General features: G+C 59.6%; 100 protein-coding genes and 1 riboswitch (2 of these 101 only partly in view). Of the genes, 49 read left to right on the top strand and 51 right to left on the bottom strand.

Annotated features, from left to right (window positions below):
• A riboswitch (cobalamin riboswitch) is annotated at positions 1–60 on the top strand (it extends 181 nt beyond the left edge of the window).
• Between the two features lie 118 nt (positions 61–178).
• Genes btuB through C4S72_RS20875 form a run of 12 tightly spaced genes read left to right on the top strand, consistent with a single transcriptional unit; the run spans position 179 to position 11598 of the window.
• Complete coding sequence (btuB, locus tag C4S72_RS20930; RefSeq protein WP_104005129.1) at positions 179–2008, top strand: TonB-dependent vitamin B12 receptor; 1830 nt, start codon at positions 179–181, stop codon at positions 2006–2008.
• A 31-nt stretch (positions 2009–2039) separates the two neighbouring features.
• Positions 2040–2612 carry a hypothetical protein gene (locus tag C4S72_RS20925; RefSeq protein ID WP_104005128.1) on the top strand — a complete coding sequence of 191 codons (573 nt, stop codon included), beginning with the start codon at positions 2040–2042 and terminating at the stop codon, positions 2610–2612.
• Complete coding sequence (gene cobO, locus C4S72_RS20920; RefSeq protein WP_104005127.1) at positions 2609–3226, top strand: cob(I)yrinic acid a,c-diamide adenosyltransferase; 618 nt, start codon at positions 2609–2611, stop codon at positions 3224–3226. The genes C4S72_RS20925 and cobO overlap by 4 nt, the downstream gene beginning before the upstream one ends.
• The gene (locus C4S72_RS20915; RefSeq protein WP_104005126.1) at positions 3223–4536 is read left to right on the top strand and encodes a cobyrinate a,c-diamide synthase; all 1314 of its coding nucleotides are present in this window, start codon (positions 3223–3225) and stop codon (positions 4534–4536) included. Before cobO ends, C4S72_RS20915 begins: the two co-directional genes overlap by 4 nt.
• Entirely contained in the window at positions 4533–5189 is a 657-nt protein-coding gene (gene bluB, locus C4S72_RS20910; RefSeq protein ID WP_104005125.1) for a 5,6-dimethylbenzimidazole synthase, read from the top strand. The genes C4S72_RS20915 and bluB overlap by 4 nt, the downstream gene beginning before the upstream one ends.
• The gene (cbiB, locus tag C4S72_RS20905; RefSeq protein ID WP_104005124.1) at positions 5186–6103 is read left to right on the top strand and encodes an adenosylcobinamide-phosphate synthase CbiB; all 918 of its coding nucleotides are present in this window, start codon (positions 5186–5188) and stop codon (positions 6101–6103) included. Before bluB ends, cbiB begins: the two co-directional genes overlap by 4 nt.
• Complete coding sequence (gene cobD / locus C4S72_RS20900; RefSeq protein ID WP_235009221.1) at positions 6103–7194, top strand: threonine-phosphate decarboxylase CobD; 1092 nt, start codon at positions 6103–6105, stop codon at positions 7192–7194. The genes cbiB and cobD overlap by 1 nt, the downstream gene beginning before the upstream one ends.
• Positions 7191–8678, top strand: a complete 1488-nt coding sequence (locus C4S72_RS20895) for a cobyric acid synthase (protein ID WP_104005123.1) — start codon at positions 7191–7193, stop codon at positions 8676–8678. Before cobD ends, C4S72_RS20895 begins: the two co-directional genes overlap by 4 nt.
• Positions 8675–9190 carry a bifunctional adenosylcobinamide kinase/adenosylcobinamide-phosphate guanylyltransferase gene (gene cobU, locus C4S72_RS20890; RefSeq protein ID WP_104005122.1) on the top strand — a complete coding sequence of 172 codons (516 nt, stop codon included), beginning with the start codon at positions 8675–8677 and terminating at the stop codon, positions 9188–9190. Before C4S72_RS20895 ends, cobU begins: the two co-directional genes overlap by 4 nt.
• The gene (gene cobT / locus C4S72_RS20885) at positions 9187–10272 is read left to right on the top strand and encodes a nicotinate-nucleotide--dimethylbenzimidazole phosphoribosyltransferase (protein WP_327332983.1); all 1086 of its coding nucleotides are present in this window, start codon (positions 9187–9189) and stop codon (positions 10270–10272) included. Before cobU ends, cobT begins: the two co-directional genes overlap by 4 nt.
• A complete protein-coding gene (locus tag C4S72_RS20880) occupies positions 10269–10811 on the top strand; it encodes a histidine phosphatase family protein (protein ID WP_104005121.1) in 543 nt (180 codons plus the stop codon). The genes cobT and C4S72_RS20880 overlap by 4 nt, the downstream gene beginning before the upstream one ends.
• 4 nt (positions 10812–10815) lie before the next feature.
• Positions 10816–11598, top strand: a complete 783-nt coding sequence (locus C4S72_RS20875; protein WP_104005120.1) for an adenosylcobinamide-GDP ribazoletransferase — start codon at positions 10816–10818, stop codon at positions 11596–11598.
• Here the strand turns inward: C4S72_RS20875 and C4S72_RS20870 are convergent.
• The gene (locus C4S72_RS20870) at positions 11559–12428 is read right to left on the bottom strand and encodes an NAD-dependent protein deacetylase (protein ID WP_104005119.1); all 870 of its coding nucleotides are present in this window, start codon (positions 12426–12428) and stop codon (positions 11559–11561) included. The two genes, C4S72_RS20875 and C4S72_RS20870, sit on opposite strands and share 40 nt — an antisense overlap.
• Positions 12429–12633: 205 nt before the next feature.
• Between C4S72_RS20870 and grxB the strand changes: the two genes are divergently transcribed.
• A complete protein-coding gene (grxB, locus tag C4S72_RS20865) occupies positions 12634–13290 on the top strand; it encodes a glutaredoxin 2 (RefSeq protein ID WP_104005118.1) in 657 nt (218 codons plus the stop codon).
• Between the two features lie 30 nt (positions 13291–13320).
• Here the strand turns inward: grxB and C4S72_RS20860 are convergent, their stop codons facing one another.
• The 8 genes from C4S72_RS20860 to C4S72_RS20825 all read right to left on the bottom strand — a co-directional run bounded on the left by C4S72_RS20860 (position 13321) and on the right by C4S72_RS20825 (position 21704).
• Positions 13321–14301 carry a ribonuclease Z gene (locus C4S72_RS20860; protein ID WP_104005117.1) on the bottom strand — a complete coding sequence of 327 codons (981 nt, stop codon included), beginning with the start codon at positions 14299–14301 and terminating at the stop codon, positions 13321–13323.
• A gap of 87 nt (positions 14302–14388) precedes the next feature.
• Positions 14389–14928, bottom strand: a complete 540-nt coding sequence (locus tag C4S72_RS20855; RefSeq protein ID WP_104005116.1) for a cytochrome b/b6 domain-containing protein — start codon at positions 14926–14928, stop codon at positions 14389–14391.
• Positions 14929–14943: 15 nt separating this feature from the next.
• Positions 14944–15207 (bottom strand): PepSY domain-containing protein, encoded by a 264-nt coding sequence (locus C4S72_RS20850; RefSeq protein WP_104005115.1) that lies wholly within the window; start codon positions 15205–15207, stop codon positions 14944–14946.
• Between the two features lie 209 nt (positions 15208–15416).
• Positions 15417–17591 (bottom strand): malate synthase G, encoded by a 2175-nt coding sequence (locus C4S72_RS20845; protein WP_104005114.1) that lies wholly within the window; start codon positions 17589–17591, stop codon positions 15417–15419.
• Positions 17592–18050: 459 nt separating this feature from the next.
• Positions 18051–18836 carry a Fe(3+) dicitrate ABC transporter ATP-binding protein FecE gene (gene fecE, locus C4S72_RS20840; protein ID WP_104005113.1) on the bottom strand — a complete coding sequence of 262 codons (786 nt, stop codon included), beginning with the start codon at positions 18834–18836 and terminating at the stop codon, positions 18051–18053.
• A gap of 2 nt (positions 18837–18838) precedes the next feature.
• On the bottom strand, positions 18839–19801 hold the full coding sequence (fecD, locus tag C4S72_RS20835; protein WP_104005112.1) for a Fe(3+) dicitrate ABC transporter permease subunit FecD: 963 nt from the start codon (positions 19799–19801) through the stop codon (positions 18839–18841).
• Positions 19798–20787, bottom strand: coding sequence for an iron chelate uptake ABC transporter family permease subunit (locus C4S72_RS20830; protein WP_104005111.1), 990 nt, complete (start codon positions 20785–20787; stop codon positions 19798–19800). Before C4S72_RS20830 ends, fecD begins: the two co-directional genes overlap by 4 nt.
• A gap of 2 nt (positions 20788–20789) precedes the next feature.
• A complete protein-coding gene (locus C4S72_RS20825; RefSeq protein ID WP_235009220.1) occupies positions 20790–21704 on the bottom strand; it encodes a Fe(3+) dicitrate ABC transporter substrate-binding protein in 915 nt (304 codons plus the stop codon).
• A gap of 303 nt (positions 21705–22007) precedes the next feature.
• On the opposite strand from C4S72_RS20825, the gene C4S72_RS20820 reads away from it, so the two are divergent.
• Complete coding sequence (locus tag C4S72_RS20820) at positions 22008–24056, top strand: TonB-dependent siderophore receptor (protein WP_160115560.1); 2049 nt, start codon at positions 22008–22010, stop codon at positions 24054–24056.
• Positions 24057–24116: 60 nt separating this feature from the next.
• Here the strand turns inward: C4S72_RS20820 and C4S72_RS20815 are convergent, their stop codons facing one another.
• Positions 24117–27374, bottom strand: a complete 3258-nt coding sequence (locus C4S72_RS20815) for a mechanosensitive ion channel domain-containing protein (RefSeq protein ID WP_104005109.1) — start codon at positions 27372–27374, stop codon at positions 24117–24119.
• Between the two features lie 85 nt (positions 27375–27459).
• Here C4S72_RS20815 and C4S72_RS20810 point away from each other — a divergent pair, with 85 nt between their 5' ends.
• Positions 27460–28449, top strand: a complete 990-nt coding sequence (locus C4S72_RS20810; RefSeq protein ID WP_104005108.1) for an alpha/beta hydrolase — start codon at positions 27460–27462, stop codon at positions 28447–28449.
• Positions 28450–28485: 36 nt separating this feature from the next.
• On the opposite strand, the gene serA is transcribed toward C4S72_RS20810, so the two are convergent.
• From serA to C4S72_RS20795, 3 genes are all read right to left on the bottom strand, one after another.
• On the bottom strand, positions 28486–29721 hold the full coding sequence (serA, locus tag C4S72_RS20805; protein WP_104005107.1) for a phosphoglycerate dehydrogenase: 1236 nt from the start codon (positions 29719–29721) through the stop codon (positions 28486–28488).
• Positions 29722–29910: 189 nt separating this feature from the next.
• Positions 29911–30192 (bottom strand): pyrimidine/purine nucleoside phosphorylase, encoded by a 282-nt coding sequence (gene ppnP, locus C4S72_RS20800; protein ID WP_104005106.1) that lies wholly within the window; start codon positions 30190–30192, stop codon positions 29911–29913.
• A 52-nt stretch (positions 30193–30244) separates the two neighbouring features.
• Positions 30245–31123 (bottom strand): LysR family transcriptional regulator, encoded by an 879-nt coding sequence (locus C4S72_RS20795; protein ID WP_104005105.1) that lies wholly within the window; start codon positions 31121–31123, stop codon positions 30245–30247.
• Positions 31124–31220: 97 nt separating this feature from the next.
• Here C4S72_RS20795 and C4S72_RS20790 point away from each other — a divergent pair, with 97 nt between their 5' ends.
• From C4S72_RS20790 to C4S72_RS20775, 4 genes are all read left to right on the top strand, one after another.
• Positions 31221–32414, top strand: a complete 1194-nt coding sequence (locus C4S72_RS20790) for an MFS transporter (RefSeq protein ID WP_104005104.1) — start codon at positions 31221–31223, stop codon at positions 32412–32414.
• 47 nt (positions 32415–32461) lie between these two features.
• Positions 32462–33124: a fumarylacetoacetate hydrolase family protein gene (locus tag C4S72_RS20785; RefSeq protein WP_104005103.1), complete on the top strand. Its 663-nt coding sequence runs from the start codon at positions 32462–32464 to the stop codon at positions 33122–33124.
• Positions 33121–33879, top strand: a complete 759-nt coding sequence (locus C4S72_RS20780) for a DUF2927 domain-containing protein (protein ID WP_104005102.1) — start codon at positions 33121–33123, stop codon at positions 33877–33879. The genes C4S72_RS20785 and C4S72_RS20780 overlap by 4 nt, the downstream gene beginning before the upstream one ends.
• Positions 33880–33946: 67 nt before the next feature.
• Entirely contained in the window at positions 33947–34360 is a 414-nt protein-coding gene (locus C4S72_RS20775; RefSeq protein WP_104005101.1) for a CopD family protein, read from the top strand.
• 69 nt (positions 34361–34429) lie between these two features.
• Here C4S72_RS20775 and C4S72_RS20770 read toward each other — a convergent pair whose 3' ends face one another.
• From C4S72_RS20770 to C4S72_RS20735, 8 genes are all read right to left on the bottom strand, one after another.
• Positions 34430–35032 carry a ubiquinone biosynthesis accessory factor UbiJ gene (locus tag C4S72_RS20770; RefSeq protein ID WP_104005100.1) on the bottom strand — a complete coding sequence of 201 codons (603 nt, stop codon included), beginning with the start codon at positions 35030–35032 and terminating at the stop codon, positions 34430–34432.
• Positions 35033–35056: 24 nt separating this feature from the next.
• Complete coding sequence (gene ubiE, locus C4S72_RS20765) at positions 35057–35812, bottom strand: bifunctional demethylmenaquinone methyltransferase/2-methoxy-6-polyprenyl-1,4-benzoquinol methylase UbiE (protein WP_104005099.1); 756 nt, start codon at positions 35810–35812, stop codon at positions 35057–35059.
• Between the two features lie 90 nt (positions 35813–35902).
• The gene (locus tag C4S72_RS20760) at positions 35903–36283 is read right to left on the bottom strand and encodes a gamma-butyrobetaine hydroxylase-like domain-containing protein (RefSeq protein WP_104005098.1); all 381 of its coding nucleotides are present in this window, start codon (positions 36281–36283) and stop codon (positions 35903–35905) included.
• A 479-nt stretch (positions 36284–36762) separates the two neighbouring features.
• Positions 36763–38097, bottom strand: coding sequence for an ATP-dependent protease ATPase subunit HslU (hslU, locus tag C4S72_RS20755; protein WP_104005097.1), 1335 nt, complete (start codon positions 38095–38097; stop codon positions 36763–36765).
• A gap of 10 nt (positions 38098–38107) precedes the next feature.
• Positions 38108–38638 carry an ATP-dependent protease subunit HslV gene (gene hslV, locus C4S72_RS20750; RefSeq protein ID WP_104005096.1) on the bottom strand — a complete coding sequence of 177 codons (531 nt, stop codon included), beginning with the start codon at positions 38636–38638 and terminating at the stop codon, positions 38108–38110.
• A gap of 118 nt (positions 38639–38756) precedes the next feature.
• Entirely contained in the window at positions 38757–39383 is a 627-nt protein-coding gene (locus C4S72_RS20745; RefSeq protein WP_104005095.1) for an SPOR domain-containing protein, read from the bottom strand.
• 6 nt (positions 39384–39389) lie between these two features.
• Positions 39390–41147: an arginine--tRNA ligase gene (argS, locus tag C4S72_RS20740; RefSeq protein WP_104005094.1), complete on the bottom strand. Its 1758-nt coding sequence runs from the start codon at positions 41145–41147 to the stop codon at positions 39390–39392.
• A 205-nt stretch (positions 41148–41352) separates the two neighbouring features.
• Positions 41353–43557: a primosomal protein N' gene (locus tag C4S72_RS20735; protein WP_104005093.1), complete on the bottom strand. Its 2205-nt coding sequence runs from the start codon at positions 43555–43557 to the stop codon at positions 41353–41355.
• 457 nt (positions 43558–44014) lie between these two features.
• Here C4S72_RS20735 and rpmE point away from each other — a divergent pair, with 457 nt between their 5' ends.
• The 3 genes from rpmE to C4S72_RS20720 all read left to right on the top strand — a co-directional run bounded on the left by rpmE (position 44015) and on the right by C4S72_RS20720 (position 46360).
• A complete protein-coding gene (rpmE, locus tag C4S72_RS20730) occupies positions 44015–44233 on the top strand; it encodes a 50S ribosomal protein L31 (RefSeq protein ID WP_104005092.1) in 219 nt (72 codons plus the stop codon).
• A 128-nt stretch (positions 44234–44361) separates the two neighbouring features.
• A complete protein-coding gene (locus C4S72_RS20725; RefSeq protein ID WP_160115559.1) occupies positions 44362–45030 on the top strand; it encodes a thermonuclease family protein in 669 nt (222 codons plus the stop codon).
• 85 nt (positions 45031–45115) lie between these two features.
• On the top strand, positions 45116–46360 hold the full coding sequence (locus tag C4S72_RS20720) for a malic enzyme-like NAD(P)-binding protein (protein WP_104005090.1): 1245 nt from the start codon (positions 45116–45118) through the stop codon (positions 46358–46360).
• A gap of 76 nt (positions 46361–46436) precedes the next feature.
• Here C4S72_RS20720 and C4S72_RS20715 read toward each other — a convergent pair whose 3' ends face one another.
• The 3 genes from C4S72_RS20715 to C4S72_RS20705 form a co-directional block, all read right to left on the bottom strand.
• Positions 46437–47102: a lysophospholipid acyltransferase family protein gene (locus tag C4S72_RS20715; RefSeq protein WP_104005089.1), complete on the bottom strand. Its 666-nt coding sequence runs from the start codon at positions 47100–47102 to the stop codon at positions 46437–46439.
• Positions 47095–48045: a phosphatidate cytidylyltransferase gene (locus C4S72_RS20710; protein ID WP_235009219.1), complete on the bottom strand. Its 951-nt coding sequence runs from the start codon at positions 48043–48045 to the stop codon at positions 47095–47097. Before C4S72_RS20710 ends, C4S72_RS20715 begins: the two co-directional genes overlap by 8 nt.
• A 394-nt stretch (positions 48046–48439) precedes the next feature.
• Positions 48440–50821: a penicillin-binding protein 1A gene (locus C4S72_RS20705; RefSeq protein WP_104005087.1), complete on the bottom strand. Its 2382-nt coding sequence runs from the start codon at positions 50819–50821 to the stop codon at positions 48440–48442.
• Positions 50822–50980: 159 nt separating this feature from the next.
• On the opposite strand from C4S72_RS20705, the gene pilM reads away from it, so the two are divergent.
• The 10 genes from pilM to C4S72_RS20655 all read left to right on the top strand — a co-directional run bounded on the left by pilM (position 50981) and on the right by C4S72_RS20655 (position 65354).
• Positions 50981–52036 (top strand): type IV pilus assembly protein PilM, encoded by a 1056-nt coding sequence (pilM, locus tag C4S72_RS20700; protein WP_104005086.1) that lies wholly within the window; start codon positions 50981–50983, stop codon positions 52034–52036.
• 11 nt (positions 52037–52047) lie between these two features.
• Positions 52048–52599: a PilN domain-containing protein gene (locus C4S72_RS20695; RefSeq protein WP_104005085.1), complete on the top strand. Its 552-nt coding sequence runs from the start codon at positions 52048–52050 to the stop codon at positions 52597–52599.
• Positions 52600–52601: 2 nt separating this feature from the next.
• Positions 52602–53207, top strand: a complete 606-nt coding sequence (locus C4S72_RS20690) for a type IV pilus inner membrane component PilO (protein WP_104005084.1) — start codon at positions 52602–52604, stop codon at positions 53205–53207.
• On the top strand, positions 53191–53766 hold the full coding sequence (locus tag C4S72_RS20685) for a pilus assembly protein PilP (protein WP_235009218.1): 576 nt from the start codon (positions 53191–53193) through the stop codon (positions 53764–53766). The genes C4S72_RS20690 and C4S72_RS20685 overlap by 17 nt, the downstream gene beginning before the upstream one ends.
• Positions 53767–53907: 141 nt before the next feature.
• On the top strand, positions 53908–55899 hold the full coding sequence (gene pilQ / locus C4S72_RS20680; RefSeq protein WP_235009217.1) for a type IV pilus secretin PilQ: 1992 nt from the start codon (positions 53908–53910) through the stop codon (positions 55897–55899).
• Between the two features lie 19 nt (positions 55900–55918).
• Positions 55919–56446: a shikimate kinase AroK gene (gene aroK, locus C4S72_RS20675; protein WP_327332982.1), complete on the top strand. Its 528-nt coding sequence runs from the start codon at positions 55919–55921 to the stop codon at positions 56444–56446.
• Between the two features lie 25 nt (positions 56447–56471).
• Positions 56472–57560 carry a 3-dehydroquinate synthase gene (aroB, locus tag C4S72_RS20670; protein ID WP_104005081.1) on the top strand — a complete coding sequence of 363 codons (1089 nt, stop codon included), beginning with the start codon at positions 56472–56474 and terminating at the stop codon, positions 57558–57560.
• A gap of 23 nt (positions 57561–57583) precedes the next feature.
• Complete coding sequence (locus C4S72_RS20665; RefSeq protein ID WP_104005080.1) at positions 57584–59131, top strand: AAA family ATPase; 1548 nt, start codon at positions 57584–57586, stop codon at positions 59129–59131.
• A gap of 256 nt (positions 59132–59387) precedes the next feature.
• The gene (gene gltB / locus C4S72_RS20660; RefSeq protein ID WP_104005079.1) at positions 59388–63845 is read left to right on the top strand and encodes a glutamate synthase large subunit; all 4458 of its coding nucleotides are present in this window, start codon (positions 59388–59390) and stop codon (positions 63843–63845) included.
• Positions 63846–63926: 81 nt separating this feature from the next.
• Positions 63927–65354: an FAD-dependent oxidoreductase gene (locus tag C4S72_RS20655; RefSeq protein ID WP_104005078.1), complete on the top strand. Its 1428-nt coding sequence runs from the start codon at positions 63927–63929 to the stop codon at positions 65352–65354.
• A gap of 204 nt (positions 65355–65558) precedes the next feature.
• Here C4S72_RS20655 and C4S72_RS20650 read toward each other — a convergent pair whose 3' ends face one another.
• The 10 genes from C4S72_RS20650 to C4S72_RS20605 all read right to left on the bottom strand — a co-directional run bounded on the left by C4S72_RS20650 (position 65559) and on the right by C4S72_RS20605 (position 76564).
• On the bottom strand, positions 65559–65858 hold the full coding sequence (locus tag C4S72_RS20650; protein ID WP_104005077.1) for a cupin domain-containing protein: 300 nt from the start codon (positions 65856–65858) through the stop codon (positions 65559–65561).
• 122 nt (positions 65859–65980) lie between these two features.
• Positions 65981–67000, bottom strand: a complete 1020-nt coding sequence (locus tag C4S72_RS20645; RefSeq protein WP_104005076.1) for a histone deacetylase family protein — start codon at positions 66998–67000, stop codon at positions 65981–65983.
• 28 nt (positions 67001–67028) lie between these two features.
• Entirely contained in the window at positions 67029–68279 is a 1251-nt protein-coding gene (locus C4S72_RS20640; protein WP_104005075.1) for a Zn-dependent hydrolase, read from the bottom strand.
• Between the two features lie 11 nt (positions 68280–68290).
• Positions 68291–69229 carry a 2-hydroxyacid dehydrogenase gene (locus tag C4S72_RS20635; RefSeq protein WP_104005074.1) on the bottom strand — a complete coding sequence of 313 codons (939 nt, stop codon included), beginning with the start codon at positions 69227–69229 and terminating at the stop codon, positions 68291–68293.
• On the bottom strand, positions 69229–70872 hold the full coding sequence (locus C4S72_RS20630; protein WP_104005073.1) for an ABC transporter ATP-binding protein: 1644 nt from the start codon (positions 70870–70872) through the stop codon (positions 69229–69231). The genes C4S72_RS20635 and C4S72_RS20630 overlap by 1 nt, the downstream gene beginning before the upstream one ends.
• A gap of 1 nt (position 70873) precedes the next feature.
• Complete coding sequence (locus C4S72_RS20625) at positions 70874–71713, bottom strand: ABC transporter permease (RefSeq protein ID WP_104005072.1); 840 nt, start codon at positions 71711–71713, stop codon at positions 70874–70876.
• Positions 71710–72693, bottom strand: coding sequence for an ABC transporter permease (locus C4S72_RS20620; protein WP_104005071.1), 984 nt, complete (start codon positions 72691–72693; stop codon positions 71710–71712). The genes C4S72_RS20625 and C4S72_RS20620 overlap by 4 nt, the downstream gene beginning before the upstream one ends.
• Positions 72694–72760: 67 nt before the next feature.
• Positions 72761–74320, bottom strand: coding sequence for an ABC transporter substrate-binding protein (locus C4S72_RS20615; protein WP_104005070.1), 1560 nt, complete (start codon positions 74318–74320; stop codon positions 72761–72763).
• 35 nt (positions 74321–74355) lie between these two features.
• Positions 74356–75147: a class II aldolase/adducin family protein gene (locus C4S72_RS20610; RefSeq protein ID WP_104005069.1), complete on the bottom strand. Its 792-nt coding sequence runs from the start codon at positions 75145–75147 to the stop codon at positions 74356–74358.
• A 493-nt stretch (positions 75148–75640) separates the two neighbouring features.
• Complete coding sequence (locus C4S72_RS20605) at positions 75641–76564, bottom strand: LysR substrate-binding domain-containing protein (RefSeq protein ID WP_104005068.1); 924 nt, start codon at positions 76562–76564, stop codon at positions 75641–75643.
• 349 nt (positions 76565–76913) lie between these two features.
• Here C4S72_RS20605 and C4S72_RS20600 point away from each other — a divergent pair, with 349 nt between their 5' ends.
• Positions 76914–79241 (top strand): molybdopterin-dependent oxidoreductase, encoded by a 2328-nt coding sequence (locus C4S72_RS20600; RefSeq protein ID WP_104005067.1) that lies wholly within the window; start codon positions 76914–76916, stop codon positions 79239–79241.
• A gap of 87 nt (positions 79242–79328) precedes the next feature.
• Here the strand turns inward: C4S72_RS20600 and putP are convergent, their stop codons facing one another.
• The 3 genes from putP to C4S72_RS20585 form a co-directional block, all read right to left on the bottom strand.
• Positions 79329–80819, bottom strand: coding sequence for a sodium/proline symporter PutP (gene putP / locus C4S72_RS20595; protein WP_104005066.1), 1491 nt, complete (start codon positions 80817–80819; stop codon positions 79329–79331).
• Between the two features lie 371 nt (positions 80820–81190).
• Entirely contained in the window at positions 81191–81955 is a 765-nt protein-coding gene (locus tag C4S72_RS20590; protein ID WP_104005065.1) for an AraC family transcriptional regulator, read from the bottom strand.
• 237 nt (positions 81956–82192) lie between these two features.
• Entirely contained in the window at positions 82193–83182 is a 990-nt protein-coding gene (locus C4S72_RS20585) for a ketopantoate reductase family protein (protein WP_104005064.1), read from the bottom strand.
• A 260-nt stretch (positions 83183–83442) separates the two neighbouring features.
• Here C4S72_RS20585 and hemE point away from each other — a divergent pair, with 260 nt between their 5' ends.
• Both hemE and can read left to right on the top strand, forming a co-directional pair.
• A complete protein-coding gene (gene hemE, locus C4S72_RS20580; protein WP_104005063.1) occupies positions 83443–84507 on the top strand; it encodes a uroporphyrinogen decarboxylase in 1065 nt (354 codons plus the stop codon).
• 99 nt (positions 84508–84606) lie between these two features.
• Positions 84607–85275: a carbonate dehydratase gene (gene can / locus C4S72_RS20575; RefSeq protein ID WP_104005062.1), complete on the top strand. Its 669-nt coding sequence runs from the start codon at positions 84607–84609 to the stop codon at positions 85273–85275.
• Here can and C4S72_RS20570 read toward each other — a convergent pair.
• The gene (locus C4S72_RS20570; protein WP_160115558.1) at positions 85266–86339 is read right to left on the bottom strand and encodes a YeiH family protein; all 1074 of its coding nucleotides are present in this window, start codon (positions 86337–86339) and stop codon (positions 85266–85268) included. The genes can and C4S72_RS20570 overlap by 10 nt on opposite strands.
• Before the next feature lie 127 nt (positions 86340–86466).
• Between C4S72_RS20570 and C4S72_RS20565 the strand changes: the two genes are divergently transcribed.
• Positions 86467–87351, top strand: coding sequence for a LysR family transcriptional regulator (locus tag C4S72_RS20565; protein ID WP_104005060.1), 885 nt, complete (start codon positions 86467–86469; stop codon positions 87349–87351).
• Between the two features lie 30 nt (positions 87352–87381).
• On the opposite strand, the gene C4S72_RS20560 is transcribed toward C4S72_RS20565, so the two are convergent.
• The 8 genes from C4S72_RS20560 to C4S72_RS20525 form a co-directional block, all read right to left on the bottom strand.
• Complete coding sequence (locus tag C4S72_RS20560; protein ID WP_104005059.1) at positions 87382–88653, bottom strand: O-acetylhomoserine aminocarboxypropyltransferase/cysteine synthase family protein; 1272 nt, start codon at positions 88651–88653, stop codon at positions 87382–87384.
• A 188-nt stretch (positions 88654–88841) separates the two neighbouring features.
• Positions 88842–89297 (bottom strand): MarR family winged helix-turn-helix transcriptional regulator, encoded by a 456-nt coding sequence (locus C4S72_RS20555; protein WP_235009216.1) that lies wholly within the window; start codon positions 89295–89297, stop codon positions 88842–88844.
• A gap of 157 nt (positions 89298–89454) precedes the next feature.
• Positions 89455–90216 (bottom strand): class II aldolase/adducin family protein, encoded by a 762-nt coding sequence (locus tag C4S72_RS20550; protein ID WP_104005057.1) that lies wholly within the window; start codon positions 90214–90216, stop codon positions 89455–89457.
• 46 nt (positions 90217–90262) lie between these two features.
• The gene (locus C4S72_RS20545) at positions 90263–91261 is read right to left on the bottom strand and encodes a ketopantoate reductase family protein (protein ID WP_235009215.1); all 999 of its coding nucleotides are present in this window, start codon (positions 91259–91261) and stop codon (positions 90263–90265) included.
• 62 nt (positions 91262–91323) lie between these two features.
• Positions 91324–92121 (bottom strand): ABC transporter ATP-binding protein, encoded by a 798-nt coding sequence (locus C4S72_RS20540; RefSeq protein WP_104005055.1) that lies wholly within the window; start codon positions 92119–92121, stop codon positions 91324–91326.
• A complete protein-coding gene (locus tag C4S72_RS20535; RefSeq protein ID WP_104005054.1) occupies positions 92121–93923 on the bottom strand; it encodes a branched-chain amino acid ABC transporter ATP-binding protein/permease in 1803 nt (600 codons plus the stop codon). The genes C4S72_RS20540 and C4S72_RS20535 overlap by 1 nt, the downstream gene beginning before the upstream one ends.
• Positions 93920–94963, bottom strand: coding sequence for a branched-chain amino acid ABC transporter permease (locus tag C4S72_RS20530; protein WP_104005053.1), 1044 nt, complete (start codon positions 94961–94963; stop codon positions 93920–93922). The genes C4S72_RS20535 and C4S72_RS20530 overlap by 4 nt, the downstream gene beginning before the upstream one ends.
• A 158-nt stretch (positions 94964–95121) precedes the next feature.
• Positions 95122–96267 (bottom strand): ABC transporter substrate-binding protein, encoded by a 1146-nt coding sequence (locus C4S72_RS20525; protein WP_104005052.1) that lies wholly within the window; start codon positions 96265–96267, stop codon positions 95122–95124.
• A 649-nt stretch (positions 96268–96916) separates the two neighbouring features.
• Between C4S72_RS20525 and C4S72_RS20520 the strand changes: the two genes are divergently transcribed.
• The 12 genes from C4S72_RS20520 (at position 96917) to C4S72_RS20465 (ending at position 108583) form a co-directional block, all read left to right on the top strand.
• Positions 96917–98053, top strand: a complete 1137-nt coding sequence (locus C4S72_RS20520; RefSeq protein WP_104005246.1) for an amidase — start codon at positions 96917–96919, stop codon at positions 98051–98053.
• Positions 98054–98069: 16 nt separating this feature from the next.
• Positions 98070–99212 carry an acyl-CoA dehydrogenase family protein gene (locus C4S72_RS20515; protein WP_104005051.1) on the top strand — a complete coding sequence of 381 codons (1143 nt, stop codon included), beginning with the start codon at positions 98070–98072 and terminating at the stop codon, positions 99210–99212.
• Positions 99213–99248: 36 nt separating this feature from the next.
• On the top strand, positions 99249–99611 hold the full coding sequence (locus C4S72_RS20510) for an IacB protein (RefSeq protein ID WP_104005050.1): 363 nt from the start codon (positions 99249–99251) through the stop codon (positions 99609–99611).
• 11 nt (positions 99612–99622) lie between these two features.
• Positions 99623–100162, top strand: a complete 540-nt coding sequence (locus C4S72_RS20505) for a nuclear transport factor 2 family protein (RefSeq protein WP_200826847.1) — start codon at positions 99623–99625, stop codon at positions 100160–100162.
• Positions 100163–100212: 50 nt separating this feature from the next.
• A complete protein-coding gene (locus tag C4S72_RS20500) occupies positions 100213–101532 on the top strand; it encodes an aromatic ring-hydroxylating oxygenase subunit alpha (RefSeq protein ID WP_104005049.1) in 1320 nt (439 codons plus the stop codon).
• A 2-nt stretch (positions 101533–101534) separates the two neighbouring features.
• Positions 101535–102017, top strand: a complete 483-nt coding sequence (locus tag C4S72_RS20495; RefSeq protein WP_104005048.1) for an aromatic-ring-hydroxylating dioxygenase subunit beta — start codon at positions 101535–101537, stop codon at positions 102015–102017.
• 10 nt (positions 102018–102027) lie between these two features.
• Complete coding sequence (locus C4S72_RS20490) at positions 102028–102780, top strand: SDR family NAD(P)-dependent oxidoreductase (protein WP_104005047.1); 753 nt, start codon at positions 102028–102030, stop codon at positions 102778–102780.
• Between the two features lie 100 nt (positions 102781–102880).
• On the top strand, positions 102881–103840 hold the full coding sequence (locus tag C4S72_RS20485; protein ID WP_104005046.1) for a PDR/VanB family oxidoreductase: 960 nt from the start codon (positions 102881–102883) through the stop codon (positions 103838–103840).
• Between the two features lie 30 nt (positions 103841–103870).
• Complete coding sequence (locus C4S72_RS20480) at positions 103871–104371, top strand: flavin reductase (RefSeq protein ID WP_104005045.1); 501 nt, start codon at positions 103871–103873, stop codon at positions 104369–104371.
• Between the two features lie 174 nt (positions 104372–104545).
• The gene (locus C4S72_RS20475; protein ID WP_104005044.1) at positions 104546–105778 is read left to right on the top strand and encodes an OprD family outer membrane porin; all 1233 of its coding nucleotides are present in this window, start codon (positions 104546–104548) and stop codon (positions 105776–105778) included.
• Between the two features lie 219 nt (positions 105779–105997).
• Positions 105998–107188: an alpha-hydroxy acid oxidase gene (locus tag C4S72_RS20470; RefSeq protein WP_104005043.1), complete on the top strand. Its 1191-nt coding sequence runs from the start codon at positions 105998–106000 to the stop codon at positions 107186–107188.
• A gap of 81 nt (positions 107189–107269) precedes the next feature.
• A complete protein-coding gene (locus C4S72_RS20465; RefSeq protein WP_104005042.1) occupies positions 107270–108583 on the top strand; it encodes an amidase in 1314 nt (437 codons plus the stop codon).
• Between the two features lie 35 nt (positions 108584–108618).
• Here C4S72_RS20465 and feaR read toward each other — a convergent pair whose 3' ends face one another.
• From feaR to C4S72_RS20450, 3 genes are all read right to left on the bottom strand, one after another.
• Positions 108619–109530, bottom strand: coding sequence for a transcriptional regulator FeaR (gene feaR / locus C4S72_RS20460; protein WP_104005041.1), 912 nt, complete (start codon positions 109528–109530; stop codon positions 108619–108621).
• Positions 109531–109693: 163 nt separating this feature from the next.
• Positions 109694–111181, bottom strand: coding sequence for an aldehyde dehydrogenase family protein (locus C4S72_RS20455; RefSeq protein ID WP_104005040.1), 1488 nt, complete (start codon positions 111179–111181; stop codon positions 109694–109696).
• Positions 111182–111230: 49 nt separating this feature from the next.
• The gene (locus C4S72_RS20450; RefSeq protein WP_104005039.1) at positions 111231–112838 is read right to left on the bottom strand and encodes a GMC family oxidoreductase; all 1608 of its coding nucleotides are present in this window, start codon (positions 112836–112838) and stop codon (positions 111231–111233) included.
• Between the two features lie 197 nt (positions 112839–113035).
• Between C4S72_RS20450 and radA the strand changes: the two genes are divergently transcribed.
• Positions 113036–114421, top strand: a complete 1386-nt coding sequence (gene radA, locus C4S72_RS20445; RefSeq protein ID WP_104005038.1) for a DNA repair protein RadA — start codon at positions 113036–113038, stop codon at positions 114419–114421.
• A 57-nt stretch (positions 114422–114478) separates the two neighbouring features.
• Here the strand turns inward: radA and C4S72_RS20440 are convergent, their stop codons facing one another.
• Together C4S72_RS20440 and C4S72_RS20435 are read right to left on the bottom strand one after the other, a co-directional pair.
• Complete coding sequence (locus C4S72_RS20440; protein WP_200826846.1) at positions 114479–115246, bottom strand: SDR family NAD(P)-dependent oxidoreductase; 768 nt, start codon at positions 115244–115246, stop codon at positions 114479–114481.
• On the bottom strand, positions 115239–115343 hold the 3' portion of the coding sequence (locus tag C4S72_RS20435) for a 2,3-butanediol dehydrogenase (RefSeq protein WP_104005037.1). The gene runs 978 nt beyond the window's last position; the window shows 105 of its 1083 coding nt (coding positions 979–1083); the start codon falls outside the window, past its right edge; its stop codon occupies positions 115239–115241. The genes C4S72_RS20440 and C4S72_RS20435 overlap by 8 nt, the downstream gene beginning before the upstream one ends.

The following is a 115343-nucleotide window of genomic DNA, read 5'->3' as shown; positions in this document are numbered from 1 at the left end:
AGATAGCCGTCAGGCTGTCGACTCCTGAGCCCGGAGACCGGCCGCAAGCGATTTTATGGGCATTGCGGTGGGCGATTGCACAGAGACGGTCCGGTTCCGGAGCGCTTCTAGTCTATTCCCTGCAGGCCCCCTATCTTATTAATTGCGCGCGGGCGGCTCGCAAAGGGAAACCGATTTAATGAACAAGTTTTTTGTGCCAGCGGCACTGCTGCTGGGCAGCACCTCTATTTCTGCTGTTCAGGCAGACACCAACCCCGACACCATCGTTGTAACGGCCAGCCGCACGGCGCAGACCGTGGATGAGGCCCTGGCCTCTGTGACCGTGATCGATCGTGAAGAGATCGAACGCAAGCAGGTGCAAACCGTTAATGAGCTGCTGAGTACGACTCCGGGCGTCATGACTGTGGATAACGGTGGTCGTGGTAAAACATCTTCCCTCTACCTGCGCGGTACCAATTCCGATCAAGTATTGGTGATGATCGATGGTATCAAGGTGGGCTCGACTACGTCCGGTTCCATGGCGTTTGAGCACTTGGCTATCGACCAAATCGAGCGTGTTGAGATTGTGCGCGGCCCGCGTTCTTCACTCTATGGTTCCGAGGCGATCGGCGGTGTTATCCAGATCTTCACCCGTCGCGGAACCCAGGGGCTGACACCGCGTTTTAGCGCGGGCTTGGGCAGTAACGACAGTCATGAGGTTACCTTTGGGGCCTCCGGTGGCAACGATAACGGCTGGTTTAGCGCCGATATCAGTGATTACTCGACTGATGGCATAGACGTTAGAGAGGGCGTTGCTAACCACGACCCGGATGATGATGGTTACGATAACCGCTCCTGGTCACTTAATGGTGGTTACCGTTTTACCGACTGGGCCAGCGCGCAGCTGCACTGGACCCGTAATGAAGGTGATAGCGACTATGATAACTACGCCTCATCAGAGTCTGACCTGGAAACCCTGGGCGGTACGCTAAGTCTGACACCAACGGACAACTGGGCGCTCGACCTCTCCCTTGGTCGCAGCAAGGATGAAGCAGCCCAGTATAGCCGGGGCGAATATCAGAGCCATATTGATACAGAGCGCGATACAGCGTCCATCGTCAGTCATCACATTCTGAACGAGAATAACGAGCTTTCCTGGGGTGTGGATTACCAGGAAGACAAGGTCAGCAGCAGTAACGAATATACCGGTACCTCCAGGGATAATACCGGTGTCTTCGGTCTTTACCAGGTCTACCTGGGTGCCCACGATCTGGCCTTCAGTCTGCGTACCGATGACGATGAACAATTCGGTCGTCACAACACAGGCTCCATCGCCTGGGGGGTGCAGCTCGATCCGGATCTGCGACTGTTCGCCAGCTACGGCACCGCGTTCCGTGCGCCGGACCTGAATGATCTGTACTGGCCGTATGAGGATTACGGCGACTGGGGCACCTATGAGGGTAACCCTGATATCAAGCCTGAGGAGTCCAAATCTCTGGAGTTTGGCCTTTCCGGCACCCATGCGGGTGTGCAGTGGAGCGCCAACGTTTATCAGACAGAAATTGATAACCTGATTGATTGGGCGGATATCAGCGAAACGAGCACGCCGCGTAATGTTCCGCAGAACGTGGATGAGGCCCGTATCCGCGGTATCGAACTGACAGCGGCAACGCAGCTGGCTGGCTGGAACCTGGTGTCTAATCTGGACCTGATGGACCCGGAAAACCGCGAAGATGGCAGCATGCTGGATCGTCGTCCACGTCGCATGCTGAATCTGTCTGCCGATCGTGACTTTGGGGTTTGGTCAGCGGGTGTATCTACGCAGTCTGTAAGCGAACGTAATGACGGCAGCGACCAGTTGGGTGGTTACACGCTGGTGAATCTGCGCGGTGCCTACAAGCTGACACAGGACTGGAGCCTCAGAGCTCGAGTCGCCAACCTGTTCGACAAAGAATACGAAACTGCCCGAAACTACAACCAGCCCGACCGTGAGTTCTGGCTGTCAATTCACTACACCCCGGGCAGCTAAGCGGCCCGGTTTCTAATGAAAGGAGTCTTCCATGACTGAGCTAAACCGGTCACAGCAGGTCGTTATCGGCCTGGGTCTGATCCTGCTGATGGCGCTGACGCGCGGTACCCACTTTGCCAGTATCGATGCATTGCCCAGCGCCTCCTGGGCGGTCTTTCTGCTGGCCGGCTTCTTCCTGAAACAGGTCTGGTTCTTTGGCCTGCTGTTTCTGGAAGCGGTGCTGCTGGATCTGGCGGCGCTCGGTCTGGATGCGGGCATCGCCCACTGCATCACCCCGGCCTACGGCATGCTGGTGCCGGCATACCTGACACTCTGGTTCGGTGGCCGCTTTTACAGCCGTATCCACCGTGACAGCTGGAGCACTCTGGCGCCGCTGGTGGCGACCCTTCTGGTCAGCGCCTTCGTCTCCAACCTGTTCTCCAGCGGTGGCTACTACTTCCTCTCCGGCATGTTTGAGGAAACCAGCCTGGCGGGCCTGTGGACGCGTATCGAGATGTATCTGCCGGCGAAGCTGGCCAGCCTTGCCGGTTACACGGCCGTTGTCGGTGGCGCTGCCTGGCTTGCGACCCGTGGTTCTGCTGTCTCTGAGGCACGTCAGGCATGAGTGCAGACTCTAACCCTAAGAACGCCGATCAGCGTTACAAGGACCGGATGGTTCGCAAAAAGGCGGTGGTCGATCAGTCCATCGCCAGGGCGGATCAGGACCGCGGTGTGCTGCTGGTGCTGACCGGCAACGGCAAGGGCAAAAGCAGCTCCGCTTTCGGCATGCTGGCCCGGGCTCTCGGGCACGGTATGCAGGTCGGCGTGGTGCAGTTTATCAAGGGCAGCTACAGCACCGGGGAGGAGGCGTTCTTCCGTCGTTTCCCCGAGGTGCGCTACCACGTTATGGGCGAGGGCTTTACCTGGGAAACCCAGGACAAGGAGCGCGATCGCGCTGCGGCCCAGGCGGCCTGGGATGTGGCCAGCGAGCTGCTCAGCGATGAGTCGGTCTCTCTGGTGGTGCTCGATGAACTCAACATCGCCCTGAAGTACAACTATGTGGAACTCGAACAGGTGCTTGAGGCCGTGGCGAAACGGCCGGCGATGCAGCATGTGGTGATCACCGGTCGCGGCGCCCCCCAGGCGCTGATCGATGTGGCCGATACCGTTACCGAGATGCAGGTCGTCAAGCATGCGTTCAAGGCGGGAGTCAGGGCACAAAAGGGAGTTGAACTTTGACTTCAGCTTTATCCACAGCAGAGCCAAGGCGCTGTCCGGCTCTGCTGGTGTCGGCTCCGGCATCGGGGCAGGGCAAGACCACCGTCACTGCTGCACTGGCGCGGATGCACCGCAACGCCGGGCGTCGGGTGCGTGTGTTCAAGACCGGCCCCGACTTTCTCGACCCGATGATCCTGGCCCGGGCCAGCGGCCATGAAGTGCTGCAGCTCGACCTGTTCATGGGTGGGGCCGATCACTGCAAACAGCTGCTCTGGGAAGCCGCCGGCGAGGCGGACCTGATCCTGATCGAAGGGGTGATGGGCCTTTACGACGGTAACCCCAGCAGCGCTGATCTGGCTGTGCTCTTTGGCATCCCGGTGCTAGGCGTGATCGACGCGGGTGGTATGGCGCAGACCTTCGCCGCGCTGGCGCACGGTCTGGCCAGCTATCGCCCGGAGCTTAGTTTCAGTGGTGTGCTTGGCAACCGTATCGGCAGTGAAGGCCATGGGCGGATGCTGGCCGAATCCCTGCCTGCCGGAATGCACTGGTACGGCGCTCTGAGTCGCGATGAAGCCTTTACCCTGCCGAGCCGCCATCTGGGCCTGGTGCAGGGGGATGAGATCGCTGACCTGGATGCCCGTCTCGATGCGGCGGCCGAGGCGATCGCCAGCAGCGCTGGCACCGATCTGCCCGCTCCGGTGACCTTCCAGCCGCAGCGCTGCGAAGCGGTGCCGCGCCTGTTGGAGGGCGTCCGTATCGGTGTGGCCCGGGACGGCGCATTCTCGTTTATTTATCCGGCGAACCTGGCTCTTTTAGAGCAGATGGGCGCCAAGCTCAGCTTTTTCTCGCCGCTGGCTGACCAGGCGCTACCTGAGGTAGACAGCCTCTACCTGCCCGGCGGTTACCCCGAGCTGTACCTGTCGCAGCTGTCCGCAAACAGGGAGCTGACTGCGCAGGTCCGCGCCCATATGGCGGCCGACAAGCCTCTGCTGGCGGAGTGCGGCGGTATGCTTTGGCTGACCGAGTCCCTGGCACCGCTGGATGGCGAACCGGTAAGTCTCTGTGGTCTGCTGCCGGCCAGGGCGCAGATGCAGAAGCGATTTGCTGCATTGGGGCTGCAACGTTTCAGCCTGCCGGAGGGTGAGCTGCGTGGCCACACCTTCCATCATTCCAGCCTGGAGACGTCGCTGGAACCGATTGCCCGGGGCGAATGCCCCAACGGTCGTCGCGCCGCCGAGCCGGTTTATCGTATCGGCCGGATGACAGCCAGTTACATCCACAGCTATTTTCCATCCAACCCCCCTGCCATAGCGGCGCTATTTCGACCATGAGTCAATCATTCAGTGAACAGGAGCGGGCGGCGGTTTATCGCGCCATTCGTGAACGACGTGATATGCGCCACTTTGCCGATGAACCGCTGGCGCCCGAGGTGCTGGAGCGCCTCCTGCAGGCCGCCCATCAGGCGCCCAGCGTAGGCTTGATGCAGCCCTGGCGCTTTATCCGTATCACCCGCCCCGCGCTGCGCCGCAAGATCCGGGGGCTGATCGAGCAGGAGCGCCAGGCCACGGCCAAGGCGCTGGATGAGCGTGAGTCTGAGTTTCTGCGCCTCAAAGTGGAAGGAGTCGACCGTTGCGCCGAGCTGCTGGTGGTGGCGCTGATGGATCAGCGTGAACAGCATATTTTTGGCCGTCGTACCCTGCCGGAGATGGATCTGGCGTCGGTGGCCTGCGCGATCCAGAACCTGTCGTTGGCCGCCCGTGCCGAAGGCATAGGCGTTGGCTGGGTTTCCCTGTTCGACCCGGATGCGATGGGCGCATTGCTGAAGATGCCTGAGGGCAGCAAAGCGGTGGCAGTTCTCTGCATCGGTCCGGTGGATAAGTTCTATGAGATCCCGATGCTGGAGCAGGAGGGCTGGGCCAGCGCCGTGCCGCTGACCGAGCTGCTGGCAGAGAACGTCTGGCCCGGGGCAGGTCATCGCGAGTGACGGCGCTGCTGCTGTGGGTGGGGGTGCTGATCGATCTTTGGCTGGGGGAGCCGCGCCGCTGGCACCCGCTGGTCGGTTTTGGTCGCTGTGCCGACTGGCTTGAGCAGCGTCTGAACAAGGGCAGCGATTTTCGCCGGCGGATCTCCGGGTTACTGGCGCTGCTTCTGCTGGTCGCCCCACCTGTCCTTATCTGTGCCTGGCTGATGCAGTGGCCACTGCTGCAATGGCTGCTATCCCCGCTGGTGCTCTGGTTTACCCTGGGCTTTAAAAGCCTGGGCGACCATATAGAACCGATTCGTCGCGCCCTGGAGCAGGGGGATGAACCCGAGGCCCGCCGCCGTACCGCCATGATCTGCAGCCGTGACGAAGCCACGCTGGAGATCGAGCGCACCGCCGTGGAGTCGGTGCTGGAAAACGGCAATGATGCGGTGTTCGGCGCGCTGTTCTGGTTCTGTATTTTCGGTGCCCCCGGCGCGCTGGCGTTCCGGCTGATTAACACCCTGGATGCCAGCTGGGGTTACCGCAGCGAACGTTTCCTCTATTTCGGCTGGGCCGCTGCCCGGCTTGATGATCTGGCCGGCTTCCTGCCCGCCAGACTCACCGCCCTGAGTTACGCACTGTGTGGACAGACCCGTCGCGCCCTGCGCTGCTGGCGGCTGCAGGCACCACAGCATGACAGCCCCAACGGCGGACCGGTGATGGCCGCCGGTGCTGGAGCCCTCGGCCTGAAACTCGGCGGGCCGACCCGTTATCGCGGCACCCTGGTGAAAAAACCGATCCTGGGAGAGGGGCGGGCAGCGGCCTGTGAGGACCTGGACCGATCCCTTAAACTACTCCGATACAGCGTTCTGCTCTGGCTCGTGGTGATAAGCCTGATACAGTTTGTCTGGATTCTCGCTGCTGGAGTTTTTTAATGGATAACCCGGATTTTTCGGCACAGGCGCTGCGACAGGCCCAAGTCCAAATGCCGGAGCATGGTGGCCGGCTGAGACGAGCCGTGGCGGAGTATGGGATACCGCTGGAGCGCTGGGTCGACCTTTCTACCGGCATCAACCCCTGCGGCTGGACCATACCGTTGATCGATAACCAGACCTTTATGCGTCTGCCGGAAAATGACGACGAGCTGGAAGCTGCCGCTGCCGAGTATTACGGCTCCTCTGACCTGGTGCCGGTGGCAGGTTCGCAGGAAGCGATTCGCGAGCTGCCCCGCATCCGCCAACAGCTGTTTGGCGAGTCCCGGGTCGGCGTGATCGCGCCGGGTTATGAAGAACACCGTTATCACTGGCAGCTGAACGGCCACCAGGTTGAGCGGCTGGCAGCAGAGCAGATAGAGACCGAGCTGCACCGCTTCGACTGCCTGGTGCTGATTAACCCCTGCAATCCCAGCGCGGTGCGGTTTGACCAGGCTACTCTGGCTCGATGGCATCAACAGCTGGCGGCCCGGGGCGGCTGGCTGGTGATCGATGAAGCCTTTCTCGATACCGAACCTCAGCAGAGCATGATCCAGCCGCAGATGCCTTCGGGGCTGATCGTACTGCGTTCCCTGGGTAAATTTTTCGGTCTGGCCGGTCTGCGTGTCGGCTTTCTGTTTGCCGATGCAGAGATACGCCAGATGCTGAGTCGTGCCATCGGCCACTGGTCTATAGCCACGCCGTCACGCTGGCTGGCAACCCGAGCGCTCTGGGATACGAGCTGGCAGCAGGAAGCACGCACCTGGCTGGAGAGCAGTCGTCAGCGCCTGGTGAGGCTGCTTGAGGAGGCTTTGGAGGATCTTCCGGGGAGTCTTCAGGGTAGAGGGTTAGCCAGCACCGGTCTGTTCGTGACGGTACAGATCGACGATGCCGCCGAGCTGGCGCACCGTCTGGCGCAGCAGGGAATACTGGTGCGTTACTTCGAGCCATATTCAAGCCTGAGATTCGGTCTGCCGGGCAATGAACATGAATGGCGTCATCTGGCCCGGTCGTTGACCGAGGCCACCGCCGCAGAGAGTCAGATACAGGTATGAGAACAGACACCTTGATGGTGCAGGGTACCACCTCCGATGCGGGCAAAAGCACGCTGGTGGCGGGGCTCTGCCGGGTACTCAAACGTCGTGGCATCAGCGTGGTGCCGTTCAAGCCGCAGAATATGGCGCTGAACAGCGCCGTGACCGCGGAAGGCGGCGAGATCGGCCGAGCGCAGGCCGTGCAGGCCCAAGCCTGCGGACTGGCGCCCCATATTGATATGAACCCGGTGCTGCTCAAGCCCTGCTCCGACACCGGCGCCCAGGTGATCATCCACGGCAAGGCGGTGGATAACATGGAAGCGGGCCGATACCACGATTACAAGGCGGTGGCCTGGCAGGCTGTGGCGGAATCCCACGGGCGGCTGACACAGCAATACCGCTCGGTACTGGTCGAGGGCGCAGGCTCTCCCGCCGAGATCAACCTGCGCGATCGCGATATCGCCAATATGGGCTTCGCCGAGAGGGTGGACTGCCCGGTGGTCCTGATTGCCGATATCGACAAGGGCGGGGTTTTCGCCCACCTGGTCGGCACCCTGGAGCTGTTGAGCCCAACCGAACAGGCGCGGATAAAAGGTTTTGTGATCAATCGCTTCCGTGGTGATATCGCGCTGCTGCAACCGGGTCTGGACTGGCTGGAACAGCGCACCGGCAAGCCTGTCCTCGGGGTTCTTCCCTATCTGCACGGCCTGCATATCGAGGCGGAAGACGCGATCAGCCGCGAGCCGGATGCAGATAAGGCCGGCGATGCATTGAACGTGGTGGTGCCGGTGCTGCCGCATATCAGCAACCACACCGATTTTGACCCTCTGCGTCAGCATCCCCAGGTGCGCCTGACGTTCGTTGGCACCGATGATGAAAAGCCTGCTGCTGACCTGCTGATTCTGCCCGGCTCCAAAGCGGTACGCACCGATCTAGAGTGGCTGCGCGCCCAGGGCTGGGACCGCTATATCCAGCGCCACCTGCGCTACGGCGGCAAGGCGCTGGGAATCTGCGGCGGTTACCAGATGCTGGGTCGCGAGGTGGCCGATCCTCTGGGGATGGAGAGCGATCCCGGCTCGAGTGCGGGGCTTAATCTGCTGCCGTTGACCACAGAACTGGCGCAGCAGAAGGCACTGCGTAACTGCAGCGGCCAGCTGAATATCAATGGCCAGGCGGTGCCGGTGCATGGCTATGAAATCCATTGTGGGGTGTCCCGGGTCGATGCCGGTTTTGAGTCCCTGGTTACCCTGGACTACGGCGTTGATGGTGCTGTGTCAGAAGATCACCAGGTGGCCGGCTGCTATCTGCACGGCCTGTTCGAGTCTGCCGAGGCGACCCGCGAACTGCTGAGCTGGGCCGGATTGGAGCGGGCAGAAAGTATCGATTATTACGCGCTGCATGAGGCCGCCATCGACCGGCTGGCCGATAGCGTGGAGGAGAATCTGGATCTGGAGCGGTTGTTTGCCCTGCTCGATCTGGAAGGCGCAGCGGAGGAGGCTTCATGATCCGACTGATAACTGGCGGCGCCCGCAGCGGCAAAAGCACCCTGGCGGAGCGCCTCGCCGAAGAATCTGGGCTGGAGGTGATCTATATCGCCACCGCGCAAACCGGCGATGGCGAGATGAGTGAGCGTGTCGCGCTGCACCGTGAACGCCGCCCGGATCATTGGCAGACCGTTGAGGAACCGCTGCAACTGGTGGAAACGATCAGCCGCCTGCAGCAACCAGGACACTGCCTGCTGGTGGATTGCCTGACGCTCTGGGTGACCAACCTGCTGTTGTCCGAGACCGATATCCAGGCGCAGCGCGAGCTGCTCTACACGACGCTGGCTAACGCAAAGGGTGAAGTGATTCTGGTGACCAATGAAACCGGTATGGGCGTGGTGCCTATGGGTGAGCTGAGCCGGCGCTTTGTCGATGAGGCGGGCTGGCTCAACCAGGCGGTGGCGGCGGTGGCCGACCAGGTGGTTTTGACGGTGGCGGGGCTACCGTTGACGGTAAAAGGAGAGAAACTGTGATCGATCAGGCTCTCTACGGTGATGACTTTATCGGCTGGCTTGAACAGCCGCTGGCGACTCTGGATCAGGCGTCCCGCGAACAGGCGCAGGAGCGGCAGCAGCAACTGACCAAACCGCCCGGCTCTCTGGGCGAACTGGAAAATATCGCCGTGCGCTTGGCCGCCATGCAGGGGCGGGATCAACCCGCGTTGGATCGTTTGGCCATTGCGGTGTTTGCCGCCGACCATGGCGTAGCCGCCGAGGGGGTTTCCGCTTTTCCACAGGCGGTTACGGCGCAGATGATCGCGAACTTTTCCACAGGTGGAGCGGCGATCAGCGTATCGGCAAAAGCACTGGGTGCGGAGCTGCGGGTCTATAACCTGGGCACGGTCGAGCCGCTGCCGGAACTGACCGGTGTTGAGCCACGCATTATCGCGCCGCAAAGCGGAAATCTGGCCCGGGAAGCGGCCATGACCGCCGAACAGCTGGAAGCTGCTTTGCTGGTCGGACGTGAGGCGGTGGATACCCTTGCCGGTGAAGGCCGGGCGGACCTCTTTATCGGCGGCGAAATGGGTATCGGCAATACCACACCGGCAGCGGCGCTATCGGCCGTTTTGCTCGGCTGTTCTGCGGCCGAAACGGTGGGGCCCGGCACCGGCCTGAATAACGCTGGAGTACTGCATAAGGTTAAGGTAGTGGAGCAGGCGCTGGCGCTGCATCAGCCCCACAGCGATGAACCGTTGGAACTGCTGCGCCGTCTTGGCGGCTTTGAGCTGGCAGCGCTCACCGGAGCCTACCTGCACTGCGCCAAGCTCGGTGTGCCAGCGCTGGTCGACGGTTATATCTGCAGCGTCGCTGCGCTGCTGGCCTGCCGTATTCAGCCGGGTTGTGAAGACTGGCTGTTCTTCGCGCATAGCTCCGCCGAGCCGGGTTATCGCCTGCTGGCGGAGGCGCTGCCCTCGAAGCCGTTGCTGGACCTGGGGTTCAGACTCGGCGAGGGCAGTGGTGCCGCCGTGGCGGTGCCGCTGCTGCGCATGGCCTGTACGCTGCACAACGGCATGGCGACCTTCGCTGAGGCGGCAGTTTCCGGGAGTGATCGATGAGCCAGCGTATCTATCTGCTGCGCCATGGCCTTACCGAGGCGGGGCAGTGTTATCTGGGCCGCACCGATGCGACGCTGACCGAGCTTGGCTGGCAGCAGATGCAGCAGGGGCTGAGCGATTACCAGCCTGAGCAGTTTGAGGCGGTGATCAGCTCGCCGCTGCGCCGCTGCGCTGAGTTTGCGACCCACTGGGCTGCTGAAGACCAGCTAAAAATAGAACCGCGCCTGGCCGAGTACGATTTTGGCGACTGGGACGGCCTGACCGGCCAACAGGTATACGATGCGGCACCGCGAGCGCTGGAGAATTTCTGGAAAGACCCCTGGTGTTATCCACCGCCGCAGGGCGAATCGCTGGCGCTGTTTTTCCAGCGACTCAGCAGCGCGCTGGAGGATATAGAGGCGGCCTATGACGGCCCAGTATTACTGGTCTGCCATGGCGGAGTGATCCGCGCGATCCGCTGCATCATGCAGCGTCAGCCGGTTGCCCGCATGTTTAACTACGATGTCTCCCACGGCTCCCTGCATCTGTTCAGGCGATGAGTATATGAATGGCTTAAAGCGGCATCAGCAGGCGTTTCTCTGTGCGCTGCAGTTTCTGACCCAGGTGCCGGTGCGCCTGGACGGCGTGCCGGATCAGCGCACCCAGGGGCTGGCGATGCTCTACTACCCGCTGATCGGCCTGCTGATCGGGGGACTGCTCTGGCTTTGCGCTGCATTGACCATGACGCTGCCGGGGCAGGTTCAGGCGGCACTGGTATTGCTGGTCTGGTGTGTGATCACCGGCGGGCTGCATCTGGACGGCCTGGCCGACAGCGCCGATGGCTGGATGGGTGGCCTGAGCGATCGTGAGCGCACGCTAAAGATCATGAAAGACCCCCATATCGGCGCGACCGGCGTTATCGCACTGCTGCTGCAGCTGCTGTTGAAATGGAGCCTGTTGATGGCGCTGCTGCCGGTGGGGCAGGGCTTTGCGCTGCTGCTGGCGCCACTGGCAGGCCGTGCCGCGGCCCTGCTGTTGCTGGGCACCACGCCCTATGCCTCCCGTGGAGGAATCGCCAGCGCTATGCTCGCCGGACTAGAGCGCAAGCCGGTCTATCTGATCAGTGTCGGCGTTGGTTTGGTTGCGCTGATGGCGGGCTGGCTCTGGCTGGCGCTGCCGGCGTTGCTGTTCTGGCTTGCCCGGCGGGCGATGCTGGCACGGCTTGGCGGCGCTACCGGTGACACCGCCGGTGCGTTGATCGAGCTGACGGAAACAGCGGTGCTGTTCGCCGCTCTGATATCCGGGGCTTACTTTGCCAGTATCACCTCGCTGGGCGCTTCTTTCTGAGGCGGTGGCCTGTTCAGTGATGCCAGCAGCTGCTCCAGTGTCGGCGCTATGGGCTCATCCAGCTTAAGGTCGAGCAGTTCGTCGGCCCGGGTTTTCCCCAGTGTAAGAGCCGCCATCGGTTTGGCTTGCTCCTTGGCGCGGCGGCAGAAACGAAAGCCGGAATAGACCATCAGCGAAGAACCTATAACCAGAAGGGCATCGGCGCGGGTGAGGGCGTCCAAGGATTCATGGACCCGGGCTTTGGGTACGTTATCGCCAAAAAACACCACATCGGGTTTCAGAATACCGCCGCATTCGGGGCAGTGCGGCACCTCGAAACCACTGAAATCCACTTCAAGATCCGCATCGCCGTCCGGCGCGCTGGTGGCGGTGTACTGCATAAACTCCGGGTTCATCAGTGCCGAGCGCTGGTGCACAGCATCGCGACTGCAGTGGAAGTCGCAACTCATGCAGATCACATCGCCGGCACGGCCGTGCAGGTCGATGACGGCGCTGGAACCGGCGCGTTGGTGCAGGCCATCCACGTTCTGGGTGACCAGCAGCTCCACGTGGCCACGCTTCTCGAGTTCTGCCAGCGCGCGGTGGGCGTTGTTGGGCTGTGCCAACTGGATCACCGGCCAGCCGATCAGGCTGCGTCCCCAGTAGCGCTGACGCGTACTGTGGCTGTTCATGAAGTCGCCGTGCTGAACCGGCTGCTTGCGCTTCCACTCGCCGTTGCGATCCCGGTAATCGGGAATGCCCGAGTCGGTGCTGATGCCGGCGCCGGTCAGCACCAGAAGCCGCGGGTAGCGTTGCACAAACTCAAGCAGGGCGTTAACGGACTGACTCAATGGGGTTCCTCCAGCAGAGCGTCTTCAGGCGCGCACTCTCAATTACAGGTTTACTCTAAGCACTCTTTTACTCTAACGATTCTTTTACTCTAACAAAGCTGTTTTGGATTATTTCTTACGCCGGTAGCTCGCTGGAAAAACGGGGGGCAAACATGTTCTGATATGTATATCGGTTTTGAACGAAATATACACAGGGATAGACGATATGACGCGCATCTACATCTACGATCACTGCCCATTCTGCGTGCGAGCGACTATGGTGGCAGGCTACAAAAAGGTGCCTTTTCAGCGTGAAGTCTTGCTGAATGATGATGAGCAGACCTGTTTTGATCTGATAGGCAAGAAAATGCTGCCGGTGCTGCAGCACGGTGAGCAGGTGATCGGTGAAAGCCTGGATATCTGCCAGAAACTGGATGAGATCGGTGATGCCGAGCGGGTCATTCTGCCTCAAACGGCCTTGGCTGAGCAGTTCTCCGAAGCGTTTTCCGCCGCGCAGCCAGCGAACTGGAAGCTGAATTTCGCCCGTGTCACCCGTATTGGCCTGCCGGAGTTCGCCACCGACAGCGCCCGCGATTATTTCCGCGGCAAGAAAGAAGAGATGATTGGCGAAACGTTTGAAGAGGCTTTTGCCAAGACCGATGAATATCTGCCGCCGGTTAACCAGGCGCTGGCCAATCTGCCGACACTGACGCTGCCCTCCGAGAGGGAAGGCCGGTTGAGCTGGGATGACGTGATGATCTTCCCGATGCTGCGCAGCCTGACCCTGGTGAATGGACTCGAGTGGCCTGAGCCAGTACGCAATTACCTGAATGAGGTCGCGGACCTGACACGTTTGGACCTCTATTTCGATCGCGCTATCTGATCCTTATCTGTTCTTGCTGCTGTCGACCGCTCAGAGCGGCAACAGCATCCCCTGGCGGCTGAGCAGCCAGCGGTCCAGGTCTTCGGCGAGTTCCAGGTGACCGGAGTAGTGTTGCCTGGCTTCATCGCGGATTTCGCTGATGCGATGGCCGCCGGAGCGTTTCGCCGGCGGGCGCTTGGAGGCGAAGGCGTACCTGGGGCTGAAATGGGTCAGCAGCAGGTTGGGGATGCCGGCCTGCTCAGCAAAGCTGGCGACTCGTTGTGCGCTGGAATGCTGGGGTTCCGGACCCACCTGTTGCAGCACCTCTTCGGTGTAGGTGGCCTCATGGATCAGCAGATCCGCCTGATCACAGGCGGCGCTAAGACATTCCGGCGTATCGTTATCGCCGGCGATAACCACTACCCGGGGTTTACGCGACAGCTGGGTATAGTCGGCACTTAGCAGCGTTCTGCCATCATCCAGCTGCACATCCTCACCGCGCTGCAAGCTGGCGTAGGCTGGCCCCGCAGCCACGCCTTCTGCATGCAGCCGTTCCACATCCAATTGCAGCGGCACATCGAGCTCCTCGACGCGATAACCCCAGCACTGGGTACGGTGGCTCAGCGGTGAGGCAGTAACGCGAAAGCCTGCGGCTTCGTGGCACAGCGCCTCCGAGACCTCAATAAACTCGAGCGGGTACTCCAGGTAAAGCTCGGTGGTGCGGATCACCGCATCGATAAACTCCCAGGCCTGACGCGGACCGATCAGCGTCAGTGGCGCCGTACGCCCGGTGAGCTGGCAGGAGGCCAGCAGTCCCGGCAGGCCATAGCAGTGGTCGCCGTGAATATGGGTGATCAGGATTGTTTCGAGCCGGTGCGGTGACAGCGGGGTGTGCAGCAGTCGGTGCTGGGTCGCTTCGCCGCAGTCTACCAGTATCCAGGGTTTGCCGGTTTCTGGCTGTACCGCGGTGGCGCTGAGGTTACGTTGCTTGGTCGGTGAGCCGGAAGAGGTGCCGAGGAAGGTGATTTTCAACGCCAGAGATTCCAAATAACTGCCATGGTCACCCGAGTGTAAAACAGACCGGCGCGACTTGGCCACGCCGGTTATGACATTACTGCATCAGGCGATATCCCTGTCGGAGGGCGCTCGCTTGCGGCCGGTGAGCATCGCTTTGACCAGGCTTTCCCTGTGTCGCACGCTGGCCAGGATCACGCCGGCCAGATGCAGCCCTGCGAACATCAGCAGCAGGTTGGCGAGAAATTCATGGGTTTCCTCAACCCAGTCTTCACCCCAGAACTGGTCGGTGGTGTAGAGCCAGCCGGTGAAGGTGAGCAGCGACAGCCCCAGCAGCAGCGCCAGCACCATCATGCCTCCTGCCGGGTTATGGCCGATATGGCGGGCTTCGCGTCCCTTGCAGATATCCTTCAGATAGGCGACCACCCGTGACGGGGTGTGGATAAAGTGGCGGAAGCGGGCGTAGCGCGGGCCCGCAAGACCCCAGAGGATGCGAAAGGCGATCAGGCCCATCACGGTATAACCCGCGACCTCATGCAGGTCCTGCCATTCATCTGCACTGAGCCAGGCCACCGCAAAGCAGGTCACCAGCGACCAGTGAAAGATGCGAACCATCGGATCCCAGACTTTGACGGTGGTTTTCATTTGAGCGTCCCCTGCTTAGTCGTCCATTTTGACCAGTTCAAAGGTCTTCGGGTTGAAATAGGCTTCTACCTTTTCGCCGTTTTCATCCCAGCCGTAGACCTCGTAGCAGCCGTCATCGACCTTGGTTTTTTTGATCTTCCAGCCTTTGTCGGTGATCGCCTGTTCGAAGGCTTCCATGCTCTGCCACTGATCTTCAGGAACATCGCAAAGATCCTTGGCAAAAGCGCTGCTGGAGATGGCACCAAAAGCGATAGCGGCGAGAGCGAGAAATTTTTTCATTGTTGGTTCCTCGTTGAGTAAGTTGACGGGAACCAGATTAGGCAGGGTGTCTTAAACGAACCTTAAGCCTCACAGGGAATGAGGTTAAGTTTTGCAAAGCTGTGCGTCGAAATGGAGGCTTTTTGCTGCTATCTACAAACAAAAAGCCCCTCCGGCGAGGGAGGGGCTTTCATCAGCTTAAGCTCAGGCGTTCAACTTAGCCGCTGAACTTAGCCGCCGAACTTGGCCTTGGCTTCCTGGCGGCGACGGTGCAGAACCGGCTCGGTGTAGCCGTTCGGCTGTTCGCGGCCCTTGAGTACCAGGTCGCAGGCGGCCTGGAAGGCTACGGAGCCGTCGAAATCGGCAGCCATCGGACGGTAAGCGGCGTCGCCTTCGTTCTGGCGGTCCACAACCGCGGCCATACGCTGCATGGTTTCCATCACCTGTGCTTCCGAGCAGACGCCGTGGTGGAGCCAGTTGGCGATATGCTGGCTGGAGATACGCAGGGTGGCGCGGTCTTCCATCAGGCCGATATCGTTGATATCCGGCACCTTGGAGCAGCCGACACCCTGGTCAACCCAGCGCACTACATAGCCGAGAATACCCTGGGCGTTGTTGTCGAGCTCTTCCTGGATCTGCTCGGCGCTCCAGTCCGGGTTCTGTGCCACCGGAATGGTGAGGATATCTTCCAGTGCCGCACGCGGGCGGGACTTGAGCTCCTCCTGACGGGCGAATACATCCACCTTGTGGTAGTGCAGCGCGTGCAGGGTCGCGGCGGTCGGTGACGGAACCCAGGCGGTATTGGCGCCGGCCAGCGGGTGGCCGATCTTGGCTTCCAGCATGCCGGCCATCAGATCCGGCATCGCCCACATACCCTTACCGATCTGGGCACGACCGCTGAGGCCGCAGGCCAGGCCGGTGTCCACGTTCCAGTCTTCGTAGGCCTTGATCCAGGCGGCGCCTTTCATGTCGCCCTTGCGGATCATCGGGCCCGCTTCCATGGAGGTGTGAATCTCGTCACCGGTACGGTCGAGGAAGCCGGTGTTGATAAACACCACGCGCTCCTTGGCGGCACGGATACACTCTTTCAGGTTCACCGTGGTACGGCGCTCCTCGTCCATGATCCCCACCTTCATGGTGTAACGATCAAGGTTGAGCGCGTCTTCGATACGGGCGAAAAGTTCGTTGGTGAAGGCAACCTCTTCCGGACCGTGCATTTTCGGCTTAACGATGTAGATAGAGCCGGTAACGGTGTTGCGGAACTGGCCGTTGCCCTTCACGTCGTGAACGGAGATCAGCGTGGTGACCAGGCCGTCCAGGATCCCTTCCGGAATCTCGTTGCCGTCCTTGTCGATGATCGCCGGGTTGGTCATCAGGTGACCCACGTTACGCACGAACATCAGGCTGCGGCCCTTCAGCGCTACTTCGCCACCGTTCGGGCTGGTGTAGACGCGGTCCGGGTTCATGCGACGGGTGAAAGTCTTGCCGCCCTTGCTGACCTCTTCGGTCAGATCGCCTTTCATCAGGCCTAGCCAGTTGCGGTAAACCAGTACTTTGTCTTCGGCATCGACGGCGGCGATGGAGTCTTCACAGTCCATGATGGTGCTGAGTGCCGATTCCATCAGGATATCTTTGACGTTGGCGGCATCGGTCTTGCCGATCATATCTTCGGCGTCGACCTGGATCTCGAAGTGCAGACCGTTATGCTCCAGCGCGATAGCGTCGGGACGAGCGGCATCGCCGTTGAAACCGATCAGCTGTGACGGGTCTTTCAGGCCGGATTCGCTGCCATCGGCCAGGGTCACAGCCAGCTTGCCGTTGTTGATGCTGTAAGCGGTGGAGTCCTTGTGGGAGCCCTGTTCCAGCGGCGCGTAGTCGTCGAGGAACTTGCGCGCAAAGGCGATAACCTTGGCGCCGCGCACCGGGTTGTAGGCGCTGCCAGCTTCGGCGCCGCCCTCGTTGGAGATGGCGTCGGTGCCGTACAGGGCGTTGTAGAGGCTACCCCAGCGGGCGTTGGCCGCGTTCAGGGCGTAGCGGGCGTTCATCACCGGCACGACCAGCTGCGGGCCGGCCATGGTGGCCATCTCGGGGTCCACGTTGCTGGTGGTGGCCTTGAAGTCTTCGCCTTCCGGCAGCAGGTAGCCGATCTCGGTCAGGAAGCGGGTGTAGGCGGTGAAGTCGAACTCGCCGCGGTTCTGGCGGTGCCATTCGTCGATCTGCGCCTGGAGGTCGTCACGTTTGGCCAGTAGCTCACGGTTACGCGGTGCCATGTCGTGCACGATGGCATCAAATGCCGCCCAGTAGGCGTCCGCATCCACGCCTGTGCCCGGCAGGGCTTCATTGTTGATGAAGTTATAGAGATCTTCAGCGACCTGAAGGCCGCCAACCTGTACGCGTTGACTCATGAGGACTGCCTCTTTTTCGTGTTTATAGTCTCCCGGCTCCTGCGAGGCTGCGTGGCCAGAAATTGGGTTACGAATGCAGGGTTGCATTGTGCAATGCGAAAATAGCGCAATTCAGCGCAGATGTAACCCCTCTTGGCCTAAAGTATGAAAAAGGAGAGTTTTCGTGTTATTTGGCAACACGATTACTGGATTTTTTCAGATTTTAGCGCGTGTTTTTGTTGTTTTTTTACTAGGGAAAAGCCGCTGATCAGCCTCAATAGCGGGCGGGGTTGTTTCTTATGATCCTATAAATAACATTATGAAACAAATGATTCATAAGCGTTTTCAACGCTGTGCCGGTGCCATAAATGGCGCCCTTCAAGGGATGAGCAGGGCGTTTCAGGGATGTTGCCGAGCCTATCCAGTATCACGCGTTTATTAATCAGCGCTCTTATTTCGCACTTTTATATACCCAAACTCTCATCTCACAACACACATGGGTGTGCCGGCCAGAGGGTCGGTATGGATCTCCGCATCCACGGAGAACACCTGGCGCAGCAGTTCAGGGGTCAGGATTGCATCCGGCGTGCCCTCGGCAACGATCTGCCCCTGGTGCATCACCACCAGGTGATCGCAGTAGCGGCTGGCCTGGTTGATATCGTGCAGAACACTGATGACGGTTTTGCCGCGCTGATTTAGCTGTCGCAACAGATGCATCAGCTCGACCTGATGGTTCAGGTCCATGTAGGTGGTGGGCTCATCCAGCAGCAGGTAGTCGGTGTCCTGTGCCAGGGTGGTGGCGAGCCAGGCGCGCTGGCGCTGCCCGCCGGAAAGTTCCGAAACGAGCCGGTCCGCCAGCGGCTCTATGCCGGTGGCGCTCATGGCGCTGGCAACCGCATCCCTGTCTTCAGCGCTCAGCTTGCCCCAGAAACCGGTGTAGGGACTGCGTCCATAGGCGACCAGCTCTTTCACCCGAATTCCTTCCGGAATTGGCTGGGTCTGCGGCAGCAGCGCCAGTTGCCGCGCTACCTGGCGCGATGGCAGGCTATGCAGCGCTTCACCTTTCCAGCTGACCTGGCCGCTTTGCGGTGTCAGCAGACGTACCAGGGTTTTCAACAGGGTCGATTTGCCGCAACCGTTGGGGCCGAGCAGTGCGGTGATTTTGCCGTGGGGGATGCGCAGGGATACGTCCTGCAGAATCGGCCGCTCGCCATAACCGACGCAGAGGTTTTCGGTGCACAGCAGTGCGTTTGCGGTATCCGGCATAGTCAGCGCACCTTCTTGAGCAGGTAGATAAAGTAAGGCCCGCCAAGAATAGCGGTCATGATGCCGGCGGGCAGTTCGATGGGCGGTTTGATGATACGGGTGGCCAGGTCTGCCAGTAGAAGCAGCAGCGCCCCGGTGAGCATGGCCACGGGAATCAACCGCTGGTGTCGACCGCCAACGAGCCGGCGCGCCAGATGAGGCGCCATCAGGCCAATAAAGCCGATCGGTCCGCAAACGGCCACCGAAGCGGCAGTGAGGCCAACGGCCAGGGCCAGCGCCATAAACCGGGTCTGCGGCACAGCCGAGCCCAGAGTAGTGGCGTAGTCATCGCCGAGATTGTTCAGGTTAAGCCGCTGACAGAGTCCCACCGCCAGCGGCATCAGCGCCACCGCCGGCAGAACCAGCCAGAGCTGCTCCCAGCTGCGGCCCCAGAGGCTGCCGGTCAGCCAGAGCAGGGCGTCGTTGAGGTTTTGCGGCCGGGTCAGCATGACAAAGTCGATGGCGCTGGCATAAAACGCCGCCAGGGCGACGCCGGTAATGGCGATCTTTATGGGTGAGGCGTGCCTGCCGCAGAGCAGCCAGAGAATCAGCGCAGCGCCCAGGGCTCCCAGCAGTGATACCACCGGCAGCCAGAGGCTGGAAACCTCGGGGTAGAGTGCGATCAGGATCACCGCCGCCAGGCTCGCGCCCTGGGAAACGCCGAGCAGGTCCGGCGACGCCAGCGGATTGCGGATCACGCCCTGCACCAGCACACCGGCCAGGGCCAGGCTGGCGCCGACGATCAGGGCCAGCAGCAGTCGCGGCAGACGCAGTTCATGAACAATGAAGTAGTTCTCATGGCCGCTCTGCAAACCCTGGAGTACTGCGGTGAAGGGCAGATTAACCGCGCCCAGCTGCAGGTTCATAGCCGCAGCGGCGGCAACGGCAAAGCAGAGTATCAGGCCGGTGCGAAGCGCTGGATTCATGAGCGCGCCCTGATCATATAGAGGAAAAAGGGTGCACCGATCAGCGCCAGAATAGCGCCGGCCGGGGTCTCGGTGGGATAGACGACGCCGCGGCTCAATGTATCGGCGGCCACCACCAGCAGCGCGCCCAGCAGCATCGACAGAGGTATCACCTTGCGCTGGTCGGGGCCGACCCAGGCGCGGGCCATATGAGGCACCAGCAGGCCGACGAAAGCGATGGCTCCGGCGGTGGCGATGGCGGCCGCCACCAGCACCAGTGCGGTCAGGCTCGCCAGCAGGCGGATGCGGCCCAGGCGCAGGCCCAGGTTGCGTGCCTGGTCTTCGCCCATACTCAGCAGGTTTAGTGCGGGCGTCAGCAACGTCGCCGCCAGCAGGCCGATCAGCGCCAGGGGCCAGAGTCGTGAATAGTCGTCCCAGCCGACGTTGGCCAGACTGCCGGTTAGCCAGGTGATCACGCTGCGGGCCTGCTCTTCCGCCAGAATCATGCTGGCGCGGGTGATCGCAGCGCAAAGTGCCGAGATCGCAAGCCCGGCCAGAATCAGCCGGCCACGCTCGGCCCCGGGCTGCCAGGCGGCGCCGAGCAGCATCACCAGCATCCAGGCGCAGCCACCGCCGATAACCGCTGCGCCAGGCAGCAGCAGATCGGTTTGCCAGCTGATGAAGATCGATGCCAGGGCTACGCCCAGGGCGGCGCCGGCGTTAACGCCAAACAGCCCCGGTGATGCCAGCGAATTCTGCGTCAGCCCCTGCATCACGGCGCCGGCCACGGCAAAACAGGCGCCGACGATGGCAGCGATCAGCACCCGCGGCAGACGCAGGTCCAGCACCACGGTCTGCACCACCGAGGTGGGTTGTGGCGCGATCAGCGCGTTCAAGGCTTCATGCGCGGTGATCGGCAGCGCCGACCAGGTAAACAGCGATACCCAGCCGCAGACCAGAAGCAACAGTGCAGCGACCAGGTATTTGGCCGGCCAGGGCAGCGACATCTCTAGCCCTGTCCCAGCAGGCTGACCAGATCGGCCGCCATCTGCTCGGCAGCGAGTATACCGGGGCCGCGCACCCAGATATTGGCATCCACCGGATAGACGTGATTGTTCTGTACCGCACTCAGCAACTGCCAGAGGGGTTGCTTCTGCCATTGCTGGAGCAGATTGGCATCGTTGTAGCGGCCCACAACCAGGTGCGGGGGATTAAACGCGAGCAGCTGTTCCAGGCCGATCTGGCGCACTTCGTCGCTGTCACTGCGGTTAATGCTGGGCACGCTGAGGCCCAGGGTGCGGATCAGGCCGCCAATGAAGGAGTCGGGGGCATGGGCGTACAGATTTTTGGGCGTGGCGACGGCGAACTGAATCTCTGTCTGCTGCGGCAGCTGTGTCGCGAACTTCTCCATCGTTTGTTGATGTGCTTCCAGGCGGGTCTGCATCTGCTGCTCTTTGCCCAGCGCCCTGGAGATTACCAGCTCCGAGTTCAGGGTTTCGGCGTAGCTGGCGCGGCGTGAGGGCAGGATCAGCGTCGGTGCGATTTTCTGCAGCTGTGCGTAGACAGCACCATGACGATCGATATCGGCGATGATCAGGTCTGGTTTCAGCGCGGCGATGGTTTCCAGGCTGGGCTGGGCGCGGGTGCCCACCGACTGCCAGCCGCCGATCGATGCACGAATTTCCGGCAGCAGCCGCTCCGGCGCATTGTCATCGGCTACCCCCACCGGTTTGACGCCAAGCGTAGCCAGGGCGTCGACAAAGGGGTACTCCAGCGCCACGATCCGTTGGGGCACTCCTTCCAGCTGTAACTCTCCGAAACCGGGCATCTCTATGGTTGCGCCCGCCTGCGCCTGCACCGCGCAAAAGGGCAGCGCGAAAATCAGCCAGAATCTGATAATCCAGTGTTTGAAAACTGCTTTCATTGAGTAGCTCCGAGAGACTGATTTGGTCAGCGCGGCGGGATTGGACGAAAAAGACCTTACAGAAAATGCTTGATAATCATGAGGTTTGACTTATTTCGATAATGCAAATGATAATACTTCTACTTTAGTCGATCAATAAAAGCTGGATCGCTTGAATTGCCGTGTTTGTGTACGTGTTTGAATTGGAGATTTGGTGCGATGCAGTATGCCGCCCGTGTAAAAAGCGCTCGTGGAAAAACCGCGCGTCTAAAAAACCTGGCTTTGGTGATCGGGGCTATCAGCTTGCCCGCACAGGCGGAGACAGTGACAAATCTGGACACCCTGGTGATCGAGGCGGATGCGCTGAAGGCAGAGCCGGGCGGCACGATGAAGAGCGCTGCGCCGGCAGACAGCCAGTCGCTGACCCTGGGTAACGTGGGTAAAGAAAAGATCGAATCCCTGCAGGTTAACGATATTTCGGAGGCGATCGACACCATCTCGGGTATCCATCGTATCGGTGGTGGCACCAACTACGACTATGTCTCACGCGGATTCAGCCTGACCCGTGATAACGTCAAGATGGATGGCATGAACGCCTGGGCGCTGAAAGATCAGAGCATGCCGGCTATTCTGCTGGACGACGTGGAGGTGCTGAAGGGCGTGGGCTCCATGTTCTACGGCAGCCAGGAGCCGGGCGGCACCATCAACCTGGTGACCAAGAAGCCGCAGGCTGAACGCTATAACGAGATCGACCTGCAGGGCGGTGCCTGGCTCAGCGATGATACGGATGCCGGATGGGGCAAGAGTGCGCTCTCCTTCGACTCCACCGGAGAGCTGGGCGAGCGCAGCGACGTACTTTACCGGGTGATCGGCGAATACCGTGACGATAAGGGATTTCGTGATTACGAGGACAAGGACGGTTACTTCCTGGCGCCGATGCTGACCTGGCTGATCGATGATAGACAGTCACTGACGGCGCAGTTCGAAGTCACCCGCTACGACTATAATTATCCGTCCGGTCTGGTGGCGGCTGAGTCCGATATCAAGCAGGTGGCCGATATCACCACCAACTATCTAGGTCCGCAGAACGATGCCACCGATGAAGGTGTTGCGGCATCGCTGACTTACAACCGTGATCTGGGTAACGGCTGGAGCAGCGTCACCAAGTGGCGCAGCGTCTGGCACGAAGATGAGCGCGCCACCTTCTGGGTCCGCTCGGTGAGAGATGGCACCGTTAAGCGTTCCTACCGTCATCTGCTGAACAAGCAGGAGAACCACTCGCTGGACTCCTACTTCACCGGTGAGGTGACGACCGGCTCTATTGCGCACCGCCTGACGCTGGGTGGCAGCTACGCGTACACCCGCAACGATTTCAATCGCCTTAACTGGGGCAACATCGACAGCGCCCTGGATCTGGATCTGTATAACCCGGTTCATGACTACATCGACCTCGACAGCATCAGTAACGGCGATGGCCTGCACCGGGTATTTACCTACGACACCTACAGTCTCTACGGCCAGGATGTGATCGCCCTGACCGATAAGCTGGATCTGCAGGCGGGGCTGCGCTACGACTGGCAGCATCGTGAGATGGAAGCCAAGGCGTACACCAATGTCAGCGGCCGGTCTTACGAAGCGGAGCTCTATGAAACGAATGAGGACTTTCTGACCCCGACCCTGGGGCTGAGCTACCGCCTCAACAATGACTGGCGTCTGCACGGCTCTTATTCGGAGTCCTACGAAACCAGTGCCGTCAGCAATACCGACGCCGATGGCAACACCTTCGATCCGGAGACCGGCAAGCAGTACGAAGTCGGAATTCACTACACCCCGGCGGCCGACTGGAACGCGGAGCTGGTGCTGTTCCAGATCAACAAGGAAAACGTGATCGTCAGCGGTGATGATGGTTACAGTGCGGCCCTGGGCGAAGTACGCAGCCGCGGTGCGGAGCTGGGGCTGGGCTGGAATCCCACATCACGTCTGGCGCTGCAGGCGAGCTATACGCTGCTGGATACGGTTATTCTCACGGGCGACCAGGACAGTACGGATAACGAAGAGGGTAATGAATTCCTCAACTCGCCGCGCAACCAGATCAGTCTGCAGGCGCAGTACAAGGCCAGTGAGGCGCTGGATCTTGGCGCTGTGTTCTTCGCTCAGAGTCGCCGCTACGGCAGCAGCGACAATGAACTGGAACTGCCGGGCTTTGGCCGCCTGGACCTGACCGCCAGCTTCCAGCTGAGCCCGGATCTGGATATGGGTCTGGCGCTGAAGAACGTGTTCGACAAGCAGTATTACCTGGCGGCAGACAGGGATACAGCGATCTACCCGGGCGCACCGCGCTTCCTGCAGGCAAGCCTCAAGTACAGGTTCTAAGGTCGGTTGCTACCCTGAAAAACCGCCGCACACTGCGGCGGTTTTTTGTTCACTCCGGTATCAGGACTTGGGCACATTGGGTGGCGTTCGGAACAGATGCACATCCAGCTGCGGGAAGGCGATCTCTATTCCCGCGTCCTTGAACAGGCGGTCGATGCGGTGATTCAGCCCGTCTGTAACCGGGATACGGTCCTCCATGCGGCTCACATATACACGCAGGTCGAAGTCCAGTGAGCTCTCGCCGAAGGCGCGGAAGTAGGCGCTGGGCGCCGGGTCTTCCAGCACTTCGGAGTGTTCCTCGGCGGCCTGGACCAGCAGCTCCTTAACCTTCTGGGTATCGCTGCCATAGGCGGCGCCCACGGTCAGCACGATACGGGTAGTGGCGTCGGTCAGTGACCAGTTGATCAGTCGCTCGGTTATAAACGTCTTGTTGGGGATGATCACTTCCTTGTTATCCCAGTCCACCAGCGTGGTGGCGCGGATCTGGATCCGGGAGACATTGCCGGTGACATCGCCGATGGTGACCGTATCGCCGATACGGATCGGTTTTTCGAACAGCAAAATGATGCCGGAGACGAAGTTCGCTACGATCTCCTGCAAACCGAAACCGAGACCTACACCCAGGGCGGCCACCAGCCACTGCAGTTTGCTCCACTCCAGGCCGAACTGACTCACACCGGACATGGTGCCGACCAGAATCAGGGAGTATTTCAGCAGCGTGGTGATGGCAAAGTTGCTGCCCGGCGTCAGGTGGATATGGCGCAGTATGAGCAGTTCCACGAGCCCCGGCAGGTTGTAGGCGGCGAGCAGGCTCAGGCCGAGTATCAGTACGCCACCGGCGATATCGGCCAGGGTGATCTGCTCCAGTACCTGGCCATCCGCGGTGCTCTGGTAGGTGCTCCACAGCGGCACCCGGTCGAGAATATGCAGCGTCGGCAGGAAGTCGCCCATGGTCAGCCAGAGGCCGAGGAACAGCAGCGCCAGGCTACTGATCTTAAGCAGTGTCCGGGTTTGCAGGGAAATGGTCTTGAGGTCGTAGTAGTTCTCCTCGACCGGGGCTTCCTCCTCCGGGTTTTCCCGCGCAGCTATCTGCTCGGCGCGTTTCTCCAGCGCCTGCTTGAACGCCAGACGGCGCTCTTCGATCTGCAGCCAGCGTACGCCGAGACGGTAAACCATGAATACCAGGGCGATCTGCAAAATAACGACCGCGAAGATCAGCATCAGGAACAGGGCGCCGAACAGGAAGCCGGCCAGGCCAAGCCCGAACATCAGCAGGTTGAAGCCGATCATGCTGCCGATCCAGAGGCGCGAGTCCTGCCACCAGCTGGGTTCGGAGGTGAGCTGGTTGAAGGCGCTGCTGGTTTTCCACATTACCCACCAGAAGCGGGTCAGCGCCAGGGTCAGCAGCAGGAACAGCAGCCGGCCGCCGGAGGCGAGCAGAGCCTGTTCCTCGATACCGTCGGCAATGATCAGCCCGGCCAGCAGTGGCAGGCTGACGATGCAGAGAATCTGCAGTTCCCGATTCAGAATGCGGCAGAGCTTGGCGGGCAGCTCCAGGTGGCCGTTGAGCAGGCCGTACGGCGTGGTCAGCCAGCCGCGGATGCACTGCGCAATAAACACGAAGGATGCGACCAGGTAGAGCAGTGGGCTCAGTGGGTCGTGCAGCGGATGTGCCGGGTTAAGGTCCTGCTGCAGCAGCAGCGCCAGTACAGGAATTGGCGCGGCAATGATCGGCGCGCCCACCAGCAGCTTCAGGGTGCGGCTGAAACGGTCCTGGGTGACGCGGCCAATGCTGTCGTGCCAGCGTTCGCGGTGTTGCTTGAAATAGCGTCGCAGCGCCACTGAGAGGGCGGCGAGCAGCAGTGGCAGGGCAATAATGGCCCAGAGCGGAATCTGGCCACGCAGCAGAGAGGTTTCGGAGTTGAAGTCGGTCAGCCGGTCTTTAAGGTGGCTGAGGCCTTCGATCAGGTCGCTGCCCCATTGGCTGTTGATCGGCGCAATGGTGGGTTGCCAGAGCAGGTGCTGGTCGACCAGTGCGCGGGCCTGTTGCAGCTGTTCGTTGATCTGCTGCTGCGTACTGAGCATCTGCGAACGGGCATTGATCAGCTGCTGACGTGATTGCTGAATCTGTTCCAGCAGACGTATGCGGTTTTCCAGGATGCGGTCGTATTGGGCCTGAGCGTCCTCGCCCAGTGAAATCACCTCCTGGGGAGGGTCAGCCCTGAGCTGTTTGGCGTTGAGCAGGTCGCGATCGGTATTCAGCTTGGCCAGGCGCAGGCGGCTGATATTGGCGCGGGTCGATTCCAGGTCGATAGGGCGAATCAGCTGGCGGGCGAAACGGTGCAGGTCGGCGTTGAGCTGCGGGATATCCAGTTCCAGCTGTTGCTGTACCAGGCGGTAACGCTCGCCGATCTGGGAGAGTCGGGTTTCCAGCTCTCGCTGACGGTTGTTGCTGACCTCGATATCGCGGACCAGCTGACGCAGGCTGTCGCTGTCACTGCGGTTCTGTCGGCTCACCTCGGCCAGGGGCTCCGGCAGGTTATCCGGCGCGGGCTCGACGCTGGCGAGGGTGCTTTCCAGTTCGCTGCGTCTCTGCTGGCCCAGCACGCTCTGCATCTGGTCGAGGGCGTTTGAGAGCTGGCTGACCTTGCGACGCGCCAGTGCCAGCTTGAGCTGGCTCAGTTCGTTCTCGCCGGGCAGTACCAGCAGCTCCAGCTCCAGCGTTTGAGCACGTTTGGCTTGCTCCTGGGTGAGTACCTCCTCCAGTGTGCGACGGGCCTGGCGTAGCTCGTCCGGCATATCGGAGCTCAGATTTTCCGAAGGCGCAGGGCTCTGCTTCAGGTGCGCCAGCTCGGCACGCAGGTTGATCAGCTGCTCGTCATTCTTCTGTACCGACTTGTCGAGCTCATCGCGCAGCTGCTCCTGCTGCACCAGTTCTGCCTTGGTCTGGATAACTTGCTGTTCAAGATGGTCTACATCATTGATGGCGGCGCTGATATCCAGCTCTTGCGGTGGCTCGGCCAGTTGATCGCGCAGCTTTTGCAGCTCTTCAGGCTGGCGCGCGATCTGCTCATTCAGGGTCTGAGTGCGCTGCTCCAGGTTGCCCAGTGACTCCAGAGTGCTCTGGGTTTTTTCATAGGCTTCGCGCAGGGCCTGGGTGGCGGGACTGGTATCGTCCGGTTTCAGCTTTTCCAGCTGGGACGCGATCGCGCTGCTGGCGGGCAGTTCGGCCAGCGCGGTATTAACGCCGGCGAAGATGAACAGCAGCAGCCCGAGCAGCAGTGAAAGCCCCCGGTTGGGGCGTAAGGTGTTAACCATATGAGTGAACAGCTCCCTTGATACAGCGTAGCGGAAGAGTACAGTCGTATATTGTGGTCAAGCTTAGAGGGATAGGGAAGTAGCCATGACCGACTCTAGCCGGAATATTCCTTTGCCAGGGTTCGATGCCGAAGGGGTCCGGGCCTGTCTGCCCGATCGACTGGCGCCGCCGGCAGCGCAGCCGCAGCTGTCGGCCTATCTGGCCTGCTACGGGCTGTCCGGGCTTGCAGCGCGCGCCGATTATGCCATTGGCCGCCTGGAGCTGGCCGGCACCGAACTGGTGGTGCAGCGCTTTTTTCAGCCTGCTGGCGCCAAAGGCACGGTGTTGCTGGTGCACGGTTATACCGACCACGCAGGTCTGTCCCGGCCGCTGCTGGAGCGGCTGTTTCAACAGGGCTGGAATCTGGTGATCTATGATCTGCCTGGCCATGGACTCTCTGCCGGTGAACCCCATGATGTGGATGATTTCTTTCGCTATACCGATCAACTGGCCGCACTGGTGCGGCAACTTCACGCTGGCTTATGCCATCCGCTGACGCTGATAGGGCACAGCACCGGTGGTGCGATTATCCTGACTATGCTGCTGCGCGAGACCGGCCTCAGCGCCCGGGAGTTGAATCCACCGGTTCTGCTGGCGCCGTTGGTCAGGCCGACGCGCTGGCGCAGTATCCGCTTCAAATACCGCTGGCTGAGCCCCTGGCTCAAGCGTGTGAAACGGTTTTATCTGACCAACAGCCACGACCCCGAGTTCCTGCGTTTTGTCCAGCAAGAGGATCCGCTGCAGCATCCCTGGATCGCGGTGGGCTGGGTCGGTGCCATGCTGACCTGGATAAACTGGGTGGAGGTGCATGGTCCCAGCCATTGGCGCCCATTGCTGATCCAGGGCAGTGAAGATACGACGGTGGAGTGGCGGCATAACCTCGACGTGTTGCGGCGGCTGTTTCCCGGTGCAGAACAGAGCCTGGTGGAGGGTGCCCGCCATCACCTGATCAATGAGACAGATCCCTGGCAGAGCGAAGTGTTCGAGCAGCTCCTGGCGTTTATTGAGCCGGAAACAAAAACGCCCGGCACTTGAGTCAAGGCCGGGCGTTCGGGGTAGCGCGTAGACTGATCAGAACAGGCGGCGGCAGCGGATGGTGCCGTCGATTTCGCTCAGTTTTTCCAGCGCCATGTGCGAGTAGTCTGCATCCACATCGATAACGACGTAACCGACGCTTTCGTTGGTCTGCAGGTACTGACCGGAGATGTTGATGTTGTTGTCGGAGAAGACGTTGTTGATCTTCGACAGCACGCCCGGGATGTTCTTGTGAACGTGCAGGATACGGTGCGCCTGCGGGTGTTCCGGCAGCGCCACTTCCGGGAAGTTGACGGAAGTGATGGACGAACCGTTGTCGCTGTACTTGGCCAGCTTCTCGGCAACTTCGTAACCGATGTTTTCCTGGGCTTCCATGGTGGATCCGCCCACGTGCGGGGTCAGGATCACATTGTCGAATTCACGCAGCGGGCTGATGAACTCGTCATCGTTGCTGCGCGGTTCAACCGGGAACACGTCCACGGCGGCGCCCAGCAGTTTGCCGCTATCCAGCGCAGCGCACAGGGCTTCGATATCCACCACGGTGCCGCGGGCAGCGTTGAGGAAGATCGCGCCATCCTTCATCTGGTCGAACTGCACCTGGCCCATCATGTTCTGGGTGGAGGCGGTTTCCGGAACGTGCAGGGTGATGATGTCGCACATGCCGAGCAGTTCAGCCATGGAGCTGACCTGGGTAGCGTTACCCAGCGGCAGCTTGGTGATGACGTCGTAGAAGTAGACATGCATACCCAGGCCTTCGGCCAGTACGCTCAGCTGGGAGCCGATGCTGCCGTAGCCAACGATACCCAGCTTCTTGCCGCGGATCTCATAGGAGTTCTTCGCGCTTTTCTGCCAGATGCCGCGATGGGCTTTGGCGCTCTTCTCGGCGACGCCGCGCAGCAGGATAATCGACTCGGCAAGCACCAGTTCCGCAACGGAGCGGGTGTTGGAGTAAGGCGCGTTGAATACGGCGATACCGGCCTGGGTGGCTGCCTTCAGGTCAACCTGGTTGGTACCGATGCAGAAACAGCCAACAGCAACCAGCTTCTCGGCTGCTGCAAACACCTTCTCGGTCAGCTGGGTACGCGAGCGAATACCGATGAAGTGCACATCTTTGATGCGCTCGATCAGTTCCTCTTCGGGCAGCGAGCCGGTGTGGAATTCGATGTTGGTGTAGCCCTGGGCATTCAGCGTATCAACCGCTGACTGGTGCACGCCCTCCAGCAGCAGGATCTTGATCTTGCTCTTATCGAGGGAGGTGGATTTGCTCTTCATCTGCAACGGGTTCCTAACTTTCGCCAAACATGTCGGCCGGTGGTAAGAAAGCGCCGCATTGTAGCACAAGCCCTTGTATATAGGTGTGCTAGGCAAGCCAGTGTTGCGGAAAATTTCTCAGCTGATCTTGAAAGGATTTGGAGAGCGGCCGGCGTCGAGAGCACCGGCCGCTGCTCGCAGTCAGCCGTATCAGCTGTAGAAGCAGAGGTAAGCGGTGGGCTTGCTTACCTTGAGGTCGAAGGACAGTCCGGCAGCGATGCTGAACTCGGTCCCGGCGGGGAACGGCTGCCAGTCGCTGCTACCCGGCAGGCGTACAACCAGTTCGCCGCAGGTGACTTTCATCAGTTCGTTCTGGCTGGTGCTGAAGGTGTATTCGCCCGGCGCCATCACACCGGAGGTGACCGGGCCGTCCGGGCCTTCAAATGCGATCGACATTACCTTGCCGTCGAAATACTCGTTTGTACTCAGCATCAACGCTATCTCCGTAAAAAAAGAGGCATCATAGTGTCATATTGTCGATCTGTCATGTGCGCGCCTGATCCAGCAGAAAGTCGACAAAGGCACGGTTGGCTCGGGAAAGGTAGCCCTCCTTGCGCCAGGCGATGGACAGGTCCAGCCATACCTGCTGCTCGAAGGGGCGGGCGACCAGGTCGGCGGCATCGGAGATCGCCATCTCCAGCAGCGTAGATATGGAAAATCCCTGGCGCACGATCTGCTTGATTAAGGGTAGCAGGTTCGTCTCGAAGCCGATCTTCGGATCGTAGCTGTATTCCTTCGCCAGACGATCGAGCACCTCGCGGTGAAAATACCCCTCCTTGAATACCACCAGGTCCTCATGGAAAAACTGCTCGTAGGTCACATGTTCCTGCTGAGCCAGGGGATGCTCCACGGGCAGGATCGCCATCATCTGCTCGCGCAGAAAAACATGGCTTTCCAGCTCTTCCGGCGGGCGGTCGCTGACGATAACGCCCATATCGATCTCGCCTTCCGACAGCATCTGCTGAATCTTGCGGGTGCCCGATTCGATGACGGTCAGCTGCAGGTTGGGATAGCGGTGGCGAAAGGCCATCAATATCGGCGGAAAATAGTAGGAGCCGAGCATGCTCGGTACGCCGATACGCACTTCGCCGCGGCGCAGGCCGTGGATCTCGCGCATCTCCAGCTCGGCATCGGCGGTGGCCTGGACGATGCGGCGGGCATGTTGCAGCAGAACCCGGCCCTCATCGGTCAGCTCTATGCTGCGTTCACGACGGTGGAACAGGTTCAGCTCCAGGCTCTGCTCCAGCTTGCGTATCGCCATGCTGACGGCGGGCTGGGCCACATGTAGCTTGCGGGCGGCGGCGGTGAAGCCGTTGGCATCGACCACGGCGAGGAAGTAGCGTAGCGCTTTGATATCGAGCATAAGGGCTCCTTATGGTATCGATAATAATTATATATTTTTATTATGAGTTGGCGATCCTTATCCTGTCTGCAGTTATCCGAACCTGTGGAGAAAAAGCATGATCGAACTGGGACATCCGACATTCTGGCGCGCGACTCTGGCCCTTTGTCTCGGCTCGTTCATGATTTTTGCCAATGTCTATGTGACCCAGCCGCTGCTGCCGATGCTGGCGCAGGATTTCAACGTGTCGCCGCTGCTGGCGGGCTGGACCTTCACCGTCACCACGCTGATGCTGGGGCTGTCACTGCTGCTGTACGGGCCGCTCTCCGATGCGCTGGGTCGCCGCGGCATCATGCTGCTGACCATGGTCGGCGCGACCCTGACCACCTGTGCGCTCTCCTTTGTGGATGATTACACCTCGCTGGTGGTGCTGCGTGCATTGCAGGGCTTTTTCCTCGGCGGTCTGCCTGCGATTGCCATCGCCTATATGGGCGACGAGTTCACCAAACCCGCGGTGGCCGTGGCGGTGGGGCTTTATATCTCCGGCAACAGCCTGGGTGGAATTGGAGGTCGTTTGATCGGTGGCTTTGTCGGCGAGTGGCTGGGCTGGAACAGCGCCTTCATGGTGATGAGTGTCGTCAGCCTGGTCTGTCTGGCCGTGTTCGCCATCGCGCTGCCCAAGTCCGAGCATTTCAAACCACAGCGGCTGCATCCCGGGCGGATGCTGAAAGACCTGGGCAGTCATCTGCGCAACCCGATGCTGGTGCTGGCGTATATCATCGGCGGGCTCAATTTCTTTATCTTCGTGAACCAGTACAGCTACATCACCTTTGTGCTCTCCGATGAGCCCTACAATCTGTCATCGGCTTTCCTTGGCATGCTGTTTCTGACCTACCTGACCGGCACCTTTGGTTCGGCAATTTCCGGCAAAGTGGCGGTGAGGGTGGCGCAGCCCTGGTGTATGGCGCTGGGTATCCTGATTCTGATTTGTGGCTCGCTACTGACCCTGTCGCACAGCCTGGTGCTGATTATTGCCGGCTTTTTTGCCAACAGTTTCGGTTTCTTTTTCGCCCATTCCAGTGCCAGCAGCTGGGTCAGCCATAATGCGACTCACGCCAAGGCCAGTGCCTCATCGCTTTACCTAGTGTTCTATTATCTGGGTGCCAGCTGCGGCGGCTTCTATCTGCATCCGTTCTGGGAACACTCCGGCTGGCCCGGTGTTATTTTTGGCTCACTGCTGGTGCTGGCGGTGACTCTGGCCTGTTCATGCTGGCTGGGTTTGCGGCATAGGGCGGTGCTGGCTGCAGCGTAAAACTGGCGTATGATGCCGGAATACATCGTATCCAAAGGGAGAAGCTCATGAGTTATCAACACAGCCTGGCGGACGGATCCGCGCTGAGTTTGCCGGTAGGAAAAGTGGTCTGTATCGGCCGCAACTACGCTGAGCATGCAAAGGAACTGAACAACGAAATTCCCGCCGAGCCGCTGCTTTTCCTGAAGCCGGCCAGCGCAATCGTGCCGATGGACGCGCCGATTACGGTGCCTCGCGAGCGCGGTGAAGTGCATTTTGAAACCGAACTGGCGATCCTGATCGGTGAGCGTATGACCGATGTGGATGAGCAGGCGGCGCAGCATGGTATTGCCGGTATCGGCCTGGCGCTGGACCTGACCCTGCGGGAGCTGCAGAGCGAACTCAAGAGTAAGGGCCATCCCTGGGAGCGGGCCAAGGCATTTGACGGCTCCTGCCCGGTCTCTCCCTTCCTGACGCCGGCCAGCGTCGGCGATCTGAACGATGTGCAGATTCGCCTGACGGTGGATGGCGAGGTGCGCCAGGACGGCAACTCTTCCCAGATGATCACACCGATCCTCAAGCTGATCAGCCACGCCAGCAAGTGGTTTACCCTGGAGCCGGGCGACCTGATTCTGACCGGCACCCCCGCCGGTGTCGGCGAACTTAAGGTCGGCGACAAACTCTGCGTTGAGATCGTTGACCTGCTGCGGATCGAAACCGAAGCGAAATGACCCGAGGCAGCGGCTGGCTGCTTCTCCTGCTGTTCTGCCCGCTATTGGCGGACGCTCAGCAGGCATGGCAGCGGCCGGGCTACATCGTCGATAGCCTGATCGAAGTGGCGTTGCGCTCGGAGTATGGGCGTGACCCCATGCGACTGCGTAAATGGGCCGAACCGGTCAGGGTACAGGTAGAGCATCGGGTCGGCGATCCGGCGCTGCATAACGAACTGGTGGACGCCCAGCTGTCGCAGCTGGCGGATATCACCGGGCATTCGATCCGCCGGGTTAACGGCGGAGGCAATGTGGAGCTCGTGCTGTTGCGGCAGACCGAACTGGCCGCTTTCTGGCGCCAGAAGACTGGTGAGCCGGTGCCCCGTGGCGCTCTCTGTCTCGCCAGGATCTGGACCGATGGCCAGAGTCGCATCCAGCGGGCGCTGATCGCCATTCCCGTGGATCGTGCCCGGGAGCGGGGGCGGCTGGTCAGTTGCATTGTCGAGGAGCTGACCCAGATCCTTGGCCTGCCCAACGACTCTGAAAAAGTCTTTCCCTCCATCTTCAATGACAAGTCTACCGATCAGCTGCTTACCGGCCTGGATCTGGTGCTGCTGCGCCTGCTTTATGACCCAAGGCTTGAGCCGGGAATGGGCCCGGATGAGCTGCGCAGCAGGGCAAAAACGGTTCTGACAGAACTGACTGCCAGCGGTGTGGTCGATAATGCGGATGCAGCAGTGCGCAAGGGCGCCATGTATCGACTGATGGGCTACTGAGCCGGACACTCCGGCGCGATGCTGGCATACTGCCGCCATCTTACTGATTCAGCCGAAAGGAGAGACGATGCTCTGGGTTAAGGTGTTTCATATTCTGGCGATGACCAGCTGGATGGCGGGAATTTTCTACCTGCCACGTATCTATGTGCATTACGTGGAAGGGCGCGCCGCAGGTCAGGATGTGACCCGCTTGCAGATCATGGCACGTAAGCTGTTTGGTTTTATGACCCTGATGGCGCTGTTTACCCTGGGGTTTGGGCTTTGGCTCTGGTTTGGTTGGGGAATCAGCGGGGGATGGCTGCACGCCAAGCTGCTGTTTGTGGTTCTGCTGATGGGCTATCATCACGCCTGCTGGATCTACCTGAAAAAGATGCAGCGCGGTGAGCTGAACAAAAGCGGGCGCTATTTCCGTCTGTTTAACGAAGTGCCGCTGTTGATATTCATCCCGATATTGATCTTTGTGGTCGTTAAACCTTTCTAAAAGACTGTCGAGAAGCTATCTGCGTTACCGGAGCGAACAGGCTTTCTGCTCCGGCGACCTTTTCAAGCGTTAACCGAGCTGCCGAATGCGCGCTTCCAGCCGTTCGGCACGTTCGCGCAGTACATCCACCTCATCCATAAAGATCTCGATCTCCACCCGCGTCGGCAGCAGCTGAGCCTCTTCCTGAATATATTCGCGTGTGCTCAGCAGCAGTGAGCTGGCGCTGTCACGGCTGTAACCGATGAGTGAGCGCAGCGCTTTGGCCGCTTCGTGACCGGCGGCGTCGCCCATCAGGTTGCCGAGCCAGGCTTCCCAGTCGATCCGGGTGTCCGCCAGGGTGGATTGCAGCTTGTGGGCGAGAGTGGAGTCGCCCCTGAGGCTTACGCCCTTGCCGAACAGCACCTCATTACCGGCGATCGGCAGACGTGCCAGCAGCAGTGCGCTGCCGCAGATCGTCACATCCGCGTTGCCTTCATAGTGGTGCAGCAGGTCGAGACCCGCGCCATGGGGCAGAACGTAGAGATGAAACACCGGCGAGGTGGATTCGATGGCGATCACCTTGCCGGTGAGCGCGCCGAGCCGGTCCAGAGTGGCCGGATCGTTGGCCAGCAGACGGTTCAGGCTGGATTCTGCCAGAGACAGCACACTGGCGTTCAACAACTGGAACGGCATGGTCACCTCCGTTGTGCGCGGCGCTTAGGGTTTGATACCGGTATGCAGGGCAACGACACCGCCGGTCATGTTCTGGTAGCGGCAGTTGACGAAGCCGGCGTTGGCCATCATCTGCTTCAGCGTTTCCTGGTCCGGGTGCATACGGATCGATTCGGCCAGGTAGCGGTAGCTTTCAGAGTCGTTGGCGATAACACGGCCCATCTGCGGCAGTACGTTGAAGGAGTAGAAGTCGTACGCCTTGGTCAGCAGCGGGTTGTTGGTCTTGGAGAACTCCAGCACCATCAGTTTACCGCCCGGCTTGAGAACGCGGTTCATGGAGGCCAGCGCTGCGTCCTTGTCGGTGACGTTACGCAGACCGAAGGCGATGGTGATGATATCGAATGTGTTGTCTTCGAACGGCAGGCATTCGGCGTTGGCCTGAACGTACTCGATGTTGCCGGCCGCACCGGCATTGATCAGCTTGTCGCGGCCTACCTTGAGCATGGAGTCGTTGATATCGGCCAGGACCACGCCGCCGGTCGGGCCGACAATGCGGGAGAACTTCAGCGTCAGATCACCGGTACCGCCTGCGATATCAAGAATCTTCATGCCGGCGCGGGCGCCGCTCTGCTCAATGGTCAGACGTTTCCAGAGGCGATGGATACCACCGGACATCAGGTCGTTCATCAGGTCGTACTTACCCGCTACCGAGTGAAATACACCGGCAACCCGTTTTACCTTCTCTTCGACCGGTACTTCCTGATAACCGAAATCAATGGTGTCCTTCTTTTTCTCGCTCATCGTCCGCTCAATAGCCTGGTGAAAGATGGCTGCATTGTAGCGCCCGCCGGGGGCATTTGTCCTGTTCCAGTGCCGCTTAGCTGCGTTGCATCAGCCGCGCGCGATCAGGCCACCGTCGCGGCTGGCGCCGGCGGCTGCCAGATCGGCCAGGTACTTGTCCCAGTAAGTCTTCTGGTCGTGGGCCAGATCGTGCAGGTATTCCCAGGTGTAGAGCCCGGAATCGTGGCCGTCATCGAAGATGATTTTCAGTGCGTAGTTGCCTGAAGGCTCCACGCCCCTGAAGCCGACATGCTTCTTACCAACCTGCAGCACGCCCTGGCCTATGCCGTGGCCGCGTACTTCGGCGGACGGGGAATGGACACGCAGGAACTCGGCGGTGAGCTCGAAGCTGCCATCGGCATACACCAGCTCCAGGGTGCGCGATTTCATATGCAGACGGATATCCGTCGGCAGAGGTACTTCGTCGGCCATGGTGGCCCCTCCCAGTCTTAGTCTAGCCGCGTCGCGGGTGGCTTTATGTAAGCTCATAGCCTTAACGACAGGACAAAGTCAAAAAGTCTTAGCGCGCAAGGCGGTTGTTTGAACGCTTTCTTTGCGCGTTGTTTTCAAGGCCGGTTTCGCCTGCTGGCGAATCAAGGGTCTTGGGCGGCCAAGACCCTTGATAATCCCAAGCCGCCCCGACAGTTTGGTCGGCTACGCCGACTGCCCTGCGCTTCTCGTCTGAAAGAGCGGGAAGGGCCTACTTTCTAAAAATAAGGCGGCTGCGCCTCAAACAGCCCTTCCCTTGTTTCTCTTTCAGCCTGTGATGCTCGGCTGCACTGAAGGGGGATTTTGCTGCACTCAGCAAGTGTATTCCAAGACCTCCCTGTCAGCATTTTTGACAGGTTTGGGTAGTTATTTACAAAAGCGCCGGCACTTAGGTTTTAAGCCTTAGGCCGGCGCGGATTCGATCAGAGGATGTAGTGACTCAGATCCTCGTCGCGGCTGACTTCGCCGAGCTGCTCATCGACAAAGGCGCGGTCGATGTTGATGGTATCGCCGCTGCGATCTGCAGCAGAGAAGGAGAGCTCCTCCAGCAGGCGTTCCATCATGGTGTGCAGGCGGCGGGCACCGATGTTTTCGGTGGTCTCGTTGACCTGGTAGGCCAGTTCGGCGATACGGCTGATGCCGTCCTCGGTGAACGTGACATCGACACCTTCGGTGGCCAGCAGAGCACGGTACTGCTCGGTCAGTGACGCCTTGGGTTCTGTCAGAATACGACGGAAATCTTCCGGCGTCAGGGCCTGGAGTTCGACGCGGATCGGAAGACGCCCCTGAAGTTCGGGGATCAGGTCTGACGGACGCGCCAGGTGGAAGGCGCCGGACGCGATAAACAGGATGTGGTCGGTGCGGATCACGCCGTACTTGGTGCTGACGCTGCAACCTTCGATCAGCGGCAGCAGGTCGCGCTGTACGCCTTCGCGGGAGACGTCGCCGCCTGTGTTGTCGGCGCGTTTGCACACCTTGTCGATCTCGTCGAGGAAGACGATACCGTTCTGCTCGACGCGCTCAACCGCCTGCTGCTTGATCTCGTCCTCTTTGACGAGGCCAGCGGCTTCTTCATCGGTCAGCAGCTTGAACGCTTCCTTGACCTTGATGCGGCGTGACTTCTTCTTGTTCTGACCCATGTTGGAGAACAGGTTCTGCAACTGGCTGGTCATCTCCTCCATGCCCGGCGGTGACATGATCTCGACGCCCATCGGCTGCTCGGCAACCTCGATGTCGATCTCCTTGTCATCCAGCTGACCTTCACGCAGTTTCTTGCGGAAGATCTGGCGGGTGGCAGAGTCGGTCTTGCTGGCATTTTCCTGCTCGAAACCGCTGCTGCGCGCCTGCGGCAGCAGGGCATCCAGGATGCGCTCTTCGGCCAGCTCTTCGGCGCGGAAGCGGTGCTGCTCCATCGCCTGCTCGCGCACCATTTTCAGCGACATTTCGATCAGGTCGCGGATGATAGTCTCCACATCGCGGCCGACGTAGCCGACTTCGGTGAACTTGGTGGCTTCCACCTTGATGAACGGGGCGTTGGCCAGCTTGGCCAGACGGCGGGCGATCTCGGTTTTACCGACACCGGTGGGGCCGATCATCAGAATGTTTTTCGGGGTGACTTCGGCGCGCAGCTCTTCATCGATCTGCATGCGACGCCAGCGGTTACGCAGGGCGTTGGCGACGGATTTCTTCGCTTCTTCCTGACCAACGATATGGCGGTTCAGCTCATGAACGATTTCACGGGGGGTCATGTTGGACATGGAGCGCTCCTCAGCCTACGGATTCGAGCTGTTCGATGGTCAGGTTGTCATTGGTGAATACGCAGATACCGGCTGCAATATTCAGGCTTTTCTCGACGATGTCGCGGGCGCTGAGGTCGGTGTTGTCGACCAGTGCGCGGGCGGCGGAAAGCGCGTAGTTGCCGCCGGAGCCGATTGCGATCACGCCGTCTTCCGGCTCAATGATGTCGCCGCTGCCGGAGATCAGAAAGGTCTTTTCACGGTTGGCCACCAGCATCAGTGCTTCGAGGCGGCGCAGCACGCGGTCGGAACGCCATTCGCGGGCGAGCTGAATCACGGAAGTAACGATGTTGCCCTGGTGCTTGTCCAGCTGCTGTTCGAACAGGTCGCGCAGGGTGATGGCGTCGGCAGTGCTGCCGGCGAAGCCAGTAATTACCTTGTGCTTGGGCAGGACATTGACCTTGCGGGCGCTGCCCTTCATTACCGTGTTGCCCAAAGACACCTGGCCGTCGCCGCCGACGACGACTTGATCGCCGCGGCGAACAGAAACGATTGTTGTCATGACAGAGGATACCCTGTTTGCCAGTTTGTATTGCCTACAGATATGGTTCTGGCGACTGGGATTTCAAGGGTAGCGGGGGCGATTGGGGCGGGAAAAACGCCCGCTGGGCGGTCCGGCTTTATTGCGCACGGATCTCCAGCGGGTTGATGTTCAGCTTGTAGAGCTTGTTAGCCGCCGCGTTAACCTCGGCACGGGTGTCGAACGGACCGGTGCGGACCCGGTACCAGATGCCGTTGCTGCCTTCGGTGCGACTGGTCTTCACATCCGGCAGTCCGGCCAGGATCATCCTGGCGCGCATCTGCTCTGCGTCATCGGCACTGCGGAAAGACCCGGCTTGAAGCAGGATCTTGGTTTCCAGCTTGGCGGTCTTCGGCGTTGAGTGGTAGGCCGACTCCTCCGGCGGTTCCACCTTGCTCTTGGGCAGCATCTCGTAAAAGTCGAACCTGTCCTTCTGCGGCTCCGCCGGTGCCGGTGCTGCTGGCGCCGGTTTCGGTTTGGCCGGAGCTGGCTGCTCCACCTTGGGAGCAGGCGCGGGCGCTGGCTTGCTGACCTGAGGCGCGCCGGAAGGGTTCTGCACCAGCAGGTAGATCAGCACGCCAAGCCCGCCGATACCGATCAGCGACAGCAGCGCCAGCCCCCAGGGGCGACGCGGAGGAGGCGGCGGAGCCGCCCTCTTGCGTGGAGCCGGTTTGCGACTGGCCGAGTTGTTACCGCGGCGTTTTTGCGCGTAGTCCTGTCGTGCCATAAAGCCTTACATCTGCTCCGGTGCGCTGACGCCGAGTAGCTTGAGGCCGTTGGCCAGCACCTGACGCACAGCGGCGCTCAGGGTCAGGCGCGCATTGCGCAGCTCTGCATCGTCAATCAGCATCTTGTGGGCGTTGTAGTAGGTGTGGAAATCACCGGCCAGATCACGCAGGTAGTTGGCTAGCAGGTGCGGCTCGTAGTTAAGCGCAGCGCTCTGCAGCAGCTCAGGGTACTTGCTCAGCGTGGTGACCAGATCCTTCTCTGCCTCGGTATCCAGGCGGGTCAGGTTCTGCAGACCTTCGTCCTGGGCCCAGGCGTTGCCCTGTTCTTCCAGCTTGCGCAGCACCGAGCAGACACGGGCGTGGGCGTACTGGATGTAGAACACCGGGTTGTCCTTGGTTTCTGACTTGGCCAGATCCAGGTCGAAATCCATGTGCTGGTCAGCCTTGCGGGTCACATAGAAGAAACGGCAGGCGTCGGCGCCTACTTCTTCACGCAGTTCGCGCAGGGTGACGAAGGAGCCGGAGCGGGTGGACATCTGCACGCGCTCGCCGCCGCGATACAGGATCGCGAACTGCACCAGCTTGACGATCAGGCGCTCAGGATCGTAACCCAGTGCCTGGATAGCCGCTTTTACGCGGGTGATGTAGCCGTGGTGGTCTGCGCCCCAGATGTTGATCACCTGGTCGAAGCCACGCTCGAACTTGTTCATGTGGTAGGCGATATCGGAGGCAAAGTAGGTGGTCTGGCCGTTGGCGCGCTTGACCACGCGGTCCTTGTCATCACCGAACTCGGTGGAGCGGAACCAGATGTTGCCCTCTTCCTCGTACAGGAAGCCTTTCTCTTCCAGCATTTGCAGCGCTTTTTCCACGTCGCCGTTGCTGGTCAGGGAGCGCTCGGAGAACCACTCCTGGTAGTCGGCGCCGAACTCGCCCAGATCTTCACGGATATCGCTGAGGATGGCGTTGAGGCCGGCATCGAATACCAGATCGTAATCCTCGCCCAGCAGTTCGCGGGCGCGATCGATCAGGCCGTCGATATGCTTTTCCTTGTCGCCGCCGGCGGGCTCGTCCGCCGGGATGTCAGCGAAGACATCAGCCACCGGGCGCTGCAGGCGGTCGCCATGGCTCTTTTCCAGGTCATGGGCGATATCGCGGATGTAGTGACCCTGGTAGCCGTTGGCCGGGAAGGTCAGTTCGCCATTGAGCAGTTCCAGGTAACGCAGCCAGACGCTGACCGCGAGGATGTTCATCTGACGGCCGGCGTCGTTGACGTAGTATTCGCGCTCGACGTTAATGCCGGCCGCTTCAAGCAGGTCAGATACGGTAGCGCCGTAGGCAGCGCCACGACCGTGGCCCACGTGCAGCGGGCCGGTCGGGTTGGCGGAGACAAACTCCACCTGAACACGCGGTCCCTTGCCGGCTTCGGCGCGGCCGAACTGATCACCCTGGGCCAGGATGTCGCCGATGACGGCGTAGGCGGAGGCCTGGGTGATAAAGAAGTTGATGAAGCCGGGGCCGGCGATTTCGGTTTTCGCCAGGCTGTTGGAAGCGGGCAGAGCGTCGCACAGCTTTTGCGCCAGTTCACGCGGGTTGCATCGGGCCGGCTTCGCCAGTGTCAGGGCGATGTTGGAGGCGAAGTCGCCGTGCGCTTTGTCGCGGGTGTTTTCAACCATGATTTTCGGTTGAATGTCCGCCGGCAGCGTACCGTCGGCGACCAGTGTCTGCAGCGCAGAGTCGATCAGCTGTGCGATGAGTTCTTTCATTAACCTACCCTGAGGGTGAATGTGCGTATTGCCCGGCGGGGAGTCTACCTCGATTGAAGTGCTCATGGCGGGCGATGATTCTGAGAAACCGGGCATTATATCGCCCGATATGGGTTGATTGCCAATCGATCAGGTGCTGCTTTGATCAGAAGAGCCGAACAGATGCTGAGATCGGGTGTTGGCGCCGGTTTTCAGACTGTAGAAATCAATAGTTGTCTATCGGGTCCACATCCAGGGTCCAGCGGACTCGGCGTCCCTGAGGGTCGGCTTCGGCCTGGCGTATCAGTGCCCCCAACCAGGCATGCAGCGCGGGGCGTGTTTTGGCTGAAATAAGCAGTTGCGCGCGGAACAGGCCACCGCGTTTTTCCATCGGTGAGGGGAAGGGGCCGATCACCTGGACGCCCTCGGGCATCTGTACCTGGGTGCGGGCGCTCTGGTCGAGCTCCTGCAGGAACTGTTCGGCCCAGCCCTGGCGCGATGCCTCGCCGCGCACGATGGCGTGATGGGCAAAGGGCGGCAGCGCGGCGGCGTAACGCAGCTTCATCTCCTGCTGGGCAAAGTGCAGATAATCGCTGCCGATCAGCGTCTGCAGCATCGGGTGTTCGGCATGCAGCGTCTGCAACACCACTTCGCCCGGATGATCGGCGCGGCCGGCGCGACCGGCCACCTGCAGAATCAGCTGGGCGGTTTTCTCCATGCCGCGGAAATCGGCGCTGAACAGGCCCGCATCGGCGTCGAGAATCGCCACCAGTGTCACCTTGGGGAAGTGATGGCCCTTGGCCAGCATCTGGGTGCCCACCAGGATGCAGGGCTCGCCGCTGTGCACCACCGCCATCATCTTTTCCAGCGCGCTTTTGCGCGAGGTGCTGTCGCGGTCAACGCGCAGGATCGGCACATCCGGGAAGTGTTTCTGCAGGGCATCTTCGGCGCGCTCGGTACCTATGCCCAGAGGTTTGAGCTCGGTACTGCCGCAGTGGCTGCAGGCGCGGGGGATCGGTGTCTGCCGATCGCAATGGTGGCAGTGCAGATGGGGCGGATTACGGTGCAGGGTCATATGTGCATCGCAGCGGGTGCAGTCCACCACCGTGCCGCAGTTGTTGCAGATCAGCGAGGGCGAAAAGCCGCGCCGGTTCAGGAACAGCATCACCTGGGTGCCGCTACCGAGGTGCTGATGGATACGGCGGATCAGCTCGTCGGAGAGGCCCGCCTCCAGCGGCTGCTGGCGGATATCGAGCAGCTCAAAGCGGGGTGCCCTGGCGTTGCCAGCGCGCTGGGTCAGCTTTAATAACTGGTAACGTCCGCTGCTGGCGTTGTGGAGTGTCTCCAGTGCGGGTGTGGCGCTGCCGAGAATCACCGGGACGTTTTCTCGGCTGGCGCGGACCAGGGCCAGGTCACGTGCATGGTAGCGGAAACCATCCTGCTGCTTGAACGAGCCGTCATGTTCCTCATCGACAATAATCAAGCCCGGGTTTTTCATCGGTGTGAAGATCGCCGAGCGGGTGCCGATAATGATGCGGGCACTGCCGGCGCGGGCATGCAGCCAAGTGTCCAGGCGTTCGCGATCGCTGAGGTTGGAGTGCAGCGCATGCACCGGCACCCGGAAGCGGGCGCGGAAACGTCCCAGCGTCTGTGGTGTAAGGCCGATCTCCGGAACCAGAACCAATGCCTGCTTGCCGGCGGCCAGGGTCTTCTCGATCGCCTGAAGATAAATCTCGGTTTTACCCGATCCAGTAACGCCATATAAAAGGAAGGGCGTAAAACCGCTGGCGGCGTAGATCGCTTCCAGTGCGTCGGCCTGCTCGCCATGCACCGGCAGCGCAGGTTCGTTAAGCAGATCCTCGGTGAGGTCGGCATGCAGAGGCGTTGGCCTGTGTTCGAAGGCTTCGGCCAGGCCCTTCTCGGCCAGCGTTTTCAGCAGCGGGGTCTGTCCGCCCTCGGCTCTGAGGGCGTCTGCGCTGATACCGGCGGGGTGCTCCAGCAACAGCTCGAGTAGCTCGCGCTGGCGATGGGCGCTGCTGCTGAGTTTATCCACAGCCGCGCCATCCACCGCACGCCAGAGCTCGGCGTGGGCGAACTCCGCGGGTTTGCCCTGGCGCAGCAGTACCGGCAGTAGATGACTGAGCGCATCGCCCATCGGGTGTTGATAGTAACGTGCGGCCCACTGCCCAAGCTTGAACAGGGTGGGGTCTACCACCGGTTCGCTATCCAAAATCTCATGCACCGGCTTGAGCTTGTTACGCGGCACATCGCTGTTCTCGCTGACCTCCATGATCAGTCCAACCAGCTCCCGGTTGCCGAACGGGACGCGCACGCGACAGCCTGGCTGCGGCTCCTGTTCTACCGGTGTCAGCGGCAGCAGGTAGTCGAACAGGCGATGCAGGGGGGTAGGCAGGGCAATACGGACTATCACGAATCTGAACCGGCGGGTCGGGCTGAATGAGAGGGTTAGTCTAGGGAACCTGAGATCAAGTCACAATGTGGCAGGCTGTTAGATTCGGGTCTCATTCAAAGTGCGATTTTGTTCCCTTCTGCTGATTTGATGACTGCGATGCAGCGCGGTGGAAAGGTGGCCGTTTTCTGATGACTCTTGCTGTATAAAGATTAAACTATTTTCTGGTCTCAGGGCGAAAGTTGCTTGCCGTGATTTGGGGCGGTGCGTATAATTCGCCGCCTTAACTTATCTGCTTTGCAGATCGGCTAGATTTTACTACTTGAGCAGCACGTCATTCTGACAGTCGCTACGACGCTGCTTTTGTCGAACGTGCGGTGCCCGGCGCTATCAGTTTTTAAGAATCGGTTTTCATGAATCGGTTTTCAATATAGACGTGACGGGTGGCGGCACATTAAACAACGATTCGAGGTTTGACATGAAAGCTGGTATCCATCCGGAATACAAAGAGATCAAAGTTACCTGTTCTTGCGGTAACGTCATGAACACCCGCTCTACCCTGGGTGATGCAGAAATGCTGGTCGACGTTTGCAGCCAGTGCCACCCGTTCTACACCGGTAAGCAGAAAGAAGCTCAGTCTGGTGGCCGCGTAGACCGCTTCAACAAGCGTTTCGGTGCGCGTTCTCTGAAGAAGTAATTCTGCAGAGTACTATGCGTCCGACGCAGAGAAAGGCATCCCATTGGGGTGCCTTTTTTATTGCCTGTTCGCTGGGGTTTGGGGCAAGCGCGCAGGCGCGTTGCTCGCTGCCTGAGCCGGGTGCGCCCGTGCAGGTGGCGTATGTGATTGATGGCGATACGCTGAAGCTGGCCAGTGGTGAATCGGTACGGCTGATCGGCATCAATACGCCGGAGATGGGACGTGATGGTCGGGCGGATGAGCCCGGAGCGCCTGCCGCCAGGGAATTTCTGCAGAACTGGCTGCAGGGGCAAAGTGTTGAGCTGGTAGCGGGGCTTGAGTCCAGAGATCACTATGGCCGCCGGTTGGCGCATCTTTCAGTGAGCGGTTTGGCGCTCAGCGAGCGATTGATTGCAGAAGGGCTGGGAGTGGCCATTGCGCTGCCTCCTAATACGCGCCTGGCGGAATGTCTGTTTGCGGCTGAGCAGATAGCACGCAGATCGCGCGTTGGGCTCTGGCGGGATGGGCCGCTGAAGGAGGCCGGAACTGTCGCTCAAAGTGGCTTTGCGCTTCTTCAAGGCGAGGTCACGAAAATCGATAACGGGCGGCGTACAGTCTGGCTCGAAGTCGACGATCGCCTGGTGCTGAGGGTGGATAAGGAGTTACCGGGCTTGGCGGCTGAGCTGGATCAGCTATTGGGTAAAAGGGTGGAAATTCGCGGTTGGGTTGTGGATCGTGGAAATATTTCCCAATCAGGGCGAAAGCGTTGGTTTATTAGCCTTTCGGACCGGCGGCACCTTCGTATCCTGAAAATTTGACGGTCTCGGGTGCAGTTGTGACGCATCTGAGCATTCTATATGATGCTTAGCTCTCCATATGCAACCTTAGTCGGATAAAGCAATAATGTCTCAAGATTTCAAACAAGCAGCACTGGATTACCACGAGTTTCCTCGTCCGGGTAAAATCAGTGTTGAACTGACGACTCCTGCTGAGACCTCAAAAGACCTCTCACTGGCTTACTCTCCTGGTGTCGCAGAGCCCGTTCGTGCAATCGCAAAAGATCCGGATGCCGCGTACCGTTACACAGCCAAGGGCAACCTGGTTGCGGTCATTTCCAACGGTAGCGCGATCCTCGGTCTGGGTGACCTGGGTCCGCTGGCTTCCAAGCCGGTAATGGAAGGTAAGGCGCTGCTGTTCAAGCGTTTTGCCGGTATCGACTCCATCGATATCGAAGTTGATGCAGAAAGCCCGCAGGCGTTTATCGATACGGTCGCCCGTATCGCTGACACCTTCGGCGGTATCAACCTGGAAGATATCAAGGCACCCGAGTGCTTCGAGATCGAGCGCGCTCTGATCGAGCGTTGCGAAATCCCGGTATTCCACGATGACCAGCACGGTACTGCGATCGTTACCGCCGCAGGCATGATCAACGCTCTTGAACTGGCCGGTAAGAAGCTGGAAGAAGCGCAGATCGTATGTCTGGGTGCCGGTGCTGCTGCCAGCGCCTGCATGAAGCTGCTGATCAACATGGGTGCGAAGGTGGAAAACATCTTCATGCTCGACCGTAAGGGTGTGATCCACTCCGGTCGCGATGATCTGACCCCGGAAAAGGCGGCTTTCGCCACCGAAACCGAGAAGCGTACCCTGGAAGACGCGATCGACGGCGCCGACGTATTTGTCGGTCTGTCTGGTCCGAACCTGCTGTCTCCGGAAAATCTGCTGAAAATGGCCGAGAGCCCGGTTGTCTTTGCCTGCGCTAACCCGGATCCGGAAATCCTGCCGGACCTGGCCCGTGAAACACGCTCCGACGTGATCATGGCGACTGGCCGTTCTGACTTCCCGAACCAGGTTAACAACGTGCTGGGCTTCCCGTTCATCTTCCGTGGCGCGCTGGACGTACGTGCAACCGCGATCAACGAAGAGATGAAGGCTGCAGCGGTTATCGCTCTGGCTGAACTGGCCAAGCAGCCGGTGACCCAGGAAGTTCTGGATGCCTACGGTCTGGATTCCCTGGAGTTCGGTCGTGAATACATCCTGCCGAAAGCTACCGATTCCCGTCTGCTGAACGCCATCGCCAGCGCGGTTGCCAATGCTGCGGTGGATACCGGTGTGGCACGTCTGCCGCTGCCGGAAAAATACAAAGGCTGATCATACGGCTGATATGAAAAGCGGGCTTTTTAGCCCGCTTTTTTTGTGCATTTTTGTTTGGGGCGAGGCCAGAGGACTAGCCGTTCCTCTCCCGGTCGACGCAGCTCGAGGTGATGCATAGCTTGGTCAGTGCGGCATAGGCGGCGCGCATCCGCTGCAGGTAGGCTTCAGGGTCTTCAAAGCCGGAAAGGCCTTCTCCAATAACCACGTCTACGTTGAACGGTACCAGTCTGGCCGTGCCGCGTGGCAGGGCGCGGCCAAGTCCGCGCATGACCACCGGGTAGACCGGGCAGTTACTGCGCTCCTGTACCAGGCGATAGACGCCTTTCTTGATTCGCCCCATGACTTCCGGCCTGCCTCTGCTGCCTTCCGGGAAAATAATCAGAATCTCGTCTTCATCCAACGCCTTGTGGCACTGCGTCAGGAGCTCTGCGCTATTGTGCCGGTCGACGTTGCGATCCAGGGGGATAATGTTCAGTACATGGGTAGAGAACCAGGCGATATAGCGGTTGCTGAGAAAATAGTCGGCCGCCGCCACGGGTCTTCCGCGGTGCAGATCTCTCAGTGGAAACAGCGCTAGCAGTACCATCACATCGAGATGACTGTTGTGATTGGCGGCAATAATCGCAGGCCCCCTGGTGGGCAGTGACTGGCGGTTAACGGTATTCAGTCCCAGCCAGATGAAGACCAGTGGACGCAGGATTAGCAGTACAAAGCCGACTTTCAAGAGGCGATCAAGCATTGCCTGCCCAGCCGTAAAGGTAATGCAGGTAGTGGAAAAACAGGGGCGCCGTGAATATCAGGCTGTCCATGCGATCTAGGATGCCGCCGTGCCCAGGGATCAAGCGCCCGGTGTCTTTGATCTGCAGGTCGCGTTTGATCGCGGAGATTACCAGGTCGCCGGTGAAGCCGGCGATGGAAATGATCAGCCCGGCCACAGCGCTTTCCCAGAGGCTCAAAACTGTTAGATAGGGGCCTGCTGCCGCTGCCAGCAGAGTGATGATGCTGACGCCGCCTAAAAAACCGGCCCAGGTTTTGTTGGGGCTTACTTTGGGAACAATTTTACGGCTACCCAGGGTTTTGCCAACGACATACTGACAGACATCGTTGAACTGGGTCATCACCAGTAAAAATAGCAGGGCTCCGACACCGCCCGCTTGTGTATTGGTGGTTGGCATCAGGTAGAGCGCCGCCAGGTGGCTGACGCAGAATACGGTCAGCATGACGCCCCAGTGGATAATACCAGCGGAATAGATGAAGCCTCGGGTATCGCCGATGATGATCATCACCATCGGAATGAACAAAAAGACATAGACAGGTATGAAGATGATGAACATGCCGTACCAGTCCATTCCGAGCCAGAAATACTGCACGGGGATAGCCAGGTAAGCCCAGAATATGGCGCGTCGGTCCACCAGCCGCATCGGCACGATGGAGAAAAATTCTTTCAGCGCCATAAAGCTCAGAAAGGCGATAAAAACGAGTGTGAAGGGCTCTGGTAGCAGTAAAACCAGGAAAAACAGCCCGATCATCCACCACCAGGAGAGGGTCCGTAGTTTGAGCTCGGTGTAATCGCGGTCAGGACGTTTAAGAGCCAGCGCCCTGCAGCTGATCGATGCAACGATCAGTGTGCTGATTACCGTGCCCATCAATGCGGCGGCGTGAGGGGGGAGTCCCAGAATCATAATGCTGCCCCACTGTTCGGGGACAGAAGCTGCTGAGTGTGCGGGGTTATGCGGGCTTTTTGGTCCTGTTGCATTCTATCTCCCTATATTCTGCGTCTGCCTGATTCCTTGGCGGTTGGGCGCTTTGCGGCGCGTTGCTGTTGCAATCTATAACAGCCCGGGCGTGCAGACAATTGATCGTCCGGCGTGTTTCGCCCTGAATGCCGGTGCAGGCTGATCTGTCGCAAAAAGGTCAGGCAAATATTGGTATGTCCGCCAAGGGGAGGGATGAAAAGAGGGGCGTTAAAAGACTGGGTCAGCAGTGGGTGAGGGAAGCGGCCAGAGTGGGCTGGAGCTGTTAAAAGAGATTGCTGGCGCGCCACCCTGACTGGTGCGTCAGGGTGGCGGTGCCGTTTTAGCCACCAAATCCGAATATCTGCTCGGTGGTGGGAGGCGCCATCTGCTCCTCCGGACTGCGCGCCCGCTCCTGCGGGAGCTGGTCTCTGCGGAAGTATTCACGAATGGCGTCTGACTGGTTGGGGTAGGCCAGCTTTCCCGTTGATGGGTCGATCAGCGCGCTGATGATCCCTTCTGGCGCATCGGGCGCGCTTTCCGGCGTGCCTTCAAGGGCGTCACGCATGAAGTCGATCCAGATTGGCAGGGCAGCGGTGCTGCCGTATTCGCGGCGCCCCAGTGTTGTCGGCTGGTCATAGCCGACCCAGGCAGTGGTCACTACCTCCTGGTTGAAACCACTGAACCAGGAGTCTTTCTGGTCATTGGTGGTGCCGGTCTTGCCGGCGATATCGCCACGATTCAGTTCCAGGGCTCGTCGGCCTGTACCACGCTTGATAACATCCTGCATGACGTTATAGATCAGGAAGGCGCCATCCTTGGAGATGATGCGCGGTGCGGCGTGTGAGGTTTCAGGGTCTGCATCGGTCATCTCGCAGACCGGGCAGGCCAGGCTAGGCTCGGCTTCGAACACCGGCTCACCGGTGGCGGTTTCGATCCTGGCGATCAGGTAGGGAGCAACCTTGTATCCACCGTTGGCAAAGGAGGCGTAGCCGGTGACGATTTGCAGCGGCGTGACATCGGCACTGCCCAGTGCCAGTGAAAGGTTGGCCGGGAAGCGATCAGGCTCAAAACCAAACTGGAGCATGAAGTCGCGGGCCTTTTCGATGCCCAGTGCGCGCATCAGGCGGATCGATACCAGGTTGCGGGAACGATAAAGCGCCTCGCGCAGCCGTGTGGGGCCGCCGAATTTACCGTTATCGTTTTCCGGGCGCCAGTTGCCTTCCAGGCTGACATCATGGAACACCACCGGCGCATCATTGATGATCGATGCCGGAGTAAAGCCACTCTCAAGCGCGGCGGTGTAGAGGAAGGGCTTGATGTTGGATCCCGGCTGGCGATAAGCCTGGGTAACGCGGTTGAACTTGTTCAGTGTAAAACTGAAGCCGCCGCTCAGGGCGCGGATGGCGCCATCTTTGGGGTTCAGAGAGACAAGCGCGCCCTGAACCTTGGGAACCTGTCGCAGCATCCAATTGCCTTCCTCATCCTGAATGACGCGGACAAGGTCGCCACGACTGAGTACGTCGGCGGCTTTGTTGGGTGCTGCACCGGTGTAGTTGACGGTTTTGAACGGTCTGGCCCAACTGATGCCATCCCAGGTCAGTTCAACCTCACCCTCTTCGGCTGTGATCACTTTAGCGCTTTTGTCACCTACCTCAGTCACTATAGCCGGGATCAGGCCACCGAAAGCGGGCATCTCTTCAAGCTGGTCGAGCAGCTCTTCGCTGCTCAGTGTGTCGAGATCCAGCTGTTGTTCCGGTCCGCGATAACCGTGGCGCTCAGTGTAGGCGAGAAGCCCGGTTCGCAGCGCGCGGTCGGCACTTTCCTGCAGGCGGCTGTCGAGAGTGGTGTAAACCTTGAGCCCATCGGTATAGAGGTCATCGCCATACTGCTCATAGAGTTCGGCGCGGACCATCTCGGCAATGTAGGGGGCGGAAAGTTCGATGTCGCTGCCGTGGTAGCGTGCGGTGACCGGCTGCGCCGTGGCATCGTCGTAGCGGGCCTGATCGATATAGCCCAACTCCAGCATGCGGCCGAGAATCCAGTTGCGGCGCTGAATAGCGTTTTCCGGATTGGAGATCGGGTTGTTGGCCGAGGGGGCTTTAGGCAGGCCGGCGATCATTGCCAGCTGTGCCAGGCTCAAGTCCTCGATTGACTGGCCGTAATATACGGTAGAGGCAGCCTGGATGCCGTAAGCGCGCTGGCCGAGGTAGATCTTGTTGACGTAGAGCTCAAGAATCTCTTCCTTGCTTAGCGCCTGCTCGATGCGCAGGGCCAGAAAGATCTCCATGAACTTACGGCTAAAGGTTCGCTCGCGGGTCAGGAAGAAGTTTTTCGCCACCTGCATGGTGATGGTGGAGCCGCCACTCTGGATATGTCCACTGCTGGCGAGCTGGTAGGCGGCGCGTGTCAGACCCTTGATGTCGATGCCGAAATGGTCGAAGAAACGGGAGTCCTCTGCGGCCTGGAGCGCATGTACGAAGTCCTCGGGTATTTGCTCGTAAGTTATTGGTGTGCGGCGCTTTTCACCAAACTCTGCGATCAGCTTGCTGTCTGCGGAATAAACTCTCAGAGGGGTCTGGAATTTGACCTCCCGAAGGGTTTCTACATCAGGTAGCTGCGGGGAAAAGTAGTAATAGATGCTTGCCGCGGCGATGAGACCGGCTACTATGCCAGTAACAGCAAGGATGCTCAGCCATTTGAACACTTTGTAAAAAATTCGCATGCTACCCCTGATGCGTTAAGGAAAATTTGAGCCTGAGCATTATATCGACACCTAAAGCTTGGCCTCTAGTGAACAACAGTTTAAATTCTTCATTATTGAGACTAAAGTGACACTCATAGTGACACTTGGACTGTTACTCAGAGATATAAGGAAAATGTCGTGGTCAGCTTGTTCGGTAATAAAAATGCTGGCTGGGTGGGCGTAGACATAGGTTCTTCATCCGTCAAGCTGGTGTCGCTCTCGCAGCAGGGCCGTGACTACCAGGTCGACTCCTATGCGATAGTCTCCCTGCCTCCCACCGCCGTCGTTGATGGCAGTGTGGAAAACCAAGCCGATGTCTCAGAGGCGATTGAGCGTGGCATCAAGATCTGTGGTTCCAAACTCAAACACGCCGTTGTCGCCGTTCCCTCCTCCGCTGTTATCACCAAGCGTCTTGAAATCAGCAATGTCTTTGCCGAAATGGAGCTTGAAGAGCAGGTGAAGATCGAGGCGGACCAGTTTATCCCTTACGCGCTCGATGAGGTCGCTCTGGACTTTGAGGTGATCGGTCCTGTTGCGAATCATGCATCACTTAACGAAGTGTTGCTGGTAGCCTGCCGCCGCGAAGACGTTTCGAACCGCGAAGATGCCGTCAACGCCGCTCAGCTTCAGTGCGAAGTGGTCGACGTAGATACCTTCGCTGTTGAGCGTCTGCTGCCATTTCTCAGCGCCGCTGAGCCCGGTGATCTGGTCGGGCTTGTCGATATCGGCGCTGCCACACTGACGCTTAACGTCTTTCGCGATGGCAAAATCGTCTACAACCGCGAACAGGCGTTCGGCGGCAACGAGCTTAGCAATGCTATTCACCAACAGTACGGCCTCGAAGTTTCAGATGTTGAGCAGAAACTGCGAACCGGTGGACTTGATGAAGAGATTGTCGAAATGCTGGTCATGCCTTTCAGACAGTCAGTGGTTCAGCAAGTTTCTCGCGCTCTGCAGTTTTTTTATTCGTCAGGCGCCCAGAGTCAACTGTCGGAACTCTATGTGGCTGGCGGAACCGCTGGCATAGATGGTCTGGCTGAGCTGATGGAAGAGGAGATCGGCGTGCCATCCAAGTTGTTGAATCCCTTCGTGAACATTCGAGTAGGCCCGCGCCTGAATCAGGACCGTCTGGTCAAGGATGCGCCCATGCTGGCCAAGGCCTGTGGTCTGGCCCTGAGAAGTTTTGACAGGTAGGGAAATAAACTATGGCGCGTATTAACCTCAGACCCTGGCGAGAGGAACGCAACGCCCTGCTGCAGAAGCGGTTTTTGGGCAATCTTGTGGCGGCGGCCGTGCTGGGAGCGCTGGCCGTGTTCGCTGTCAGCTATTACTACGACATGCAGATGGATCGTCAGCAGGCCCGGAACAATTACCTGCGCGGCGAAATATCCAAGCTGGACAAGAAAATCGAGGAGATCAGTGAGCTGCGTCGCAAGCGTGAGCGTCTGCTGGAGCGTCTTAACGCCATCCAGGAGCTCCAGGGGAACCGTCCCGTTATTGTGCGTAACTTCGATGAGCTGGTCCGTGTATTACCCGATGATCTCTATTACAGCTCACTGACCCGAACCGGGGATCGAATCAATATCAACGGTCTGGCGAACGACAATGACGATGTCTCCAGCCTGATGCGCAGTCTGGAAGGCTCTATCTGGTTTGGTGAACCCAGCCTGTCTAGAGTCCAGGCGTCCAACCAGATGCGTGAATTCAACCTGTCGGTGCCACTGGCTAAACCCAAGGCAGAGGAGGCTGGCAAGTGAGTATGAATCTTGATGGGCTGAAGAATGCCTTCCGTGGGTTCGACCCCAACGATATGGATATCAACTCCGCCGGCACCTGGCCGGTGGGGGTTAAGGCGGTGGTTTATCTGCTGCTTTTCTCGGCGATTGTTGGTGCCGGTATCTATTTTATTGTGGTAGATAAGCACAAAGCCGTCGAGCTCGAGGTCCGTAACGAAATCGACCTCAAACAGGAGTTTGAGTCCAAGGCGTTTCAGGTGGCTAATCTCCCGGCGCTGCGCAAGCAGATGGCTGATGTGGAAGGACGCTTCGCTGAACTGCTACGCCAGCTTCCGACCGACAAGGAGGTACCTGGCCTTCTTGAGGATATTACCGCCATCGGCCGTAATGCAGGGCTCAGTATCGACAGTATTGCGCTGCAGGCAGAGCGGAAATCCCAGTTCTATGTCGAATTGCCGATCAGTATTCAGGTGCGGGGCACCTATCACCAGATGGGCGAGTTCGTCAGTGGCGTTGCCGCGATCAAGCGTATCGTAACGCTGCATGATTATTCGATTCGACCGAGCGGCGGCAATGAGCTGTCAATGTCTATCAGTGCCAAGACCTATCGCTATGATGATACGAACTGAAGCAGCAAGCGCACCTGGAGTGCGGCGCCGGACATGGGCGGCTCTTGCCCTGGCGACAGTAGTGACCTCGGGCTGTTTGTGGGTTGAGGATACAACGGACCTTCGACAGTTCGTTACCACCACGATGGCCAAACCGGGCGGGAAAATAGAGCCGCTGCCCGAGTTTAAGCCTTACGAGAGTTTCGTCTATGAAGGCTCCAGCCTTCGTGACCCTTTCCAGGCATTGATACCTGCGTCTGAGGCGGATGAGATTGCCGCACCGGATTCGGGGATCAAGCCGGATCAGGATCGTCCCAAGGATTACCTCGAGAACTTCGCGATCGACCAGCTGGATATGGTCGGTACGATTACTCCGCTCGATAAATCTGGACTCTACGCCTTGGTCAAGGATAGAGAAGGCGAGATTCATCGTGTCACGCTGGGAGATCACATGGGGCTGGACTACGGCGAAGTCGTCGAAATCAACGATGAAAGTGTGAAGCTGATCGAGATCGTATCGAACGGGCGGGGTGGCTGGATGAACCGGCCGAGAAACCTGGCGATGCCTGAGCAGGAATAACGAAGGATGCTGACTGTGAAAAGAATTAACGCTATCTATAAAAGTCGGTTGCTTTCTGGAGCTGGCACTTGGCTCAAGGCGGTTGTCTTCGGGGCGCTCGCACTGTCATTTTCCATTCAGGCTTCCGCGCAAGATGCTCAGTTGACCGATTCATCATTTGTAGCCCTGCCCGGCGGCAAGCTTGAGGTACGTCTGGATTTCGATATGCCGCCGCCGGCTCCCAAGGCTTATCTGATCGATAGCCCGCCCCGTCTGGTGCTGGACCTTTGGGGAGTGAGTAATGAGCTGGGCTCGCGTCAGCTTGATATCGAAACCGGGCAGGTAGATAGCCTGAACTTCGCCCAGGCCGAGGGGCGGCTGCGAATCGTCGCTAACCTGAATGAGCCGGTGGACTATCGTACCTACAGCGAAAATAACAGCCTCTTTGTACAGTTCTCCGGATCATCCGGTGCTGATGTGGTTGCTGCCAAGCAGCCGATCAAAAGCAGCACTCAATCCGTATCCAGAGCGACTGTTCAGGATGGTCGCACCCGCGTTGAGGGGATCGACTTCGAGCGGATCGAAGCTGGCGGTGGTCGTGTTGTCGTTACCATGAGTGATGACGAAGCGGGCCTCGATATTATCGAAGAGGGTAATAACGTAGTCGTTAATCTGGTTGGTGCAGGCCTTTCTCCGAACCTGGAGCAGCGCGTTGATGTGCAGGATTTTGCAACGCCGGTCATGTTTATCGATTCCATGGTGAATGGTGAAAATACTTCACTGTTGATCAAGCCGTCCGCTGAGCCCTATGACTACATGGCTTACCAGACCGGTAACCAGTTATATGTGGATTTTAAGCCCATCACTGCAGCTGAAAAGGAAAATGCGCGTGATGCTTTCCCGTACGATGGCGAAAAAATCGATCTGAACTTCCAGGATGTATCTGTCCGTTCCATTCTGCAGATTATTGCTGAAGTGGCGGAGATGAACCTGGTAATCAGCGATCAGGTGGATAGCAGTGCCGGCAACATTACGCTGCGCTTGAAAAATGTCCCTTGGGATCAGGCGCTGGATATCATCCTGAAAACCAAAGGCTTGGATAAGCGTGAAGTGGGTAATGTGCTGATGATCGGTACAGCCCAAGAGATCTCACAGCGTGAGCAGCAGGAGCTTGAAAGTCAGAAGCAAGTCGAAGAGCTGGCGCCGCTGGTCACCGAGTTTATCCAGATCGACTTCCGTCGCGCATCGGACCTGAAGGGTCATATCGAAGCAGCGAAGCTTATCTCCGAGCGAGGCTTTATCCTCGCGGATGATCAGACCAACGTTCTGATGATTCGTGAGACAGCAGCTCAGATCGAGGATATTCGTCGCACTCTGGGTCGATTCGATGTTGAAGTGGCTCAAATTCTGATCGAAGCGCGTATCGTTGAAGCGTCCGAGTCGGACTCGCGTGAACTTGGTATCCGCTGGGGCTTTGGGTCCGCAGGCAGTATCAATGGTAACAACTTCAACGTAGGTGGCGTTCAGGACGACCTGCTGGGCTTGGGAACAGCTACTGACGTTGGTGATATCGCTGGGCTGGCGGTGGATTACGGCGCGAGTACTACAAGTGCGCTCTCAATCGGTTTTGCCAGCAGCAGCGTGCTCCTCGCCGCTGAGCTTTCTGCCATGGAGAGCGATGGCCGAGTAAACATTGTGTCCCAGCCTAAGGTTATTACGACTAACGGCAACCCTGCGCGTATCTCATCCGGTCAGAAAGTGCCTTACCAGACCAATGATGATGGTACCGTTGATACCGAGTTCGAAGAGGTTGAGCTGAGTCTGGATGTAACGCCGCAGATTAATCCGGGTGACCGCATCAGTCTCGACATCGATATCAACAAGGACTCCGTCGCAGGGGCTGCACCAAACGGTGAGTTGATCATCGATACCAACTCTCTGCAGACCTCAATCAGTGTGCCCGATGGCGATACGGTGGTACTCGGTGGTATCTTTATCACCTCAGATACTAATGACGAGTATAAAACACCTGTGCTGGGCGATATCCCCGTGTTGGGTAATCTGTTCAAGCAGCGTGTCACGTCAAGTGATAAACAAGAACTGCTGATATTCATCACACCCAAGCTGGTACGTGAGTCTCTGACAGTCAGGTAGTACTAAGGTAACACTGTCGTTGAACGTTTTTCTTATTGGCCCTATGGGCTCTGGAAAGAGCACCATAGGGCGTTTGCTTTCTGGTGAGTTGAACCAGGAGTATGTTGACTCCGACCGGGAGATCGAAGCGCGGGCCGGTGCCGATATCCCCTGGATTTTCGATGTTGAGGGTGAGCCAGGTTTCCGTAACCGGGAGCAGGCAGTGATCGAGCTGCTGACTCAGCGCGAGAATATCATCCTCGCTACCGGTGGCGGGGCCGTGCTGAGGCCTGAAAATAGAGCCAACCTTCAGGCGAACGGCTTCGTTGTGTATTTGAAAACCTCGGTGGACCAGCAACTGGAGCGTACTGCGCGCGATAAAAATCGTCCTCTGCTGCAGGATGATGATCCCCGTGGTGTGCTGACAAAACTGATGGCAGAACGCGATCCGCTCTACAGTGCCTGCTGTGATCTGGTGGTGAAAACGGACAAGCGCCATCCGCGCAGTGTCGTTGCTGAAATTGTCAGGCAGTTAAATAAGCAGCGCGCCCTCTCCAACCCAGTCTGAATGCAAATCTCAAGAGTGCTTTTCCATGCAAATGTTGACCGTCGATCTCGGTGATCGCAGTTATCCGATCTACATCGGTGCAAACCTTATTGAGCAGCCCCTGCTGGAAAAGCACCTCAAGGGGCGTCAGGTGATGATCGTCAGTAATGAGACGGTTGCGCCTCTGTATCTGGAAAAGCTCAAGTCACAATTCGAGGTGGCTAGTGTTGATACTGTGATCCTGCCTGACGGCGAAAGCTTCAAGGATCTTGATCATCTCAACCTGATTTTTGATGCCCTGCTGGAAAAACGCCATAACCGCACCACAACACTGGTGGCCTTGGGCGGAGGGGTTGTCGGTGATATGACCGGGTTCGCAGCAGCCTGCTACCAACGTGGTGTTACCTTTATTCAGGTACCGACGACACTGTTGTCCCAGGTTGATTCCTCGGTCGGTGGTAAGACCGGCGTAAATCACCCGCTGGGCAAGAATATGATTGGCGCCTTTCATCAGCCGGCGGCAGTTATTGCCGATACTGCTGCGTTGTCGACGCTGCCTGAACGTGAGCTTTCGGCGGGCCTCGCCGAAGTGATCAAATATGGACTTATCTATGACGCCGCGTTTTTCGACTGGCTTGAGGAGAATATGGCGTTGCTGATGCAGCGTGATCCCGCTGCATTGACCGAGGCAATCCGCCGTTCCTGCGAGATCAAGGCTGAAGTCGTGGCACAGGATGAGCGAGAGTCTGGCATCAGGGCTCTACTGAACCTGGGGCATACCTTCGGCCACGCCATCGAAACCTCCCAGGGTTACGGTGTTTGGCTGCATGGTGAAGCGGTGGGCACGGGTATGCTGATGGCGGCAGATCTCTCTACTCGCATGGGTTGGTTGAGCAACGCTGATCTGGCACGTATCCGTAATCTGTTGCTCGCAGCCCGCCTGCCGGTGGAGGCGCCTGCTTCGATGACCCCGTCAGAGTTCATCGAACTGATGTCGGTGGACAAAAAAGTGCTGGATGGCCGTCTGCGGCTGGTGTTGATACCTTCAATCGGGGATGCGGTTGTCACCGATGAGATCGATCCTGCGCTGTTGAACCAAACACTGACCGCGGAATCCAACCTCGGATTGATCTAGAGCAGAAGGAGTCGCTCTCCTCCATGGACACCGATATGCGTTACTTCGAGCCGGCCTCCCGAGTACAACTGGCGTCCAAACTGCGCCATCTGTTGCGTTTCTCTGACCTGATGATGTTGATCATTGGGGAAGATGGCAGTGGCCGCAGCACTGTACTGAAGCAACTCGAGACGCAGGGTGGCGACACTCCGGTGCGTGAGGGCGTTATCCAATGCGACTCCGCTGTGGATGTAACGCGTCTGCTTAAACTCCTGACCGACGCATATGGCATAGATTGTCCTGAGGATGTGGATAACCGTCAGCGCCTGAAACAGCTGCATCTGCTGGGACGCAGCTTGCACGAAGCGGGTGTGCCGCTGGTGCTGTTGATCGACGATGCCGATTACCTGACCAACAATGCCCTGGAACTACTGACTAATTTCGCCCTGCTCGAAGATGCGGCTCCCAGAGTCGTACTCACAGGCTCTCCAGAGTTTGAACAGCGTTTTCTCGCCAACGAACTGGATCAACTGCTTGATGGCCGTCTGCATGTGCAGTTGCTCGGTGCTTTTGACGACGAGGAAGCTCAGGAGTTTGTCGAATCCCTGCTCCCCTCTGGCGGAAGTCTGCCGAAGCGGCGTTTGCAGGCATTGATCGAGCAGAGCGAGGCTTATCCCGGTCGCTTATACCGACTGGTTCAGAACGACATGCATGACGGAAAGGTGCAGCGTCCGGTCAAGCGCGCTTTTCCGCTCCCTCCCGTGCATATGGCCGCTATCGCTGCGGTGCTGGTGGTTATTTTTGCCGGAGCACTCTGGCTGTTTATACCCTCGGGTTCTGACGATGAAGCAGAGCAGCAGGAAGTCGCGCGTGTTGAGTTACCGCTGGATATTCCCGTCGCCAGTCCCGATGAAGAACCCGAAGTTATCGAGGTTCGCTCCGAGCTGAGCGATCGTCTCGCCGAGCAGGAGGCGCGTCTCGAAGAGCCGGCCACGAGCGAGCAGGAAACCGCGGCAACTGATGATGAGGTAGCCGCTACAGAGCCGGTGGAGCAGGAAAATAACTCTGCAGACGAAGCCGGATCCAGTGAAATCGACAGGTCCCAGTCCTCGGCTCCGGTGGTGACAGAAGCTCCAGCCCCTCCTGAGCCGAAGCAAACCGAGTCTACAAAAGCTGAGGCTAAAGAGACTCAGCCCCAGCAACAGCAAGCAGCGCAGCCTAAGGCTGAGACAGCATCGCCCAGGCCGAAAGAGTCTGCGCCATCGGCTGCTGCGGAGGAGGTCAGTGGCAGCGACGATCTGTTGCGTACCGATGAGCTTCTGCGTTGGCCGGATGATGGCTATACTCTGCAATTACTGGGTGCGCGTTCTGTGGATAGCATCGAACGTTTTATCGGTGCGCAGGGTCAGCCAGAAAGATTCTATTATTTCAGGACAATGTATAAAGGTGCGCCCTGGCACGTCGTGGTTTACGGCCAGTTTGCCACCCGTGAGTCCGCCATGGCGGCAGTACAGACATTACCTGAGGATTTGCGCAAACTGAGGCCCTGGGCGCGTTCGATCGCCGGGGTTAAATCAGATATACGCAAATAACATTTCTGGAAGAGTAAAGGACGGCGGAATTTCGCTAACGTATAGAAATATCCCGTAGACGCGCTCCTCATCAATAAAAAATCTCTTGTAAGCCCCTGTCCCTGGTGGCTTATGCTTTCGTGCGGTTTGTTCATAATTTGTCCCGACGGGGGGCGAAGTGTAATATTGCTGTCCCTTTTCGTCCGCAAACGCTGAAGTCGGGAAAAGAGATATAGTTTAAATAATTGATTTAATTGGTTTTTAGTGGGATTGGCTTATGAGCAAAGGTCTTTATCAGCCTGGTGAATTCAAGGATAACTGTGGCTTCGGCCTGATGGCCCATATGCAGGGCCAGGCAAGTCACAGTGTGCTTGAAAAAGCGATCGAGGCACTCGCCTGCATGACTCACCGAGGCGGTATTGCCGCCGACGGTAAAACAGGTGATGGCTGCGGTCTGCTGATGCAGATGCCGAAAGGCTTTATGCGCGAAGTAGTTCGCGAGGACCTGGGCGCTGACTTGGCGGACAACTTTGCCGTTGGCATGGTCTTTCTGTCTCGCGAAGCGGCTGCAGCTCAGGCGGCGCGCGATACTCTCGACGCGGAACTGAAAGCGCAGGGACTGGACGTGGTTGGCTGGCGCGTGGTGCCTACCGATCAGTCCTGCCTGGGGCCGATTGCGCGCGATACCCTGCCGCAGATCGAGCAGGTGTTCATTAACGCGCCGACCCAGAGTGAGCGTGAGCTGACCGTGGCGCTGTTCTCTGCCCGTCGCAAGGCTGAGATTGCGCTGCAGGCCGATCCCGACTTCTATATCTGTACTCTGTCTCACCGCGTTCTCAGCTATAAAGGCCTGACTATGCCGGTGGACCTGCCGGTCTTCTTCAAGGACCTGGCTGATCCGCGCCTGGAAACTGCGGTGTGTACCTATCACCAGCGTTTCTCCACCAACACGGCGCCGCGCTGGCCGCTGGCACAGCCGTTCCGTTTTCTGGCACACAATGGTGAGATCAACACCATTGAGGGTAACCGCAACTGGGCCCGCGCCCGTGCACCTAAGTTTGTGACCCCGGAACTGCCGAATCTGAATGAGCTGCAACCGATCGTAAACACCACCGGCTCAGACTCTTCGAGTATGGATAACATGCTGGAGTTCCTTCTGGTGGGTGGTATGGACCTGTATCGTGCGGTTCGCATGATCGTTCCGCCGGCCTGGCAGAACGTGGACACCATGGACTCCGAGCTGCGTGCGTTCTACGAGTACAACTCCATGCACATGGAGCCCTGGGACGGTCCCGCCGGTATGGTCATGACCGACGGTCGCTACGCGGTCTGTATGCTCGACCGTAACGGCCTGCGCCCGTCTCGCTGGGTAATGACCCGCGACAACATGATCTGCACTGCATCCGAGATCGGTGTATTTGCTTACCAGCCGTCCGATATCGTGGCTCAGGGCCGCGTTGGACCGGGTCAGATCCTGGCGATCGACACCGAAACCGGCGAAGTGATGCACACCGCCGATGTGGACAATCGTCTGAAAAAGGCCAAGCCATACAAGCAGTGGCTCAAGGACAACGCACTACGCCTTGAGAACACCATGAACCTGACCGAGGAGTCCCGCTCCTTCCCAGAGATGAGCGCCGACGAAGTCCGCGCTCACATGAAGATGTTCAACCTCACCTACGAAGAGCGCGATCAGATCATCCGTCCTCTGGGTGAGGCGGGTATGGAAGCGGTTGGTTCCATGGGTGATGACAAGCCGATGGCGGTTCTGTCGAAGCAGATTCGCTCTCCTTATGACTACTTCCGTCAGCAGTTTGCCCAGGTAACCAACCCGCCGATCGATCCGCTGCGCGAATCTATCGTCATGTCGCTGGAAACCTGCATCGGCCGTGAGCGTAACGTATTCGAAGAGACACCGGAGCACGCCCGTCGTGTGATCCTGACCATGCCGGTGCTCTCCGCCAGCAAGTTCAACCGTCTGCGTGACAACAACGTGGAAGGTTTTGAGCCGATCCAGCTGGATTTGAACTACGATCCGAGCCAGATGAGCCTGCGCGAAGCGATCGAGAACCTGTGCAACTCAGTCGAAGCGGCCGTACGCAACGGCAAGGTACTGATCATCCTGTCCGACGCCAAGATCCGTCAGGGCTTTGTACCTATCCATGCGGCGATGGCCACCGGTGCGGTGCATCACTTCCTGATCGATAAGGGCCTGCGTACCGACGCCAACATCATCGTTGAAACCGGTACCGCCCGTGATCCGCACCACTTCGCGGTACTGTTCGGTTTTGGCGCCACCGCGGTTTACCCGTACCTGGCGTACCGTGTGCTGAACGATCTGTGCAGCACCGGCGAAATTCAGATGGCGCCGCTGGACAGCCACGAGAAGTACCGTAAGGGTATCGACAAGGGCCTGTTCAAGATCCTGTCGAAGATGGGTATCTCTGCGATCACCTCTTACCGCGGTGCACAGCTGTTCGAGGCGGTGGGTCTGAGCTCCGAGATCGTTGATCTCTGCTTTAAGGGCGTCACCAGCCGTATTCAGGGTGCCCGGTTTGAGCACTTCCAGGCCGAGCAGGAAGTGCTCGCCAAGGAAGCCTGGAGCGCGCGTAAGCCGATCCGTCCGGGTGGTCTGCTGAAGTACAAGTTTGAAGGTGAATACCACGCCTACAACCCTGACGTGGTTAAAACCATCCACGAAGCGGTTACCAGCGGTGATAAGCGTGCCTACAACCGCTACGCCGACCTGGTAAACAACCGTGGTATCGCTACGCTGCGCGATATGCTGGCGCTGCGTAAAGACACCAAACCGGTCTCCATCGATGAAGTCGAGCCGGTTGAAGCGCTGTTCCCGCGTTTCGACTCCGCCGCCATGTCCCTCGGTGCCCTGTCACCGGAAGCGCATGAAGCGCTGGCGATGGCGATGAACGAACTGGGCGGCCGCTCCAACTCCGGTGAGGGTGGTGAAGATCCGGCGCGTCACGGCACCATGAAACGCTCCAAGATCAAGCAGGTCGCCTCCGGCCGTTTCGGTGTAACACCGGAATACCTGGTTAACGCCGATGTTATGCAGATCAAGGTGGCTCAGGGCGCCAAGCCGGGTGAAGGCGGTCAGCTGCCGGGCGGCAAGGTCAACGACCTGATCGCGCGCCTGCGTTACTCCGTACCGGGCGTGACCCTGATCTCTCCGCCGCCGCACCACGATATCTACTCTATCGAGGACCTGGCGCAGCTGATTTTCGACCTCAAGCAGGTTAACCCTGAAGGTCAGGTATCGGTGAAACTGGTATCCCGTCCAGGTGTCGGCACCATCGCCTGCGGTGTGGCCAAGGCCTATGCGGACCTGATCACCATCTCTGGCTACGACGGCGGTACCGCGGCATCTCCGCTGACCTCCATCCACTACGCCGGTTCCCCCTGGGAGTTGGGCCTGGTAGACGCGCACCAGTCGCTACGCGCCAACCACCTGCGTGGCAAGATCCGCCTGCAGACAGATGGTGGTCTGAAGACCGGTCTGGACGTGGTCAAGGCCGCGATTCTGGGCGCCGAGAGCTTCGGCTTCGGCACCATGCCGATGGTGGCGCTGGGCTGTAAGTATCTGCGTATCTGCCACCTGAATAACTGTGCCACCGGTGTTGCTACCCAGAACGACGAACTGCGTCGCGATCACTTCCGCGGTACCGTGGAAATGGTCAAGAACTACTTCCGTTTTGTGGCTGAAGAAACCCGCGAGTGGATGGCCAAGCTGGGCGTTCGCACGCTGGAAGAGCTGGTGGGCCGCGTCGATCTGCTCGAAGCGATCGAAGGTCAGACTGAGCGTCAGAAGGGTCTGGATCTGTCCGGCCTGATCAGCGACGCCGATATTCCGGCTGAATACCCGCAGACCGTACAGCAGCACCGCAACGAGCCGTACGATCCGGGCGAGCTGAACAACCGCATGCAGGAACTGACTGCAGAGGCGATTCTGCACAAGTCCGGCGGCAAGTGGGAACTGGATATCTGCAACTGCGACCGCTCAGTGGGTGCGCGTACTTCCGGCGCTATCGCCAAGGTACACGGCAACCTGGGCATGGTTGATACGCCGATCGAGTTCCACTTCAAGGGTCACGCGGGTCAGTCCTTCGGCGTCTGGAACGCCGGCGGTCAGAATCTCTACCTCGAAGGCGATGCCAACGACTACGTTGGTAAAGGTATGGCCGGTGGCAAACTGGTGATCCGTCCGTTCGAAGAGGTGACTTTCGCGTCCAACGAGACTGCGATCATCGGTAACACCTGCCTGTACGGCGCCACTGGCGGCAAGCTGTTCGCAGCGGGTCGTGCCGGCGAGCGTTTCGGTGTGCGTAACTCCGGTGTGCATGCCGTAATCGAAGGTGCTGGCGATCACTGCTGTGAATATATGACCGGCGGTATGGTCACCGTGCTGGGCGAGACCGGCTACAACTTCGGTGCTGGTATGACCGGTGGTTTTGCTTACGTGTTCGATAAGGATCGTACCTTCGTCGACAAGTACAACCACGAACTGGTCGAGATCCACCGTATCCATACCGAGCAGATGGAGCAGTACAAGAACCACCTGCGTTCCGTGATCATTGAATATACCCGGGAAACCGGCAGCGCCTGGGGTCAGGAACTGCTTGAGAACTTCATCGATTACATCGGTCTGTTCTGGCTGGTTAAACCCAAGGCCGCAAGCCTGAATCAGCTGCTCGACAGCATGCGCAAGCGCCCGGAATAAACTCCGGCGCTTAAACGATCTGGTTTTCCGTAATATTGATCGCCCGGGCTGAGGCCCGGGTGACCTGAAAGAGGTGGGACTATGCCTAACCGTCTGAGTAACGATTTTCAGTTCCTCGATGTGTCCCGTGAAGGGCCGAGCAAAATTCAGGCTGAGGTTCGCAAGCGCGAATTCGCCGAAATCTACGAACCGTTCCGTACCGACGATGCGTCCGAGCAGGCGCACCGTTGTCTGGACTGCGGTAACCCGTACTGTTCATGGAAGTGCCCGGTGCACAACCATATTCCGAACTGGCTGAAGCTGGTTTCTGAAGGCAATTTGCTGGAAGCGGCAGAGCTGAGCCATCAGACCAACTCCCTGCCGGAAGTATGCGGCCGTGTCTGCCCGCAGGATCGTCTCTGCGAAGGCGCCTGCACCCTGAATGATGGCTTTGGCGCTGTGACCATCGGTCCGGTCGAGAAGTACATCAGCGACACTGCGTTCGCCATGGGCTGGAAGCCGGACATGTCCAAGGTGGTCTGGACCGACAAGAAAGTCGCTGTGATTGGCGCAGGTCCTGCGGGCCTCGGTTGCGCTGACATCCTGGTGCGTAACGGCGTTAAGCCGGTTGTCTTCGACCGTAACCCGGAGATCGGTGGTCTGCTGACCTTCGGTATCCCCGAGTTCAAGCTCGAAAAAGACGTGATGGTTAAACGTCGCGAGATCTTCGAAGAGATGGGTATCGAGTTCCGCCTCAACACGGAGGTGGGCAAGGACGTCACCATCGAAGATCTGGAGAAGGAATACGACGCGATCTTCCTCGGCATGGGCACCTACACCTACATGAAGGGCGGTTTCCCGGGCGAAGACCTGGATGGCGTCTACGATGCGCTGCCGTTCCTGATCTCCAACGTGAACCACTGCCGTGGCTATGAGCAGGCGGAAGAGTTCATCAGCGTTGCCGGTAAGAAGGTTGTGGTGCTTGGTGGTGGTGATACCGCCATGGACTGTAACCGTACCTCTATCCGTCAGAACGCTGAGAGCGTCACCTGTGCCTACCGTCGTGACGAAGAGAACATGCCGGGCTCCAAGCGCGAAGTGGAAAACGCGCGCGAAGAAGGTGTGCAGTTCCTGTTCAACCGTCAGCCGGTGGAAGTGGTTGGCGAAGACGGCAAGGTAAAAGGCCTCAAGCTGGTGACTACCCGTATGGGTGAGCCGGATGAGAACGGCCGTCGTCGCGCTGAAGTGGTCGAAGGTTCCGAGGAAGTGATCGACGCCGACGTGGTTCTGGTAGCTTTCGGTTTCCGTCCGAGCCCGGCTCCCTGGTTCGAATCGCTGAAGATCGATCTGCATCAGGATGGTCGTGTAATCGCTTCCAAGGAAGTTGCAGCTGGTCGTTTCCCGTTCCAGACCAGCAACGATAAGGTCTTTGCCGGTGGCGACATGGTGCGCGGATCTGACCTGGTGGTGACCGCTATCTATGAAGGTCGCGAAGCCGCTGAAGGTATTCTGGATTTCCTCGAGGTGTAACCTCGAAGCGCTAGATTAGAAAAGGCCACCTCTCGGGGTGGCCTTTTTGTTGTGCGTATTACAGGAGGCAAACCGTGCTTAGACTTTCAATAGCAGTCGCCGCTGCCCTCATGCTGGCCGGCTGTATTCCGTTCGTGCCGTTTATATAAGCGGCTTTTTCGCTAACAAGCTTTTTTCCTAAAAGTCCTTTTAGCTAAGAAGCTTTCAGCGTTTCATCTCGGTTTCGACAAAGATCATCGGCGTTTTGCTGGCGTTGGTTACATTGTGCTCGACACCGGCCAGGCGGTAGTAGCTGACGCCTGCCTTGATCTCAACGTGCCTTGTGCCGTCGGCATCTTCAATCTGCATGGTGCTGTTGGTGATCGGTGTGATCACGTAATCGTATTCATGGCGGTGGTGACCGGTTTCGGCACCGGGTTCGAAACTCCAGCGGGTGACGCGGACATCGTCGTTATCCACATCGACGTTTGCTACAGCGGTGGAGTTTGCGCTTGCTTCACACATTTCTAAGATTTCCTTCAGGCGTTTGCAGCCATCCTAAGATGAAAAGGGTGGCGGATAGTTTGCCGGTTTTAAACCGTCACATTGATCCACCGTTTTGTAAGCGTTGTCACGGATCAAGCGTCCTAGATAAAGTTCTTCAGCACCGCCGCCAGGTTATCCCCCAGAATCGGGGAGATGTAGCCGCCTTCCTGAACAATCACCGTGGGTTTATCCAGCTGCCGCAGACGTGCGCCAATCCGCGCATATCCCTCGGTGGTGATGCCCAGCACCCCGAACGGATCCTGTTCCGAGGCATCCAGCCCCTGGGCGATCACAATCGCGTCGGGGGCAAAAGCGGCAACCTGTTCCAGCGCGCTCTCCAGTGCATCAAGGTAGACGTCGTCGCTGGTTCCGTGTGGCAGGGGCAAATTCAGGTTATAGCCGTAGCCATCGCCTTCACCGCGTTCGTGACCATAGCCCCAGTAGTGGGGGTAGCAGCCGGCGGGGTCGGCGTGGAGAGAGACTGTCATCACATCGCGGCGGCGCCAGAAGATCGCCTGGGTGCCGTTACCGTGGTGCAGGTCGATATCGATGATGGCGACGCGCTCGTAGGTCTCGCGCAGACGCTCTGCCGCTACGGCGGAGTTGTTGATAAAACAGAAACCGGCGGCGCCGTCCGGATAGGCGTGGTGGCCGGGCGGGCGGCAGAGCGCGTAGGCGTGGCGTGCCTCGCCCCGGGCGACGTGATCCGCGGCGCTCTGGGCTGTCTGAGCTGAGGCGTAGGTGCCACGCCAGGTGCCGGGGCCCACCGGGCAGGAGGTGTCCATCAGGTGCCAGCCGACGCGGCCGACGATATCTTCCGGATAGGTCGCCGCGTAGCGCGAGGGGTTGCTCTTGGGGATGATCTCTTCGCTGGCGTCCGGCAGCTGCTGCCACTGCTCATAGGCGGTTTCGAGAAAATTAAGGTAATCCGGAGAGTGCACGCGGGAGAGCACGCCCGGGCCGAAATCCTTTGCCTTTTCGACCGGAATCTCCAGGCCTGAGAGGGAGGAGAGGAAAATCTCGCCCCGCTCTGGCAGTTCTCGTGCCGCGATCGCCTTGCCGTTCTTCATATAAAATTTGGGATGGTGCTGACTCTGGTCGGCACTGTAGAAAGCTTTCATCTCAGTCTCCGGTTTAGAAAAGTACGGCTCAGCTGTTGGCTGCCTGCAGCAGGGTGTGCAGCAGCAGGTTGGCGCCCTTGGCCAGCTGTTCGGGCGGGGTGTATTCCTTCTCGTTGTGGCTCAGACCGTTCTCCGAGGGCACGAAGATCATCGCCGTGGGCGCGACGCGGCTGATGTAGACGGCGTCATGACCGGCGCCGCTGACCAGGGTCATCGACTGCTCGGTGGGCATGGACTCGGAAGCGGCCGTGCGGATCTGTTCGATCGCTCCGCTATCGAAGGGGGAGGCTGGCAGTTCCCAGAACTGTTCGATACTGACGCTGAGGTTGCGTGCTGCCGCCAGCGCCTCGATCAGCGCCCTGGCTTTATCTTCCAGGGCTTGCAGCGCCTCCTGGCTCGCTTCGCGCAGGTCCAGAGAGAAGATCACCTCGCCCGGCGATACGTTGCAGGATGCGGAGGGGATCTCCAGTTCACCGATGGTGCAGCGGGTGGACGGGCCGCCGGCCGCGGCCATCTCGGTCAGCTCGGAGATCATTTTTGCGCTGCCGACCAGGGCATCGTTGCGCATTTCCATGGGGCTGGGGCCCGCATGGCAGGACTGGCCGCTGACATTCACCCGGTACCAGCGCATACCGAGCACTCCGGAGACGATGCCCAGATCGATATTGTTCGCCTCCAGCACCGGGCCCTGTTCGATATGCAGCTCGAAGTAGCGGTGTATCGCAGTCTGCGTGCGGCTGTCGGTGTCGTAGCCGGCCTGCTGTAGAGCTTGAGCAACGCTCACGCCGTCCGCGTCTTCCTTGGCCAGGGCTTCCTCTAGTGTAAACACACCGGCGAATACTCCGGAGCCGAGCATCGCCGGCTTGAAGCGGGCACCCTCTTCGTTGGTCCAGACCACTACTTCGATGGGACGTTCGGTCTCTATACCCCGTTCATTAAGAGCGCGTATCGCTTCCAGCCCGGCCAGACAGCCGTAGATGCCGTCGAATTTACCGCCGGTGGGTTGGGTATCCAGGTGACTGCCGGTGACGATCGGCGCCAGGTCGTTATTGCGCCCCGGACGGCGCAGGAACAGATTGCCGATCGCATCGATGCGCAGGCTGCAGCCTTCGGCCTGGCACCAGTCGATAAACAGCTGGCGTCCACGCAGGTCCTTTTCCGACAGCGCCAGACGGTGGCAGCCGCCCACCTTGCTTCCAGGCACATCGACATGGCCAATATCGCCGATCGCCATCAGTGACTGCCAGAGGCGGTCAGCATTGATATTCAGACCTTGCATGGGAAACTCCTTCAGTAGCCGATCTCTTTCAGTACCTGGTTGGCAGGCGCCTCGCCGCGGACGAACCTTTCCACTTCCTCTGCCAGGTTGGCCGCCGCCGCAGAGGGGCGTACGTCGCTGGCATCGTGGGGGGTGACGAAAATCTTCGGGTGATCCCAGATCGGGCTGTCGGCTGGTAGCGGCTCGGGGGTGAACACATCCAGCGCCGCACCTGCCAGTTGGCCATCTTCCAGCGCCGCGAACAGGTCTTCGGGTACCAGGTGGTCGCCGCGACCGATATGCACCAGGTAACCGCCTCGCTGGAGTTTGCTGAAGGTATCGCGATTGAGAATGCCGCGGGTTTCATCGGTCAGCGGCAGCACACAGATCAGCACCTCGGTGCGTTGCAGAAAGCTGTCCAGCTGTTCCGTACCGGCGAAGACCGGAATCTCTTCGTTGGTCAGGGTTTTGAAGCTTTTGCGCCATCCGGCCACGTTGAAGCCAAGGGCATGACAGTCATCGGCGATTTTCTCGCCCATAAAACCCAGGCCAAGGATGCCGACATTGATATCAGCGGGTGCCCGCATCGGGTGACGTTTCCAGATGTGCAGCGTCTGCTGTTCACGGTAGCGCTCGAAATTGCGCTGGTGGCCGATGATGTGCCAGAGCGCGAAGGTGCTCATGATCGAGGCCTGCTCTGGATCGCGATTCCGGCAGACGATCACATCGTCCCTGAGGCTCGGGCAGGCGAGGATGTTATCCACACCGGCCGCGATGGAGGCGACGAGTTTTACGTTGGGATAACGGTCGAAAAAATCGTCATCCGGGTACCAGAGCAGGGCGAAGGTGATCTGCTCCGGGTCATGCGGCATATCCGCGGTCAGGAGGGATAGCTCGTCTGAATAACGGTTGAAGCTTTCCAGGTAGGGCGTTGGATCTACGCCTTTTACTTGTACGATACCCTGTTGCATTACGCCGGTTGTCCTACTGCTGTGGGTTGATGTTCGCTGCGCCAGTCTGCACCGGGAATCGAAGCGATCAGGTTCTGGGTATAGGTGTGTTGCGGATCTTCGAAGACCGCCTTGGTGTCGCCGGCCTCGACGATCTTGCCGTGCTGCATCACGATCACCCGATCACACACCTGGGCTGCGACGCGCAGGTCGTGGACCACGAACAGCACCGCCAGGTTGAGTTTCTTTTTCAGCGTGTCGATCAGCTCCAGGATCTGCGCCTGCACCGAAACGTCCAGCGCCGAGATCGCCTCATCCGCCACCAGTACCTGGGGATTATGCGCCAGTGCCCGGGCGATGCCGACACGCTGGCGCTGGCCGCCAGAGAACTCATGCGGGTAACGCTCCAGCGCCGTTTCCGGCAGTTCCACCAGCTTTAGCAGCTCCCGTGCTCTGTCCATCGCTTCCGCCACGGGTACGCCCTGGGCGATGGGGCCATCGGCGATAATACGGCCGACGGTCTTGCGCGGGTTTAACGAGGCGTAGGGATCCTGGAACACCATCTGGATCTGCTTGCGGAATGGAACCAGCGCCTTGTGATCCAGGTCCTGGATGGCGCTGCCGCCGAGCAGGATCTCGCCGCTGTCAGCGTCGAGCAGGCGCACAATACAGCGGCTGACGGTGGACTTGCCGGAGCCGGACTCGCCCACCAGGCCCAGGGTTTCACCGCGGTAAAGATCGAAGCTCACATCCTGGGCGGCGTGCACGGTGCGCGCTGGCTTGAACCAGCCGCCGGGAGAGACATAGGTTTTACACAGGGATTTCACCGACAGGGCCGGTTTCTGGCCTGCTCTATCCTCAATTTCGCGATCCGGTGCACTCAGCGGCGGCACCGCGGCGATCAGCTTTTTCGTGTAGGGGTGCTGGGGTTGGTTGAGCACCTGCTCGCGGCTGCCGATCTCGACCATATCGCCGTACTGCATCACCACCACACGATCGGCGATCTCGGCGACCACGCCGAAGTCATGGGTGATAAACATCACCGCGGTGCCGTGCTTGCGCTGCAGCTCTTTGATCAGGTGCAGAATCTGCGCCTGGGTAGTCACATCCAGTGCGGTGGTGGGTTCGTCGGCGATCAGGATCGATGGCTCCAGTGCCAGTGCCATGGCGATCATGACGCGCTGGCGCTGGCCGCCGGAGAGCTGGTGCGGATAGACCCGCATCGCTTTTTCCGGGTCGGGCAGGCCCACATCCTTGAGCAGCTCCAGCGTGCGTGCCTTGCGCTGCTGCTTGCTCAGGTTGCTGTGGATAAGAAACACCTCGCCGATCTGATCCTCAACCCGCATCAGAGGATTCAGGGCGGTCATCGGCTCCTGGAAGATCATGCTGATGCGGTTACCGCGCAGATCCCTGGCGCGCTTCTCCTCCAGCGAAATAAGGTCCTTGCCGTCAAAGATGATGGCGCCCTTATCCACCTGGATCGCCTTGGGCAGCAGGCCCATCACGGCGTTGGCGGTCATCGATTTACCGGAACCGGACTCACCGACGACACAGAGTATCTCGCCGGGATAGAGCGAATAGCTCAGCTTGTTGACCGCGTAAGGGCGGTCGGCGCCTACCGGCAGGCGGATCGACAGATCCTCGACTTTCAACACAGGATTCATATCAGCTCTCCCGCTTGCCAGAGAGTTTCGGGTTCAGTGCCTCGTTCAGCCCTTCGCCCACCAGGTTCAGTGCCAGCACGGTGATGGCGATGGCGACACCGGGGAAGAAGCTCAGCCACCAGGCCTGGCGAATCACGGTGCGTGCGGCGCCGATCATATAGCCCCAGGACATGATCTCCGGGTCACCCAGGCCGAGGAACGACAGCGCCGATTCCAGCAGAATCGCCGTGGCCACCATCAGCGAGGCCATGACGATGATCGGTGACAGGGTGTTGGGCAGAATTTCGCGCAGGATAATGTTGCGGTTGGTCTGGCCGTTCAGCCGTGCCGCCAGCACATACTCCTGATTACGCAGGGCGAGGAATTCGCCACGCACCAGGCGCGCCACCGGTGGCCAGCTCACCAGGGCGATGGCGATGGTGATGGAATAGACCGAGGGCTCGAAGATCGCCACGATCACGATCGCCAGGGCGAAACTCGGCACGGTCTGGAAGATTTCGGTAAAGCGCATCAGTGCTTCGTCGATCCAGCCGCCAAAGTAACCGGCGGTGGCGCCCAGCGGTACGCCGATCAGCAGGGCAATCATCGTGGAGATCAAACCTACCAGCAGGGAGATCCGTGCGCCGTACACCAGGCCTGCCAGCACATCACGCCCCATGGTGTCGGTGCCCAGCATCAGATCAGTGTTCTCCATGGGCGGCAGGAACGGGCGGTTCACCATTTTCCAGGGAGAGGTTTCGTAGAGGTAGGGCCCGAAGATGGCGACCAGCACGAGGAAAACGAGCACGATCAGTCCGAACAGGGCTACCTTGTTGGTCGACAGTTTTCTCAGAATACTCATTTGGTTAACTCAATCCGTGGGTCCACGAGGCAGTAGATGATGTCGGTGACCAGGTTGAACAGCACCACCATCGCCGAGGAGATGAAGAACACGCCCAGCAGCAGGTTGTAGTCGCGCTGGAACAGTGCCTCGAACATCAGGCGGCCGATGCCGGGCCAGGCGAACACGGTCTCGGTGAGGACGGCGCCGCCGATCATCTGTCCCGCCTGTAGACCGGCCAGGGTCACCACCGGCAGCAGCGCGTTGCGCAGGGTGTGACGGAAGGTGACGCGTGCCGGGGACATCCCCTTGGCCTTGGCGGTTTTGACAAAATCGGCACGGCCGGTCTCGATCATCGAGGTGCGCGTCATGCGGGCATAGACTGCGGTAAAGAACAGCCCCAGCGTCATCGCGGGCAGCACCAGGTGCTCGGCGATATCCACCACCCGGTCCCAGCCGGTGTAGTTGGCGCCCACGGTTTCCATGCCGAAGGCGGGCAGCCAGCCGAGGAACACCGAGAACAGCAGTACCGCCATCAGTGCCAGCCAGAACAGCGGCGTGGCGTAGAACACCAGTGCAGCGACGGAGATGGCGGAGTCGATCCATTTGCGGTGGTTGGAGGCGGCGATCACCCCCACCAGTACACCGAGACCCAACGACAGCACGAAGGCGGTGCCGGTCAGCAGCAGCGTGGCGGGCAGGCGATCCATGATCAGGTCAAACACCGGCATCTGCTGGCGATAGGTCTGGCCCATGTCGAACTGCACCAGGTTGCTGATATAAACCCAGAGCTGGTAGTAAAGCGGTTGATCCAGACCGAACTGTTCGCGCAGCTGTTGCAGGAACACTTCGTCTGCAGCGCCGGCTTCGCCGGCCATCACCTTGGCGGGGTCGCCCGGTGCGGCCCGGATCAGGAAGAAGTTGAAGATCGCGATGACGAACAATACCAGCAGGCCCTTGATCAGGCGCCCAGCGATATAGAACAGTGTCTGGATGCTCATAGATAGTTCCGTAGATCGGGGGCGGGGCCGTCAGTGACGGCCCCGCCCGTTTAGCGCGGAAGATCGATTACTGCTCGATCCAGGCGGTGCCGAAGGCATCGTTGACGCCGATGGCGGAGTCGATCAGGTTGTGAACCTTGCAGTTGTAGATGGTCGGGAACTCAAGCTCGAGCAACCAGCCCACCGGTACATCTTCAACCAGCTGCTGCTGCACCTGCTTGTAGAGCTCCGCGCGTTTGCTGTCCGGGAAGGCGGTGGCGGCTTCATCGAACAACTGGTCCACCTTCTCGTTGGCGTAGCCTTCAACGTTGTTCCAGGGCGAGCCCTTGGCGATGTTGTCGGAGATGTAGGAGCGGGAAACGCCCAGCGCCGGATCGCCGTACTGGTAGAGGTAGCTGAACGACAGGTCGTAGTCCCAGTCGGAGAGTTTCTGGTTCCAGCCCGCTACATCGGTGGCGACCATATCGGTCTCGATACCCACTTCGCTCAGGTTTTGACGGATCGCTTCGGCCCAGCGTTGCCAGGTCTCGCCGTAAGGCATCGGCATCAGGCGCACCGGGGTGCCGTCGTAGCCCATCTCTTTCAACAGTTCCTTGGCTTTTTCCGGGTTGTATTCGTAGTCCGGCAGATCCTCGTCGAAGAACTTGGTCTTGGAACTGATTGGGCCCTTGGCGATCTTGCCGTAGCCGTTCCACAGGGCGTTCTTGGCGAACTCACGGTCCATGGCGTACATGATCGCCTGGCGGAAGCGCTTGTCCGACATCGGGTAGTTGCGGTTGTTTATCCACAGCCAGGCGTGGGGTGAGAAGTACTCCCAGCCTTCCGAGGTGACGCAGGAGTTTTCCAGGCCAGTGAGGCGCGGAATATCGAAGTTTTCCACCGAGCCGCCGGGCAGGACGTCGATCTTGCCGGTTTCGTAAGCCACGGAGCGGGAGGCCGCATCCGGAATCACGTGCCAGTAGATCTCGTCCAGGTGTGGCAGGCCTTCCTGGTGGTAGTTGTCGTTACGTACCGCGTGGATGTAAGAACCTTTCTGCCACTCGTCGAACTTGAACGGGCCGGTGCCGATCGGGTGATGGTTGGCCGGGTTGGTCTTGTAATCGGTACCTTCATAGATGTGCTTGGGCACCATCGGCATCGTGCCGGTCTCAAACAGCCCTATGAAGGGGCCGAACGGCTCTTTCAGCTGGAACACGACGGTGTAGTCATCCGGCGCGGTGATCGAGTCCACGTACTCCAGCGATTGACGCAGGCGGGAGTTGGTTTCGCGCAGGAACTTGTCCACCGAGAACACCACGTCGGCCGAAGTGAACGGCTTGCCGTCGTGCCAGGTTACGTTCTCTTTCAGGTGGAAGGTCCAGGTGGTGCCGTCTTCGCTGCTCTCCCAGGATTTGGCCAGCAGCGGCTGCGGCTCGAGGTTCTTGTCGTAGCGCAGCAGGCCTTCATAGATGTTGCCGGCCACCTGCTGGGTGGGCGCATTGGAGTAGATGCCGATCATCAGGCTGGGCGGCTCGGGCTGAACCACCACGTTCAGCGTACCGCCGTCGGTGGGTTCGGCGGCCTGCACGTTGATGCAGCTCAGCGGGAGGGCAGCGGCCAGTGCCGCCTGCAATAGCAGTTTTTTCATGAATCAGATCCTCGATTGCTCTTGATGGCAGGGGCTCAGGCCCGGTAATGGGGGGCAACTGTTTCAAGAAGGCGCAGATAGGCAAGCCACTCGGCATGGAAGCCGTTGCGCTGGCTCAGTTCGGCAAACTCTTTGTATTGGTCGGAGGTGCGTTTGCAGATTTCCGGCTCGACGTTCTGGATCGTCAGGCCACTGGAGAGAATCGCCAGTTGTGTCTGGCAGGTGCGCTCCAGGTTGAACATCAGGGTGAAGGCTTCACCGACGTTATCGCCCAGGGTCATCATGCCGTGGTTATCCAGGATCAGGACCTTGTTGTCCGGACCCAGATCTTTCACCAGGCGCTCCCGTTCGGCCAGGTTCAGCGCGATACCCTCGTAGGGGTGGCGGGATACGGCCTGGTAGAACTGCATCGACCACTGATTGATCGGCAGAATGCCTTCCTTGGTTGAAGAGACCGCTACGCCGGCCACGGTATGGGTATGCAGGGCGCATTGAGCGTCCGGACGGGCGGCGTGAACGGCGGAATGGATGGTGAAGCCGGCCGGGTTGGCGCCCATGCCGAACGGGTCGTCGAGGATGTTGCCATCCAGGTCGATGGCCACCAGATTACTGGCAGTCACTTCACTGAAGCGGGTGCCGTAAGGGTTGATCAGGAAGCGGTCATGCACACCGGGCAGGCGCGCCGAGATATGGGTGTAGATGCTGTCGCTCATACCGAAGTGTTCGATCAGGTTGTAAGCGGCAGCGAGGTCTACGCGAATCCGTTCCTCGTCGCTCAGTTGCGGATACACATCGTTAATAAAATCCGTACTGGCTGCGCTGTGCATGGATACTCCTTTATCGGGTAGAAAATTGATGTTGGATGCTGCTCTCGCCCCTGTCGCTGTAGAAGCGGCAATAACCCATTCTTTGTTAAGTTAATCGACACTACAATCGATATATTTCGCCGTTATTGTTGAGTTTTTGGAAACATTTTGGCCAGGGAGAAGTGTAGCTCCGGTTGAGGAATCAACAACTTGGGAAGGGGGAGATTGAATCGATTTTTATCGTTCGGCTGTCTTTCCAATGGTTATGCAAGTTGGAGGCCACTGGTTGCTGTGAGAGGCTGGGGCTTTTGCCCGTACGGCGGAACAGTTGGGCGGTGGCCGATTTATGAAGGTTAGAGACAGGCTGGCTGGAGGCTTAAGCGCAGGGAGGCTATGCAACTATGCTCATTTTTGGTGCGCTGGGAAAAGATAGTGCATCTTTCGGTATCTTGGCTAAATAGCCAGTTTAGACCACCGCGTAAGCATCAACTAATGGTTGTATCCGCTGCAATACTCAGCCGATGATTCCCGCGCCCTTGCGTCGCCAGTTACGTTTTTCGGCAGCGAACTTATCTTCCAGCCAGCGCACGAACGCCTGTACATCGGGGCGGTCGGTTTTCTCCGGCGATGTGACGAAGTAGTAGGCCTTGGGTGCGTCGATGCTGATATCGAACGGCATCACCACCAGGCCTCGGGCCAGGGCATCGCCGCTAAGCATATTGTCGCCCAGTGCTATTCCCTGGCCGGCGATGGCAGCGGATTGGACGAAGTGGGCATCGGAAAAGGTGATGCCGCCCTGGAGCTGTGCATTCTGGGCGCCAACCGCGGCGAGCCAGACACGCCAGTTGGTTTGATTGGCCAGGTGAAGCAGGGTGAAGTTGGGCAGGTCCGTCGGGCTTTTCAGGCCTTCGGTGCGGTTTAGAAACTGCGGGCTGCAGATCGGAAACAGCTGCAGGCTCATAAAGCGGCGCACGTTCATATTGGGCCAGTGGCCATCGCCGTAGGAGATGAACAGGTCCACATCCTCGTTGCTGGTGTCATCCGGAGTACGCGGCGAGCGCAGGTCTAGCTCCAGCTTAGGAAAGAGACGCTGGAACTCGCCAATGTGGTGGCAGAGCCAGTAGGTGGCAAGGCCAGGAATACAGCTGATGATCAGGCGGCCGGTAATATCGGGGCCGGTTTCCCAGCGCGCCGCGGCCAGCAGGATCTGCAGTGAGCGTCTTACCTCGCCGGCATAGCGCTGGCCCTGGATCGTCAGGCCGATATTGCGGCCGCTGCGGTAGGTCAGTGGAAAGCCCAGGCTCTCCTCAAGCCCGGCGATCTGACGGCTGATGGCACTGCGGGTCAGATTCATCTCCCGTGCCGCACTGGTGACGCTACCGAGCCGGGCGACCGCCTCAAAGGCGCGCAGAGCGGTGATGGAGGGGTAGTGGTGCATCGGCCAGTGTCCTCGGGTCGCGGGAGTATCGGCATTCCATCTTGTCGCAAGGCCGGGGAAAATTAAAGCGGCGACACAGGTCCCGGAGCCAAACCATCGCAGAGGGTGGGCCGCTTGCCGGCGCGTCGCTGTACTGGCATTTTAAAAATAACAGGACGAACAGATACGGACTTGGCGACATCCGCACCGGGCATTTAATAGGGGTGCCGTTGCGTTGCGAGTATCTGTCGACCGCCCAAGCCTTGCCACAATGCACTGTCATTCAAGTCTCGCGTGGCTACTAAAAAAATCCTCCTGGCGCTTTCCACTACCTGTGCGCACCCATTCACCCGCTATAGGCAAGATGTCGATGAAAGATAAGGATATCCGCTACCACAGCAGCCACTGGGGTACTTTTTCCGCCCGCAACGACAACGGCAGACTCGAGATCACGCCGTTCGAAAAAGATCCTGACCCCTCAGAGATTCTTGCCAACATCCCCGCAGCTCTGGACCATCCGGCCCGGCTTAGCAAGCCGCTGATTCGACGCGGCTGGCTGGAGGATGGACCGGGGCCGGATACACGGCGGGGCGAGGATGACTACATCGAGATGGAGTGGGATCAGGCGCTTGATCTGGCGGCCAGTGAACTCAGGCGTCTGGGGGCAGGGCCCGAACAGCCCGCGGAGAGGCCGGTTGCCGGGAGTCGTGTGTTTGGCGGCTCCTACGGCTGGTCGTCCGCCGGTCGTTTTCATCATGCCCAGAGTCAGGTGCATCGCTTTCTGAACTCCACCTTTGGCGGTTATGTCCGCTCCGTGGATACCTATTCATCGGCGGCGGGTGAGACCCTGTTGAGTCTGGTTTGGGGGCCGGCGATGAAGCTGGCGCGGGATCATCCAACCTGGCAGGAGATCGCGGAGGAGACCGAACTGCTGATCGCCTTTGGTGGTCTGCCCCTGCGCAATCTGCAGACCAGTCCCGGCGGTATCTCCTGTCATACGGCTCGCTCATCGCTGCAAGCCGCGGCAGAAAGGGGTTGTGAGTTCGTCTCGATCAGCCCGCTCGGTGATGACTTTACCGACCTGCCCAACGTAACGCGCATTGCACCGCGACCGGCCACCGATGTGGCGCTGATGCTGGGGATGGCCTCGCAGCTTCACGCCAGTGGTCAGGTCGACCATGCCTACCTGGAGCGGTTCACCACCGGGTATGACCGGTTTGAAGCCTATCTGCTGGGAAACACGGATGGGGTGGAGAAAACACCGGAATGGGCAGCGGCGATCTGCGGCGTGCCTGCTGAACGGATCGTCGAGCTGGCCGAGCAGGTCGCCAGTAAACGCACCCATATCGCAGTGGCCTATTCGCTGCAGCGCTCGCAATATGGCGAAGAACCGGTATGGATGGCGCTGACGCTAACCGCCATGCTGGGCCAGTATCCGCTGCCTGGCGCTGGCTTTTCCTATGCGCTGGGGTCGATCAGCAGTGTCGGTAAGCCGCCGTTGGCTGTGCCTCTGCCAACCCTGCCCCAGGGCACTAACCGGGTGGATGATTTCATCCCCGTGGCGCGCATCGCCGAGCTGCTGTTGCACCCGGGCAAGCGCTATACCTACAAGGGTGAAACCCGCAGTTACGCCGATATCCGTCTGGTTTACTGGGCCGGCGGTAACCCCTTTCACCACCATCAGGATCTGGAAAAGCTGCGTCGCGCCTTCAGCCGTCCAGATACGATTATCATCAATGAAAGTGTCTCCACCGCATCGACCCGCTACGCCGATATTATCTTTCCGGCGACGATCACCGCAGAGCGGGAGGATATAGGGGCGGGGAGCAATGATCCGTTTCTGGTCCCGATGCAGCGCTTAACCGAGGTGCGCAATGGCGCCCGGGATGACTACGATATCTTCGCGGCGCTTGCCGCACGCCTTGGGTGTAAGGAGTTGTTCACCGAGGGACGCAGCAGTCGCCAGTGGCTGCATCATATGTACACGCGTACCCAGCAGGCGCTGAGCGAACGCAATATGCCTGCGCCGGACTTCGATGACTTCATGCAGGGTGGCATCCTCGAACTGCCGACCTCATCTACCCCTGGTGGCATCGCGCGTTTTCACCAGGACCCTGATTCCAACCCGTTGGACACGCCCAGCGGCAGGATCGAGATATGGTCTGATAGGGTTGCCGGTACCGAACTGCCGGGCCATCCGGCCTGGGTGGAACCGGACGAGTGGCTGGGAGGTGAGCAAGCCAAATTGCACCGCTTTCAGCTGGTGGCGAACCAGCCCAAAGGTAAATTGCACAGCCAGCTGGATTTTGGCGCTACCAGCATGGCGCTGAAAAAGGATGGTCGTGAGATAGCCCGGCTGCATCCTGACGATGCCAGAGAACTTGGTGTTAAAGAGGGCGATGTGATCCGCTTATGGAACGGGCGCGGGGCAGCGCTGGCGGCTGTGGGGATCAGTGATCAGCTGTTGCCGTCGGTGGTGCAGTTATCCACCGGCGCCTGGTATGCGCCAAAAGAGCTGGAAGGTTCGGGGATCACCTGCGTCAACGGGAATCCTAACATCCTGACGTCGGATGCAGGGGCTTCGGACCTCAGCCAGGGCTGCGCCGGGCAGCTGTCGCTGGTCTCAGTCGAGAAATGGGAGGGGCCGGTACCTGAAGTGGTGCCTCATGCAGAGATGATCCGTATCCGCAGAGCCTGATGGCAGCAGGAATGCAAGGCCGGCGCCCGATGGCGGCGCCAGCCTTGTTCTAAGCCTTATTAACCGCTGTATTTGCAGCGCAAGTGCTTAGAGTTTGTTCAGCATCTCCTGATGCTGAGCTTTCAGCTCTTCGTCCGGCTCACTGCCGAGCAGTGTTACCACAACGATAGCGATGGTGGCGAAGACGATACCCGGTACGATCTCGTACAGATCGAAAATCCCGCCGCTGAGCTGTTTCCAGACCACCACGGTCACCGCACCTACGATGATACCTGCCAGGGCACCGTTACGGTTCATACGTGACCAGTAGAGGCTGAACAGCAGCGCCGGACCGAAGGCAGCGCCGAAGCCCGCCCAGGCGTAGGAGACCAGGCCCAGCACGGTGGAATCCGGGTTGAACGCCAGCACCAGCGCAACAAAGGAGAGGGCCAGAACCGCGATGCGGCCAACCATAACAATCTCTTTGGCGCTGGCATCCGGACGGAACAGCTTTTTGTAGAAGTCCTCTGCCAGGGCGGAGGAGGAGACAAGCAGCTGGGAATCCGCGGTACTCATGATCGCCGCCAGGATCGCCGCCAACAGAATACCGGCGACCACCGGATGGAACACGGCATTGACCAACACCATGAAGATCTTCTCGCCATCGGCCACGTCGCCCGGCATATGACCGCTCACGTAGATTAAACCGGCGAGACCGACAAAGATCGCACCGGCCATGGACAGGCCGCTCCAGATCACCGCAATGCGGCGTGCGGTGGGGATATCCGCGTTGCTTCGTGTGGCCTTGAAACGGGCCAGGATATGCGGCTGACCAAAGTAGCCCAGGCCCCAGGCGACCAGGGAAACGATGGAGATCAGGCTCAGCGCTTCGCCATCGGTACCCTTAAAGATGGTCAGCAGTTCCGGGTTAACCTCACGCAGAGAACCGAACATCGCATTCAGACCGCCATCCGCCTGTATCACCATGATCGGCACGATCATCAGCGCAGCAGCCATCAGCAGACCCTGTACCAGGTCGGTCCAGGACACCGCCAGGAAACCACCAAACAGGGTGTACGAGACCACGCAGACGGTGCCGATAACCACCGCATACTGGTAGTTCAGGCCGAACACCTCCTCAAACAGCTTGCCGCCGGCCACCAGGCCAGAGCTGGTGTAGAACAGGAAGAACAGCAGGATGAAAAATGCCGAGATCACCTGCAGCAGGCGGGAGTTGTCCTTGAACCGGTTGGCAAAGAACTCCGGCAGCGTCAGCGAGTCGTTGGCGACGATACTGTAAGTGCGCAGGCGCTTGGCGGTAATCAGCCAGTTGGCCCAGGTACCGACCAGCAGGCCACCGCCGAGCCAGACCGCTTCAAGGCCCGCGGCATAGGCATAGCCGGGCAGCCCGAGTAGCAGCCAGCCGCTCATATCGGAGGCGCCGGCAGACAGGGCAGCGGGCCAGGGGCCGAGGGAACGGCCGCCAAGGAAATAGTCGGATGAATTAACGGTACGAATATAGGCGTAGTAACCGATTGCCAGCATCAGTACCAGGTAGACGACGAAAGTGCCGTAGATTGCCAGATTATTATCATTCATAAGCTCATGTCTCTGTTGTTGGAGTTGCAGAGTGGCGGCGTCACCTCTTCGGGTGGCCGATGGCATCAGATGGAGGAGGAGCCTCTCCTCTTACGCGGCATAAAACGGGTATTCCATTACCGGGTATATACACAGCCTAGCTCAATCCTGATCACTGCCCGGTGAAGCCAGGGCAGATCGATCGGCGGGATTGGTGTTATGTAGACCCTGCCCAGCTGGAAGAAGAGTAAGGACAGGCGGTGTATCGGGTCTTGTCCCAGGCTCTGGAATGTTTGCCGCTTTCTACGATAGGGCTGAACCCGGGGCTGAAAAATCGGTCAGCGCGACCGATTCACAGAGGTATGGAAAGAGTCAGAAATCGAAGTAACAGATCAGTGACGATAGGTAGCGCGGTAACGTGCCGGTGGCAGCTCGAAGCGGCGTGTAAAGGCGCGGGTCAGGGCGCTCTGGTTGGCGAAACCGAAGGTGGACGCCAGCTCGGAAATGGGGCGGTCACTGCTGATCAGCGCGGTGGAGAGCGCCAACAGGCGTCTTTCCATCACATAGTGTTGAGGCGTCTGTCCGGTCTGTTCACGGAAGAGGTGGTAGAACTGACTGTCACTGAGACAGGCGTGCCCGGCCAGCTCGGTGACGCTGATGCGGCGGTCGATATGGGTATCGATATAGGCATCGAGCAGATCCAGATTGAGTTGCCCGAAACGGCGCGGGCTCTGGCGCTGCTGCTGTTGCTGGCGTTGCAGGGCGCAGATCAGCGTGCTGGCGCAGGCTTCCTGCAGCAGGGCGTCGCCCGGGTTCTGTTCCATTTCACGGCTTAACGCCTGCACCAGCATCTGCATCTGTGGCTCGCAGCTGAAGTAATCTGCCCGCGAAAACAGCGACTCGATGCGCTCCTGCAAGGGCTTGTCATCGCTGGCCGTGGGCAGGTTGACGACAACGATACGGTTGTCGCCCAGGCCATGAAAGGCATGTCCCGTAGCTGAGGGCATCAGGCAGCCCCAGCCGAAGTTCACCGGCCGGCAGTGACCGGCAAGGTCGAACTCCGTGTCGCCTTCAAGGCCGAATACCAGCTGGTGGTAGCCGTGCTCATGTTGGTCGGCGCGGGAGGGCAGGGTGATGACAGAGGTTTGTTTGCGCATGCTGCAGAGGTGGTCAAAAAGTAAACAGGGCACAGTATGGCATCAGGGGCGGGGGTAGATCCAGCCTGGATCGCTTATCGATCAGCCGGGGAGGCCGGTGATTTTATCCACAGGGGCGGGTGTGCCTGTCGAGGACTCTGGGGATGGACTGTCCCTGGAAGGATTGACCGCCAAGGTTTTGCAGAGCGGCAGAGGGCACCGCTCTGTTATCGGTTTTGAGCCTGTAAAGGCGCTCGTTCAGGCGGACTGGGTCGCCAAAAACTGTTTCAGTTTAACCAGTTGCAGCAGTGTCTGATTAACCGGGGCTTCGATTCCAGCACGCTGCGCGGCATCGACAATCGCGCCGTTGATGGCATCGATCTCGGTGGTGCGGCCATGCTCGATATCCTGCAGCATCGAAGGTTTGTGGTTCGGCTGTTCGCGCAGCGCCATCTCCACGTTATGCCAGATATGTTCTTCATCGAGCGTTACGCCCTGGGCGCTGCCGGCGAGCACGGTTTCATGGACCATGTTACGTACCAGGGCCAGTGCCTCCTCAACCTGGCCGATGGGGCCCGGTGTTGCGCCGGTGACGGCACAGACCGCGTTGAGGGCGGCATTAAACGCAACCTTGGACCAGATGACGCTGTGAATATCCCGGTCCAGTTCGGTGTGCAGGCCAGCCGCATTGAACACCGTGGCCAGGTTTTCCATCCAGGTGGGACACTGGGTGTTCACATCCATCATGCGTGAGCTGGAAGGCCCGTGGGAGACGACATGCCCCGCTGCCTGCAGGTCGGCGGGCACCAGCGTCGTGCCGACCGCAATGCGGCTGGCGTCGTGAAATTTTTGAATCCGCTCGGCGTTACCCAGACCGTTCTGCAGTGAAAGGATAACGCTGGAGGGCGTCAGCAGATGGCTGATCGAGGCCATGGCGGCTTCGGTGTGCAGGGTTTTGGTGAACAGGATAACCAGGTCAGCAGACTCGGTAACATCCTGCGCCAGTGCTGCGGTGGCCGCGAGCTCGCGTCGCCCGGCGTCGGTCTCCAGAATCAGGCCGCGTTGATTGATGGTATCGATCTGCGCCGGGTTCACGTCGATCAGAGAGACCCGCTGGCCAGCGTCGATCAACATGCCACCGAAGTAACAGCCCATGGCGCCGGCCCCAACGACAACAATGTGGGGAAAAACTTCGGATGCGACTGCGGCTGCGGCGTTGGAGGACTGCGGTGGGTTGTGATCTGACATGGGGGTCTCCGAAGTGAGTGGTGGAAGAGGGTGAAAGGGAGCCTGTCCTGTGGGTTTTGCGGATCCTGTGAGGGGCGCCTCAGGGCTCGATTACCCGATTATATACAGATATAGAGCAAAAAATGTCGTTAAAAACCCTCAGCATCAGCGGCAGTGGAGACTGCCCATCGTTGCTGGTTTGCCGGTACAATATGGCCCACTGATTTTACGGCTACTACTATTCATGGCCACTACATTCACCGCGATTACAGGATTTGAACATGGCTGAGCTGAAGAACGACCGCTTTCTGCGCGCGCTGCTGCGCGAGCCGGTGGACTGTACACCGGTATGGATGATGCGCCAGGCGGGCCGCTATCTGCCGGAGTACCGCGAAACTCGCTCCCAGGCGGGCGATTTCATGAGCCTGTGCAAGAACCCGAGGCTGGCGTGTGAAGTGACGCTGCAGCCGCTGGAGCGTTACGATCTGGACGCCGCGATCCTGTTCTCCGATATTCTCACCATCCCCGATGCGATGGGTCTGGGGCTTTACTTTGAAGCCGGCGAAGGCCCGCGCTTCAAGAAGGTCGTGCGTACCGCGGATGACGTGGCGGCCCTGCCTGTGCCAGATGCGGCGGTAGATCTGGATTACGTCATGGCGGCGGTGCGTGAGATCCGCTCGGCGCTGATGGGCCGTGTGCCGCTGATCGGTTTCTCGGGCAGCCCCTGGACCCTGGCGACCTACATGGTTGAAGGTGGTTCCAGCAAGGATTTCCGCCACATTAAGGAGATGATGTACGCGCGTCCGGAGGTGATGCACGCGCTGCTCGGTAAGCTGGCCGATGCGGTCACCGTTTACCTGAACGAGCAGATCCGTTCCGGCGCCCAGGCGGTGCAGATCTTTGATACCTGGGGCGGCGCCCTCAGCGGCCGGATGTATGCCGAGTTCTCACTGGCGTACATGAAGCGCATCGTTTCCGGCCTGATCCGTGAAAACGACGGTCGCCGTGTGCCGGTGATCCTGTTCACAAAGAACGGCGGCCAGTGGCTCGAAACCATGGTGGAAGCTGGCGCTGACGCCCTGGGCCTGGACTGGACCACCGAGATCGGCGACGCCCGCCGTCGTGTCGGTGACCGTGTGGCGCTGCAGGGCAATATGGACCCGAGCGTACTCTATGCGCCGGCGGACCGTATTCGTGCCGAGGTTTCCCGCATCCTGGAAAGCTTTGGTCCGGGTAACGGCCACGTCTTCAACCTGGGTCACGGCATTCACCAGTTTGTCGATCCTGACCATGCCGGTGTCTTTGTGGAAGCGGTTCACGAACTGAGTGTTCCCTACCATAAGTAACATCTTGTTATATGCTTCCAGTATGACACCCGACCCCGACGACCCAGGTTGTCGGGGTTTTTACTCTTTATCTATCGCTACAGGGACAGTCCCAGACTTATGAACAGACTCAACGAGCTGTTTGAAAAAAACCGCAGCTGGTCGGAACGGATCAGCGAACAGGATCCGGATTTTTTCCCGACCCTGGCTGGCCAGCAGGCGCCGGAGTACCTGTGGATCGGTTGTTCCGACAGCCGTGTGCCGGCCAACGAGATCGTTGATCTGTTACCCGGTGAGCTGTTCGTACATCGCAACGTCTCCAACCTGGTGGTGCACTCCGATATGAACTGCCTGTCGGTGCTGCAGTTCGCGGTGGAGGTGCTTAAGGTGAAGCACATCATGGTGGTGGGTCATTACGGTTGCGGTGGTGTGCGCGCGGCGATGGATAGCAAGCGTCACGGTCTGATCGACAACTGGCTTAGCCATATCCGTGATGTCTACTACACCCATCGCGAGCTGGTCGGCCCCTGGGAAGACACGATTGAGCAGAATGACCGGCTTTGTGAGCTGAATGTGGTTGAGCAGGCGAACAACGTCTGTAACACCACCATCGTTCAGGATGCCTGGGATCGTGGCCAGGAGCTCACCGTGCATGGCTGGGTTTACAGCCTGACCAACGGCCAGCTCACCGATCTGGATTTCTGCGTCAGCGGTCGCGAAGGCGATCATGGCATTCCTGTGCAGATGGAAGCCGCCGTTTCCCGTGTTCGCGGCCTGTCTCAGAAGTAGTAGCCGCTGGCTACGCTGATCGCAGCCCCGGCGCAGATCAGCACGATAAAGAGTATCCCCCCGAGAAGCAGTGGCCGCGCGCCGCTGCTTTTTAATGCCGCAAACCGGGTTTCCACACCCAGCGCCGCCATCGCCATGGCCAGCATAAAGGTATCGATCTGCTCTATCTGCGCCAGGGCATCAGCGCTCAGCAGGCCACTGGCGTTGACCAGCGGCATCAGCAGAAAGATCAGCGCAAACCAGGGCAGACTTACCTTTGCTTTGCCGCCCTCGGCATCACTCTCCTTGCGCCCGAAATAGCTGGAAACCACCAGAATCAGCGGCACCAGCAGCATTACGCGGATCAGCTTGGTGATCACCGCCGCCTGACCGGCTTCATCGTTCAGCGCTCCTGCCGCGGCGGCAACCTGGGCCACCTCGTGGACGGTGGCGCCGAGGTAACGGCCGAAATCCAGCTCCGAGCCACCAAACAGCTGCTGCACCGCCGGCAGTGTCCAGAACCAGGGATAGAGCAGCATGGAGGCGGTGCCGAAGAGCACCACGGTGGCGATCGCTACCGGGATATCCTGGGCACGGGCGCGCAGGGCCGGGGCTATCGCCAGTATCGCCGCAGCACCGCAAACGGCACTGCCGGCGCCGACCAGTAGTGCGGTTTTGGCTTCCAGCTTGAGAAAACGGGTACCGACCCAGCCGGCCAGCAGAAAGATACCGACCACCACGCAGAGATCGATCACCAGTGCTGCCGCACCCACGTTGAGCAGGTCGGCAAAGCTGATGCGCAGACCGTACAGAATGATCCCCAGACGCAGCAGACGGGTGCGAGCCAGTGCGGTACCGGCGGCGCTGTGATTACTGACCGAAACAGGCAGGCGCTGGCCCAGCAGCAGACCCAGCAGCATCGCCAGGGTCAGCGGCCCGAGGGTGGCGACCAGCGGGATGGGCAGACGGGAGATCAGCATCGCCAGTGCCGCAATGCCTGCGCTGAGCAGCAGGCCGGGCAGAAGGCCGCCAGTGCCGCTAAGGCTGCGGCGGATCCGGTAGGGCTGCGTCAGCTGAAGGTTCATGGGGCTCTCCCGTTGGTTCATAACGTGAGAGGGAGTCTAGGGAATGGCTTATAAGTGGTAAAACGGTTTAAATATGTACAAATAACCTAAAAAATAGGTAAGACTTTAGCAGTCAGAGGATGAAAAGTTGATTTCACTGCGTCAGGTTCAGGTGTTTCTTGCCGTGGCGAGCCAGGGCTCCACTTCGGCGGCGGGGGAGGCGATCGCGCTATCCCAGTCGGCCACCAGCGCAGCGCTGCAGGAGCTGGAGCAGCGCCTGGGCGCTGAACTGTTCGACCGCGTTGGCCGCCGCCTCGTGCTCAACGGCAATGGTCGTCGCTTTTATCCGGAGGCGCGGCAGCTGCTGACCCAGGCGGAACAGATGGAAAAGCTGTTCGATGTCGGTGGCAGTCGGCTGCAAATCGGCGCCAGTACCACCATCGGCAACTACCTGCTGCCGCGGCTGCTGGCGCAGCTGCCTGGGGCGCGGGTGAAGGCCCATGTGGGCATCGCCAATACCCATGAGATCGCCGAACAGGTGGCCCGTTGCGAGCTGGAGCTGGGGCTGGTGGAGGGCGGCGTGCAGCACACCGAGCTGAGCGTCTCGCCCTGGTGTCGCGACGAGATGTTGATCGTCACCGCCAGCGATTCGCCCTGGGCGCGGCTGGTGATGGACGATGACCTGCTGGCGACCCTGCCCTGGATCATGCGTGAGTCCGGCTCGGGTACCCGCAGCGTGGTGGAGCAGCAGCTGTTATCTGGCCTGGATCGGGTCAATATCGCGCTGGAGCTGGGCAGTTCGGAAGCGATCCGCAGCGCGCTGCTGGCGGGGCTGGGGGTGAGCTGTCTGTCGCGGCAGGTGGTGGCCCGGGCGCTGGCTAGCGGTGAGCTGGTGGAGCTGGCGCCCGATTATCGCATCGAGCGCTGGTTCTATATCGTCGAACACCGGCAGCGACGTTTGACGGCGCCACTGCGTCAGTTCGTGGAGCGCTGCCGGCTGTTCGCGGAACAGGAAGCCGCCGGCAGCGCCTGAGCATGGGCCTGAGTAGGGTCCTGAGTAGAGTCAGGCCTTGGCCAGCGCCTGGTCCAGATCGGCGATAAGGTCGTCGATGTGCTCGATACCGATCGACAGACGCACCATCTCCGGTGAGACGCCGGCGGAGGCCAGTTCCTCATCGTTGAGCTGGCGGTGGGTGGTTTCCGCCGGAATCGCCGCCAGAGATTTGCAGTCGCCGATATTCACCAGGCGGGTGAACACCTCCAGCGCATCGTAGAAGCGGCGGGTGCCTTCGCGGCCGCTCTTCAGACCGAAGCTGAGAATGCCGGAGGCCTTGCCGTTCATGTATTTCTGCGCCAGGTGATAATCCGGGTGGCTCTCCAGGCCCGCGTATTTTACCCAAGTGACGGCGGGATGGTTTTCCAGGTACTCGGCGATCGCCTGGGTGCTGTCGCAGATTCTCTCCATCCGCAGTGGCAGGGTTTCGATCCCTTGCAGAATCAGGAACACGTTCATCGGTGAGATCGCCGCGCCCATGTTGCGTAGCGGCACCACGCGGGCACGGCCGATGAATGCCGCAGGCCCGAACGCCTCGGTATACACCACGCCGTGGTAGGACGCGTCCGGCTGGTTCAGCAGGGCAAAGCGCTGCTTGTGCTGGTCCCAGGGGAATTTTCCGGAATCGACAATCACGCCACCCACCGAGTTACCGTGGCCGCCGGCGTACTTGGTGGCCGAGATGACGACGATATCGGCGCCATGCTCGATGGGGCGCCAGAGCACCGGGCTGGGTACGGTGTTATCGGCGATTACCGGCACGCCGTGGCGGTGAGCCAGCTCGGCCACCTTTTCCATGTCTATTATGCCGCCGGAGGGGTTACCTACAGTTTCGCAGAACACCGCCTTGGTGCGATCATCGATCAGCGATTCGATCTGGGTCAGGTCGTGCTTGTTCACAAAACGCACTTCGATCCCCTGGCGCGGCAGGGTATGGGCAAACAGGTTGTAGGTGCCTCCATACAGCTCGCTGGTGGAGATGATGTTGTCACCGGTCTCACACAGCGTCTGGATCGCGTAGGTGATCGCCGCCATGCCTGAAGCCACCGCGAGCCCCGCAATACCGCCCTCCAGCGCCGCCATGCGCTGTTCCAGCACATCGTTGGTGGGGTTCATGATGCGGGTGTAGATGTTGCCAGCCACTTTCAGGTCGAACAGGTCTGCACCGTGCTGGGCATCATCAAAGGCGTAGGAGGTGGTCTGGTAGATAGGTACAGCCACTGCCTTGGTGGTGGGGTCTGGGCTGTATCCGGCGTGCACGGCAAGGGTTTCGAGCTTCATGAGAACGTCCTGTCTGCTGTTTTTATTCGGGTTTTAGAGCGCTATTGGAACGCTAGTTGAGAGTTATAGGAGCAGTGAGTCTAGCACTGGGTGCCCAAAGCGGTAGCAGACGAAGGTCAGTGGATGTTCGGGTTGAAGCTCTGGTTGAAGCTTCGTTTGAAGATAGGTTCAACACTGAGGCAAGCGCCTCAGTGTTCGGGCAGGTTGTTGAAGATTGTCTCGAGCATCCGGTTAAGGCGCTTGAGCTGGGCTTCGGTCATGCCCTTGAAACTCTGGTTGAAGAGTTTGGTGGTGGCCTCTTCGATACTGATGATCGCTTCCTGACCCTTGGCGGTCAGGGTGACCTGGGTGACGCGACCGTCGTCGGGGCTTGGCGCCGTATCCACCAGGCCATCATCCTTCATTCGGTAGATGGTCTTGGTGATGGTGGGCAGCTTGGCCACGGCGTGCTCCGCGATCTCGGAGATGCTCGAGATTCCCTGTTCTTTCAGAATGAACAGGATGCGGTAGCGGGGGATATCCATGCCGATCTTTTTCAGCGTTTTTTCCATGGCCAGGGTGTAACGGCCATGCACGCGGGCGAGCCAATAAAGAGGAAATTCCTCTTTTTTGAAATCGTCACTGGTGGGGTTATAGCGACGCAAGCGGGAACCTGTAGATCTCATATGGACAGGATAACTCTCTCTGAGCCGTAAACTATAGGGAAACCCACTGATGTGGGCAAATAAAGCGGAAGCCTGCGCGGATAGAAAGGGCGCAGCGAGGGTAGTGCAGACCCCCGTCGCACCCAGAACCGGTGACTTACCAGCAGGCGCCGCGTTCCGCTTCCATCTTGCGAACCATCGCATTAAAGAACTTGTCGGCGAAGCCGCTTTCCTTGATCAGCATTTGTGTCAGGTCAGCACATTTCTGGCCGATAGCATCCTCTATAATCACATCTTCGCCGCCAGCGGCACCGGCAGCGACCTGGATTTCAGCGGCGCGTTGTGCGCTCCATAGCAGGAAGAAGGTACGCTCGATATCCATCTCGCCCACAGCGATACCGTGGTTGCGCAGAATGAGCACGTGCTTGTCACCCAGGCTTTCCAGCATGCGGCTCTTTTCGTCCTGGAACAGGGTGATGCCTTCGAAGGCGTGGAAACCTACCCGGCCATACATCTGCGCACCGTAGAAGTTGTTCATGCTAAAGCCGTCTTTCTTGGCGGCTACGGCAGACACTGCATTGGTGTGGGTGTGAATCACACAATGGATGTCGTCACGCGCCTCATGGATCGCTCCGTGCAGGGCAAATCCCGCCGGGTTACCGTCGTACGGAGAGTCGTCCAGCTTGTTGCCGTCCACATCCACCTTGATCAGGTTGGCGGGGGTGATTTCGGTGTAGTTCAGACCGAAGGGGTTAACCAGGTAACAGCCTTCCTGATCCATCAGGCGAGCGGAAATATGGTTGAAGATGGTCTCGGTCCAGCCGAAGTAGTCCACCAGGTGGTAGCAGTGGGCCAGCTTGATGCGCAGTTCCCACTCGGCTTCGCTGATATGCTCTGGACGGGTAATTGACTCGCTCACGGTTATCTCCTTGTAAAGGCTATATCACTTATTGGCTTGTGATTGATCAGGCGGCCTTTTCCGACCGGCGTTTATTCGCCATGAAGTCGGTCAGTGCCAGTACATGGCGGGTGGTCGGCATCTGCAGCCCCACCAGCTCGGCCAGCTCAAGAACGGCATGGCCTATAGCCGCGAGTTCCAGCGGGCTGCCCTGCTCGTGGTCCTGCAGCATGGAGGTTTTCACGGCGCCCATACCGGCGCCGAGCTCCATAAAGGTTTGTGGATCGAAACGGATACGCGCGCCATGGGCGGCAGCCACCTGGATCACCTCATCGAAGATCTGCCTCACCAGCGGGCTCAGGTGGTCATCGCTGTAGATCTGCTCCAGCGTTGCCTCGGTGACCACGGACAGCGGATTGGAGGTCAGGTTGGCGGTGATCTTGGTCCAGATCTGATCGCGGATATTATCGCTGGCGCGGGCTTCGATACCGGCGTTCTCGACCAGACTGCGAATCCGTTCCAGCCGCTCGCTGAGCTGGTGATCGATCTCACCGAGGATCATCAGATGCGGGTTAGTGGATTCCACCACGCCGGGCGCCTTGCGGACCGCGGTGATAAACACCACCGCGCCGATCAGGTGTCGGGCCGGAATCAGCCGCGACAGCTCGCCGTCCGGGTCGACGGCCTGGATACGGTGATCGGCAAAGCGGCCATCGACTCCCTGGAAATACCACCAGGGCACACCGTTCACCACCGGTATCACCACCGTATCCTCATGCAGCATCGGCTGGATCTGGCGCATGATTGCGGCCAGTGCCGGCTCCTTGGTGCAGACAAAAATCAGATCCTGGGGACCGAGCGCCTCTGCTGAATCGCTGGCGTTTACGGCGGCCCGGTGTTCGCCCTCCAAATCGTTCAGATAGACGCCATCGCGCTGCAGGCTGTTAAGGGTTTCGCCCCTTGCCAGCACATTGACGCTTTGTCCCGAAGCGGCGAGGCGTGCGGCCAGGGTGCAGCCTATGGCGCCGGCACCGGCGATACAGATGCGCATTCCAATCTCTTTCATCGGGTCGTTCCAATAAAGGCCCCTCCAGAAAAAGAGAGGGGCCAGTCGTTGAGCAGGTTGGTTCAGCTGGAGAGCAGTTCCTGGTGTTTGCTGGCCAGGCCCAGGTACGCCTCGATCACCCGCGGGTCGTTGGCCAGATCGGCGGCCTCGCCCTGCATGGCGACCTGGCCGCCTTCGAGTACGTAGGCGTAGTCGGCCACTTTCAGTGCGGCGCGGGCGTTCTGCTCTACCAGCAGGATCGATACGCCCTGGCGACGCAGATCGGCAAAGATGCGGAAGATCTCGCGGGTGATCAGCGGCGCCAGGCCCAGGCTCGGTTCATCCAGCATCAGCAGGCGCGGCTTGCCCATCAGGGCGCGGCCGATGGCCAGCATCTGGCGCTCGCCCCCGGATAGGGTGCCGGCCAGCTGTTTGCGGCGCTCCCACAGGCGCGGGAACAGGCTGTACACCTCGGACAGGGTGGTTTCGTAACCACGGTCGCCGCGGCGGTAGCGCTGAAAAGCGCCCAACTGCAGGTTGTCGGCCACGCTCATACTGGTGAACAGCTCGCGCTTCTCCGGCACCAGCCCCAGGCCCTTGCCGACCATCTGCTCCACATCCGGCACCTTGTAGAAGTTACCGTCGAAGTGGACGTCGCCCTTGGACTTCAGCATGCCGATGATGGCCGACAGCAGGGTGGTTTTGCCGGCCCCGTTGGGGCCGATAACGGTGACGATCTGGCCTTCGCGGACCTGCAGGTCGATACCGGTGACGGCCTCGACCATGCCGTAGGAAACATGCAGCTGTTTGACATCCAGCAGCAGCTCGCCAGAGCTGTTCCTGGCATTGCTGTTGGCAGTATTGGTTGTTGTGGCATTCATCAGTCGGCGCCTCCCAGGTAGGCTTCAAGTACGGCCGGGTTGGTCTGGATCTCTTCCGGCAGGCCCTCGGCGATCTTCTCGCCAAACTCCATCACCACGATGCGATCCACCAGCCCCATAACGAAGTCCATGTCGTGCTCGACCAGCAGGATCGCCATGCCTTCGCCACGCAGCTTGCTGAGCAGCTCCGCCAGCGCCTGTTTCTCCTTGTGACGCAGACCGGCGGCCGGTTCATCCAGCAGCAGCAGGCAGGGATCGGCGCAGAGTGCGCGGGCGATCTCCAGGATACGCTGCTGGCCCAGGGCCAGGCTGCCGGCTTCCTCGTAGAGATAGTCGCCTAGGCCCACGCGCTTGAGCTGGCGCTCCGCTTCCTGCAGCAGGCTGGTTTCCTCCAGGCGCTCCAGGTGCAGTGCCGAGCTGATCACGCCCTTGCTGCCGCGCAGGTGGGCGCCGATCGCCACGTTCTCCAGTACCGTCATGGTCGGCAGCAGTTTCACATGCTGGAAGGTGCGGCTCATGCCCATCTTGGCCACTTCCCGCGAGCTTTTGCCTTTCAGGCTTTCGCCACGGAACAGCACTTCGCCGGAGGTGGGTGTATCGACGGCGGAGAGCTGGTTGAACATGGTGCTCTTGCCGGCGCCGTTGGGTCCGATCAGGGCGAGAATCTCACCGGCGTGGATCTTCAGGCTCATGTTGTTGTTGGCAACCAGGCCGCCAAAGCGACGGGTCACATCGCGCGCTTCCAGGATCACCTGGCCGTGTTCCGGCAGGGTGCGATGCGGCAGTTCGGTGCTGGTTGCCGGTTTTTCCGGCAGCAGGCGACGACGCTTCAGCTGAGCCGGTACAAAGCGCATCAGGATCGGCCAGATACCGCCCGGCGATTTCTGCATCAGCACCACGATCAGCAGACCGAAGACGATGGTTTCATACTGGCCGTTACTGCCCAGCAGGTGCGGTAGAACATCCTGCAGCGCCTGCTTCAGCATGGTGAACACGCCGGCGCCGATCAGCGCGCCCCAGACGCTGCCGACACCGCCGATCAGCGCCATGAACAGGTAATCGATCGCCATGCTCAGGCCGAAGGGGGTCGGGTTGACGAAGCGCTGGGTGTGGGCGTACAGCCAGCCCGAGAGGGCGGCGAACAGCGCCGAAATCAGGAATACGACCAGCTTGGAGCGGAAGGTGTTGACGCCCATGGACTCGGCCATCAACTGGCCGCCTTTCAGGGCGCGGATCGCCCGGCCTTCACGGGAGTTGAGCAGGTTCTGGGTGATAAAGATGGCACAGAGCAGCACCAGCCAGATCAGGTAGTAGATCTCCTCGCCCTTATCCAGCACCAGGCCGAACAGGGAGATCGGCGGCAGGTCACTGACCCCGGTATGGCCCCCGAGCCCTTCCAGGGTACCGAACAGGTAGTACAGCGAAATGCCCCAGGCGATGGTGCCCAGCGGCAGGTAGTGGCCGGACAGACGCAGCGTCAGTGCGCCGAGGATCAGCGCCACCAGGGTTGTCAGCAGGATGCCGATCAGCAGTGACAGCCAGGGAGAGCCGCTGGCCCAGGCGAGCCAGGTGGGCAGTTGCTCGGTGGTGGTCAGGTAAGCGCTGGTATAGGAACCGAGACCGACGAACGCGGCCTGGCCGAAACTGGTCATGCCGCCGACGCCGGTCAGCAGTACCAGGCCCAGTACCACCAGCGCATAGAGGCCGATGTAGTTGAGCAGTGTGATCTGGAAGGTGGGTAACACCAGCGGCGCGAACGCCAGCAGTACGATAAAGCCGATTAACAGGTGACGGGGTTTCATTCTTCCTCATCCTCCTCGACATGGTGACTGGTCAGAGAGCGCCAGAGCAGGAACGGAATAATCAGGGTGAACACGATGATCTCTTTGTAGGAGCTGGCCCAGAACATGGAGAAGGCTTCGATCAGTCCCACAACCACAGCTCCGGCCGCCGCCAGCGGATAGCTCACCAGGCCGCCGATGATAGCGCCGACAAAGCCTTTCAGGCTGATGATGAAGCCGGAGTCAAAGTAGAGCGTGGTGATCGGTGCGATCAGGATGCCGGACATGGCGCCGATAAAGGTGGCCATGGCGAAGGTCGCCTTGCCGGCAAACACCGGGGAGATTCCCATCAGGCGTGCGCCCATGCGGTTAACCGCGGTCGCGCGCAGCGCTTTGCCATAAAGGGTGCGTTCAAAGGCGATAAACAGCATGACGATCAGCGCCACGGAAACCAGGATGACCCACAAGGTCTGGCTTTTCAGCATCACCGGCCCGAGGCTGAAACCGGTATCCGAAAACGGCTGGGTACGCGCGCCCTCGGGTCCGAACAGCAGCAGGCCGATACCGACCATGGCTACGTGCACCGCGATAGACACGATCATCAGTACCAGCGACGACGCGGAAGCGATGGGCTGGAAGAACAGACGGTAGATGATCGGACCCAGCGGCACCAGCAGGCCCAGCGTCAGCAGCACCTGCGCAAACATCGGGATATCTGCCAGCGGCAGGGTCTGGATCAGCACGCACATCAGCACGGCATAGCCCAGTTTGAGTCCTATCCAGCGTGCCCTGTGCGCACTGAAGCCGTTTTGCACCAGCAGGCGCAGATCCAGCGCGCAGTCGATCAGCATCAATGCCAACAGTAACCATACCAGCGCGGTCGGCTCCCCGGACTGGATCGCCGCCATGGTCAGGGCGCCGTAGGTGACGAACTCACCCAGGGGGATCAGCAGGATGCGGGTGACGGTAAACACCAGCAGTATCGATAGGGCTAGCAGAGCGTAGATCGCGCCGTTGGTCACGCCGTCCTGACCAAGCAGCACGGCTATCTGGAAGTTCATCGTGTTTCTGTCCTTCAGTACCGGCAGGGCAGCGAGCTCGGAGCAGGCTGAGCCGCTTTCCTGTGTTCGGCAAGTGTTGGGCTAAGAGATGGATCTAATGAATAAATCGGTAACGCTGCAGCCAGGAAGCAGCGTTACCTGCTCCCGGCTGCCGGGTCTCACTTCAGCAGTTTCCAGCTGCCATCCTGCACGGTGATCATTTCGCGGCCACGCTCATCGAAGCCGCTGTGGTCTTCCGGTGTCATGCTGTAAACACCCTGAGTGGCAGCCAGCTCATTGGTCTGCTCCAGAGCGTCGCGCAGGGCATTACGGAACTCGGCGCTGCCGGGCGTGCCTTTTTCCAGGGCGGCGGGGATAGCGTTTTCCAGCAGCAGGCCAGCGTCATAAACATTGGCGCCGAAGGTGGCCGGGTTTTCGCCGTACTTATCGTTGTAGCGCTGCATGTAGTCGGCCGCGATGGTCTTGGACGGGCTGTCGGCTACCTCGTCGATTACCAGCATCAGACTGGCCGCGAGAATGGTGCCTTCAACCGCCTTGCCACCGAGCTTCAGGAAGGGATCCAGTGCGGCGCCATGGGTCTGGTAGATCTGGCCCTGGTAACCCTGGTCCTTCAGCGTGGTCTGCGGCAGGACGGAAGAGCTGCCCGGCGCTGCAATCAGCACGGCATCGGGGTTGGCCATCAGTACTTTCAGGCTCTGTCCGGTAATTGAGGTGTCCTGACGCTGAAAGCGTTCCACGGCGGTCAGTTTGATGCCAGCAGCTGCGCAGAGCTTGGCGACAACCAGTGACCAGTTCTCGCCGTAAGGATCCGCAGTGCCGATCAGGCCCAGGGTTTTAATCCCTTTTGCGGCCATGTCGTCAACCAGCGCCTTGGCGATCAGGTCATCGTTCTGTGTTGTTTTGAAAACCCATTTTTTCTGTTCGGTCATCGGCAGTACCACGGCGGCGCTGCCTACCGGCGCCAGCATCGGGGTGCCGGATTCAGCGGCGAACTGGATAACCCCCATGGCGTTGGCGGAACCGCTGGGGCCGATGATCGCATCCACATGCTCTTCGTCGATCAGCTTTTTGAACGCCTTGACCGATTCGGTCGGGTCGCTGCTGTCGTCCAGTGAGATGTAGCGGATGGTTTCACCGCCGGCGCTGGCAGGCAGCAACGGGATGGAGTTCTTCTGTGACGTGCCAACCATGGCGATCGGGCCGGTGGAAGAGGTGACAACGCCGATTTTGACCTCGGCCTGGGCGGCTGTAGCAGTCAATGCAGAGCCTAGCAGTAGAGCAGAAAGGGATTTCTTCAACAGCATGACGGTCTCCAGGGGGTAAAACATAGGTGTTTTGGTCTGGGGTGTTTTGGTCCGGCCTGTTTTCGTGCCTGACGTCAATGACTTAGCAGGGGGCGTGCCAGAAATGCCGTCTGCACCAGATCTGGATCATCGTTTCCGGCCCTGAAATGTGCTTGTAAAGGTTTCCTGGAGGGGGCCGGATTTTGCGATTTTGTCACACCGAAAACTTCCCTTTTTCATTGAAAAATCAACCTACTTGCGCTCGGGTTTTTTGTTGGGTTTTTGTTTCCTGGTGAAGTTTTTTAAACGTCAAAAAAGTTCTTTTTATCGGTCTAAAAAAACGGTCTTTTCTTAGGTTTTATCTACGGTGATCTTTGCCTTTCTATCTCTTTTGAATTTCGAGTGGCTATTCTGGTAATGAAAATTAAAACCATATAAAACAATAAGTTATATTTTTTTGTATGAGTTTTTAAGGTGTATGGCGTGCGCACCAATAGCGAGCGTATTGCGTTTTTTTGCACTGAAAAGAGGCTTTTATTTTTTTGAATTAATCAATTGACAATTCAATTAATAATTAGGATTTTAGAAAAAAGAGCGCAGCATCTTGCGTCACCGAAAAAGCCTCTTATACAGAGACTTTTAAATCGAGATTCTAGTTATGGGTAAGTCGATGACTATCGTGATTCAGCCCCTGGCATTGGGTAGTGAAGGTCCAGACATCATGGTGAAAGACACCATTGATGTGGCTGGCTATCAGACCCGTGCTGGAAGCCGGGCGCTGGAGCAGGTAGAGCCGGCTCAGTCCCATGCTGAGGTTGTTCATCGCCTGCTGGATGCCGGTTGGCATATCAACGGCAAGACCAATCTGCACGAGCTCGCCTTCGGTACCACCGGAATCAATCACTGGACCGGAACGCCCGAGAATCCCTGCTTTCCCGATCGTGTACCGGGTGGTTCATCCAGTGGCTCCGCCGCTGCCGTTGCAGCAGGGCTTTGTCAGGCGGCGCTCGGTACCGATACCGGTGGCTCCATCCGTACACCGGCAGCCTGCTGTGGTGTCTTCGGACTCAAGCCCAGCTTTGGTCGCGTCAGCCGCGAAGGCGTGATGCCGGCGCAGACCAGCCTGGATTGCGTAGGCCCGTTTGCCCGCGATATGGCCACGCTTATCAGCGTGATGCAGGTGCTGTGCGGCGACTTTGCCGAGCTGCCGGATGTGAGTGATGCCCGCATAGGAGTCGTCAATATCGCCGCCGAAGAGATCAACCCGGAGGTGAAAGCGGTTGTTGAAAATGCACTTTCAGGTAGCGAAATGCGCGCTAAAAGCGTTGATCTTCCGAATATGGTCGCGGCTTACGATGCGGGTATGACGGTGATCAATCGCGAGTCCTGGGTCGCCAGTGGCGACTGGGTCGGCACGGGTCTTGTCGGTGAGGATGTGGCTCAGCGTCTGTTGGCGGCCAGCCAGACAACCGACGCCGAACTGGAGCAGGCCGAAGCGTTACGCCAAGTGTTTACCGCCGAGGTGGATGCCGCACTGGAGTGCTGTGAAGTGCTGGCGCTACCGACCATGCCGGATTATCCGGCACCTCTTTCTGAAGCGGGTGATACCCGCGCACTGCTGGGTATGACCCGGTTTGTTCGACCTTTCAACCTTAGCGGCCATCCGGCCATCACCATTCCTCTGGTCAGCGCTGCGGGTTTGCCCGTGGGTCTTCAGCTGGTAGCGGCACGCGGCGCCGATGAACTGCTGTGTGCAGTGGCGTCTGCAATTGCCAGCCGGATCAGCACCAGAGCAGAAGTTGAGTAACAGGAGACCAGAGACCATGTCTGGATATCAGATCGATAAATCGCTCTGGGGTGGATCAGAGTTCGATGACCTGCTTGCAGAGGTGCGTAAGCGCCGTCAGGAGTTTGAGGATCAGCAGCACATTTCCCAGGATATCATCGAACGTTTCCGGAAGATCGGTGTATATCGCGCCATGGTTCCGAAAGCGTTGGGCGGTGATGAGCGTAGCCCGATGGAGTTTCTGCAGATGGTCGAAGCGATTGCTGCAGCGGACGGCTCCGCCGGCTGGGTGGCCAGCTTTGGTATGAACCCGGCCTACCTGGCGGCTCTGCCGGTAGAAACCATCGACAAGGTTTGGGCCAACGGTCCGGACGTGGTCTTTGCCGGCGGGATCTTCCCGCCGCAGAGGGCGGAGCGCGTTGAAGGCGGCTTCATGGTCAGCGGTACCTGGAAGTTTGGCAGCGGCAGCATGGGCGCATCGCTGATCGGCGTCGGCATTAAAGACGACAATGAGAAGCTGCCGCGCATGGCGGTGCTGCCGGCCGAAAAGGTCAGCATCAAACCCAACTGGGACGTGATCGGCATGGTCGGTACCGGCTCCCACGATCTGGTTGTGGATAACCAGTTCGTGCCGGAAGAGTGGACCTTTATCCGCGGCGGCGAGCCCAACCTGGATTCCGATTTCTTCCGTTACCCGAGCCTCTCCTTCGCGGCTCAGGTACTGGCGATTACCGCGGCGGGCCTGGCTCGTGAAGCGCTGGATGTGGTCCAGGGCGAAGCGGCTGGCCGCAAATCGGTAACCGGTGCGCCCAACCTGGGTGAGCGAGAGTACGCGCAGATCGAGATCGCCCAGGCGGAAGCCAAGCTGCGCTCCTCCCGCGCCTTCTTCTATCAGGCCACCGAAGAAGCCTGGGAAGCGGTGCTGGCCGGCGGCAAACCGACCCCCGAACAGACCAACCTGGTGCGTCTGGCGACCACCAACCTGGCGCACGAGTGTGCCGAGGCGATTCGACTCACCTACGAGGTCACCGGCATGACCGGCGCCTTCAGCAGCCATCCGCTGTCCCGCATTCTGCGCGACTCAAGCATGGTGACCCAGCACGCCTTTATGGGCCGCATCACGCTGAAAAATGCCGGTGCCATGTTCTTTGGCCACGATCCGCTGCCCGGTTACCTCTAAGGGCTGCTTTCCAATCAATTCAAAGGAGATAGACACATGAGCGAGAAGAAACCCCTGCGAGTCCTGTTCTGCATGGGCATCAACCAGAACTTCATGGACGCTCCCCGCGAAGAGCAGCTCGATGTCTGGGCCGCCTTTGGCGAAATGTGGAACGGCATTCACGACATGGAAGGTGTCAGCGTGATCGGCAACATGGATGACGACCAGAGCATGGTCGGTCCGTCCCCCGGCTATCCCTGGACCACCTACCTGCTGGCCGATGTGGCCGACTATGACACCGTCTGTGCCTGCTGCAACCTTTTCCGCAGCACCGCCGTGGGTGAAACCCCTTACAAACTGTGGCGCTACGCCAAGGTGGAAGCCCGCATCGGCCGTGAACTGATCGTGCAGCGCGCCTGAGGTCAGCCGGAATGAGTGAAGTCGATACCGCCAGCCTGAGTGCCGTGCTTGAGCGAGTGGATGCACTGGAAAGCGAAAACGCGATCCGCCGCTGCATCAATCGCTACATGGATCTGTGCGATCACCTGGACGCCAGCACACCGATGGATGAGCTAGGTGACCTGTTCACCGAAGACGCGGTGTGGGAAGGCAAGGGCGCCCGTTACGCCAACAGCTTTGGTGGGCATAAGGGACGTGACGCGATCGTGGCGATGCTGGGCAAGTACTGCGTTGAGCCCGCCCACTTCGCGGTGAACGTCCACTACCTGAGCTCCGAAGTGATCCGGGTAGAGGGCGATTCGGCCCACGGCAGCTGGAACATGCTGCAGGTGTCCACCTTCAGTGCCGGTGGTTCGCACCTGAACAGCGCGCGGCTGGAGATCGATTTCCGCAGAGAGCAGGGGCCGCAAGGGCTGCGCTGGCGCATGGCGCACTTTCAGACCGAAAACCTGTTCAGTCGCCCGGTGGATCACTGGAACAGTGAAGCGCACCTGCCGGTGCCGGAAAAGTAGCCAGCCGCCAGTCCCGGACAGACAACCCGAATTTAACGTGAGATAGATCGATGAGTGACCTGATTGATATGAAAGATGTCGATGCCGTATGCATCGGCCAGCGCGCAGCCGACATGGTTGATGACGAGAACGGCCGCGTTAAAAAAGCTCTCTATTCCGATACCGAGATCTTCGAGGAAGAGCAGGACCTGGTGTTCAACAAGAACTGGATTTTTGTTGGCCACGAAAGCGAAGTGCCGGAGAAGGGCAGCTTCAAGACCGCCTGGATCGGCCGTCATCCGGTGATCATGAGCCGTGACCGCAAGATGAACATCCACGTGCTGCAGAACCGCTGCCGTCACCGTGGCGCCACCGTCTGCGAAGGCCGCAAGGGCAAAACCAACGCCTTCACCTGCCCTTACCACGGCTGGGGTTACGGCCTGGACGGTTCGCTGCGTGCGCTGCCGAAGCCGGAAGAGTACGACAACGTCTTCAACAAGGAAGAGATGCCGCTGGAGAGCCTGCGCTGGGAATCCTACCAGGGCATGGTGTTCGCCACCTTCAACAACGATATCGAGCCGCTGGAAGAGTTCCTCGGCGGCGCCAAGAAGTGGATCGACCTGTTTATGAAACAGGGCGGCGGCTACCCGGTGAAAGTGCTCGGCGAGCACCGTTTCAACTTCCCGGGCAACTGGAAGATCCAGCTCGAGAACACCACCGACGCCTACCACTTCCCGATCGTGCACAAGTCCTTCGTGACCTCCCTGGACGATGCCACCGCTGACATCTTCGACTTCCTCGATGGCGAAGGCTTCGTCGAAGATCTGGGCAATGGCCACAGCGTCATGGTGATGATTCCGCAGCTGGTGGACCTGGAAGCGGACCTGGAGCAGCCGATCCCGGAGCGTTTCAGCGAGCTGGCCCAGGCGCTGCGCGACGAAGGCAAAAACGAAGACGAAGTGAAGAAGCTGGTGCGTGCGGCTCACGGTACCGGTTTCAACCTCAACCTGTTCCCTAACGTCTCCTGCTCCATGGCGTTCTTCCGTGTCCTGCGTCCGGTCTCCGTGAATGAAACCGAGATCCAGCACGTGGCGCTGGGTGGCGAAGGTGCGCCGTCCGCGTTCAACCAGAAACGCATGCGTCTGCATGAGCACTTCCAGGGCCCCATGGGCTTCGGTACGCCGGATGACGGTGAGGCCTGGGAACGTGTGCAGAAAGGCTCCATGGCTGGCGAAGACGGCTGGATCCTGGTGAACCGCGGTATGACCAAACTGCGCACCTCGGAAGACGGCAACCCCCAGGGTGCGGTCTGTTCCGAAACCGGTATGCGCGGCGCCTACCGCAAATACAAGCAGGTGATGTCCGCCGCAGCCAACGCCGAGGAGAAGTAAGCATGAAATCCAATACCCAACTGCTCGCCCAGGTCACCGAATTTATCGGTTACGAAGCGGACCTGCTGGATCACAAGGGCTACCAGGACTGGCTGTCTCTGTGGACCGAGAAGGGGCTGTACATCGTGCCCACAGACCTGGATGAAACCGATTACCTGAACACCGTGAATCTGGCGCTGGATGACGCCGACATGCGCCGCATGCGCGTAGCACGTCTGGAAAACGGCGAGTCCGTTTCCGCCAACTCCGTGGGTTACACCGTGCGCATGATGTCCCGTATCCGCGTGCTGGAAGCCGGCGATGATGTCGTGATCGCCCGCTGCGCCATGACGCTGAACGAGCTGCGCCACGGCAAGCTGGTGACCTACCCGGCCAACGTGGAGTACACCCTGAAGCCGGTCGATGGCGGCTTCAAGCTGGACCGCAAGGTGGTGAAGCTGCTTCACGCCGATGGCTTCCTGCGTACCGTCAGCTTCATTTTCTAAGAGGTCGCCCATGTCTACAGCACAAGCACAGGTGGCGCTGGTTACCGGCGCCGCCCAGGGGGTGGGTTTTCATATTGCCCAGCGCCTGCATCAGGCGGGCTACAAGATAGTGGTCAGCGATATCAACCTGGATGCGGCACAGAAGGCGGTGGAGCAGCTGGATGCAAGCGGCGACAGCGCCATGGCGGTGGCACTCAACGTGGCCAGTAAAACCGACTACGAAACAGCGCTGGCTGCCGTGCTGGAACGCTGGGGCGAGCTGCATGTGCTGGTGAATAACGCCGCCGTGACCCGCGCCACGCCGGTGATGGAAATCTCCCTGGAGGAGTTCAACGAGGTGGTGAGCATCAACCTGGGCGGCATCTTTGCCGGCTGCCAGGTGATCGGTGGCTACCTGGCCTCCAAGGGCTACGGTCGCATTATCAACATGGCCTCCCTGGCCGGTCAGAACGGCGGTACCTCTACCGGTGCGCATTACGCGGCCTCCAAGGGCGGCATCCTGACGCTGACCAAGGTGTTCGCGAAAGAGCTGGCCAGCGGCGGTGTCACCGTCAACGCCATAGCGCCGGGTCCTATCGATTCACCGATGGTGAAGGCACTGGTACCGGAAGAGCGCCTGCCGACGCTGCTCGCGGCGATTCCCGCCGGGCGTCTCGGCGATGCCGACTTTATCGGCGACATGGTGGTGCAGCTGGCGCGACCTGAAGCCTATTTCACCACCGGGACCACCTGGGATGTGAACGGCGGCCTGTTCATGCGCTAAGGCGCAGAACGCCCGTCTGGAAACCATTGAAAACTGTATCGCGACGCGGCTGAGCCGCGCGCTGGATGTGCCGACCAAGGGTGTCGGGTGGAGAGATACGATGACTGACGAACTGCTGAGTGTAGTAGTGCGCAAACGTGAACTGCAGGCCGAAGGGATAGTGGCTCTTGAGCTGGTGGACCCGAGCGGTAAAGCGCTGCCTGCCTTCGAGGCGGGGGCGCATATCGATCTGCATCTGGGCGACGACCTGATCCGTCAGTACTCCCTGTGCAACGATCCGGCTGACACCAGCGCCTATCGTGTCGGTATTCTGCGCGACCCTAACTCCCGCGGTGGTTCGGTGGCGGTACACGACAGACTGCATGAAGGTACCGAGCTGCAGATCAGCGCGCCGCGCAACCTGTTCCCGCTATCCGAGGCTGCGCAGCGCTCCATCCTGATCGGCGGCGGTATCGGTATCACGCCGATGATCGCTATGGCCTATGCGCTGCACACAGCGGGCAAAGCGTTTGAGCTGCACTACTGCGGCCGTTCCCGCACCACCTGCGCTTTCGTTGATGACCTGGCCGCCAGCGCCTTTGCCAGCCAGGTGCATTTCCACTTTGACGATGAGCAGGATGGCGGAAGCATCGATCTGGATAGCGCCTTCGAGGGTGCCGATGACAGCACCCATATGTACACCTGCGGCCCCAACGGCTTCATGGAATGGGTGATGCAGAGCGCCCGCGACAAGGGCTTTGTCGAAGACCATATCCACAAGGAGTTCTTCCAGGTGGAGGTGGAAACCGGCGGCGAGGCGTTCGAGGTTTACGCCGAGCTCAGCGACGTCACCGTCACCGTGCAGCCGGACGAGAGTATCGCCCAGGCGCTGAACCGGGCCGGCATGAAGATCAAGGTGTCCTGCGAGCAGGGGACCTGCGGCACCTGCCTGTGCGATGTGAACGAAGGTATTCCCGACCACCGCGACGTCTTCCTCACCGATGAGGAGAAAGAGGACAACGACCAGATGCTGATTTGCTGTTCACGGGCGAAAACGCCGCGTCTGGTACTCGATCTCTAAGCCAGCGGCCATCGAATTTAGGAGAGAACAATGATCGATCTCGAAGCATTCCGTAACGGTATGGCGCTGCTCGGTGGCGCCGTATCGGTGATATCCACCGACGGCGAAGCCGGCAAGTTCGGCTTTACCGCCACCGCAGTGACCAGCGTCACGGCGGAGCCGCCGACCCTGCTGGTCTGCATGAACCGTAACTCCTTTGCCAACGAGCACTTCAAGAAAAACGGCGTGCTCTGCGTCAACGTGCTCTCCGGCAGCCACCAGAAGCTGTCCGGCGATTTCGCCAACCCGAAACTGACCAGCGAAGAGCGCTTTGCCAGCCACGGCTGGACCAATCTCACCACCGGTGCGCCGGCACTGGATGAGGCGCTGGTGAACTTCGACTGCCGCATCGCGGATATGCACGAGGTGGGCTCGCACACGGTGTTTTACTGCCAGATCGTCGATGCCCGCCAGAGCGGCAGCGATGAGGCACTGGTCTATTTCAACCGAGCCTATCACTGTCTGGGCGAGCGTTCCGTCGCCGCCAGCTGAGCAGATTACAGATTCAACATACCTATAAAAACGCTGCTCGCGTTTTCGTGAGCGAAGCGCCCCAACGTGTCGAGAAATGCCGATGTCGGCTTTTTAAATCCATCTGATCGGTGGGTAAAAGTTGTAACCCAACGCATGCGCCAAGCGCATCGACATATATCGAAGGATTAGAACATGTTGAAGCATCACTCGCGAAAGACCGGGATCTCCCTGGCGGTAGCGGCAGCGCTCCTGTCTCCTCTGGCCGCTCAGGCGGGCTTTGTGGAAGACAGCAAGATCAAGCTGGATCTGCGTAACTTCTACCTGGACCGCAACTACGACGGGGATACTCCGGATGTGGGTAGCTGGTCCCAGGCAGCGGATCTACAGTTTTTCTCCGGCTATACGGATACGACGATCCAGTTCGGGCTCGACATGTCTGCAACCGGTGCATACATCTTTGATTCCGAGGGTAACGATGGCTCTCTGCCGTACGATGCCGAGAAGGATGACACCCCTAACAGTTACGGCCGTGCCGGTGCGACGCTGAAGGCCAAGTATGGCGAAACCGAGCTGACCATCGGTGATCACCGTCCGCATCTGCCGGTGGCCTGGGATGATGACAGCCGCGTGCTCGACACCATCTACGAGGGTGCGATGCTGCACTCCACGGCGATCGAGAACCTGGAGCTCACCGCCGGTCGTTTCTGGGAAGCGGTCACCCGTGATTCCTCAGATAAAGAGGAGTTCTACGTCTTCCGTGGTCAGGATGAGAACCGCTCCGACGGTCTGGATTTCTTCGGTGCGACCTACTCCTTCCCGATGAACATCAAGGGTACTTACTTCTTCGGCCGACTGAACGACTTCTACGATCAGCACTACTACGGACTTGAGCACCTGGCCGGTTTCGAGAACGGCATGAAGCTGAAGACCGACCTGCGCTACTTCGATTACGAAAGCGAAGGCAAGGAGTATGAGGGTGACATGGATGTGGATGTGGTCAGCACCATGGCCACCCTGTTGGCCGGTAACCACATGTTCGCGCTCAGCTATCAGAACGTGAAGGGCGACCGCCCGGTGCCGACGCTGAACGGCTACGTGCCCCAGCCTTACACCGTGCACTGGTCATCCGCCGCCTTCATCATGCCGGACGAGCGCTCCTGGGGTGTGCGTTACGGGTACAACTTCAAGGACCTCGGTTTGCCGGGCATGAAGCTGTTCACCCGTTACATCAAGGGTACCGATATCGATATCGCCGGTGGCACCGATGAGTCCCAGTCCGAACGCGATATCTATGTGAGCTACGAGATGCAGAACGCAGCGCTGAAAGGCCTGAAATTCGACCTGCGTAGCATCGCCCATAAACGTAGCTGGGCCGATGATTACGATGAATATCGTTTCATCACCACCTACACGTTCAACTTCTAAAAGCGGTAAAGCGTTTAACCGTTAAACCTTGGGCCGGTCGATCTCTGGCCGGCCCTGCGCTTTGATGCCGCCGTTGCTTGTCGCCCGGAGCGGAACCAACGGCGCATTGAAGCGCATGAAACTGCCGTGGAAGAATATCCCCCCTTCTATTTGAGCGTCGGCAGTTTCCTTGGGAGAGCCCGGCTCTCCCTTTTTGCGTTTCAGTCACAGGAGTAAGGCATGCGTCGATTCTATCGCGGCAGCAACATGGAGCGGATTCAGAGCGTGGCGGAGATGGCTGCACTGGCCAGGCATAAGCTGCCGCATTTCGCCTGGGAGTACCTGGCGGGAGGCGCCGACAACGAGGTCACGCTGGCCGCTAACCGCAGCGTCTTTGATCGCTACGGACTTGAGGCCAAGACCCTGCAGCCCTGCCATCCGCCGGCGGTTTCCCGGCAGCTGCTGGGTTGCTCATCGTCGCTGCCCCTGGCGATCGCGCCCACCGGCTTTAACGGCATGCTTTATCCACAGGCGGATATCGAGCTGGCCAAAGCGGCTGCCCGCAAGGGGATTCCTCTGGCTCTTAGTACTGTATCCAACGCCACCATGGAGCAGGTGCGTGCCGCAGCGCCGGATCTGGCGTTCTGGTTTCAGCTTTATCCCATGCGCGACAGCCGCGTGCAGGTGGATATGATCAAACGCGCCCAGGCGGTTGATGCCGCGGCGCTGCTGGTGACCAGCGATGCCACGGTGCTGGGTAACCGTGAATGGGACCGGCGCAACTTTGCCCGGCCCCGTCAGCTCAGTTTTCGCAACAAGCTCGACGTGCTGCGCCATCCCGGCTGGCTGCGTCGGGTGATGATCCCCTCCGGTGTGCCGATGATGGGCAACCTGGAACCCTATCTCCCCGAGTCGGAACGCAGCGCGCTCGGCGCGATGAAGTTTATCGGTGACCAGATGGACCCGCTGCTCGACTGGGACAAGCTGGCGCGGATCCGCGATCAATGGTCCGGCAGGCTGGTGCTCAAGGGCGTATTGCATCCCGACGATGCCGAGCGGGCCATCAGCCTTGGCGTTGATGCGCTGGTGGTGACCAACCATGGTGGGCGTCAGCTGGATGGCGCCATGTCCGGCCTGCAGGCGTTGGCGCGGATCGCCGAACAGGTGAGCGGGCGTATAGAGCTGTTGATGGATAGCGGTATCCGCCGCGGCTCCGATGTGGTCAAGGCGCTGGCGCTGGGCGCCAACGGCGTGCTGCTGGGTCGCTCCACGCTCTATGGCGTCGCTGCCGGCGGCACTCAGGGGGCGGGCCGTGTGCTGGATATCCTCGATGAGGAACTCAAGCGCTGCCTCAATCTGATGGGCTGTCCGGGTATCGATGAGCTGGGGCCCGAGTGGCTGCTGGACGAGCAATATACCCCGTGCCCCTGAGGTGTTTCCCGGCAACGAATTGAACAGGCTCCGCACGGACTGATAGCGCCGGGGCCGCCGAGCTTTAATGAGAAGGTGATTATGACTACTCCTAAACCCAACCCTGACGCAAAAGCGTTGAACGAACTTGGCCTGCGTCAGGCGTTGCTGGCGATCGATAACGGCGAGTGCACGGCCGTTGATGTGATTAATGCCTGCTTTGACCGTATCGAGGCGCGCGAGCCGCAAGTCGGTGCCTGGCAATACAGCCTGAGCCGCGAGGCGTTTCTCGATCAGTATCTGAGTAACGAGGCGTTTTATCGGCAGAGCCCGCTGAAAGGTCTGCCGGTGGGGATCAAGGACATCATCGATACGGCGGATATGCCCACCGAGATGGGCTCGCCTATCCACAAGGGCCGCATGCCTGTGGATGACGCCAGCTGCGTCGCTCTGATCCGTGCGGCCGGCGGCATAGTGCTCGGAAAAACCGTCACCACCGAGTTTGCCTACTTCAAGCCCGGTAAAACCAGGAACCCTGCGGATCTAGAGCGCACGCCCGGTGGTTCTTCCAGCGGCTCCGCCGCCGCGGTGGCCGATGCCATGGTGCCGCTGGCGCTGGGTTCCCAGACGGCGGCGTCGGTGATTCGTCCGGCGGCTTACTGCGGCAGCGTCGGTTATGTGGGTAGCCGAGGCGAGTTCTCCCTGCGCGGCGGCCAGCCGCTGGCGCAATCGCTGGACTCCCTCGGACTGCTGTCGCGTTCGGTTGAGGATATCGAGCTGATGCGCGCCATTCTGCTGCGCCAGAACGACCCGCTGGCGCAGGCCGATGCGGTGAAGCCCCGCAAGGTGCTGATCTGTCAGGGCGATAAAGTCGGTGAAACCGATCCTGCCATGGTTGAAGCGATCAATCAGGCCGCGGCACTGCTGGAAGGGCAGGGCGTCGAGCTGGTGCAGTTCGAGGATGAGGAGTTTCTGCCCCAGATGGTGCAGCACCACATTCAGATCATGGGTTACGAAGTCGCCCGCAACCTGGCGGTGGAATCCCGCCAGCCAGAACTGCTCAGCGAGCCGCTGCAGGATCTGATCAGCTCAGGCCTGGTGATGGAGCGTGCTGCTTATCTGGAATCCCTGAACGCGGCGGCCGTCGGTGGCGAAGCGCTCTGGCAGCGCTATGCGGATGTGGATGCGATCCTGGCGCCGGCCGCGCCCGGTGTGGCGCCCCTGGGGCATGAAAAGACCGGTGCGCCGCATATGAGTCGCCCCTGGCAGGCGATGGGGCTACCGGTGATTTCATTGCCGGGTCTGGTCGATGAAGCAGGGCTGCCACTGGGTGTGCAGCTGGTTGGTCGCGCCCATGATGATGATAGTCTGCTGGCGCTGGCGCGCTGGTTCGAGGGGGCTTTGGCCTCAGCCTGATAGCCAAGGTTTACAGCGATCAGAAGTGCCGGCCATCAGAGCCGGCACTCGTGTGATTGGCGGTACTCGCTGGGTGAAAGCCCTGTCTGGCGTTTGAACGCCCGGGAGTACTGGGACACATCCGAAAACCCCCACTTAAACGCAATATCCGTAATGGTCTGCTGCTCCTGGTCGGCCCTGACCAGGTCCATTCTGCTCTGCTCCAGTCTCAGGTTGAGAATGTAGCGCGCCACACTTTCCCCGTTATGTTCAAATGCCCGGTAAAGCTTGCGCTTGGAGATGTTCAGCTCCCTGGCGAGAAACTCCGGTGACAGGCGATAGTCATTGAGATAGCGACGGATAAAGCGCTCCGCCAGCAGTCTCAGCGGCAGATCCGCTGCTTCTACATCCTGGTTTTCCAGCGCCGGTTTCAGTAGCGCAGTAATCGCTTCCTGAAGTGCACAGCCATCAGGCGTGCTCGCACTAAATGGTGCATTTTCGAAGCTTAATTGCAGCAGCATAGTGTGCAGTAACTGACCGCTGAGACTGTTCTGGGAGATCTTGCCGAAGTGGGGAATCTTGCCGAGGCTTTGCTGCAGTCGGTCGCGGGAAAGGTGAACCGATATCTGGCGTACCAGGCCGCGGGGGATCATGTCGAAGGCCAGACGTGAGTCGGTGAGCGCCATCTCGCCGGGGTGCAGATCGAACTCCGTATTCTGCTTGTTATCGAACCCCATAACCCCTTGAGTTTGAAGGATTAAGAAGCAGTGTTCGTCGTTCTGGGTGTCGCTGATGCGGCGTTCTACGCGCTGGGCGTTGGTTTGTATGTGGGCAACGCCGAGGCCGCCGAGGTTTTTCAGCTTGATCTGGCCGATAAACGGCGCGCAAGGATTGGGAGTGGTGGTGAACTCACCGCAGATCTCGCGTACAGCGTGGTCCCACTGATGGAGATCAGTATTGATCGACATCGGGTAAATCTCCCTGCTTGGCCGGCGATAACGCCGGAAACTGGTCGAAATATTAGGAAAATATTCACTTGAATAAGCAATTATTATTCCAGCTTTGACCCGTCTCCGGCGCAGCCCTGCCGGCAGGGAGGATAACGCCCTGGCAGGCGCTATCTGGCCGATATCAGTAGCAGAGCATCACCGATTTCAGCTCGGTGTAGTCCTCGATAAAGGCGCTGCCGAACTCACGGCCGAGGCCGGAGCTTTTCAGGCCGCCGAACGGCACGGAGGGATCGACGAAGGTGTGCATGTTGACCCAGACGGTGCCGGCTTCGATCTCCGGAATCATCCGCATCGCCTTGCTCAGGTCGTTGGTCCAGACGCTGGCGCTGAGGCCAAACGGGGAGTCGTTGATCAGGCCCAAAAGCTCGCTCTCATCATCGTAGGGCATGAACGAGATTACCGGGCCAAAGGTCTCTTCCCGCATCAGCGTTTCGCTGGCGGAGCTGGCCTGCACGATGGTGGGTTCGACGAAGTAGCCGGCACGATCCAGGGCGTTACCGCCACAGACGATGCGGCTTTCACGCTTCGCCTGTTCCAGGTAATGGCAGACCTTGTCGAACTGCGGCTTGTTGGAGATCGGGCCGAACATCACCGACTCGTCCAGCGGTGAGCCGATCTTCGCCTGGCTGAGGCCCGCGGCCAGCTTGCTGGTCAGTTCATCGATGCGGGAGCGATGCACAAAGACACGTTCTGGAGCGGCACAGACCTGGCCCTGGTGCACATAGCCGGTCTGCAGCAGACCGCCGACGGCGCGGTCGATATCCGCATCGGCGAGCAGTGCCGCGGCGTTCTTGCCGCCCAGCTCCAGGGTGCAGCGGGTCAGGTTGGCCGCCATGGCGGTCTGACCCACTTTCATGCCGGTGGGCACGGAGCCGGTGAAGGAGACCTTGGCGACATCCGGGTGTTCGATCAGCTGCTGGCCGATAGCGCCTTCGCCGTTGAGCACGTTGATCACCCCGGCGGGGATGCCTGCCTCAATCGCGAGCTCGGCCAGGCGCAGCAGCGTCAGCGGGGTGAACTCGCTGGGTTTGAGGACGATGGTGCAGCCGGTGGCCAGCGCTGCGCCGATTTTCCAGTTGGCGATCATCACCGAGAAGTTCCAGGGGATGATGCCGGCGACCACGCCCACCGGTTCGCGACGGGTCATGGCGCTGTAGCGCTCGCCCTGCATCGACGGGAAGGAGGGAGTCAGGGTTTCACCGGAGATCTTGGTGGCCCAGCCAGCGTAGTAGCGCAGCGACTGAGCACTCTGTTGCACTTCCAGCATGCGCGACAGGTGGATCGATTTGCCGCTGCAGAGGGTTTCGAGCTGGGCCAGCTCTTCGCCGTTGGCTTCGATCAGATCGGCAAAGCGGTTGATCAGCTGGCCGCGCTCGTACGGAGTTTTCTGCGCCCATTCGCCCTTGAAGGCGCGTTTGGCGCTGGCCACGGCGGCATCCAGTTCCGCTGTACTGGCGCTGGCCACCTGGGCCAGAGGCTGTTCGGTAGCGGGGTCGATCAGGTCGATTTTAGCGGTGTCGCTGGCGCGGCTGGCTTCCCCGGCGATGAACTGTCCGTGCTCACGCTGCAGGTAGGCTTTGACGCTGTCGAGAATCTCTATCTGTGACATATGGGTTTTCTCTCTCGAAATCGTTGCTTATTAGTTTGAACCGGAGCGATTACTGGGCCTGCAGAATCAGGTCGGCGCCGCGCTCGCCGATCATCATCGCCACGGCGTTGGTGTTGCCGCTGGGGACCTGCGGGCAGATCGACATATCCACCACGCGCAGGTTATCCACACCGTGAACGCGCAGCTGTAGGTCCACCACGGAATCCTCGGTGGAGGTGCCCAGCTTGCAGGTGCCGCCCGGGTGGTAGACGGTCTTGATGTTCTCGCGTACGAACGCCTCGAGGCCCTGTTTGTCATCGATGGCGATGTTGTCGGGCTCGATGACGCGTTTGACGATCCGTTTCAGGGATGGCATCTCCAGCACCTTGAGTCCGGTCTGGACGGCGCGGATCTGGTTTTCCAGGTCTTCCGGTTTGGAGAGGAAGTTGGCGTCGATCTCGACCAGTTCGTTAGGATCGCTGCTTTTCAGGCGCACTTCGCCGCGGGATTTGGAGCGCAGATGGCCCACCTTGATCGAGACACCGTGGGCTTCCGCTTCCGGTTTTTCACCCGGGGTGTTGTCGAAGTTATCCAGCAGCGGCAGGAAGTGCAGCTGGATATCGGGACGTCCCACGCCCTCGCTGTCGACAAAGGCGCCGCCCTCGAGGATGTTGCTGGTCATCAGACCGGAGCGGAACATCTGCCACTGCAGCATATGCTTGACGGCGCTGATGCCCTTATCTTCCTGAAACAGGCTGATATCTTCATTGATAGTGGCGTTCAGTGACATGTGCAGGTGGTCGTGGAAATTCTTGCCCACCGGCAGGTCCAGCTTGGTTTTGACGCCCACCGACTCCAGGTGCTCCTTGGGGCCGATACCGGAGAGCATCAGGATCTTGGCGGAGCCGAAGGTGCCGGAGCTGACGATCACTTCCTTGCGCGCCTTTGCAGTGATCGGAGCGCCGCCCTTGATGGAGTAGGTGACGCCGCTGGCGCGTTTGCCGTCGATATCCACCCGGTGCACCAGGGCGTGGGTCAGCACGGTGAGTTTAGGGTTGCCGGCCACGCGTTTCAGGTAGGTCTGCGAGGTGCTGGCGCGCTCACCCTTGTGGATGGTGGTCTGGTAGAAGCCCGCGCCCTCCTGGGTCGCACCATTAAAGTCGTTGGTATAAGGCAGACCCATCTGTGCACAGGCACGGATACAGGCCTGGGTCAGCGGATGACGGAAGCGGTTTTCGCCCACCGGCACAGGGCCCTCTTCACCGTGGTAGCGGTCGCCGAGGCTTTCGTTGGCTTCCGCCTTGCGGAAGAAGGGCAGTACGTCTTCGTAGCCCCAGCCTTCGCAGCCCCATTTCTCTTTCCAGTCGTCATAGTCCTGGTGCTGGCCGCGGATGTAGATCATGCCGTTTACCGAGCTGCCGCCGCCGAGCACCTTGCCCTGGGCGATCAGCATGGAGCGGTTGTTGGCATGCTTCTGCGGCAGGGTCATATAGGGCCAGGACTTCTGCTGGAACACCTTGACCACCGTGGCCGGGATCTTGTGAAACATGCTGGAGTCCTTTTCACCGGCCTCTAGCAACAGCACGCTTCCTGCTCCGTTTTCAATCAGGCGGTAGGCGACGGCACAGCCTGCAGAGCCCGCACCCGCGATAATGTAGTCGTATTCCTGAGTGGACATCTTATCCCTCGATCGAATGTCTAAATGTTGGGTTCGTAATTGAATGACCACTTCATTTAACTACTCCGTTTTCGCGCCAGGCTTGGCACTGGGTGACAGGGCTTCGGCAATATGTGTCATCAGGATGTAGCAATTAAGCCCGGTTCGGTGTGCCGCTGGTTTCCGTTACAATCGCCTCAGCGAATTCAGGAGAGTTTATGGCCAAGGCAAAAACCGCCTATGTCTGCAATGACTGCGGCGCGGACTACAGCAAGTGGCAGGGGCAGTGCACCGCGTGCAAGGCCTGGAACACCATTACCGAGGTGCGCATCTCTCAGGCGCCGGCCGGTGGCGCCCAGGCGGGTGTGCGCAATGCCCGCTTTGAAGGTTATGCCGGCGGGGCTGGCAAGGATCGGGTGGTCAGCCTTGCCGACGTAAACCTGGAGGAGATGCCGCGCATCCCCACCAGCGTCGGTGAGCTGGATCGTGTGCTTGGCGGTGGCCTGGTGCCGGGTTCGGCGGTGCTGATCGGCGGCCATCCCGGTGCCGGTAAAAGTACCCTGCTGCTGCAGACCACCTGCTACCTGGCGGCGCAGATGCCAGCGCTCTATGTCACCGGTGAGGAATCCTTGCAGCAGGTGGCGATGCGCGCGTCCCGTCTGGGGCTGAAGGCGGACCAGCTGAAGATGCTGTCGGAGACTTCGGTGGAGACGATCTGCGATGTGGCGGATCAGCTCAAACCGAAGATCCTGGTGATCGACTCCATCCAGGTGATGCATGTCTCCGATGTGCAGTCGGCGCCGGGGTCGGTGTCCCAGGTACGCGAAAGCGCGGCGTTTCTGACCCGCTACGCCAAGCAGACCGGCACGGTGCTGTTCCTGGTGGGCCATGTCACCAAGGATGGTTCCCTGGCCGGCCCCAAGGTGCTGGAGCATATGATCGACTGCTCGTTGCAGCTTGAGGGCTCCTCTGACAGCCGTTTCCGCACCCTGCGCAGCCATAAGAACCGCTTTGGCGCGGTCAATGAGTTGGGCGTGTTCGCGATGATGGAGACTGGCCTGAAAGAGGTGAAAAACCCCAGCTCGATCTTCTTAAGCCGCGGCGCCGAGCCCAGTGCCGGCAGCGTGGTGATGGTGGTCTGGGAAGGCACCCGCCCGCTGCTGGTGGAGCTGCAGGCGCTGGTGGATACCTCGCACCTGTCCAACCCTCGCCGTGTGGCGGTGGGTCTTGAGGCCAACCGTCTGGCGATGCTGCTGGCGGTGTTGAATCGTCATGGCGGCCTGATGACCGGCGATCAGGATGTGTTCGTCAACGTGGTGGGTGGCGTCAAGGTACTGGAGACCAGTGCGGATCTGGCGCTGCTGCTGGCCGTGGTATCCAGCTTCAGGGATCGTCCTTTGGGGCAGGATCTGATGGTGTTCGGCGAGGTGGGTCTGTCCGGCGAGATCCGCCCGGTGCCCAATGGCCAGGAGCGTATCCGCGAGGCCGCCAAACACGGTTTCAAGCGGGCGATCGTACCGCGTGCCAATGCGCCCAAAGAGGGTGTGCCCGGCATCAAGATCGTCGGTGTGGATACCCTGTCTCAGGCGCTGGACGCGATCTGAGTTAGCACAGGTGTCTAAGTAAAGACCGCTGACTTGCCATCAGCGGTCTTCTGTATTTCAGGCACCGGTGCAGAGATAGCCTCCATCCACCGGCAGAGTCACTCCGGTGACAAAGCTGGCGGCCGGGCTGCTCAGGAACAGAGCGGTGCTGGCTACCTCTTCCGGCAGACCCCAGCGCGCCATCGGCGTGCGACCCAGGATACGGCCGGAGGCGACCTTGTCGGCCTTCAGCCCCTCACCCAGCGGGGTATCGATCCAACCCGGTGCGATGGCATTCACGCGCACCCCTTCGGCGGCATATTCCTCGGCCAGTGACAGCGTCAACTGAACGATGGCGCCCTTGCTGGCGGAGTAGGCAGGACGATCCTTGGAGCCAAAGGTGCTGAACATGGAGGCCAGGTTGATGATTGAGCCGCCGGTCTTGGCCAGCATCGGGCGGGCGGTCTCGCTGGCGACCATGGCGGCACGCAGGTTCACCGACAGCACCTTGTCGAACTGACTGAGCTGATACTCATCGCGGTTGCGACTGATACCGGCGCAGTTGATCAATACCGCCAGTCCCTCGGCCGCACGGATACTGCTCTGTAGCGCATCGGTATCGGTGACATCCAGATCCAGCAGCTCGATATTCGGGTGCGAAGGCGCATGTTCACCGGCGGGGTTAAGGCCGGCGGCAATCACTCTGGCACCGGCGTCGGCGTAGGCTACGGCCATGGCCGCACCGATACCGGAGGTGGCGCCGGTGATGAACACCGTCTTGCCGGACATGAATCCGGGGGCAAAAACCGCCTTCTCAGAAATGGGGTCAGACATGTAGTCAGACATGCAGTGGATACTCCTGTTCAGTAAGCGAAGGGTTCGGGTTGATGAGCACCTTGATCTGATCCTTGCTGGCAAGCAGGGCGTCAAAGCCACCGCTCAG

Source organism: Marinobacterium lutimaris (genome assembly GCF_900108065.1).
In the GTDB taxonomy this organism is placed as follows: domain Bacteria; phylum Pseudomonadota; class Gammaproteobacteria; order Pseudomonadales; family Balneatricaceae; genus Marinobacterium_D; species Marinobacterium_D lutimaris.
This window is presented reverse-complemented; position numbering and strand designations above follow the sequence as displayed.

What these genes read in the sequence shown, in the direction of transcription:
- C4S72_RS20715 (WP_104005089.1), bottom strand. Translation starts at nt 47,102, where the DNA reads ATGCTTGATCGCCTCTTGAAAGTCGGCTTTGTACTGCTAATCCTGCGT.
- C4S72_RS20610 (WP_104005069.1), bottom strand. Translation starts at nt 75,147, where the DNA reads ATGCACAGCGCAGCCAGTACGGATTTTATTAACGATGTGTATCCGCAA.
- C4S72_RS20540 (WP_104005055.1), bottom strand. Translation starts at nt 92,121, where the DNA reads ATGAATGCCACAACAACCAATACTGCCAACAGCAATGCCAGGAACAGC.
- C4S72_RS20655 (WP_104005078.1), top strand. Translation starts at nt 63,927, where the DNA reads ATGCCTAACCGTCTGAGTAACGATTTTCAGTTCCTCGATGTGTCCCGT.
- C4S72_RS20570 (WP_160115558.1), bottom strand. Translation starts at nt 86,339, where the DNA reads ATGAACCTTCAGCTGACGCAGCCCTACCGGATCCGCCGCAGCCTTAGC.
- C4S72_RS20500 (WP_104005049.1), top strand. Translation starts at nt 100,213, where the DNA reads ATGAGTGACCTGATTGATATGAAAGATGTCGATGCCGTATGCATCGGC.
- C4S72_RS20710 (WP_235009219.1), bottom strand. Translation starts at nt 48,045, where the DNA reads ATGATTCTGGGACTCCCCCCTCACGCCGCCGCATTGATGGGCACGGTA.
- ubiE (WP_104005099.1), bottom strand. Translation starts at nt 35,812, where the DNA reads ATGAGCGAGAAAAAGAAGGACACCATTGATTTCGGTTATCAGGAAGTA.
- C4S72_RS20470 (WP_104005043.1), top strand. Translation starts at nt 105,998, where the DNA reads ATGCGTCGATTCTATCGCGGCAGCAACATGGAGCGGATTCAGAGCGTG.
- aroB (WP_104005081.1), top strand. Translation starts at nt 56,472, where the DNA reads ATGCAAATGTTGACCGTCGATCTCGGTGATCGCAGTTATCCGATCTAC.
- rpmE (WP_104005092.1), top strand. Translation starts at nt 44,015, where the DNA reads ATGAAAGCTGGTATCCATCCGGAATACAAAGAGATCAAAGTTACCTGT.
- argS (WP_104005094.1), bottom strand. Translation starts at nt 41,147, where the DNA reads ATGAAAGAACTCATCGCACAGCTGATCGACTCTGCGCTGCAGACACTG.
- C4S72_RS20790 (WP_104005104.1), top strand. Translation starts at nt 31,221, where the DNA reads ATGATCGAACTGGGACATCCGACATTCTGGCGCGCGACTCTGGCCCTT.
- C4S72_RS20590 (WP_104005065.1), bottom strand. Translation starts at nt 81,955, where the DNA reads ATGCGCAAACAAACCTCTGTCATCACCCTGCCCTCCCGCGCCGACCAA.
- cobU (WP_104005122.1), top strand. Translation starts at nt 8,675, where the DNA reads ATGATCCGACTGATAACTGGCGGCGCCCGCAGCGGCAAAAGCACCCTG.
- C4S72_RS20650 (WP_104005077.1), bottom strand. Translation starts at nt 65,858, where the DNA reads ATGTGTGAAGCAAGCGCAAACTCCACCGCTGTAGCAAACGTCGATGTG.
- C4S72_RS20745 (WP_104005095.1), bottom strand. Translation starts at nt 39,383, where the DNA reads ATGGCACGACAGGACTACGCGCAAAAACGCCGCGGTAACAACTCGGCC.
- C4S72_RS20510 (WP_104005050.1), top strand. Translation starts at nt 99,249, where the DNA reads ATGAGCGAGAAGAAACCCCTGCGAGTCCTGTTCTGCATGGGCATCAAC.
- C4S72_RS20525 (WP_104005052.1), bottom strand. Translation starts at nt 96,267, where the DNA reads ATGCTGTTGAAGAAATCCCTTTCTGCTCTACTGCTAGGCTCTGCATTG.
- fecE (WP_104005113.1), bottom strand. Translation starts at nt 18,836, where the DNA reads ATGCCGGATACCGCAAACGCACTGCTGTGCACCGAAAACCTCTGCGTC.
- C4S72_RS20685 (WP_235009218.1), top strand. Translation starts at nt 53,191, where the DNA reads ATGATGATACGAACTGAAGCAGCAAGCGCACCTGGAGTGCGGCGCCGG.
- C4S72_RS20850 (WP_104005115.1), bottom strand. Translation starts at nt 15,207, where the DNA reads ATGAAAAAATTTCTCGCTCTCGCCGCTATCGCTTTTGGTGCCATCTCC.
- C4S72_RS20880 (WP_104005121.1), top strand. Translation starts at nt 10,269, where the DNA reads ATGAGCCAGCGTATCTATCTGCTGCGCCATGGCCTTACCGAGGCGGGG.
- btuB (WP_104005129.1), top strand. Translation starts at nt 179, where the DNA reads ATGAACAAGTTTTTTGTGCCAGCGGCACTGCTGCTGGGCAGCACCTCT.
- C4S72_RS20505 (WP_200826847.1), top strand. Translation starts at nt 99,623, where the DNA reads ATGAGTGAAGTCGATACCGCCAGCCTGAGTGCCGTGCTTGAGCGAGTG.
- C4S72_RS20775 (WP_104005101.1), top strand. Translation starts at nt 33,947, where the DNA reads ATGCTCTGGGTTAAGGTGTTTCATATTCTGGCGATGACCAGCTGGATG.
- C4S72_RS20520 (WP_104005246.1), top strand. Translation starts at nt 96,917, where the DNA reads ATGACTATCGTGATTCAGCCCCTGGCATTGGGTAGTGAAGGTCCAGAC.
- C4S72_RS20875 (WP_104005120.1), top strand. Translation starts at nt 10,816, where the DNA reads ATGAATGGCTTAAAGCGGCATCAGCAGGCGTTTCTCTGTGCGCTGCAG.
- C4S72_RS20615 (WP_104005070.1), bottom strand. Translation starts at nt 74,320, where the DNA reads ATGAAAAAACTGCTATTGCAGGCGGCACTGGCCGCTGCCCTCCCGCTG.
- ppnP (WP_104005106.1), bottom strand. Translation starts at nt 30,192, where the DNA reads ATGCTGAGTACAAACGAGTATTTCGACGGCAAGGTAATGTCGATCGCA.
- C4S72_RS20620 (WP_104005071.1), bottom strand. Translation starts at nt 72,693, where the DNA reads ATGAGCATCCAGACACTGTTCTATATCGCTGGGCGCCTGATCAAGGGC.
- C4S72_RS20600 (WP_104005067.1), top strand. Translation starts at nt 76,914, where the DNA reads ATGAAAGATAAGGATATCCGCTACCACAGCAGCCACTGGGGTACTTTT.
- C4S72_RS20640 (WP_104005075.1), bottom strand. Translation starts at nt 68,279, where the DNA reads ATGCAAGGTCTGAATATCAATGCTGACCGCCTCTGGCAGTCACTGATG.
- C4S72_RS20810 (WP_104005108.1), top strand. Translation starts at nt 27,460, where the DNA reads ATGACCGACTCTAGCCGGAATATTCCTTTGCCAGGGTTCGATGCCGAA.
- C4S72_RS20825 (WP_235009220.1), bottom strand. Translation starts at nt 21,704, where the DNA reads ATGAAAGCAGTTTTCAAACACTGGATTATCAGATTCTGGCTGATTTTC.
- C4S72_RS20475 (WP_104005044.1), top strand. Translation starts at nt 104,546, where the DNA reads ATGTTGAAGCATCACTCGCGAAAGACCGGGATCTCCCTGGCGGTAGCG.
- C4S72_RS20455 (WP_104005040.1), bottom strand. Translation starts at nt 111,181, where the DNA reads ATGTCACAGATAGAGATTCTCGACAGCGTCAAAGCCTACCTGCAGCGT.
- serA (WP_104005107.1), bottom strand. Translation starts at nt 29,721, where the DNA reads ATGAAGAGCAAATCCACCTCCCTCGATAAGAGCAAGATCAAGATCCTG.
- gltB (WP_104005079.1), top strand. Translation starts at nt 59,388, where the DNA reads ATGAGCAAAGGTCTTTATCAGCCTGGTGAATTCAAGGATAACTGTGGC.
- C4S72_RS20530 (WP_104005053.1), bottom strand. Translation starts at nt 94,963, where the DNA reads ATGAACTTCCAGATAGCCGTGCTGCTTGGTCAGGACGGCGTGACCAAC.
- C4S72_RS20705 (WP_104005087.1), bottom strand. Translation starts at nt 50,821, where the DNA reads ATGCGAATTTTTTACAAAGTGTTCAAATGGCTGAGCATCCTTGCTGTT.
- C4S72_RS20585 (WP_104005064.1), bottom strand. Translation starts at nt 83,182, where the DNA reads ATGTCAGATCACAACCCACCGCAGTCCTCCAACGCCGCAGCCGCAGTC.
- radA (WP_104005038.1), top strand. Translation starts at nt 113,036, where the DNA reads ATGGCCAAGGCAAAAACCGCCTATGTCTGCAATGACTGCGGCGCGGAC.
- C4S72_RS20770 (WP_104005100.1), bottom strand. Translation starts at nt 35,032, where the DNA reads ATGCCGTTCCAGTTGTTGAACGCCAGTGTGCTGTCTCTGGCAGAATCC.
- C4S72_RS20625 (WP_104005072.1), bottom strand. Translation starts at nt 71,713, where the DNA reads ATGAGTATTCTGAGAAAACTGTCGACCAACAAGGTAGCCCTGTTCGGA.
- C4S72_RS20720 (WP_104005090.1), top strand. Translation starts at nt 45,116, where the DNA reads ATGTCTCAAGATTTCAAACAAGCAGCACTGGATTACCACGAGTTTCCT.
- C4S72_RS20815 (WP_104005109.1), bottom strand. Translation starts at nt 27,374, where the DNA reads ATGGTTAACACCTTACGCCCCAACCGGGGGCTTTCACTGCTGCTCGGG.
- C4S72_RS20830 (WP_104005111.1), bottom strand. Translation starts at nt 20,787, where the DNA reads ATGTCGCTGCCCTGGCCGGCCAAATACCTGGTCGCTGCACTGTTGCTT.
- C4S72_RS20845 (WP_104005114.1), bottom strand. Translation starts at nt 17,591, where the DNA reads ATGAGTCAACGCGTACAGGTTGGCGGCCTTCAGGTCGCTGAAGATCTC.
- C4S72_RS20465 (WP_104005042.1), top strand. Translation starts at nt 107,270, where the DNA reads ATGACTACTCCTAAACCCAACCCTGACGCAAAAGCGTTGAACGAACTT.
- feaR (WP_104005041.1), bottom strand. Translation starts at nt 109,530, where the DNA reads ATGTCGATCAATACTGATCTCCATCAGTGGGACCACGCTGTACGCGAG.
- C4S72_RS20630 (WP_104005073.1), bottom strand. Translation starts at nt 70,872, where the DNA reads ATGAATCCTGTGTTGAAAGTCGAGGATCTGTCGATCCGCCTGCCGGTA.
- C4S72_RS20480 (WP_104005045.1), top strand. Translation starts at nt 103,871, where the DNA reads ATGATCGATCTCGAAGCATTCCGTAACGGTATGGCGCTGCTCGGTGGC.
- C4S72_RS20695 (WP_104005085.1), top strand. Translation starts at nt 52,048, where the DNA reads ATGGCGCGTATTAACCTCAGACCCTGGCGAGAGGAACGCAACGCCCTG.
- C4S72_RS20535 (WP_104005054.1), bottom strand. Translation starts at nt 93,923, where the DNA reads ATGAAACCCCGTCACCTGTTAATCGGCTTTATCGTACTGCTGGCGTTC.
- C4S72_RS20690 (WP_104005084.1), top strand. Translation starts at nt 52,602, where the DNA reads ATGAATCTTGATGGGCTGAAGAATGCCTTCCGTGGGTTCGACCCCAAC.
- cobO (WP_104005127.1), top strand. Translation starts at nt 2,609, where the DNA reads ATGAGTGCAGACTCTAACCCTAAGAACGCCGATCAGCGTTACAAGGAC.
- cobD (WP_235009221.1), top strand. Translation starts at nt 6,103, where the DNA reads ATGGATAACCCGGATTTTTCGGCACAGGCGCTGCGACAGGCCCAAGTC.
- grxB (WP_104005118.1), top strand. Translation starts at nt 12,634, where the DNA reads ATGACGCGCATCTACATCTACGATCACTGCCCATTCTGCGTGCGAGCG.
- C4S72_RS20545 (WP_235009215.1), bottom strand. Translation starts at nt 91,261, where the DNA reads ATGAAAGAGATTGGAATGCGCATCTGTATCGCCGGTGCCGGCGCCATA.
- C4S72_RS20450 (WP_104005039.1), bottom strand. Translation starts at nt 112,838, where the DNA reads ATGTCCACTCAGGAATACGACTACATTATCGCGGGTGCGGGCTCTGCA.
- hslU (WP_104005097.1), bottom strand. Translation starts at nt 38,097, where the DNA reads ATGTCCAACATGACCCCCCGTGAAATCGTTCATGAGCTGAACCGCCAT.
- hslV (WP_104005096.1), bottom strand. Translation starts at nt 38,638, where the DNA reads ATGACAACAATCGTTTCTGTTCGCCGCGGCGATCAAGTCGTCGTCGGC.
- C4S72_RS20440 (WP_200826846.1), bottom strand. Translation starts at nt 115,246, where the DNA reads ATGTCTGACTACATGTCTGACCCCATTTCTGAGAAGGCGGTTTTTGCC.
- putP (WP_104005066.1), bottom strand. Translation starts at nt 80,819, where the DNA reads ATGAATGATAATAATCTGGCAATCTACGGCACTTTCGTCGTCTACCTG.
- can (WP_104005062.1), top strand. Translation starts at nt 84,607, where the DNA reads ATGAACAGACTCAACGAGCTGTTTGAAAAAAACCGCAGCTGGTCGGAA.
- C4S72_RS20645 (WP_104005076.1), bottom strand. Translation starts at nt 67,000, where the DNA reads ATGAAAGCTTTCTACAGTGCCGACCAGAGTCAGCACCATCCCAAATTT.
- C4S72_RS20560 (WP_104005059.1), bottom strand. Translation starts at nt 88,653, where the DNA reads ATGAAGCTCGAAACCCTTGCCGTGCACGCCGGATACAGCCCAGACCCC.
- C4S72_RS20635 (WP_104005074.1), bottom strand. Translation starts at nt 69,229, where the DNA reads ATGCAACAGGGTATCGTACAAGTAAAAGGCGTAGATCCAACGCCCTAC.
- fecD (WP_104005112.1), bottom strand. Translation starts at nt 19,801, where the DNA reads ATGAATCCAGCGCTTCGCACCGGCCTGATACTCTGCTTTGCCGTTGCC.
- C4S72_RS20895 (WP_104005123.1), top strand. Translation starts at nt 7,191, where the DNA reads ATGAGAACAGACACCTTGATGGTGCAGGGTACCACCTCCGATGCGGGC.
- bluB (WP_104005125.1), top strand. Translation starts at nt 4,533, where the DNA reads ATGAGTCAATCATTCAGTGAACAGGAGCGGGCGGCGGTTTATCGCGCC.
- C4S72_RS20785 (WP_104005103.1), top strand. Translation starts at nt 32,462, where the DNA reads ATGAGTTATCAACACAGCCTGGCGGACGGATCCGCGCTGAGTTTGCCG.
- C4S72_RS20760 (WP_104005098.1), bottom strand. Translation starts at nt 36,283, where the DNA reads ATGGCCGACGAAGTACCTCTGCCGACGGATATCCGTCTGCATATGAAA.
- C4S72_RS20490 (WP_104005047.1), top strand. Translation starts at nt 102,028, where the DNA reads ATGTCTACAGCACAAGCACAGGTGGCGCTGGTTACCGGCGCCGCCCAG.
- C4S72_RS20925 (WP_104005128.1), top strand. Translation starts at nt 2,040, where the DNA reads ATGACTGAGCTAAACCGGTCACAGCAGGTCGTTATCGGCCTGGGTCTG.
- C4S72_RS20495 (WP_104005048.1), top strand. Translation starts at nt 101,535, where the DNA reads ATGAAATCCAATACCCAACTGCTCGCCCAGGTCACCGAATTTATCGGT.
- C4S72_RS20665 (WP_104005080.1), top strand. Translation starts at nt 57,584, where the DNA reads ATGGACACCGATATGCGTTACTTCGAGCCGGCCTCCCGAGTACAACTG.
- C4S72_RS20605 (WP_104005068.1), bottom strand. Translation starts at nt 76,564, where the DNA reads ATGCACCACTACCCCTCCATCACCGCTCTGCGCGCCTTTGAGGCGGTC.
- C4S72_RS20515 (WP_104005051.1), top strand. Translation starts at nt 98,070, where the DNA reads ATGTCTGGATATCAGATCGATAAATCGCTCTGGGGTGGATCAGAGTTC.
- C4S72_RS20485 (WP_104005046.1), top strand. Translation starts at nt 102,881, where the DNA reads ATGACTGACGAACTGCTGAGTGTAGTAGTGCGCAAACGTGAACTGCAG.
- C4S72_RS20795 (WP_104005105.1), bottom strand. Translation starts at nt 31,123, where the DNA reads ATGCTCGATATCAAAGCGCTACGCTACTTCCTCGCCGTGGTCGATGCC.
- hemE (WP_104005063.1), top strand. Translation starts at nt 83,443, where the DNA reads ATGGCTGAGCTGAAGAACGACCGCTTTCTGCGCGCGCTGCTGCGCGAG.
- C4S72_RS20780 (WP_104005102.1), top strand. Translation starts at nt 33,121, where the DNA reads ATGACCCGAGGCAGCGGCTGGCTGCTTCTCCTGCTGTTCTGCCCGCTA.
- C4S72_RS20855 (WP_104005116.1), bottom strand. Translation starts at nt 14,928, where the DNA reads ATGAAAACCACCGTCAAAGTCTGGGATCCGATGGTTCGCATCTTTCAC.